Raw genomic sequence first — 88,197 nt, 5'->3', positions numbered from 1 at the left:
TTCAATTTTAAATTCTTCAGGGTAGCGTTTACCGCTCATAAGCACCTCTCTTTTCAGTTAGTTTATCTAACTGAGAGGCGTCTAGGAAATTAGTGGCGATTCACATGGCATTCGTATCTCATGAAGATTTTGGTATGGCTTTCGGAGGCATTGTGGCAATTTTTATTTCTGTACTGGGTTTTGTTTTCTCAGGTTTCTGTGCTGCTGTGGTAAGTTGGGAATACAAGTTGTCTATAAAGTAATCGTCGCACTGATAGTGCAATGTTTGCGGCTAAATACGTGCAAGGTTTGTTTCATGAGTCTGGAAAGTCATTTCTGCTTACTGGCGGAATATAATCAGTGGATGAATTTAAAGGTCTATGAATCTGCCGGGCGTCTGAGCCGGGAAGATTTAACGGCAGATCGCGGTGCTTTTTTTAGTTCTGTGCTGGGCACGCTGAATCATATTGTTGTAGCGGACATTATCTGGCTGAAGCGATTTGCCACACACCCATCCTGTGGGTCTTTGCTGCGCGAGATTGTTGACCTTTCAAATCCGGCAAGCCTTGATCACATTCTCTATGACGACTTTGAGGCATTGTCTGAACGCAGGTATTGGTTGGACGAACAGATAATCAAATGGACTGGCGCGTTGGCCGCTGATGATCTGAATTTTGTGCTCAGCTATCGGAACACAAAAGGCATTGCCGCTAACAAGCGGTTTGCGAGTCTGCTTCTTCATTTCTTTAATCATCAAACCCATCACCGTGGTCAGGTATCTACTTTATTATCGCAGGCGGGCGAGGATGTTGGTGTTACCGATTTACTTGCGCTGATCAAAGAAGAAATTTAAGTGGAATATCTCAGGCATCCGCAAAAAGGTATCTGATAAACCCCATGGTTTACTCAGCTAATCCGAATGAATTGCCAGATGCGTTCAGAACCGGAAACTGGTAACTTGAAGCAGAGCGCGATTAATCAGAATTCACAGATGAAGGAACCAGGCAAATGCCATTCACGGAAGAAGAAAAAAGTGGTTTACTTTCAGTCAAAGGCGTAGGTCCAACAGTGCTGAAGCGATTTGAAGAAGTCGGGCTGGATTCCTTTGAAAAACTTGCCAGCCACAATGCTTCAGAAGTCGTCGCACTGGTATCTTCCATGCTGCAATCGAGATGCTGGACAAATACTAAAGCGGTGGAGGCGGTGGATGCCGCTATCCAACAGGCAAGAAAAGAAATCAGCAGTTGAACCGTGTGAAAGCATGCCAGTTTCAGACATTACTTTAACCTCCCGGCCGCCTGAAGCAAAAGCATTTGCTGACTTGCGGGAGACTGCAGGGTGGAACAACCCTGCAATGGCAGTCATTCAGAAGAGTATTGATAATTCGTTGTTCTGGGTTTGTTTGTATTCAGAGGAAACGCTAATTGGCTGCGGGCGTCTGATTGGTGACGGGGCGATGTACTTTTACCTTCAGGATGTCATTGTGCACCCTGATTTTCAGGAACTCGGGCTCGGAGCCCGGATAATGGAATCAATAAACGCATTCATTGCAGAACATTGCCCGGCAGGCTCAACAGCGGGCCTGTTAGCAGCAAAGGGAAAAGAAGGGTTTTACGCCAAATACGGCTTCACTGAGCGAAACGGTGAGCCGCTGGGACATGGAATGTGCCGTTTTATTACTGACTAACATGGTGATGTGGCAAGGACTGATATTACTTTCAAAAGGATTTTGAACTGATTATGGGAAAAGTAAATTCAAACACTGTCGTAGCATCTTTCTGGTTCGGTTTGTCTTTCATACTTGCCTGCTGCGCCGTCATTTCTATATTTTGGGGCACAAGTCTGGTAGCTGCACCGCTGTTATTCTGCTTGTCTCTGCTATTGTTTTTTACAGGACGGCAACGAGTCTCTGCGTGGCGTCAGACAGATAAAGCGTTTAATTCAGCGCTACTTACAATATCGCTCGCTCTTGCCATGCTGTCTTCACTGAGTGTAATGCTCAGTGACGTCAATTGAGTCTGTTTCACAAGAATAAAATCTACCCATTCAGAATCCTGAAGGAAAAGGAGAGAACAATGCTGTCAGCCGGATTTTTATTAACGTGTCTGGTCGTGGTACTGATGCCGGGCACGGGTGTGTTGTACACCGTAGCAACGGGTCTTTGCCATGGAAAAAGGGCGAGCTTCTTTGCTGCGCTGGGTTGTACGCTGGGGATTATTCCTGCGCTGCTGGCCAGTAGTTTCGGTCTGGCCGCTATTTTTCATACCAGTGCGGTAGCTTTTTCGGTAGTGAAATATGCCGGTTGTGCTTATCTGTTGTATCTGGCCTGGCAAATGTGGCGTTCGTCCGGGCCATTGGCAGTGTCCGGTGAAGCGCAGGGTGAGACAGGGTATGTAAGCTTCATGATAAAAGGATTTTTGCTGAATATCCTGAATCCGAAATTGTCTATTTTCTTTCTGGCATTTCTGCCTCAATTTATCACCGGCAGCGACAGTACCATTGCCGCCAGCATGTTACTTCATGGCTCCGTGTTTATGCTTATGACCTTTGCTGTTTTTCTGGTTTACGGTGGGTTATCCGGTTTATTCAGTGCCCGGGTTTTAAAGTCTGAGAAAGTGAGTGTTTTCATACAGAAATTCTTTGCCACCAGTTTTGCTGCACTCGGGCTGAAACTCGCATTTAGTGAGCAACGCTAAAGAAAGTGGCGTCGTACCGTTACTGGGGTGAAGAAAATTCGTTCAACTTCGTATTTAATGCGCTTGTCGTACATTACCTTGCGCGAATATAGATTTAATGCAACAAATAACATGATATGACCCTGGAAACTGCAACCGGATCAGGGGTAAGGTAAGCTTGTCCGCAGGGACGGATGCGTAAACTATCACACACCACATTTACCGTATCTTAATGGAGAAAAGAATGAAGCAACTGCTCAAGACCGGCCTGATGGCAGCAGTCGTGGTTACAAGCCTGACAACCGGCAGCGTTCTGGCTCAGGAAGCTGCAATGAACGAAAAACACGCGAAAGCGGCAACTAAGTACAGACATGCGCTTTACACACTGGTAGCCAGCAACATGGGGCCTTTGGGCGGCATGGCGAAAGGCGCTATCCCGTTTGATCAGGAAGTCATTGAGACCAACGCTATGCGTCTGGAACAACTGGCTGACATGATGGCAGATTACGTAAAGGTTGATACCCGCAAGTTTGATGTAGACACAGAAGCAAAAGATGAGATCTGGGAAAACTGGTCTGATTTTGAAGGCAAGATCAGCGCGCTGAAGTCTGCTGCTGCTAATTTACAGACTGTTGCTGCTGCAGGTGACGAAAGCAAATTTGCTCAGGCAATCGGTAAAGTAGGCGGTACCTGCAAGTCTTGCCACGACGATTATAAAGCTGACTAATCAATAAAAAAACGGTACGGATTATCCGTAATGTTCATTTAATGGCCGCTTATAGCGGCCATTCGCGTTTTTAGACGTCGTATTCCGGCATGATATCGCAATTTACAAACCTCTGTTTGTAGAAAAATGGTTCTTTTCCTATGCTTAAGTGGGGTGATCGCCGCAGGAAAAATTTTTAGTGATTCATGAGAGGAATGCCGGTATATGGGTGAGTCGTGGTTAACGGATGAAATAAGTCATGAAGGACGTTCCCGGATTTCGGATGTCCTGAATTCGCTTATTCAGAATACCGCCGCAGAGAACGCCTGTGTTATTGTTGCCACAGTGGCAGAGCAGGAGCATGCAGCATCCTTACAGGGGAAAATTCTTTTCTGGCAAATGAATGACACCGCGTCATTACCAGCCGCTTGTGTACTTGAACAAACCTGCGCCTCTCCCTGTCTGCCCGTAAGCTTTAAAGATAAAACGACAAAAGCATTTTTTTCACTGGCGGTTCAGGTTGTTAAACACGACGACATTGCACTTTTTGTCGCCGGTTATTTTCCGCACCAGAAAGCATCAGACTACGATATGGCCTTTCTGGAGCTTAGTGGTGAGCGTGTGGGGTTGATTGCCGAATCGGCATCGTTACACCGTGAGGGCAGCCTGAAGTTACTTCACGACAGACTGTCGCTGTTTGATGAAGTCTCCGAGATGTCGTCTACCGGCGGTTGGGATTACGATGTACAAACCCAGCAAATACACTGGACTAATGAAACCTACCGGCTGTTCGATTTCGCCAGAGATACCCGCGTTACCCTGTACCGTATTCTTTCCTGTTTTCCCTCTGAAGCCAGACGCAAGCTGATTAAAGCCATACAAATGCTACTGGCCTCCGGAGTGAGTTATCAGTTTGAACTGCCTGTGATCACCCGCAAAAAACACAAATGCTGGGTGAAATTATCTGGGAAGGCCAGAAAGCAGAACGGTGAAATTGTGAAGATTTTCGGCTCTGTTCAGGACATTACTGAGCACAAGCGCCTGTCGGAAACAGAACAGAATTACATCGAATACTTAAACACGATTCTGGACAGCATGAATGATGCGGTACTGACCGTTGATGAGCTGGGCACCATCATTACTGCCAACCAGACCGTTGAAATTCTCTTTGGTTACGAGCCTAAGCAGGTTATCGGTGAAGACATTTCCTATTTACTGCCGGGGCCGCCTGATGATGAGCAGATCGAGTTTGTCCGTCAGCACTTGCGGCCGGGACTTGGCGCTATTTTCGGAAAAGAACTGTCAGCGAAGCACCGTCAGGGCAAAACCTTTCCTATTGAAGTGTCGGTGTCTGAAGTTGAGCAGGTGAGTCAGTCGCAGTTTGTCTGTGTTATCCGCGATATTACCGAGCGTAAACAGGCGGTAGACAGTATCTATCAAATCGCCTTTTTTGATGAAGTTACCCATCTGCCTAATATCAAATCCTTCGAAAAGGATTTGCGTCGTCTGATCATCGCCGCGAAAACCACTAAACGGCAAATGTACTGTTGTATGCTGGATATCGATAATTTTGCCCAGTTTAATTTGTCGTTCGGCAAAGAGACCGGTGATTACATTTTGCGTATTTTTGCCGGACGCATCAAAAAAGCTATTTCCTCCCGTTTTCAGGTATACAGCGGTCTGGGAGATAAATTTTATATTCTGTTTAAAGAACCCTTTGATGAGTCAAAAGATGCTGCCACCATGGATTTGATTGATTCTATAGAATGGGGCGTGCACAGTGAGTTAGGCAAAGAGTTTACCCTTCATGGTCATTCACAACTGGTATCAACCTCGCTGGCATCGACCTATGTTCACGCGCAGGATGCCAGCTATGAGAAAATTACCGGTATTCTGGATTTCGGTACGAGGCAGGCCAAGAAGCAGGGACCGGGCGGCCGTGTCACCCTGGAGCGTAACGAGTTTAATGCCTACGACAGACACAATTACATCAGTCAGAGTTTTGCTCATGCTCTGGAATACAACGAATTCTATTTAGTGCTGCAACCCCAGTACGACAAGCACGGTCGTATTTTGTCTTCTGAAGCACTGCTGCGCTGGAATGAGAAACGGCTGGGCTTCATCAGTCCCGGTGAGTTCATTCCCATTGCAGAGGAAAGTGATGCCGTGGTGGATATTGGGTACTGGGTAATCAACGAGGCCTGTCGCCTGCTGTCAGAAATGAAATCTCAGGGACTGGAAACGACCCTTTCTGTGAATATCAGTGGCAGACATATTGCTCGTGCTGATTTTTCTGACCGGCTGCTGGAAACGATCTCAGAATGGCAGATTAACCCTGAGCAGCTGGTGCTGGAAATCACGGAAACCACACTGGTTACCACCATTGATCTGGTGCGAAAACGTATCGAAAGGCTGTCACAACTCGGCTTTGCTTTCTCCATTGACGACTTTGGTACCGGCTATTCCAGCCTGAGTTACCTTAAAGAACTGCCCATTACTGAATTGAAAATCGACCGTTACTTTGTGGATGAAATTAATTTTGAAAGTGATGACGTGCCCATCGTCAATACCATCATTGAAATGGCCAGTGCCATGGGTGTGAGAACGGTAGCTGAAGGCATTGAGAACGAAATTCAGATCCAGTACCTCACCCGCCGGGGCTGCGATATCTTCCAGGGTTTTTATCTGTCCAAACCGGTGGAAGAAGAAACCTGGCGTAACCTGCTCCTTACCTGCGTCTTACCTGCGCAAAAGGAAAAATTGCCCGCCTTGTGAACTGATTTCTCTGTCAGCACAAGGCAAAAATTTGCGACCCAAGTCTTATGCGGCTTTTTGTTGTTTTTATATTAATGTAAATCAAGTTAAAAGTTTTCATTAATGGTTACATTAATTGTACCGGAACAACATTCGCGAGGCCGTTATGTCGTACACCACAGAATATCAGAGGGCAATTGAATCACCGGAAGCATTCTGGAAAGAAAAAGCGCAGGCGCTGCCCTGGTCCCGTTTTCCTGAAACCATTTTGTCGAAAGACGAAAACGACATTTATCGCTGGTTTGCTGACGGGGAAATGAATACCTGCTACATGGCACTGGATTATCATGTTGAAAACGGCAGGGGCGATCAGCTTGCGCTTATTTATAATTCACCGGTTACGGGAAATAAAGCGACGTATACCTACCGCAGGTTGCATGAGGAAGTCGCAAAATTCGCCTCCGTGCTTGCCGGCAAAGGCGTAGAGAAGGGCGACAGGGTTGTTATCTATATGCCGATGATCCCGCAGGCTGTCATTGCCATGCTGGCATCGGCACGACTCGGCGCTGTTCATTCGGTAGTTTTCGGCGGCTTCGCCCCCCACGAGCTGGCTGTGCGCATTGAAGATGCATCACCGAAGGTGCTGGTGACAGCCTCCTGCGGCATTGAGGTGACGAAAGTGCTCCCCTACAAGCCGCTGGTCGACGAGGCAATCAGTCTGTCGGCGCACAAACCGGATTCAGTCATTGTGTTTCAGCGTCCTGAGCAACTGGCAGAACTCAGCGCAGACGACACAGACTGGGATACCGCAATGGCAACAGCCACACCGGCGCCCTGTACTGTGGTGCAGGCAACGGATCCTCTCTATATTCTCTACACCTCAGGCACCACGGGAAAACCAAAAGGGGTTGTGCGGGATAACGGTGGTCATGCTGTCGCGCTGAAGTATTCCATGCAGGCTATTTACAATATGGCACCGGGTGAGGTGTTCTGGGCGGCATCGGATGTTGGGTGGGTAGTCGGACATTCCTATATTGTTTACGGACCGCTTTTGCATGGGTGTACTACGGTTGTGTATGAAGGCAAACCGGTAAAAACGCCGGATGCAGGCGCGTTCTGGCGCATGACGGAAGAATATAAAATTAAGGCGCTGTTTGCTGCGCCGACGGCGTTCCGCGCAATTCGCAAAGAAGATCCTGATGCAAAGTTAGTCGAAAAATATGACATCAGTTCACTGAAGACGATCTTCATGGCGGGGGAACGGCTCGACCCGCCCACCTATCTATGGACCATTGATAAAACCGGCAAACCGGTGATCGATCACTGGTGGCAAACTGAAACCGGATGGGCCATTTGTGCTAATCCCGCAGGACTTGAAGACTTACCGGTTAAACCGGGTTCCTCAACCGTTCCGGTGCCGGGCTTTAATGTGCAAGTGCTGGATCACACCGGTAAACCTTTACCGGCGGGAGAGCAGGGCGCAATTGCGATAAAGCTGCCAATGCCGCCGGGTTGTCTGCCGACTATCTGGGGTGATTGTGAACGGTTCAAACATGCCTATCTGGAAGCTTATCCGGATTATTACACCTCAGGTGACGGCGGTTTTAAAGATGACGACGGTTATGTCTTTATTATGGGGCGCACTGATGATGTGATTAATGTGGCCGGTCACCGTTTATCTACCGGTGAAATGGAAGAAATCGTGGCTGCGCATCAGGCAGTGGCAGAATGCAGTGTGATAGGCGTTCATGACAGTTTAAAAGGGCAGGTGCCGGTTGGGTTAGTGCTGTTGAAAGATGGTGTGGATATTGACGAAGACACACTGCAACAGGAGCTGGTGGCGATGATCCGAAAGGAAATCGGTCCGCTGGCCTGTTTTCATCGTGCGGTGGTAGTGCCCCGGTTACCTAAAACCCGGTCGGGAAAAATTTTACGTAAGCTGTTACGTCAGATTGTTGCAAACCATGAAGTGGCAGTGCCGTCTACCATTGATGACCCGGCCAGTGTGCCGGAAATACAGGAAATAATGCAAAAGCAGGGACTGGTAAAATCGTAGCGCAGCTTTAGCGCTTAATGCATGAGAGATAAAACGACAAAGCCGCCTGTGAAGGCGGCTTTGTAACATCTGGCTGTGTAGCTGAGCCAAGTAAAAGATCAGTAGTAATATTCTTCTTCTGCTGCTTCAGGCGGCGCGATTTCTACTACATAGTACACAATGCCGGCACTGATAAGCGCAACTACAACAGCAGCCAGCAGGCGTGATGACGGGATCCCGGCTTCATTAGTGCTTTTCTTTCCGTGCACCATGGCCGGTGCCAGTTTTTGCTTTTTATACACGGCATAGAAACCAATCGCTGCAATATGAAGGGCAATGACCACCAGTAGAATATTGAATACGTTATTGTGCAAATAACTCATGGTTTTAAGCGTTGAGTCTTCTACTGCGGCGCGCCAGGGACCATCAAGGAAAATGTCGTCAGTCATGAATAATCCGCTTACTGCCTGCACGGCAACCAGTGACAGCATGATGATAACAACCCAGCCACCCAGCGGGTTGTGACCTGCATGAGCTTCTGAGTCCCGCTTAAATAGGGTGCCGGCATAACGTAATACAGCCCGGGGACCATAAATAAACTGGCTGAACTTCGCGTAATCCGAACCGGCAATCCCCCAGATGAGCCGGAAAATAATCAGCCCGAGCGTAAAGTAGCCGAGATAGAAGTGCCATTGCATGGCGTTGTCCATCAGTTCAGCGGTGACATATTGCCCGGCCAGGGAGAAAACGAGCAACCAGTGAAACAGTCGGGTAGGAATATCCCAGATCAGCTTTTTTTCCATGTTGAGTCCTTTTCTGCATAAGCACGATTATCGTAGCGGATAAAGTACGGTTTTATGTTGATGCAACACAGTGTAAATGCAGATTTTCTGCGGGTAAATTGAAATGGCATGACTGCAGATGGTTATACCATATTCTACGCTAATTACCTGTGATCATTTGAAAATTGTCTGCGCTCAGGCAAAATGCCGGAAAACAGACTGAGAATATCCTGATATGAAAGTAGCTATTTTAGGCGCCAACGGGCGTATGGGACGTGTGCTGATTGAAGCATTACGTGAAAATGACGATGCAGATTTATCTGTTGCCACGGTCCGTGATGACTCACCATGGGTAGGCATCGATGTTGGCGAACTCGCCGGGATCGGTACGCAGGGCATTGCCTGCAGTGCGATTTCATCACTGAACCCTGACGATGTTGATGTGGTGATTGATTTTACCTTACCGGCCGCATTCGACAGCAATCTGGCCTGGTGCACAGAGCACAAAAAGCCGGTTGTCATTGGTACCACAGGTTTGTCGCAGGACCAGTTAAAGGCGCTGGACGAAGCAGCAAAAACAATCCCGCTGGTTTTCGCGGCGAATTACAGCGTGGGCGTAAACGTCATGCTGTCGCTGGTGAAGCAGGCGGCTAAAGCTCTGGGCAATACAGCAGATATTGAGATCCTTGAAGCACATCACCGCTTTAAGCAGGATGCACCATCAGGCACGGCTATGGCTATCGGTGAAGCGATTGCAGATACTTTAGGTCGAAACTTGCAAGAATGTGCTGTTTACGGTCGTGAAGGGAAAGAACCGCCCCGTGAACATCAAACTATCGGTTTTGCCACCGTTAGAGCCGGTGATATTGTGGGAGAACACACCGCATTGTTTGCTGATCTGGGCGAGCGTCTGGAAATTACGCATAAAGCGTCGAGTCGTTTAACCTTCGCCAAAGGCGCAGTACATGCGGCTTTGTGGCTGTCGGGTAAGCAAAATGGACGTTATGGCATGAATGATGTCATTGGACTGGCGTAATTATTCATCAGATAAATAGGCTTTTCTGAGGTTAGACGCTGAAAAATCAGTTAATGAGGTGTTTTTCATGTTTTTCTAAATTTGAATTAGACCTTTGCTGATTACTCCTATATAATACTTGGAATTTGCCAAAATTTAGCGTTCCGGCTTGTCCGGGTCGCGTTTTATTAGCTGCAAAGTATCGTAAACGGGAAGTAAAATTATTGTTACCTCCCGTTTTTTGTGGGGTTTATTCATGCCACTGAATAAACCGTCGGTTATCCTTAATCTGGAGGTTGACTTGGCTAATTCTGCCCTTTTGGTGTTAGAGGATGGTTCAGTTTTTAAAGGTACGGCAATTGGTGCCACTGGTTCTGCCGTTGGGGAAGTTGTTTTTAATACTTCCATGACAGGCTATCAGGAAATCATCACCGACCCGTCATACGCTGAACAAATCATTACACTTACTTACCCCCATATCGGTAATACCGGTACCAATTCTGAAGACGTCGAAGCAGACAAAATCTGGTCTAAAGGTCTAATCATTCGTGACCTTCCCCTCGTAGCCAGTAATTTTCGAAACCAACAAACATTATCTGAATACCTCGAAGCCAAAGGCGTAGTAGGTATTGCGGATATCGATACCCGTCGTTTAACCCGTATCCTTCGTGACAAAGGTGCGCAGAACGGTTGTATCATCTGCGGTGACGATTTAGATGAAGCCAAAGCATTAGACGCTGCTAAGGGGTTCCCGGGCTTAAAAGGCATGGACTTGGCCAAAGTAGTTAGCACTAAGGAAGTGAAAACCTGGACCGAAGGCACGTGGGTGCTGGGTGAAGGCTATGTAACGCCAGCGGAAGCGAAATACCATGTTGTTGCATACGACTACGGCGTGAAGAACAACATCTTACGTATGTTGGCAGACCGTGGCTGTAAAGTGACGTTGGTGCCGGCGCAAACGCCTGCTGCTGACGTACTGGCTCTGAATCCGGATGGTGTGTTTTTATCAAATGGCCCCGGCGACCCTGAGCCGTGTGACTACGCCATTGAAGCGATTAAAACCATTCTTGAAAAAGACATTCCGGTATTCGGTATTTGTCTGGGTCACCAGTTACTGGCACTGGCCAGCGGTGCTAAGACGGTCAAAATGAAGTTTGGTCACCACGGTGCTAACCACCCGGTGAAAGACCTTAAGAAAGGTACAGTGATGATCACCAGCCAGAACCACGGTTTTGCTGTTGATGAATCTACGTTGCCGGATAACTTAGAAGTTACTCATATTTCATTGTTCGATAAGTCGTTGCAGGGTATTCACCGTACCGACAAACCTGCGTTCAGCTTCCAGGGCCACCCTGAAGCGAGCCCGGGTCCGCACGAAGCGGCTGATCTGTTTGATCATTTCATCGACCTTATTGAACAATCAAAACAGTAGGAACTAGCCGACAATGCCAAAACGTACTGACATAAAAAGTATTCTGATTCTGGGTGCCGGCCCTATCGTTATCGGCCAGGCCTGTGAATTTGACTATTCCGGCGCACAAGCCTGTAAGGCACTGCGCGAAGAGGGTTACCGCGTCATTCTGGTAAACTCTAACCCTGCGACTATCATGACCGACCCTGAAATGGCTGATGCAACCTACATCGAGCCGATTCACTGGGAAGTGGTACGCAAAATCATCGAAAAAGAACGTCCTGATGTGGTACTGCCTACCATGGGCGGCCAGACTGCACTGAACTGTGCGCTGGATCTTGAGCGTGAAGGCGTACTGAAAGAGTTCAACGTTGAACTAATTGGTGCAACGGCTGACGCTATCGATAAAGCGGAAGACCGTGAGCGCTTTGATAAAGCGATGAAGTCTATCGGTCTGGAATGTCCCCGTGCGGAAATTGCTCACTCTATGGAGCAGGCCCACGATGTACTCAGCCGCATCGGTTTCCCTTGTATCATCCGTCCGTCGTTCACCATGGGTGGAACCGGTGGCGGTATCGCATACAACATTGACGAGTTCAATGAAATCTGTACCCGCGGTCTTGACCTTTCTCCTACCAATGAGCTGCTTATTGATGAGTCGCTGATTGGCTGGAAAGAGTACGAGATGGAAGTGGTTCGCGATAAAAACGATAACTGCATTATCGTTTGTACTATTGAAAACTTCGATGCCATGGGTGTTCACACCGGTGACTCTATCACTGTTGCGCCGGCGCAAACACTGACCGACAAAGAATTCCAGATCATGCGTAACGCGGCCATGGCCGTATTGCGCGAAATCGGTGTTGAAACCGGCGGTTCAAACGTACAGTTCGGTGTGGATCCGAAGACTGGCCGTATGGTTATCATCGAGATGAACCCGCGCGTATCACGTTCTTCAGCACTGGCATCAAAAGCAACCGGCTTCCCGATTGCAAAAGTGGCTGCCAAGCTGGCTGTGGGTTACACCCTGGACGAACTGGCTAACGATATTACCGGTGGCCTGACGCCGGCATCTTTCGAGCCGTCTATCGACTACGTTGTGACTAAGATTCCACGCTTTAACTTCGAAAAATTTGCCGGTGCGAACGACCGTCTTACCACACAGATGAAGTCTGTAGGCGAAGTGATGGCGATTGGCCGTAATCAGCAGGAATCACTGCAGAAAGCATTACGTGGTCTGGAAGTGGGCGCGACGGGTCTGAACCCGATTCTGGACCCGCAGGACGACGAAGCCATGAGCAAGCTCAAGTATGAGCTGCAAAACCCGGGCGCTGAGCGTATCTGGTACATCGGTGATGCTTTCCGTATGGGTATGAGCGTTGAGGAAGTGTTCTCTTACACCAATGTAGACCGCTGGTATCTGGTACAGCTAGAAGAACTGATTAAACTGGAAAACCAGGTGGCAGAGCAGGGCGTAAGCGCACTGACTGAAGATTTCACCCGTGCGCTGAAGCGTAAAGGTTTCTCTGATGCCCGTCTGGCTGAGCTGACTAACGTAGCAGAAAGCGACATCCGCGACATCCGCCGTGGCTTCGGTATCTCTCCGGTGTATAAGCGTGTTGATACCTGTGCTGCTGAATTCTCAACCAGCACTGCGTATATGTACTCCACATACGACGAAGAATGTGAAGCTGCACCGACGGATAAAGATAAAATCATGGTACTGGGCGGTGGTCCTAACCGTATCGGTCAGGGAATCGAATTCGATTACTGCTGCGTGCACGCTGCGCTGTCTATGCGTGAAGACGGCTACGAAACCATCATGGTTAACTGTAACCCTGAAACGGTTTCTACCGACTACGACACATCAGACCGTCTGTACTTCGAACCGGTAACGTTAGAAGACGTGCTGGAAATCGTTGCAAAAGAACAGCCTAAAGGCGTGATTGTTCAGTACGGTGGTCAGACACCACTGAAACTGGCCCGTGCCCTTGAAGCGAACGGTGTACCAATTATCGGTACGTCTCCGGAAGCTATTGACCGTGCAGAAGACCGTGAGCGCTTCCAGCACATGGTGAACAAGCTGGGTCTTAAGCAGCCGGCTAACGCAACGGTTACCAACATTGAACAGGCTCTGGCCCGTGCAGAAGAAATCGGCTTCCCGCTGGTTGTTCGTCCTTCATACGTTCTGGGTGGGCGTGCGATGGAAATCGTGTACGACCTGAAAGATCTGAAACGTTACCTGAACGAAGCGGTTAAAGTGTCTAACGACGCCCCTGTACTGCTGGACCGTTTTCTTGACGACGCGATTGAAGTCGACATCGACGCTATCTGTGACGGCACTGAAGTGGTTATCGGCGGCATCATGGAGCATATTGAACAAGCCGGTGTTCACTCTGGTGACTCTGCCTGTTCACTACCTTCACACTCTCTGCCAAAAGATATTCAGGACACCATGCGTAAGCAGGTTCGTGATATGGCGTTAGAGCTGGGTGTTGTGGGTCTGATGAATACACAGTTTGCTATCAAAGACGGCGAAGTTTACCTGATTGAAGTGAACCCCCGAGCTGCCCGTACCGTACCTTTCGTATCTAAAGCGACAGGTGTACCGCTGGCGAAGGTTGCTGCCCGCTGTATGGCGGGTCAGTCACTGCAGTCTCAGGGTGTGACGGAAGAAATCATTCCGCCGTTCTACTCTGTAAAAGAAGTGGTACTGCCATTTGCTAAGTTCCAGGGTGTTGACCCGCTGTTAGGCCCTGAAATGCGCTCTACCGGTGAGGTTATGGGTGTGGGTGATACCTTCGAAGAAGCGTATGCTAAAGCCAACCTGGGTGCCAGTGCGCCGCTGCCAAGAGAAGGCAAAGCGTTACTGTCTGTACGTAACAATGACAAAGCCCGTGTTGTCGACCTTGCCAAAGCAATGATCGAAGCCGGCTTTAAGATTGAAGCGACCAGCGGTACTGCGAAGAGCCTGATTGATGCGGGTGTTGAATGTACTGTAGTAAATAAGGTGTCTGAAGGACGTCCTAACATCGTTGATTCAATTAAAAACGGTGAATACAGCTATATCATCAACACCACGGAAGGCCGCCAGGCAATCACGGATTCTGTATACATTCGACGTGAAGCGTTAGTGAATAAAATCACTTACACCACAACAATGAATGCAGCATTCGCTACGATTCGTGCAAAATCTGCTGATGACCGTAACAAGGTTTCATCAGTGCAGGAACTGCATGCCCGTATTAATGCCTGATGACAGTTGTGTGAAATTGCGCTATTCTGCGCAATCAATATTTTAGAAAAGTGCGCCGGTTGGCGCACTTTTTTTAACTCAGCGATCAAAAGGTCAGCAGACCAGTCAAAATAAGTGAGAAACACCATGAGTCAGTATCCGATGACCGCTCGTGGCGCAGAGTTATTGCGCAAAGAATTAAATGAATTAAAAACAGTGACCCGCCCGCGAATTATCGCTTCTATTGCCGAAGCACGTGAGCACGGCGACCTGAAAGAGAATGCCGAGTATCATGCTGCGCGCGAAGAGCAGAGTTTCTGTGAAGGTCGTATTCAGGACATCGAAGGAAAGTTATCTAACGCGCAAATCATCGATGTTACCAAAATGGATAATACCGGTAAGGTCATTTTTGGTACTACAGTTACCATTATGAATCTGGAAACTGATGCTGAAACCACTTACCGCATCGTGGGTGATGATGAAGCTGATATCAAAAATAATCTGATTTCAGTGAATTCTCCTATCGCCCGTGGTCTTATCGGTAAAGAACTGGATGATGTGGTAAATATCCAGACACCGGCAGGCACTGTCGAGTTTGAAATCACCGAAGTGGAATATATCTGATATTGATGGCGGAAAGTCTCTGGCTTTCCGCTTCCTTTAACCAACGCCCTCAGCGGATAAAGCCGCAACGGCAAATGATGTGTAGTACGGTACCGTTCGTGAAACATTCATTATTACTTTTAGTCCTGATATTACTCAGTGGCTGCTCACGGATGGTAGCAGAGCGCATCGAATCACCCGCGCAATTAATTCACTACGAACAGGCCACACTGGACCAGATGTATGCCCAATGGGGCGTGGTTGAGAAGCAGTGGTGTAGTGAGCGCTCATCCTATTGTATTCCTTATAAAGATGGCGGTGCTGTTACCCGTCAGCTTCCCAGTATGTCTTTTACCGTATCGCGGGATTTTGGTAACCAGTTCAGCTTTTTGAAGGAAGTGACGATTACTCCCCGTGATGTCGGGCAGTTTTCCGGCACCGTTGTTTTACTTCACGGTTACGGTGCGAAAAAAGAAAGCTGGATGAGTACCGGTTTCTATTTTCAGGCATTGGGATTCCGCGTCATTGAACCTGATTTAATGGGGCAGGGCGAGTCCTCTGCACCACTGGGGTTTGGTGTGCGTGATGCAGACTTACTTGCCGAGTTTATCGACCACACCGTGGATATCACTGAAGAGCCTGTTTATCTCGTTGGTCACTCCATGGGCGCTTTAGCTGCGGTGAAAACAGCCAGAAAGCTGGAGTCCGTGGCCGGACTGGTATTACTGGCCCCTATGGACCGGTTTGACCGCGCTACCATTGGTGTCGCCCATACATTTAAACCCCGTTTAAGCAAGCTGGTACCAGATTCATCTATTCGTGCCGGCGCAGAACTGGCGCTGAAACGGGCAGGGCTCTCTGTTGAGCAGACAGATATGTTTGCAGATTTACCTGCGCTGAATGTGCCTATTCTCACCTACGGTTCAGATCAGGATCTCGTTAGTAACATTCGCCGTGTCAACGGCTGGTCAAAGCTGGCAAATGTTACCCGAATCGTAAATGATGACGAAACGCATATGTCAGTCATCGGGATCAGCGATACCGAACATCAGGTGTTGATGAACTGGCTGGAGCATGCGGGTAATCACCGGCCTGCACTGTCTGCTGCACGCACCGCTCAGTAAAACTGTCGTTTATTCTCTTTCTGTGCAGGCTTTCCCTGCCTGCACTCGTCGTCTTTTCTTCATTTAAAAAGCCTTTTTACGCTTTATTTACGATATAATGCATCGATGTGGCGCAAATGGAGATGCAGAACAAATAATTACGGAAAAATAAAAGGTTTATGCCGGTGTGGAAATCACACCTTACTATGAGTTTTCTGATAAACGACGTTGTCTTAGGACTGCAGGGTTTATGAGAGAGTTTCATCCTTTTGCGCACTGGTAAGGAAGTATTGCTTTAGATGTCTGCCAGACGGAGAACCAGTCGTGCGCGACACCATCCGTATAATTATAAGTTTGTCTTTCCTGATTTCAGGAAGCGTTAATGCGTTGTCTTACACCAGTCTTGACAGTTGTCTTGCCAGTGCTGTGGACTGTAAAAATGAAACCCGTCAGTTACTGAAAAATACTGCTGCCGGAAGCCGGGATTGGTACATGTTGATGTACTACAACCTGTCTGCACGGTGGGATTTGGATAACCTGTCTCTGACCCGTCAGGAACTCAGCGGTTATGCTGACATGACGGATGCCCCTGATGTCTTCAAAATTGTGGTTTACACCATTTATGCCAAGAAGCTGTTAAGTAGCGGTGAGACAGAGCAGGGAACAGAATACGCTCATCTTGCCCGCGATTTAATTATGCGTTCGGCAGAGTATGCCCCTGATCCACGGCGTCTTGCAGAACTCATTATTCTTCACAACTACCTCAAAGATTATGACGCTGCCAGCGAGCTGGCTGACTGGGCGGTAAGGCGTACTGAAAATATTCGTAATCCTGATGCTAAAGCGCCTTTGCATATGGCAATCGCACACGTAGCATTATTTATAAAGGATTACGACAAAGCACTGCAATTCTACGGCTATGTGGCCGAAGCGCATGAGCATAAGAATGAGCCGCTACAGCTTTCTAATGCTTACAGTAGTCTGGGTGTTGTCTATCTGCACAAAGAAGAATATAAGCAGGCCCGGTATTATTTGAAGCAGGCGGGTCATGCCCTTGACCAGGCGCTGGGTACGTATGAAACGGGCGATAAAACTTATATCCGGCTGAGACTGGCGGAACTGGACTTTATCGAAGATAAGAAAGAGGCTGCTATCGCCGCGCTTGCTAAGATAGATCCCGGTAAAGTGCATAAACATCATATGCCACTTTACCGGAAATTACAGACACAAGCCGGTCAGTCTCCGCCGCCGATGGAAATGCGCTGAGGCTTTTTCGCTTCAGGGATAAGACGTTGTAAATCAATATGCAGCAGGCCGAGTTCCATATCGGCCGCAATCACTTTTACGTTGTCACCTAACTGGAACTTACGTTCAAAACCCCGCTCAGAAATGCCCTTGTGCAGGAATTTGCGCTCTGCCTGTTTAGGGTCTGCCAGCTTTTTACCGGCAATCCGTAAGGTATTGTCCTGCACTTCCACAATCACGTCCTGCTGACTGAAACCCGCTACAGCCATGGTGATGCGGTACTTAAACTCGTCAATCAGTTCAATGTTGTACGGCGGATAGCTGCTTTGCTTTTCTGCGCGGTTGGCAGCTTCAATTAAGGTAGCCAAATGGTCTGAGCCGATAAAAGAGCGGTAAAGGGGAGTTAAGTCGATAGTAGGCATACCTGTCCTGTTAAGCAAAAGGCGTAAGTTCCCGTAACGGGCAACATAAATGGCCGGCCTTTTAATTAAGCACCAGCCTGTAATGGTTTAATTATGTCAGAAAGCGGCACCGGCGGCGAGTGGGAAAGTTGCCGCCGGCAGGAAGGGTTACATCGCGAGGGATTTGACGATTTGTCCGTTTTTGACCACCAGGCCTACATCTTCCATCAGCGCCATGTCATCAAGGGGGTTACCTTTTACCGCAATGACGTCGGCTTTCCGGCCCGCCTCAATACTGCCAAGTGATTCCTGTTGTTTCAGTAGTGTAGCCGAATTAATGGTGGCAGCCTGAATGGCCTGCATGGGTGTCATACCCCAGGTCACCATGCGGGCGAACTGTTTGCCATTGTCCCCGTGAGGGTAAACACCGGCATCCGAACCGAATACCATGTTGACGCCGGCCTTCACCGCCTTTCGGAAATTCTCCCGTTGTTTGGTGCCTACAATGCGTTCTTTTGCGAGGCTTTCCGGCAGAATACCGGCCTTTTCACCCTCGCCGAGAATGTATTCTGTGACGTACACGTCCATGGAAAAATACGTGCCGTGTTTTTTCGCCAGTTCAATGGCTTCATCATCCAGCAAACTGACATGTTCTACAGAGTCCACACCGGAACGGATTGCCGCTTTTATGCCGCTGGTGCCGTGAGCGTGCGTGGCCACGGTGAGGCCGCGTAAATGGGCTTCTTCAATCAGTGCCTGCATTTCTTCTTCGGTGTACTGCCGGGCACCGACTTTTGTACCTTTAGATAAAACACCACCGGTGGCGCAGAACTTAATAACGGTAGCGCCGTATTTGATGTTTTCACGTACTTTCTTGCGTACTTCCCACGGACCATCAGCAACGCCTTCGCTTTTATCGTGATAGCCATAGGGGAGAAGATTATTGTCGCAATGACCTCCGGTCACACCCAGTGAAGGGCCGGCCACAAACATGCGGGGTCCCTGAACATCACCGTCATTGATGGCATCACGCAGCGCCACATCAGTAAAACCGGGTGCGCCAACGTTCCGGACCGTGGTGAAACCCGCCATCAGAGTATCTTTTGCATGTTTAACACCAGTAATAGCCGCACGGGGAACGGAAACAGACAGCGATGAATAGCCGTGTTTTGTGGGGTCGCTGGTCAGATGAACGTGCATGTCCATCAAACCCGGCATTAATGTGTAATCACCCAGTGCCATGACTTCAGCGTTGTCCGGTATGGCAATTTTTTTGCTGTGGCCGGCCTGAACAATCACATCATCTTCGATAATCACCACGGCGGATTCGATAACCTTGCCGGCTTTCACATCCACCATGCGATCTGCGGTAATAACAAGGGGATTAGCCAGCGTAAACAAACTGGTAAGCGCCAGCGAACCGGCCATCAGGTATGTGTGTATTCTTTTGATTTTCATTGGTATTTCCGGAACTGTCCTGTCAACAGCCATACTTTACCCAATCAGCGGGAAATTTGGCTGACAATTATCGCAAAAAAGAGGAAGAAGAACGTGTACTTGTGCCTCAGAAAGGCACAAGCACGCAGTCAGCAGGGTTAATGAGTGCGTCTGAGATACAGCGCAACACAAAGCAGTAAACCGCTGACAAACCATACCGGTATATCTCCGGCGCGGTTGTATGGTGTAAGTCCATGTTTGGCTGCCACGTCAGACACCAGGCTGCCAGCTTTAAACTGCGGCAGGACAGAGGTTACATCGCCCTTTTCATTAATAAACGCGGTAATACCATTGTTGGTTGCCCTCAGTACCGGCCGGCCGGTTTCAATTGCCCTCATACGGGCAATATCCAGATGTTGTGCCGGACCGTGAGAGTGACCAAACCAGGCGTCATTACTTACCGTGATAATCATGTCTGTATCGCTGTGAACATTGGCCGAAACCTGACGGGGAAAGGCTATTTCAAAGCAAATTGCCGGTGCCAGGCGGATCCCGTTGGCTATCAGGTTTGTTTGTTCAAAGTCTCCGCGGGAAAATGAAGACATAGGTAAATCAAACAACGGGGCCAGTGGTCTTAATATGTCTTCAAAAGGCACAAATTCACCGATGGGCAGCAGGTGATGCTTGGCATACCGGTTGGCATGGAAATAATGGTAACGGGCCTGCGTATCGTCCTGTGTTTTGCGGCCGAGCACCAGCAGATTATTCCACGCTTCTTCAGACTCCCAGTTGTAATTAACAATACCGGTTATGAGTGCTGTGTTTGTGCTCACTGCCTGGCGGTCCATGGCTTGCAGAAAGTCTGTCGCCATCAGTTCCAGTTTGGGTACAGCAGCTTCAGGCCATATCACCAGATCGTTGTCCCACAACGGCGTGGTTAAACCACGGTATTTTTCCATGGTGGGAATATCCTGCTCCGGTACCCAGCGCAGTGACTGGGCAATATTTCCCTGTACCATGGCAACTGAGTGTACGCCGGCAGTTTCCACCCAGTTAACTTTCTTCAGCAGCCAGCCTGATACCAGGCTAACTGTAAAAATAACCGCTATCGCCGGCCATTGGGTTCTGACTTTGAATACTGCCAGTGCTGCTGCGAGGGCAATAATAATCGCTGTAATGCCGGTTTCACCGGCTACCGGCGCCCAGCCTGCCAGCGGACTGTTGATTTGGCTGTAGCCCACCGATAACCAGGGGAACCCACTCAGCATCCAGCTTCTCAGCCATTCAGCAACGACCCAGAGAAATGGCAGGGCAAGCGGCCATAACCTGGCAGGAAACCAGCGTCTTGCAGCCCAGAGCGCAATGGCAGGATACAATGCAAGATACCCGCACAGGATGAGCATGAGTCCTACTGACAACACCACAGGCAAGCCGCCAAAATCAGCAATACTGACATGCACCCAGCTGATGCCGGCACCAAACCAGCCCAGACCGAATAACCAGCCGGTTAAGAAGGGATGTTGCGTTTTTACCAGTTGGCGGATCGCCAGGGCCAGCGCCACGAACGTGACAGGCCAGAGCGAAAACGGGGCATAGGCAAAGGTTAAACTGGCACCGCTAAGCAATGCCAACAGATAGGGAATAAACGCTTTCAGGGGAGATTACTCCATGGAGGGTACGGTAACCTTGAGCTGCACCAGACGGCGCTTGTCGGAGTTGGTAATTTTGAAGTGAATATCGCTGACGGTAATTTCGTCACCGGTTTCCGGCATGTGCCCGAATGCTTTCAGTACAATACCGCCGATCGTATCCGCTTCTTCTTCATCGAATGTCGTTTTGAAAAACTCATTGAAGTCATCCACCGGCGTTAATGCTTTAACGGTGTAGGTAGATTTATTCAGCGGTTTAATGTCGTCTGTACCGTTTTCGTCGATGTCATATTCATCTTCAATTTCACCGACAATCAGTTCCAGAATGTCTTCAATGGTAACCAGGCCGGATACACCACCATATTCGTCCACAACAATGGCCATGTGGTAGCGTTGCTGGCGGAATTCTTTGAGCAGTACGTCCACCCGTTTACTTTCCGGCACAATGACCGCCGGACGAAGTACATCTTTTAACTCAAAGGCCTTATCCGGACTGAATGCATAGCTGAGCAGATCTTTTGCCAGTAAAATACCTTCGATATGGTCTTTGTCTTCGCTGATAACAGGAAAGCGGGAGTGGGCTGTGTCCAGAATTTTAGGCAGGAACTCTTCTACCTTCTGGTCGATATCAATAGTAGTCATTTGCGTTCTGGGGATCATGATATCCCGTACGCGCATTTCGTTGACACCGATAACGCCTTCAATCATTTCTCTGGTCTGGGGGTCAATCAGTTCCCGTTGTTCGGCTTCTGTAATAACGTCTACCAGATCTTCCTTACTTCTCGGCTCGCCGGAAAATGTCAGTCTTAATTTATCTAACCAACTTTTGTTCGTCGAGCCGTTGGTAGAGTGAGGGCTGTCTTCGCTCATAATCGTCTTTTGTAGTGTGTGAAATATGAAAGTTAAAGATCCCGGTAAGGATCGTCAATGGATAATTGCGCTAAAATCTCAATTTCCAGAGATTCCATTTCTTCGGCTTCCTCATCATCGATGTGGTCGTAGCCTATCAGATGCAGGATACCGTGCACCACCATGTGGGCATAATGGTTGGCTACCGGCTTATGCTGCTCTTGAGCTTCACGGCTGATAACCGGCGCACAAATGACCAGGTCACCGAGCAGATTCAGCGGTACACCCGGCGGGCACTCAAAGGGAAATGACAGTACATTGGTCGGCTTATCTTTACCGCGGTAATCTCTGTTGAGGGTTTGTGATTCTTCTTCATCTACAAAGCGGATGGTCAGTTCTTTATCGCTGATATCCAGTTGAGAGAAGATGGTGTTGGCCCAGAGAGAAAGTTGAACTTCTGTTGGAATGTGCGCCGAAACGGAGTCTTCCGGCGCATAAGCTTGCTGAAAATCGATGACTGCCGTCACGGCTTGTCCTTACTGTCGTCACCGGCATTTTGCTGCTTTTCCTGTTCGGCGGCAGCACGTTTTGCCTGACGGATTTTTTCCTGCTCACCATCAAACTTCTCATAAGCCTGTACGATTCTGGCCACCACAGGGTGACGCACAACGTCTTCAGCTTTAAAGAAGTTAAATGAAATGTCAGATACACCTTCCAGTACTTCAATACTGTTTCTCAGCCCTGAACGCACGCCACGGGGCAGGTCGACCTGGGTGATGTCACCGGTGATCACCGCTTTGGAATTAAAACCAATACGGGTTAAGAACATTTTCATTTGTTCAGTGGTGGTATTCTGGCTTTCATCCAGAATGATAAACGCATCGTTCAGTGTACGGCCACGCATATAAGCCAGCGGCGCAACTTCGATTACGTTGCGTTCCATCAGTTTTTCTACCTTTTCGAAGCCAAGCATTTCAAACAGGGCATCGTAAAGGGGACGCAGATACGGGTCGACTTTCTGAGACAAATCACCCGGCAGGAAACCCAGTTTTTCACCGGCTTCAACAGCAGGGCGGGTAAGCAGAATACGGCGTACTTCCTGACGTTCAAGGGCATCAACTGCACAGGCCACAGCCAGATAGGTTTTACCCGTACCGGCAGGGCCGATACCGAACGTAATATCATGATTAACCACGTTAGCAACATATTGTGCCTGGTTCGGATTACGGGGCTTAATGACCCCCCGTTTGGTTTTGATATTAACTTCTTTGCCGTAAACCGTTGATTCACTTCGCTCCGGGAAACGGGCTTCCTGAATGGCTAGATGTACCTGCTCCGGTTCCAGTTGCGGGATAAGGCCTTTAACAGGCTGAGTTTCGATATACAGTAACTTGAGCAGCTCTGCTACACCGTTGGCCTGAAGGGCCTCGCCTGACACTTTAAAGGCGTTATTACGGTAACTGATTTCTACACCAAGCCTGCGTTCGATTTGTTTGATGTTGTCATCAAACGGGCCGCACAGGCTGGACAGACGTTTATTGTCAGCAGGTTCTAATATGACTTCGTTGCTTACCAGAGTACTCAAGTTATGCTATTCCTCGCTTATTCATCAATTTAAACGGCAGGGACAAACTGACCCACGCCCAGTGCATCAGGCGCTTCCCCGTGACGCTTTGCTGTAATAGATTGGGGCGAAACTGCTACACGCAAGCCCATATCCTTTTCGCGGCGAACCACATCTCCACGCAGTGAATTGGTAAAGACGTCTGTGATTTTCACATCCACAAATTCACCAATCATGTCCGGTGAACCTTCAAAGTTCACTACACGGTTATTTTCAGTACGGCCGGACAGCTCCATCGGGTTCTTTTTCGACGGGCCTTCTACCAGAATCCGCTGCTCAGTGCCGACCATATGACGGGCAATGCGTAATGCCTGCTGGGTGATGCGTTGCTGCAACAGGTGCAGGCGCTGCTTCTTCACGTCTTCGCTGACATCATCCACGGCATCAGCAGCAGGCGTACCCGGACGTGCGCTGTAGATGAAACTGAAGCTCAGGTCATAGTCGATGGCCTGAATCAGATCCATGGTCGCCTCAAAATCTGCATCGGTTTCACCCGGATAGCCGATGATGAAGTCTGAAGACATGCAAATGTCAGGACGTACTTTCTTCAGCTTGCGGATTTTCGATTTGTATTCCAGTGCCGTGTGACCACGTTTCATCATGTTGAGAATACGGTCGGAACCGCTCTGAACAGGCAGGTGAAGGTGGTTTACCAGCTCGGGAATTGTCTCGTACGCGGCGATAATGTCATCGGTGAACTCCACCGGATGCGACGTGGTGTAACGGATACGGTCAATACCGTCGATGGCTGCGACCATTTCCAGAAGCTCGGCAAAGCGGCAAATGGTGCCGTCGTGATGCTCCCCACGGAATGCGTTTACGTTCTGGCCTAACAGGTTCACTTCCCGTACGCCCTGTTCAGCTAACTGCGCGATTTCCAGAATCACGTCATCAACCGGACGGCTGACTTCTTCACCACGGGTGTAGGGTACAACACAGAATGTGCAGTACTTGGAACAGCCTTCCATAATTGAAACGAAAGCCGTGGGACCTTCTGCACGGGGTTCAGGCAGTGAATCAAACTTTTCAATTTCAGGGAAACTGACATCCACCACAGAACCGGCACCGCCCTGAAGTTGCTTAATCATTTCCGGCAAACGGTGCAGAGTTTGCGGGCCGAATACCAGATCTACGAACGGTGCGCGCTGACGGATATGGTCGCCTTCCTGTGAGGCGACACAGCCACCCACGCCGATAATGAGTTCGGGTTTGTCTTTTTTCAGATTTTTCCAGCGGCCTAACTGGTGAAACACCTTTTCCTGTGCTTTTTCACGGATAGAACAAGTGTTCAGCAGGATCACGTCCGCCTCTTCTGCTTCCTGCGCAAGCGAATAACCGTGGGTAGAATCCAGCAGATCTGCCATTTTCTCCGAGTCATACTCGTTCATCTGACAGCCCCAGGTTTTGATATACAGCTTTTTGGTCATATTCACGTCACGATTTCAGGTGTTGCGGCATTAAAAACCACGGGCTAAACCCGTAAAACAGCCGGCTAGTGTTCAAAATAGCCGCGTATTTTACCTGTTGAGAAGCTGTTTGCCCAGCGGTTCCTTAAATCTGTTCCGCAGTTTAATACTGTTTAGTATAGCTTGCTGATCTATAGCAACAGTATGACATTGGCTTCATGGTAGTCGCTGCCGGTTTAGGTCATAATGCGCTATCGCTTCAGGAGATGTTATGTACGATTTTTGTATCAATGGTGGTGGAATGGTTGGCGCAGCGCTGGCATCAGGGCTGGCGCAGCAGGGATATAAAATTGCCATCATTGAAACGGTGCAGCCGCAGCCATTTCAACACGGTCAGCCGCCGGATCTGCGTTTGTCTGCTATCAGCCTGACGTCCGTGGATTTATTACGGGCGCTGGGGGCATGGGAGCACATTGAAGGCATGCGGGTGCGGCCCTACGATACCTTGTCTGTGTGGGAAAATCCGGATATGGCCACCCGCTTCAATGCACAAAGTATCGGCCAGACTCAACTGGGATATTTTGTTGAGAACCGTCTTATCCAGTTAGGCTGTCACCGTGTTCTGGCGGATTTGCCGGTGGACTGGATAACGCAAACGAGTTTGCAGTCTTATGAGGTTGATGAATCCACTGCCATCACACGGGCCACACTGGAAAACGGTGAAAGTTTGCAATGCCGTTACCTTATCGGGGCTGATGGGGCCCGCAGCCGTGTGAGAGCGCTGGCGCAAATTGGTTCCACTGGCTGGCAGTACGGCCAGCAGGCAATGGGCATTATTATCGAAGGTGCAGATGCTTTTGAGGGTGAAACCTGGCAGCAGTTTTATCCTTCCGGACCCAGAGCATTGCTTCCCATGTACGGCCAGTTTGCTTCGTTGATCTGGTACGACAGCGGCGAACGCATAAAGCAATTGCAAGGCATGAACGACAAAGCGTTAACAGAGGAAATTCTTAGTCATTTTCCCCGTCTTTTACCTGAATTCCGCATCGTCAGTAAGGCCGGTTTTGTGCTCACGCGTTCACATGCTTCAGACTATGTGCGGCCGAGTGTCATATTAGCCGGAGATGCAGCGCATACCATTAATCCGCTGGCAGGGCAGGGCGTGAATCTCGGCTTTAAAGATGTATCGGCTTTACTGGCTCTGACCGGCGACTGCAAACCTCAAAGTGATGAGTTTTACCACAGACTGAAAACAGAATTTGAACGCCCGAGAATGAAAGACAACGCCCTGATGATGTCGGCGATGGACGGCTTTTACCTCTTGTTTAGTAATAAAATACCCCCAGTTAAGTGGTTTAGAAACCTGATGCTGAAAGGTGCGGATATGGCCGGGCCGGTGAAAGATCAGGTATTGAAGTATGCAATGGGGATGGACGAATGGAAGTTCTGATCTTACTGGGTGTGTTATTTCTGGCGCTGATTATTATTGTGCCGTTAATTGAACGCTCCAAAATGCGGGTGAGTCCGGAAACAGCAAGCAAAATCAGCCGCTGGATTTGGCCGCTGGTGATGATTTCTCTGGTTATTCAGCTAATAAGAATGATGATGCAGGGCTGATTCAGACTGTGTCATTTCAGGCTGCGTTATTTAATTCGCTCATCGCTCTGCTTATCAGTCGTTTAGTTTGTTCATTGTCTTCACAGACAAAAGCCTGTGTTCTGAGACCAACGAATTGACATTGCAGCCAGGCGGCCAGCTCACTGAGATCTGCTTCTTGTGATATGTTGCCTTGGTGCTGAGCATTTTCCAACACTAACAAAAATGCTGATTTCAGCGTCGCCATCCCTTCAACTACCACTTGTCTGATTGCTTCAGGCAACTGTTCCATATCTGACAGTGTTCTGACCAGCAGACATTGACGTTGGTACTGCAATTCCCCGGGACAAGTCGTCACACTGACAAAATATTTTTCTAATTCTGCAAGCGCATCCGGAAAGGCTGAACAGGCCTCTATATCACGTTTACTATCTTCAACGTACGTTTCTATCACCAGCCTGAACAAGCCGTCCTTGCTTTTGAAACGGTGATAAATACTGCCGGGTCTCATATCTAATGCGGACTGGAGTTCGCGCATACCCACGGCACTGTAGCCTTTTTTCCAAAACAGCACAGTCGCATTCTTTATCAACTCTTCATTGGTTATTTTCATTCGAATTACCTTAGAACACATTTTTTGAACAATCGTTCAAAAATGACTTGAACGGTCGTTCAAAGTCCTTATATCTTATACACAGAGCAATCACATTGCGTTGATTATTTTACTTAACGGAGAATTTTATGACTACTTATACATTGCATACTGAAGATACTGCCCCCGAAAAAGCTAAGCCACTACTGGAAAATTCAAAGAAGTCTTTTGGAATGATCCCTAACCTGCATGCGGTCATGGCATCATCTCCTGAATTACTCGAAGGTTATCAGGTGCTTCACGATTTAGCTCAGAAAACAGATTTTACTGCAGAAGAATTAACCGTCGTCTGGCAAACGGTGAACGTGGAACACGAGTGCCATTACTGCGTACCGGCGCATACAGGTATTGCCAAAAGCATGAAAGTTGATGACAAGCTGATTGATGCATTGCGTAATAACGAAGAGCTTGAAGATGCAAAGTTAAATGCTCTGAGAAATGCAGTCCTCTCTGTCACCCGCGGTCGTGGCCACATTGACGATGAGGCGATGAAAGGCTTTACTGATGCGGGTTACACCACAAGAAATATGCTGGATATCATATTAATTCTGGCCCAGAAGGTAATGAGTAATTACACCAATCATCTGGCAGAAACGCCGGTAGATGCGGCATTTGAAAAGTTTGCGTGGGCACCGGCTAAGTAGGACATAATACGGCTATCTTAAACAGATAGCCGTAGTTCGTTTACCAGATACCGTCTTCGCTTTTACCCTGAATTTTGCAGTCACCGGTTTTGTATTCCATGTCCCCGCCACGGTCGTGTTTGGCAAAATAGTCTTTACTGATGGAGACGATAGTGGGCGTCATCCAGACAATGGCGATGATGTTTATTACTGTCATTAATCCCAGAGCCATGTCAGCCATTGCCCAAACGGTAGGCAAAGCTGCCTGAGAGCCCCACAGGATCATGATAAGGTATCCGGCAGTGTAGGCAATGCGGCCCGCTTTGTTGTCCAGTTTGAACATATGCAGGTTGCTTTCGCCGTAGGCGTAGTTCGCAACCACCGAGGTGAATGAGAACAGGCAGATTGCTGCGGCAACAAAGTCTTCACCACCCATTCCGATGTGTTTCGTCATTGCTGCCTGAGTCATACCAATACCTTCCATCTGACCGGTTGCTTCGCCGCCTGCCAGTAAAATGATAAATGCTGTCGCCGTACACAGGATCATTGTGTCAACGAAGACCCCCAGCATCTGAATGTAGCCCTGAGATACCGGATGATTTGGTGTAGGTGCGGCACTGGCTGCCGCATGAGGTACACTGCCTGAACCGGCTTCATTGGAATAAAGGCCACGCTGGATACCATTTTTCACGGCAGCCCCCAGCATACCGGCACCGGCTTCCTGTAAGCCGAATGCAGACTTGATAATCGACATGAGTACGGCAGGCAATTCAGTGATGTTGAAAGCCATAATAAGCAGCGCGGCTATCACATAGCCAATAGCCATGAAGGGCACAATCCACTCTGCAAAGCGGGCAATACCCCGTAAACCACCCACAACAATGAGTGATGCCAGAGCAATAATTACCAGACCGGAATATAGCGGATTAAAACTGTAGGCGTTGTTCAGTGCATCGGTAATGGTATTTGCCTGCACCGCACTGAATACGAAACCGTAACCGAAAAACAGACAGAGTGAAAAGGCCACTGCCAGCCAGGTTTTATTCAGTCCCTGTTTAATGTAATAAGCCGGACCACCCCGGTATTCACCGTTCTCATCTTTCACCTTATAAAGCTGACCGAGAACGCTTTCGGCAAAACCGGTAGCCATGCCCAAAAAGGCAATAACCCACATCCAGAAGATAGCGCCTGCACCGCCAAGAGAAATTGCTACTGCCACACCGGCCAGGTTACCTGTACCTACACGGGCGGATAAGCTGGTGCACAATGCCTGAAATGAACTGATACCTTCTTTCGTTGTGGAAGTACTGCCTTTCATCAACGAGAACATATGGGTGAAATGACGGAGTTGTACCGCGCCGAGTTTCCAGGTGAACCAGAGACCACACCCGAGCAACATGACGATAAGGACCTGGCCGTCACCCCACAGCACATTATTTACGGCCGATACGATATCGTTTATCACATGAATTCCTTGTTATTTATAATAGATCTTCTTTATTGTCCGGCTATCTTATCAGAACAGGGCAGGGGGAAAAGGCTATACAACCCGTGTTTGCATAAATATCTCTGTTTTTTGAATTTTCAACGCACTGAAAAACAGGCATAAAAAAACCAGTCAAAAGACTGGTTTTTTTATAATATGGCTGGGGTAGCTGGACTCGAACCAACGGATGGCGGGATCAAAACCCGCTGCCTTACCAACTTGGCTATACCCCAATCAACTGGGTGTTAGCTGAATGGATTCAACATAACGAAATAATGGCTGGGGTAGCTGGACTCGAACCAACGGATGGCGGGATCAAAACCCGCTGCCTTACCAACTTGGCTATACCCCAATAATGGTGCGGAAGGAGAGACTTGAACTCTCACGCCGTGAAGCACTGGAACCTAAATCCAGCGTGTCTACCAATTCCACCACTTCCGCGCAGCTAGACATACCTGAGAGATATTGTAAGAAAGTGGTGGCTACGGCGAGATTCGAACTTGCGACCCCATCATTATGAGTGATGTGCTCTAACCAGCTGAGCTACGTAGCCTCTTTCTTTCTCTTCCCTCTCAGGAAGTGGCGCGTATTATGCGGATATGACCCCCGACCGTCAACCCCTTTTTTACTAACTTTTTTTAAGTGCTCACTATGTGTACTGAAATGCTTAATATGGCGTCAAAATGGTGGAAAAGAGATCAATTTGAGGGCATTTGCTATGAATTTCTTCCCTCAGTATTGGCGATTAATTAACCGGCTTAGCGGTCTGAATTTGCCGGTTGTGAAATCTTTTTCCCTGAAATCTGCGAATAAATCCGATAATGTGAGTAAATTGTTAAGTCAGATCTTAAAGGAAGAAGAAAAATATGATGAATAAGGTCGCTTCACCCTTCGTAAAACTCGTTGAGCGCTATCTGCCGGACCCGTATATCTTTGTTTTATTGCTTACTTTGGTGGTTTTTGCCGCAGCAGTGCTTGTAGAAGGACAATCTCCGCAGCAGGTTGTTGAGCAATGGGGGAGCGGATTATGGGGGCTACTCAGTTTTTCCATGCAAATGCTGCTCGTGCTTGTCACCGGATACATGCTGGCCAGTACGCCGCTGGTAAAAGGCGGGCTGGAGAAAATGGCCGGACTGGCAAACTCTGCACCTAAGGCGATTTTACTGGTTTCGCTGGTATCGCTGGCTGCCAGCTGGCTGAACTGGGGCTTTGGCCTGGTGGTGGGGGCGTTATTTGCCAAAGCGCTGGCAAGGAAGGTTGAGGTGGATTATCGTTTGCTGGTGGCCAGTGCCTATTCCGGATTCGTGGTTTGGCATGGCGGTCTTGCCGGCTCTGTTCCACTGACCATTGCCACGCCCGGTCACTTTTCTGTTGATCAGATTGGCGTTATCGACACATCACAAACTATTTTTGCCACCTTTAACCTTGTTCTGGTCGCCATATTGTTCGTTGTAATGCCGGTGGTAAACCGTTTAATGCTGCCATCGAAAGAAGACAGTGTCATTGTACCGGCATCAAAACTTGAAGATGAACCTGTGCCGGAAGCTGAGAATACCCGTCCGGCGGATAAACTGGAAAACAGCGTTATTCTTGCCCAGCTTACCGGGTTTGCCGGTCTGGCGTATCTGCTTATGTACTTTATAAACGGCGGCACGTTAAACCTGAATATCGTTAACGGTCTCTTTTTGTTTCTCGCCATTGTCTTACACGGGACACCACGGAAATTACTGCATAGTTTGCATCAGGCTGTGAAAGGCGGAGCGGGCATTGTTATCCAGTTTCCGTTTTATGCCGGGATTATGGCTGTCATGGTTCAGTCCGGCTTAGCGCAGAGTCTGTCGGAATGGCTTATCAGTCTTGCCAGTGCGCAGTCGCTGCCGGTCTGGAGTTTTATCTCTGCGGGCATTGTGAATATTTTTGTGCCGTCCGGAGGCGGGCAGTGGGCGGTTCAGGCTCCGGTGGTACTGCCAGCGGCGCTGGAACTGGGCGCCGATGTCAGCCGTGTTGCAATGGGTGTTGCCTGGGGGGATGCCTGGACGAATTTAATCCAGCCTTTCTGGGCGCTGCCTGTGCTGGCGATTGCCGGGCTTAAAGCCAAAGATATTATGGGGTTTTGTCTGGTGCAGTTGCTACTGACCGGCGTGGTGATTGGCGCAGTGCTGTATTGGGTTTAGCACTCTGCCTGCCTCACCGTTTAACCAGCTTTAGCCGGTATCACAGCGTAACTTCTTAAAGATAAAAAGCGCTCAAATAAAAACACCGCCATCAGGCGGTGTTTTTGAATGACAGTGCGATTACACGTTAAAACGGAAGTGAATGACGTCACCGTCTTTAACGATATAGTCTTTACCTTCCAGACGCCATTTACCGGCATCCTTTGCGCCTTGCTCGCCGCCAAACTCAACAAAATGGTCGTAGCCAACGATTTCTGCGCGGATAAAGCCTTTTTCAAAGTCTGTGTGGATCTTACCGGCTGCCTGAGGGGCTGTTGAGCCTTCAGGGAATGTCCATGCACGCACTTCTTTTACCCCTGCGGTGAAGTAAGTTTGCAAAGTCAGCAGGTTGTAGCCGGCACGGATAACACGGTTAAGACCAGGTTCTTCCAGACCCATGTCCTGCATGAATTCTTCACGCTCATCATCTTCAAGCTCAGCAATTTCAGCTTCAATTTCAGCGCAAACGGCAACAACTACAGCATTTTCAGCGGCTGCGATTTCTTTTACCTGATCGAGGAACGGGTTATTTTCAAATCCGTCATCGTTCACGTTAGCGATATACATGGTAGGTTTCAGTGTTAACATGTTCATGTAGCTGATGGCTGCCATTTCTTCTTTGGTCAGTTCCAGAGAGCGTAGCAGGTTGCCTTCGTCCAGGTGCGGTTTTATCTTTTCCAGTACTTTTAATTCGTACTTCGCATCGGCATCGCCACCTTTGGCACGCTTAGATACACGGTGAATGGCTTTTTCTGTGGTTTCCAGATCCGCCAGTGCCAGTTCGGTATTGATAACGTCAATATCATCTTTCGGGCTGACTTTACCTGCAACGTGCACAATGTTGTCGTTTTCAAAACAACGCACAACGTGTCCGATAGCATCGGTTTCACGAATATTTGCCAGGAACTTGTTACCCAGACCTTCACCTTTTGAAGCACCTTCAACCAGACCGGCAATGTCCACGAATTCCATGGTAGTAGGAATGACGCGCTGCGGATTGACGATTTCTGCCAGCTTGTCCAGACGTAAGTCCGGTACAGGTACTACACCGGTATTCGGTTCAATAGTACAGAAAGGGAAGTTCGCCGCTTCAATTCCGGCTTTGGTAAGTGCGTTGAACAGGGTAGATTTACCCACATTTGGCAGACCAACGATGCCACATTTAAAACCCATGTGCTGGACCCTTGTTAAGTTATCAGCCCTGAACGTCAGCTTTAAAACTATGCAGTCGGTTCTGGGCTTGCTTTAAATCGTTTTTAATTAAAATCTCTGTACACCGGACCGCTTCATCGATGGCATCTTCAATTGCCCGTTTTTCGTTTTCCGGTGGTTTGCCAAGTACATGGCCGGTTACCTTGCTTTTATGGCCGGGGTGACCGATACCAATTCGCAAGCGTAAGAAATCTTTGTTATTGCCCATTTTAGCGACGATGTCGCGAATGCCATTCTGACTGGAGCTGCCGCCAACTTTATATTTAGCGATTCCCGGAGGTAAATCCAGCTCGTCAAAAGCAATCAACATATTCTCTGCAGGGATACGGTAGAAGTTTGCCATTGCGGCTACCGCCTGACCACTTTTATTCATGTAAGTAGTCGGGTAGATCAGACGAATATCTTGAGTGCCTACGGTTATCCGGCCAGTGAGACCAAAAAACTTACTTTCAGGCTTAAGGGAGGTGTTAAAACGCGCTGCCAGTTCGTTCAGAAACCAGACGCCGGCGTTATGTCGGGTATGTTCATATTCCGGGCCCGGATTACCCAGGCCCGCAATCAGACGGATATCTGACGACAAGCTGATTATTCCTCAGCTGCGTCTTCTTCGCCTTCTTCTGCTTCAGGTGCTTTAGGAGCAGGCTTAACAGTAACAACTGCTAAGTTGTGTGCATCATCACCTTTAGCCAGTTCAACAGACGAAACGCCTGCAGGCAGAGTCAGGTCAGACAGGTGAACGGTAGCATCCATTTCAACTGCAGCCATATCTACTTCGATGAACTCAGGCAGATCTTTAGGCAGACACGTGATTTCGATTTCGTTTACGTGGTGCTCTGCAATACCGCCAGCTTTGATAGCAGCAGATTTTTCTTCATTGATGAAGTGCAGAGGTACGCTGGTGTGCAGCTCTTCGCCAGCGATAACGCGTTGGAAGTCAACGTGAGTGATCTTAGGCTTGTACGGGTGACGTTGCATATCTTTAACTAACGCTTCAACTTTCTGACCGTCAATGTTCAGAGTCAGAACGTGAGAGTAGAATGCTTCGAAATCAGCAGCGTTGTTCAGTTTGTTGTGATCAAGAGTCAGTGCAACAGGGGCTTCTTCGCCACCGTACAGGATTGCAGGAACTTTATCAGCATGACGCAGGCGGCGGCTCGCACCTTTCCCCAGGTCAGTACGTACTACTGCATCCAGGTTAAAAATAGCTTCAGACATTAATATGTCTCCAATATATTTAGTTTATTTTTGTGAGTTTTTGCGACCAAAACTCACGCGATAACGGCAATAAACAAGGCTCATTAACCGTACCCCGAAATAAAAGGGCGGCGAATTCTACCACCGCGAAGCAGGATATACAAACGTCAATTACATTTCACTGTGGTGCGGTGCGACAGCTGTGGCATCGGCACTGACCACTTTTTCTACTTTAAAAACGGTTCCGAACTGAGTCGTTGTCATCATACCGGTCAGCGGCTGACCTTCGACAATCAGTTTCATGCCATTCTGACGGTAAGATTTATCCAGTCCGCGCAGGGTGTAACGCTCTCCGGTGTCAGTAATGAAACCGAAAAAGCCGCCTTCATGCTGTTGATAGACCAGTTTCCCTGACAAGGTGATATTGTTTTCCATTTCAGTGGCCTTATTGTCGATATTATCAGTCACATTTTTCGTAACGTTCTCAACCACATTGAGGGTGACGGTTTCTGTTTTTGATACGTCGTCCGGCGCAGCTTCATCGTTACAGGCACTGCACAGGCTGACTAACGCTGCTAAATAAATAAGTCTGATCATATTATCTCCGCCGTAGTTATGGTCAGCAGACCTTTTTTGTCATTGTGCCGGTTTTGACCTGAACGGACAATGAACAGGTGGGTGTGGTTTATTGTTTGTGCCTTTTTATTTTATTAAAACTCAGAGGATTGAGTCTATGTCTTCAGAATTTCACTTTTACGAGCCTACAGCGGGTCATGGCCTCAAACATGATCCCTTCAACAGTATTATTGCACCCAGACCCATCGGCTGGATTTCCACTGTTGACGAAAAAGGTATCGCTAATCTGGCACCTTACAGCTTTTTTAATGCATTTAATTACACGCCGCCCATTATTGGCTTTTCCAGCATCGGCTTTAAAGACTCAGTAAGAAATATTCAGGCGACAGGAGAGTTTTGCTACAACCTGGTGAGTGTGCCGCTGGCGCAGCAGATGAATCAGACCTGTGCACAGGTCGATGCCAGTGTGGATGAGTTTGAACTGGCAGGGCTGACAAAAGGCGAGTCCCGCACTGTAAGGCCGCCTTATGTTGCGGAAAGTGGCGTGGTGATGGAATGTCGCAAAACACAAATCGTAAAATTGCAGGGCAGTAATGGTGAATTGTGTGATACATGGATGGTATTCGGTGAAGTGACCGGCGTGAAGATAAAAACATCACTGATTGAAGACGGTGTTTTTAAAACGGGCAGGGCAGACCCCCTTCTGCGGGCGGGTGGTGCAGGGGATTATTACACCATTGATAGTGAAAACCTGTTTGAGATGTTGCGTCCCCGCTGATACAAAAAAGCCGGTGCTTTTCAGCACCGGCCTTTAATAATCTGCGCACCGGCAGCTATCAGTATTCGAACATCGCTGAGATAGACTCTTCATTGCTGATGCGGCGAATCGTTTCAGCCAGCATTTCAGACAATGTGAGTTGCTTCACTTTACCGGTTGCCTGCATGTCTTTTGACAGCGGAATACTGTCGGTAACAATGATTTCATCGATAACCGACTCTTTCAGGTTCTTTGGCGCGTTGCCTGAGAAGATAGCGTGAGTCGCGTAAGCATACACTTTGCGCGCGCCATGATTTTTCAGGGCTTCCGCAGCTTTCGCCAGCGTACCGCCGGTGTCAATCATGTCGTCAACAATGATGCAGTCACGGTCTTTCACATCACCGATAATATTCATCACCTGAGAAACGTTCGCTTTCGGACGACGTTTATCGATGATTGCCAGTTCTGCATCATTCAGCAGTTTAGCCGTTGCACGGGCACGTACTACGCCGCCAATGTCCGGAGACACAACAATCGGGTCAACAAAATCACGCTGAACCATGTCTGCAAGCAGGATAGGTGTACCGAAAGCGTTATCTACCGGTACATCGAAGAAACCCTGGATTTGCTCTGCGTGCAGGTCGATGGTCAGTACGCGGTCAACACCCACGTTAGACAGAAAATCTGCGACCACACGGGCTGTGATTGGCACCCTGGCTGAGCGGACGCGACGGTCTTGTCTCGCATAGCCGAAATAGGGAATAACAGCAGTAATACGTCCTGCTGATGCACGACGCAGGGCGTCGATCATCACAATCAATTCCATCAGGTTGTCGTTGGTTGGTGCACAGGTAGACTGGATAATAAAAACGTCCGAGCCACGGACGTTTTCATGAATTTCTACACTGATCTCACCGTCGCTAAAGCGACCAACACTGGCGTTACCAAGTTTGGTATAAAGGCGTTCTGCAACCTTATGGGCAAGTTCGGGGACGGCGTTGCCTGCAAAGAGCTTCATATCTGGCACAAGTGTTTCCTCGGTGCGTTTGATAAAGGAGGTGGCTGGGGTAGCTGGACTCGAACCAACGAATGGCGGGATCAAAACCCGCTGCCTTACCAACTTGGCTATACCCCAAAAATTTAGTTCATGTCCGATGCTTCGTTCACGTATTTTAGCTTTTGTTGTAATGGCGACATATTCACACCTTTAGCAACAAAACCGGACCATTCTGCGGGCAATTTCCCGAGAACCTGTCTGGCTGAATTTTCATCACTAAATACAGAAAATACGCACGCGCCTGTGCCCGTCATCCGCGACGGTGCGAATTGTAGCAACCACTGTAATAATATTGCAACTTCCGGATGCTTTTTACAGACAATACTCTGGCAATCATTATGCGTTGCAGCGAAAGTATAATTGTGCCACTCCATGGCCGGTGTGTTGCGGGGCAGGGCAGGCTCTCTGAAAATATCAGCGGTGCCTACGTGTATACCCGGATTGACAACCAGATACCATTGTTCGTCTAAATCAGCGGGACTGATGTGCTCGCCCACACCGCCGGCGAAACCCGTGCGGCCTTCAACAAAGATAGGTACGTCGGCGCCCAGACGCAAACCTAACCCGGCCAGCTCTGCTGTACTCAGGCCGCACTGCCACAAGTAGTTCAGAGCAACCAGCACTGTGGCGGCGTTAGATGAGCCCCCGCCAATACCGCCACCCATGGGCAGTGACTTTTTCAACCGGATGTTTGCGCCTTTGTCTGTTCCCGTGTGTTCCTTTAACAGCCTGGCTGCTTTTACGATCAGATTATCTTCATCATTCACACCGGGAATCGACGGATTAAGGGTGATATTGCCGTCGTTGGTGACATCAAAAGCCAGTTCATCTCCCCGGTCCAGTAACTGAAACAGGGTCTGAAGCTGATGGTAACCGTTATCGTATTTACCGAGGATATGAAGGAATAAATTCAGTTTGGCCGGGCTGGGCCACCATTCACTGTGTTGCATTACTGTATGGTCCACTCATCAATCCGGATTTTTATCCATATTTTTGTGTTGTCTGTGCGGGTAAGCATTAACTGATGCGGTAACCACAGTCCTGCTTCCTCACCATAGTTGCTGTAACTGACTTGCCAGTTGCCGCAGGCTTCACAGCCCGGAGAAAGGGAAGCCAGTAGTTGTTTATCGTTGAGCTTGTAGTCGTCACCCAGTAAAGGCAGCCCTTTCACCCAGTTCAGCAGCTTGCCGGCGGGAATATCCCAGCCGGTTGTCTGGTAAATCAGACGTGCCGGACTGGTGTCCTGCCAGCGCTTATCGTCAGCTTCCAGTGTAGCCATGCCGTCACTGAAATCGATATTCGCCAGGGTAATACCCAGCATATTGGTTAAACGGAAATTAAAATCGGGCTCATCGGTTTTCCAGTTTACGTGAGCGCTTACAGCTTCTTTTTCATTGCGGATAGCCATCTTACCTTTCATCTGCCAGCGGGTGACGGATTTCAGCTTCTCAAGCTGTGAAGGCAGGTTTACTGCGGTCTCCGGACCATCCGGCAGAGTGGTACAGGCTGATAACAGGGCGATAAACAGACCTGCAAAAAGTATTCGGAAAATCATGAACGATTATGATCCTACGCAATGCAACGGGATGATTGCTTCAAAACTCAGGGATCTAATGGGAACACAGTTTCAGGAGTACTTTCAATCATTTTGGGTTTTTCGTACAATGCCGCTCCGACGATGCCAGCATAAATATTGATGACCCTTACTGCCCTCGGAATAAACCACAAAACTGCACCTGTTGCGTTACGCGAAAAAGTCGCCTTTACACCGGATTCTCTGGTGTCTGCGCTCGCCTCGCTGAAGCAGATAGACGGTATTGAAGAATCTGTCATCGTGTCTACCTGTAACCGCACTGAAGTCTACGTAAAAGGGGCCGGTGAGGCTGCGTTGCTGCTCGACTGGTTATCTGCCTTTCATGATGTGAAACGGGAAGATATTGAACAGAACAGCTATCTTTACCAGCAGGAAGACGCAGTAAAGCATGTTATGCGGGTAGCAAGCGGGCTGGATTCGTTGATCCTCGGTGAGCCGCAAATTCTCGGACAGATCAAACAGGCATTCAGTGACGCAAAGCATTCCGGTACTGTGGGGGCAGAGTTCGAGCGGTTATTCCAGCACACGTTCTCTGTGGCTAAAAAAGTACGCTCTGAAACAGAAATTGGTGCTAACGCAGTATCTGTGGCCTTTGCTGCGGTGCAACTGGCCAAACATATATTCAGCGCATTACCAAAGCGTTCAGTATTACTGGTAGGTGCCGGCGAAACCATTGAACTGGTTGCCCAACATTTAAAAGAGCAGGGTGTTCAGCGTCTTGCCGTTGCCAACCGTACCGTAGCCAGAGCTGAGAATCTGGCGGCGAATCTGGGCGCAGATGTACTCACACTGTCTCAGTTGCCTGAACATCTTCACGATTTTGATATTGTCATCAGTTCTACAGCCAGCCAGTTGCCATTGATTGGTAAAGGGATGGTGGAAAAGGCCTTAAAGCAGCGCCGTAACATGCCCATGTTTCTTGTTGATCTGGCGGTTCCCCGTGACATTGAGTCTCAGGTTAATGAACTCGGCGATGCCTACCTTTATACTGTTGATGATTTGCAGCATATCGTTGAGCAGAATCTAGCTTCCCGTGAAATGGCCGCGCAGGACGCTGAAAAAATCATCGATGATCAGGCTTCCGTATTTTTAAGCTGGAAACAGGCGCAGCATTCCATTGATTTGGTGCGTCAGTACCGTCAGAAAGGCATGGCATCCAGAGATGAGCTGGTCGCACGGGCGATGAACCAGTTGTCGGAAGGCCGCAACGCGGAAGACGTTGTACAGGAACTGGCCTATAAACTCACCAATGCGTTGATGCACGGGCCTACCCGTGTATTGCGGGACGCTGCACACGAAAATAATGCCGCGCTGACTCAATGGCTGGGTCAGGCGATGGATCTTGCCGGTAACGGGCAGGACAAAGAAGGGTAAAACAGAATATGAAAGAATCGGTGACCAGAAAGCTCGAGAACCTGGTGGAAAGGTTTGACGAGGTTCAGGCATTGCTTGGTGATCCCGGTACGATTTCCAATCAGGATAAATTCCGTGCGTTGTCAAAAGAGTTCAGTCAGCTGGAAGATGTTGTAAAAGGCTTTAATGCTTTTCAGCAGGCTGAAGAAAATCTTGCTTCTGCGCTGGAAATGATGGAAGAAGACGATGCCGAAATGCGCGAAATGGCGCAGGAAGAAATGAAGCAGGCAAAAGAAGACATTGCACGCCTTGAAAGCGAACTGCAAATTCTTCTGTTACCTAAAGATCCCAACGACGACCACAACTGCTTTTTGGAAATCCGTGCCGGTGCCGGCGGTGATGAGGCGGCTATTTTTGCTGGTGATCTGTTCCGTATGTACAGCCGCTATGCCGAATCAAAGGGCTGGCGCGTAGAGGTGGTCAGTCAGAATGAAGGTGAGCACGGTGGCTTTAAAGAAGTCATCGCCAACCTTTCCGGTGAAGGCGTTTACGGTATTATGAAATTTGAATCCGGCGGACACCGGGTACAGCGTGTGCCGGAAACTGAGTCCCAGGGACGTATCCACACGTCAGCCTGTACCGTCGCGGTATTGCCTGAGATCCCTGAGTCTGAAGCCATTGAAATTAATCCGGCAGACCTGCGTGTTGATACCTTCCGTGCATCCGGTGCCGGTGGTCAGCACGTTAACAAAACAGACTCTGCTATCCGGATGACTCACATTCCAACCGGTCTTGTGGTTGAGTGTCAGGATGAGCGTTCACAGCACAAAAACCGTGCTAAGGCCATGTCTGTACTGCAGGCCCGTCTTAATCAGCTCGAAGAAGAAAAGCGGGCGAAAGAAGAGGCTACCACCCGCCGCAATCTGGTGGGCAGTGGTGACCGTTCTGAGCGTATCCGTACTTACAACTTTCCCCAGGGCCGTGTGACTGATCACCGCATCAACCTGACCCTGTACCGTCTTGATGAGGTCATTGAAGGGGATCTGGCTGCGCTGGCTGATCCTATCCGTCAGGAACACCAGGCCGATCTGCTGGCTTCACTGGCAGACGAATAATGTCAGTCACCATTGCCTGTGCACTTCAACAGGCAAAAGAAGCGCTGGCAGGGGGAGAGTCTCCTGCCACCGACGCAAAAGTACTGCTGGCCCATGTACTGGGCCAGACACAAACCTGGTTGTACACCTGGAGTGATAAAGTACTTAAGGACGAGGAGCTTAACCGCTTCAGACAGCTTATCAGTGAAAGAAAAACAGGCCGGCCGGTGGCGCATCTGACCGGTAACCGCGACTTCTGGACACTGACACTCAATGTGAATCCTGCCACGCTTATCCCGCGTCCGGAAACCGAGCTGCTGGTGGAGAAAGCGCTGGAACTGCTTCCTTCTGAGCCTTGCAATGTGTGTGACCTGGGCACCGGAACAGGCGCTGTGGCGCTGGCACTGGCCAGCGAAAGACCGGACATTCAGGTCACCGGTACAGATCGCATTGAAGAGGCTGTCGACCTCGCTAAACAAAATGCAGCACTGAATCACATCACTAACGTCTCATTTATCGTCAGCCACTGGTTTGATGCCCTGAAAGATAAGCAGTTTGATATGCTGGTGACCAATCCCCCTTATGTGGAATCAGACAGTCACTATCTGCAACAAGGTGATGTCCGCTTCGAACCCCTGTCAGCGCTCACCGCCGGTGAGGACGGGCTTGATGATATCCGGCTTATCATCAGTCAGGCATCAGTCTGTCTTAAGCCAGGCGGATGGCTGCTTATTGAACATGGCAGTGAGCAGGGCGGTGCAATCCGCGGACTGTTTAATGACAGCGGTTACACCATGGCAAACACCTTTGCCGATCTTGCCGGTCTTGACCGGATAACTATTGCGAAAAGACCTGCTTGCGAATAATTCCTCTTACAGTATGCTTTAACCGGCCTTTTATAAAAATGGAATGCTGTAAATGACTGATGATTTCCTGTTTGCGGACGATGACGACGAGGAATTAACAGAGGAACTTGGCGTCTGGAAGGTGCTCATTGTTGACGATGAGCCGGAAGTACACGCGGTGACAAAACTGGCGTTGAGCGATTTTGTGCTGGATGATAAGCGGCTGGAATTTGTCAGCGCCTACAGCGGCGAAGAAGCCAAAACCTACTTTCGTGAAAATGACGACGTGGCTGTGGTGCTGCTTGATGTGGTGATGGAAACCGATAATGCCGGGCTTGAAGTCGCAGAATACATCAGAGAAACACTGGATAATCATTTTACCCGCATCATTCTGCGGACCGGACAACCCGGACAGGCACCGGAACGGGATGTGATTGTTGATTATGATATTAACGATTACAAGTCAAAAACCGAACTCACCGCGCAGAAGCTGTTTACTGTCATGATTGCGGCATTGCGATCGTATCGCGATATCGTCGTGATTGAGGAAAGCCGCGCCGGTCTTGAAAAAATTATTGATGCTTCCGCCGACCTGTTTACTTCCCGATCCCTTGAAAAATTCATGCGGGGTATCATTCAGCAACTTTCCTCTATTCTCGGATTCTCCAAAGACGCCGCCTATATCACCAATGCCGTGGCGGTGCCGCGACCCGTCACGCAGTCTTTACCGCAGGAACTGTTTGTGTTTGCCGGCAATGGCGAATATGCCGGTCAGGAAGGGAAATCGTTGATTGATGCGTTGCCCGCAGAAGCGTATTTGTTGTGCCAGCGGGCGTTAAAAGAGCAGAGCATTATCTTTGGCGAAGATTATGTGGTGGCTTACTGCTTCAGTAAGCACTACAAGGGGTCATTACTGTATTTATCCGGCATCCCCCGTAAGCTCAGCGAAACAAATATGCATTTATTGCAGTTGTTCTCAGAAAATGTGCAGCTGGCATTTGAAAATGTGCTTATCAGTCAGGAAGTGGAAACCACCCAGCGGGAAATCATTGAGCGGTTGGGTAAAGCCATGGAACGTGACAGTGAAACCAGCAAGCATATCCGCCGGATGGTCGATATGGCTGAGTTACTGGCACGATATGCCGGGCTGGGCGAAGCACAAATCATGACGCTGCGGCTTGCTATTCCGTTGCATGATGTGGGAAATGCACATATTTCGTCACAAATCCTGACAAAAACAGATGTACTGACGGAAGAAGAACGTTTTGCCATCCGCCAGCATGCGGAATTTGGCTATCAGATATTAAAAGACTCAGACAGTCCTACCATTCAGCTGGCTTCCGTACTTGCTAAAGAACATCATGAACGGTGGGACGGACAAGGCTATCCTGAAGGACTGAAAGGTGAAGAAATCCAGTTGGAAAGCCGGATCGCGGCTATCGTCGATGTGTTTGATGCACTGATGAACAAGCGCCCGTACAAAGAAGCCTGGTCGCTGGAAAAAACCGTCAGCACGTTGAAGGCGGAAAGCGGACGGCATTTTGATCCGCAGCTGGTCAGCTATATGCTGTCGAATATTGGCCGTTTCGAAGAAATTCAACGCCGGCTGGCGGACGACATATCACAATAATAAAGAGGTTGTTATGTATTTAATGGCTAAGCATTTGCACCTTACGGCCATCGCTCTCAGTGTATTTCTGTTTATTTTCAGATTTATGCTGTCCCAGTTTAACAGTGAGTTACTGACCAGAAAGTGGCTTAAAATTCTCCCTCATGTCATCGACACCTGCCTTCTGGCCAGTGCGCTATGGCTATGTTTTCTTATTGGCCAGTATCCGTTTGTGCAGGGCTGGCTGACCTTCAAAGTGGTCGGGCTGGTGGCCTATATTCTGATGGGGATGTTTGCGCTTAAATGGGGGCGGAACAAGCCACTGCGCTGGATCGGTTTTATCGGTGCATTAACCTGGTTAGGGTTAATCGCCAGGGTTGCAATATCAAAGCAACCGTTGTTTTTTTAATTTGGAAGTAAATAATGACACAGTCCCGTACTGAAATTCAGGTTGGCGATATTACTGTTGCTAACGACAAGCCGTTTGTATTATTTGGTGGCATGAATGTGCTTGAATCCCGTGATCTGGCAATGCAAATTGCTGAACACTATGTGGAAGTGACGACACGGCTGGGCATCCCATACGTATTTAAAGCCTCTTTTGATAAAGCAAACCGCTCTTCTGTAACGTCTTACCGCGGACCGGGCATGGAAGAAGGCTTAAAGATTTTTGAAGAAATCAAATCTACTTTTAATGTACCTGTGATCACCGATGTCCATGAGCCTCATCAGGCGGCACCTGTGGCGGAAGTCGCGGATGTTATTCAGCTACCGGCCTTTCTCGCCCGCCAGACCGATCTGGTGGTGGCAATGGCAGAGACCGGTGCGGTCATTAATGTGAAAAAACCTCAGTTTCTGGCTCCCCATGAAATGCGTCATATTATCGGTAAACTCGGGGAAGCCGGTAACGATAAGGTGATTCTGTGTGAACGGGGCAGTTGCTTTGGATATAACAATCTGGTTGTCGATATGCTGGGCATGGATGCAATGAAAGCGTATGCACCGGTAATTTTCGATGCTACTCATGCGTTGCAGATGCCGGGAGGCAGAGCTACTTCAGCAGATGGCCGCCGTGCACAGGCTGCGCAACTGGCGCGTAGTGGTATGGCTTTAGGTCTTGCCGGTTTATTTATCGAAGCGCATCCGAATCCGGACGAAGCGAAATGTGACGGACCATGTGCGTTGCCATTGTCAAAGCTGGAACCGTATTTACAGCAAATGAAAGCGTTAGATGAGTTAGTAAAAGGGTTTGCGGCGCTGGATACCAGTGCAAACTAGATGAAACGCTGAAAACGGTGCCCGGCAACACTGTTGCCTGGCACCGAATCAGGTGTGAAAAAAGGGCTTATTCGCTGCGGTTTTCTTCCTTAGCGTCGCGATTGTCTTTTTCGTTCATCGCGATAAGTGTACTGGCTACGTGCTGTTGCACTTCTGCGGCCAGAGCAGCCTTAACTTGTTCCTGAACACTGACCATTTCTACAGACAGTTCAAGGGTATTCATAGCAGGTACCACAGGCATAGAAGCCGGCAGTTCCTGAGAAATAGTTGGGTAAGCAGTGGTTGCCGCTAAGATAACAGCCATCTGGCTGAAGAATTTTTTGAATTTAGTCATATCACACCTAATAAAATTAATTTAAAATTCGTTAACAAATTAAGCTTTCTTGTTAACATTGCACTTGTCTAACTGATTGATTGAAAAGTGCTGTGCTTTGAAAGCGTGCGAATAATAAACAGATTTTACTCGTCTTTAAAACGAGTAAAAGTAGGGTTTAAGGATTAGAAAAACTAATGCTTTATCACGTTGGTCATTTAGCTACCGGAGGGAAGCGTGCATAGACGTTTGCCGCCGCTGAATGCGCTGAAAGCCTTTGAAGCCGCCGCCAGGCACCTGAGTTTTACCAAAGCCGCCGAAGAATTATTCGTTACCCAGGCTGCTGTCAGTCATCAAATTAAAGCGCTCGAAGAATTCTTATCAATGAAGTTGTTTCTTCGCCGAAACCGGACATTGCTCCTTACTGAAGAAGGACAGGCATATTTTCTTGAGCTGAAAGATATCTTTAAACATCTTCAGGAAGCCACAGAACGATTGCTGGCAAAAGGCAGTAAAGGAGCGATTACCGTTGCTATGCCGCCAAGTTTTGCCAGCCAGTGGCTGGTACCCCGTATCAGTCGTTTCAGCATTGAGCATCCGGATATTGATGTTCGTATTAAAGCGGTAGATTTCGATGAAGGGTTTTTAGAAGACGATGTGGATGTGGCCATTTATTACGGTAAGGGCCGCTGGAGCGGTGTGAAAGCCGATAAACTGCATACCGAGTACCTTACTCCGTTGTGCTCTCCAATGTTGTTTAACGGCCCTAAACCGTTGAACAGCCTGAGTGATTTGAAACACCATGTTCTGTTGCACGATTTAAGTCGTGAGGCCTGGAAAAACTGGTTGAAAAGTGTCGGCGTGTCCGGCGTGAATGTAAACCAGGGCCCGGTGTTCAGTCACTCCATGCTGGTGCTCCAGGCGGCTGCGCTGGGGCAGGGCATTGCGCTGGGTAACACTATTCTTGCCCGCCCGGAACTGGATGCCGGCCGTCTAATCATGCCTTTTGAAGAAAAAGTCGCCAGTCGGGATGCGTTTTATCTGGTTTGTGATGAAGCGCAGGCAGATTTAGGTAAAATCGCCGCGTTCAGAAGCTGGATATTGGCGCAGGTTGAAGAGGAACAATATGATGTCTGACATGATCACGGACCGGGCAGAGAATGAGGTCGCCGTTTTGATCCTCGCTCATGGTGCCGGTGCGGGAATGCAGTCTCCCTTTATGGCAGATATGGCTGCCTTACTGGCAGCACAGGGGATTACGGTGGCGCGTTTTGATTTTCCCTACATGCAGACCATAGCGGAAACCGGTAAAAGAAGACCACCGGATAAAATAGAAAAACTGGAAGCTTTTTATAAAGATCTGGTAGAGCAGGTGACTGAGAATAGCTCTTCGCCGGTATTTATCGGCGGCAAGTCTATGGGCGGTCGTGTGTCGACGATGATTCTTGAAGCAACAGAGGCGAAAGGCGCGGTGGTATTTGGTTATCCTTTTCATCCCCCCGGCAAGCCGGAAAAGCTGCGCACGGAACATCTGGTGAAGATGACAAAACCCGTATTCATCAATCAGGGTGAACGGGACACCTTCGGTACGCAAAGCGAAGTTGACGGTTACAACCTGTCGGGTCAGGTCACTTTGCATTATCTGGCTGACGGCGATCACAGTCTCAAGCCCCGTAAATCCAGCGGTTATACATTAAACGAACATATGCAGCAGGCGGCCTCAGCTTCAGCCGCTTTCATCAACAGGCTTATTTCATGTTAAAACCTTTTGTACTTACCGGTGCCATTGCTGCGCTGGCCGCGGTGATATTTGGCGCGTTCGGTGCGCATGCGCTGAAGTCAATACTCAGCGATTCACAACTGACATCATGGCATACCGCTGTGGACTATCAATTTTATCATGCGCTGGCGTTACTGATTTTGCCGGCACTGCGACACGCAGTGAGTAACAGGTTATTAAGTACTGCCGGTATTTGTTTTGTTGCCGGCATTGTTTTGTTCAGTGGCAGCATCTACTTACTCACCTTGCTGGAATGGCGCTTTCTCGGACCGGTAACGCCACTTGGCGGTTTATTCTTTATGATTGGCTGGGTGGCACTGATCACCGGTGTGGTAAAAGGAAAGTGGCATGAATAGTTTGCTGATTTATTGCCGCAGTGGTTATGAAGCTGATACCGCCGGGGAACTGACAGCATTATCCTCTGAAGCCGGTATTTACGGGTATCCGGTATTTGCGCCGGACCAGGGCTTCATTTTGTTTCATTTTTATGAGCAGGGCGATGCTGACCGGCTGGGTCAGCGTCTTGCTGTGGCTGATACCATTTTTCCCCGACAGATTGTGGTGGTCACCGCTCATCTTGAAGATCTCGATAAATCGAACCGGGCAGGTCCGGTACTGGCCGCCATCAGCGACGCAGACACGGATGAGTGGAAAAACACCTTATTGTTTGTCGAGCATGCCGATACTGAAGCAGGGAAAGCGCTGGCTAAATTCTGCCGGAAGTTCACTGTGCCACTGCGGCAAGGCTTAAGAAAGCAGGGAGCGCTAACATATAAAGAACGAGAAGACGGCAGGGCATTGCATGTTTTCTTCACTGATTATGACAATTGTTTCGTGGGCCATTCTTATCCGGCCATGCGAAGTCCCTTTGCTAACGGCATTTGTCGTCTGAAATTTCCGCCGAAAGCACCCAGCCGCTCGACTCTCAAGCTTGAGGAAGCCATTCTGACCATGCTGGACGATGAAGAACGCCGCGAAATTTTCCGTGAAGGCGCCCGTGCGGTAGATTTGGGGGCGTGTCCGGGTGGCTGGACGTATCAGCTGGTGATCCGCGAGATGGGCGTTGAGGCCATTGACAACGGTGCTATCGACGAAGAACTCATGGCAACAGGATTAGTGGACCATTATGCGGCAGACGGCTTTACTTATAAGCCCAAATTTGGCCGTGTAGATTTGCTGGTGTGTGATATGATAGAGCGCCCCGACAGGGTAGCGGTTCTCATGAGTGAGTGGCTTGAAAAAGGTTGGGCAGATCATGCGATTTTCAACCTTAAGCTGCCAATGAAGAGACGATACGACACGGTGACGGCCGCTATCGGGGAAATACAATCGCGACTTGGCAAAAAAGCTGGCGGCTTTCGGATGAAAGTCAGACACCTTTATCATAATCGCGACGAGGTTACTGTTACTGTCATAAAAGCTTAAATAAAGCCTTGTGATGGTAATTTATTGATTTTAAATGTAAAATTAAAGGCTTGGCGCGGAACTGCTGAATAAGTTTTAGACTTTTTTCGCAAAGGACTATAAATCTGGTATTGAAATCCTTTATAATCCCGCCGTTTTTTTACTCTGAACCAACGAAAGTGAACTAATGTCAGACTTATCTCTTTACAGAAACATTGGTATCTTCGCCCACGTAGACGCGGGTAAGACTACCACTACAGAACGTATTTTGAAGCTTACCGGTAAAATCCATAAAACTGGTGAGGTACACGATGGTGAGTCAACTACTGACTTCATGGAACAGGAAGCTGAGCGCGGTATTACTATCCAGTCTGCTGCGACTACTTGTTTCTGGAAAGACCACCGTATGAACATCATCGATACTCCGGGACACGTTGACTTCACAGTTGAAGTTTACCGTTCTCTGAAAGTATTGGATGGTGGTATCGGTGTTTTCTGTGGTTCAGGCGGTGTTGAGCCTCAGTCTGAAACTAACTGGCGTTATGCTAACGAATCAGAAGTTGCCCGTGTAATCTTCGTAAACAAACTGGACCGTATGGGTGCAGATTTCTACCGTGTTGTTGGCCAGGTTAAGAAAGTACTTGCTGCTAACCCGCTGGTAATGACGCTGCCAATCGGTATCGAAGACGAATTCAAAGGTGTTGTTAACCTGCTGGACATGAAAGCGTACATCTGGGATGACTCTGGCCTGCCAGAAAACTACGAAGTCGTTGATATCCCTGCTGACATGGTTGACAAAGCGAACGAGTACCGTGAGCAACTGGTTGAGACTGCTGTTGAGCAGGACGATGACCTGATGATGGCTTACATGGACGGCGAAGAACCTTCTCTGGAAGACATCAAGCGTTGTATCCGTAAAGGTACACGCGATATGTCATTCTTCCCGACTTACTGTGGTTCTGCATTTAAGAACAAAGGTATCCAACTGGTACTGGACGCAGTAATTGACTTCCTGCCTTCTCCTACAGAAGTTGATCCTCAGGAGCTGACTGACGAAGAAACTGGTGAACCTACTGGTGAAGTTGCCACTGTATCTGTTGACGAGCCGTTCCGTGCTCTGGCGTTCAAAATCATGGACGACCGTTTCGGTGCGCTGACCTTCATCCGTATCTACTCTGGTAAGCTGAACAAGGGTGATACTATCCTGAACTCTGCTACTGGTAAGACTGAGCGTATCGGTCGTATGGTAGAGATGCACGCCGATGAGCGTACAGAACTGACTTCTGCGCAGGCAGGTGACATTCTGGCTGTTGTAGGTATGAAGAACGTTCAGACTGGTCACACCCTGTGTGATCCAAAGAACCCTTGTACCCTTGAGCCAATGATCTTCCCTGAGCCTGTAATCTCTATCGCTGTTAAGCCTAAGGATAAAGGCGCTAACGAGAAGATGTCTATCGCTATCGGTAAACTGGTTGCAGAAGATCCTTCATTCCAGGTTGAAACTGATGAAGATTCTGGCGAAACCATCCTGAAAGGTATGGGTGAGCTTCACTTAGACATCAAAGTAGACATCCTGAAGCGTACTTACGGCGTTGAGCTGGAAGTTGGTCAGCCGCAGGTTGCTTACCGTGAAACTATCACTACTCCGGTAGAAGACAGCTACACGCACAAGAAACAGTCTGGTGGTTCTGGTCAGTTCGGTAAGATCGATTACCGTATCAAGCCAGGCGAGCAAAACTCTGGCTTTACGTTCAAATCTACCGTTGTTGGTGGTAACGTACCTAAAGAATTCTTCCCGGCTATCGAGAAGGGCTTTAAAGGTATGATGGACGAAGGTCCTCTGGCTGGTTATCCGGTACTGGATGTTGAAGTTGAACTGTACGACGGTGGTTTCCACGCAGTTGACTCATCAGCTATCGCGTTCGAAATTGCAGCGAAAGGTGCATTCCGTCAGTCTATGCCTAAAGCCGGTCCTCAACTGCTTGAGCCAGTGATGAAAGTTGACGTATTCAGCCCTGAAGACAATGTAGGTGACGTAATCGGTGACCTTAACCGTCGTCGTGGTATGATCAAAGACCAGGAAGCTGGTGCGACTGGTGTACGCATTAAGGCAGATGTACCTCTGTCTGAAATGTTCGGTTACATCGGTCACCTGCGTACTATTACATCTGGTCGTGGCCAGTTCTCTATGGAGTTCAGCCACTACTCAGCATGTCCTCAGAACGTAGCTGAAAAAGTAATGGAAGAAGCGAAAGCGCGTAAAAACGCTAAGTAATTCTTCTTGAAAGCTTTAAAAAACCCGCCATCCGGCGGGTTTTTTTATGGCTGGTAAAACTGTACTAAACCTGTACTTGCGACGACTCCGGCAGCTGATACATTTAAGTGGCTTAAAGGAGAGAGTTATGCAATGGATTGTTCACACACTAGCGACAGTGATCCCCCTCGGCTTTATCGTCTACTGGTTATGGTTCAGAAACGCCTGGTACAAGTCTATGCTTCGCAAAGGGAAGCAGGGCGGTAAAGATACCATCGCCATTTATCCTACCGTCGCCTCACTGCTCAGGCTGGAAGCGGCAGTCGTTGTACCTGTCAGCCGGGTAACCAAAGTCATCATCACAGCACGTTGCATTATATTTTATGCCGGCCCCTGTAAAATTGCTGAGTTATGGTTGCTTGCAGGGCAGTCATCAGAACTGGCTGAAGGGATCCATGAGTATTGCAGCCACGCTACTGTCACCTATGTACCTTATTACCCGCGGCAAACTCTGGCGGAAAGCTGTCGTTTTCAGCGGTATTATGGCATGGATGTGGTCAGCTTTAATGACGGGCAGTATTTCGCACCCGCCGGCAGAGTTGTTTCGCGGCTTCACGAATCGCCGTTGCCGGAGGAGCCTGATGAGGATGATATTGATATTGTTCAAACAATCTGGTCAGACTGGCGAGATCGTTTGCTATAGCCTCCGGCACTTTATGCTTACAGTATTCATAGAATTGTCCCGGACTGCGGTTCTCCCTTCGCAGATTAAATTTTTGTTCCAGTTTCTCAACCGCGCCAAGATAGTACTTCTTTTCTCTGGCAATGTGACTTCGTTGCCATCCCGGTACAAAATAAATAACCAGCAGCGCACCTGTGAACAAGAGCAGGCCGGCGGCAAATAAGCTGAGCTTTAACGGCGTTATACCATTTAAAATACGGTCTAGAATGTCCGTTTGTTTATCGTTGTTATAGCCTAAAAACCAGCGGCTCCAGAGAAAATCCATTTGTGCACTCATGTTGCGCAATGCATCGAAGAACGCTAGCTGGCTGATACCGTTTAGCGGGTGATCGCCCTGAATTTCTGTCGAGAATCTTGCTGCCTGCTCAAAACCGTCGAAAATTCGTGAAGGCGCAACCATGGTTGTCGGATCGTAGCTTTGCCAGCTCACCCCGTCGGTTTTTGCTTCTACCCAGGCGTGAGCGTCGTACTGATACACATTGACGGTTTCATCATTGATAGGTGTGCCACCCTGATAACCTGTCACAATGCGGGCGGGTATACCGGCAAGCCGCAGTGCAAACGTCATCGCACTCGCATAATGAGCACAAAACCCCTGTTGATGGTCAAACAGGAAACTGTCTACCGGATCATTAAGCATGGGCGGTGGTGTTAGCGTGTAACTGAAAGGCTTGTCATTAAAATAACGCATCAGTGCTGAAACAAATGCACGGTTATCAGGATGCATCTCTCTGAGCCCGTGTACCCATTCCCTGGTTTTCTCATTACCTCTTTCCGGCACTTGCAGGTTCAGCGTATTGTCCAGCGCCGCATTCCCCTGACTTCGCGGGGAGTCAGGGTAGGAGGCAACATAATAAGCATAGCGGCTGAACAGTGGCTGTCTTGATGTTAGCTGGTATTGCCAGCCCTGCCACAATTCCCGTTGACTGGCTGCACTGTCCGGTACAGCTGTGTCTAATGCAAATAACCAGGATTTTTTGGTGGGTTCGGCAATGACTTCATAGCGGACAGGCTCACCGCTGAGGGCCGGCCGGAACGGCTTATTCATATACCGCAATTGGGTTTCTGCGTATTGCCTTGTTTCACTGACTGACCACGATTTTCCGTCAAAATGTTCCAGCGTCAGTGCACGCCAGTAAAGCTGTTCTCTGACCGGAACAGGCGTTGAGAATGTGGCACTGAATGCCAGCTTTTCAGACTGTGCGAGATTGGCAATGTCACCCGGCGTAATGGTTTCTGCCAGCCCGGTTTCTGTGGATTTGCCTTCCGGCATTTTCCATAAAGGGGGAAGCCGGGGCATAAACACAAACAAAATAACAGCAAGAGGCAACGCCTGAAAGAACAGAATAAAGGTTTTCTTTTGTCTGAATTGTCTGGTTGACGACGGTGTGTGAGCAGACAACAGAATATACAGTAAGAACAGAAACAGGATGCCGTAAAATAAGGTACGGGCCAGCGACTGATAGAAAATGAAACCGCAGGCCAGCAGGAATATGGCGCAGATAAAAAGTTGATAGAAATCCCGTCGCTTACTTAACAACATTAATTTTAGCGCACAGGCCAGCAGCAGCAGGTTAACCATAATATGCAGGAAATCCATACCGTCACTGGTGGTGATCAGTGCTGTTCCCGCCAGCAGGGCAAGTAAGTTGACCATACGCTTTCCGGGCATATGGTTGTACCAGCCGAGAAACAAAAATCCTCTGACAATGCCGGCACATAAACAAAGCAGTAGTACCCACAAATGAATATCGCTGAACAGGGAGGCTGCCAGCACCACAAAGAAAACGGAAGTCAGCATACTTTCACGGTTCCCCGCAATCGGCAGGCTTACAGGCATCATGACGGTGTGTCCTGACGGAAAAGGGCCAGAGCTTTTAAACAGGCCTGTTTGTGCTGTTGTCCGCAGCCCGGCTGAATAACCAGATTATCCAGTTTCAGGCCAAATTGTGTGCCGGTTGCTGACAGCTGAGTGACCTGCCAGCTCAGCACCGACAGCGCCGTCTCTGTATCCGTGCGTAACTGATGGATATCCAGATAGCCGCTGACCGGCTGTTGATCGGTGAAAATCTTATTTACACGGTCACCGCCTTTGGCGACCCGTTTCCATGCAACGCGGTTTAACGGCTCTCCGCTCTGCCAGGGCTGCAGTGCAAAGAAGTCATCGGTGCCATTTTGCACCTGCTTGCCGGTACCGCTGCGGGCATACCATTGAGACAGATCGGCGTGCTCGGGCTTTTTCTGCGGATAGACTAACAGCGTCTGATTAAAATCAGGATGGGTCCAGCATTTCACCAGTCCGAGGGGAAAAGAGGAGGTGACGGTCACTCTGGGCAATCTCATGATGCCCCGTTTATCTGCCTGTATTGCCAGAAGATGAGATTTTTTTTCCTGTTCGAGATCCAACGTGCTGCGGTCAATATCACCGTACCATCTTATTTCCATCAGTCCCCGCAGAGATTTCCCTTCAGCGGCGTTAAAGTCTACTGTCATAAATCCATTTTCGCCGGCGAACACCGGCTTTAGCTCCCTTGCTGACAATCGTATCCCTGAGATATTTTTGTAGGCAGTGAACAAAGTGATAAGGAAAAGGCTTAACAGAAACTGACAAAGAAAAAGCAGAAGATTATTCTGATAGTTAACCGCAAGCAGAAACAGACAGGCGGTCATCATCAAGTAAAACCAGCCGAAGGTACCCGGGAAGATGAAGATATTACCATGATGTAACTGATGAACAGTGTCCGGCGGCATTCTCTTAGCCAGCCATTTTAACGACCATGCTCCGAAAGTTTTCCTCATCATCCGCTTTTCAGGCTGCCAGCGGGTCCACACTGTTCAGCAACCGCTTACTCAGTGTATTTTCTTCGATGGATTCGTGATGAGTACCCCGTAATCTGTGTTCCGCCACAGCGGCAAAAATAGCCTGAACATCTTCAGGGACGATGTAGTCGCGGTCGTGAATGAATGCCCAGGCTTTTGCTGCGTTTAACAGGGCACGGCTTGCCCTGGGGGAGAGGGGTTGCGGATAACCACTTTGTTCCCGGCTCTGATTTACCAGGTTAAGCACGTATTCCAGTACGGCTTCACTGCAATGCACATCGTTGACCTGCTGCTGATAGCGGAGCAGTGAGCGGGGATCAATTTTTTCCGCCAGCGGACCTTGTTCTCTGCCACCTTGCTGCTGCAACATGGCTTTTTCCGCTTCTCTTGAAGGGTATCCCAGAGATATACGCATGAGGAAACGGTCCAGCTGTGACTCCGGCAAGGGATACGTTCCGCTCTGATAGCCCGGGTTTTGAGTGGCAATAACAAAAAAGGGGGAGGGCAGCGGATAAGTGGTGCCGTCGACGCTGACCTGGTTTTCTTCCATGGCTTCAAGCAGCGCACTTTGTGTTTTCGGTGACGCGCGGTTAATTTCATCTGCCAGGATCAGTTCGTTGAATACCGGACCGGGGTGAAACCTGAATTCGTGCTGCTGCTGATCGAACACGTTCACCCCCAGCATATCTGCGGGCAGTAAGTCTGACGTGAACTGAATACGGGAATAAGACAAGCCGAATACATTTGCCAGCGCATGAGACAAAGTGGTTTTGCCCATGCCCGGTAAGTCTTCAATCAATAAGTGACCTTTTGCCAGCAGGCAGGTTACAGCCAGCTTCAGCTGTTGAGGCTTGCCAATAATATGCCCTGACAGTGCGTCTGTGATCGTCTGAAATTCTGTTCGCATGGGGTTTTCCCGCAACCGGTTTGTCCTTATTTATACATGCTAGCAATTCTGAAGGGAATTGCTGTTATCCTGTTGATACCTGAGTATAGACACGGTGTCTGCGCCGGGGGATATAAATTACCTGAGTGAACCTGATTTAGTGCTGTTATCAATATCCTTGTTGTCTATAATGGACCGGTTTATTAAGGAAGTACCATATGAAAATCATTGAAATTGATGATGAGCTGTATACGTTTATAGCAAGTCAGACAAAACACATCGGCGAAAATGCGTCGGACATTCTGCGTCGTTTACTGCTGGGTGATGCTGAAAGTAACGAAGTAAAAGCAGCACCTGTAAAGGCGGCTCCCGCGGTGAAAAAAGCGGCTCCTGTTAAAGCCCGTCAAACGAAAACACCGTCACAGTCAACAACAGTTTCTGCTCCCCTTGCTGTAGAGCACGGCAGCGGAGATATTGAAGCCAGACTCACCAGTGCTGCACTGGCGCAGTACACCAAACGGGTTGATCTGTTTCTGTTTATTCTGTCTGAACTTCATGATTTGCACAGCGATGCCTTTGCAAATGTTGAACAAATTAAGGGTAAAAATCGTATTTACTTCGCAACCAGCAAAGATGCGTTGCTGAGTACGGGAAGCAGTACTAACCCTAAATCTATTCCTGACTCACCCTATTGGGTAGTAACAAATAACAACACTGCTAAGAAAGTAGCGATGTTGGAACAGGTAATGAAAACACTGGGATACAGCGACGAAGCCACGCAAACGGTTATCGCTAAATTTGCTTAATACCCCTGGTTAGCAAGACGCTCACTTTAATAAAGGACGAAAAATGGCATTACATCCGCAGGCAGGAGAACCCGCAGCTCCGGAGCAACTGATTAATGTTGCAGAACTTATCACCCAATATTTTACCTATGTCCCTGATGCTGACTCGCCGGCAGAAGCTGTCAGTTTTGGTACATCAGGTCACAGGGGCACAGCAGCAAATACAACGTTCACAGACACGCACATTGCCGCAATTTGCCAGGCGTTAGCAGAGTACCGTCAGTCAGAAGGCATCGACGGACCGCTGTATATTGGTAAAGATACCCATGCATTGTCAGAACCGGCAATGATCACTGCGATTGAAGTGTTAAGTGCCAACGGTGTTGATGTAGTGATCCAACAGGCGGACAACGCCAGCCGGGGCTACACGCCCACGCCGGTTATTTCCCGCACCATTATTCGTTATAACCGTGGACGTTCTGCGAACTTAGCTGATGGTATTGTCATTACGCCTTCTCACAATCCGCCTTCTGACGGTGGCTTCAAATACAACCCGCCCCATGGCGGACCCGCTGATGGCGATGTGACCTCTGTCATTCAAAAACGTGCGAATGCACTTATCGCTGCGGGCAATAAAGACGTGAAGCGAATGAACGTGCAACAGGCACGGGCGGAAGGGAAGTTTGTGGAAGCGGATTTCATGGAAGCTTACATAGACGATCTCGCTGAAGTTGTGGATATGGAAGCGATTGCAAAAGCCGGGCTCAAACTCGGTACCGATCCCTTAGGCGGAGCGGGAGTCGGTTACTGGGAGCGTATCAGCGAAAAATATGGCCTTGATATCACAGTTGTGAACGACAAGGTTGATCCTCAGTTTGGCTTCATGCGTCGTGACAAAGATGGCAAGCTGAGAATGGACTGTTCTTCTGCCTATGCAATGGCCGGTCTTATCGATCTGAAAGACAAATTTGACCTCGCCTGGGGTAACGATCCTGACTTCGACAGACACGGTATTGTTTGTCCTGCTGCAGGCCTTATGAACCCTAATCACTATCTGGCCGTAGCTATCAATTATCTGTACAGCCACCGCCCTGACTGGCCGGAAAGCCTGAAAGTAGGTAAAACTCTGGTATCCAGCTCAATGATTGACAGAGTCACCGCGAACCTGGGTCGTGAACTGGCAGAAATGCCGGTGGGCTTTAAGTGGTTTGTTGGTGGATTATCCGACGGTGAAATCGCCTTCGCAGGCGAGGAAAGTGCCGGCGGTATTTTCCTGCAGCGCAACGGTCAAACCTGGGCCACGGATAAAGACGGTTTTATTATGTGTCTGCTGGCAGCAGAAATACTTGCTGTCACCGGTAAAGATCCCGGTGAGCATTATGAAGCTCTGACTGAGAAATTCGGTTCGCCTGTGTATCAGCGGGTCGACGTTACTGCAAGCCTGGAAGAGAAAGCGAAACTGTCCGCCATGGATGCGTCTGTGGTGACCAGCGACTCCCTCGCCGGTGAGTCAATTACTTCAGTGCAAACTCATGCTCCCGGCAATAATGCTGCCATCGGGGGAGTGAAGGTATCCACTGAAAACGGATGGTTTGCCGCACGACCTTCCGGTACTGAACAAATTTATAAAATTTACGCAGAGAGTTTTAATGGTGAAAGTCACTTACAATCTCTCATCAAAGAAGCGGAAGAACTGGTAGCAAAAATTATTAAATAAACGCGAATGTTTAAATTTGATGTTTAAAGTGTGAATTTATTGTTAAAGAATGGGGTGTATTTTTAAATGCAGCCCATTTTTTTTGAAAATTAACAAACATTTTACAAAAAATCGTTTTTAACGCTGCTATATTGCTGCCATATCGATATTTTATTGTGTAATTTAATTACAGTGTAAGGCTAATTTGTAGCCAGTTTACATCGCCATAGTAAAGTGAGAACTGATATGAACGCGAAAACCACTAAAGCGAAAACGGTTGCCCCTGTGGCCGTCAGCGCCGGTAGTAAAAACGAATTTAAATCAGCTGTTATCCGTCACCTGCATTGCACGCTGGGAACAGATGAAAACAAAGCGAACAATCACGCCTGGTGGAAGGCGACTTGTGCTGCTATGCAGGAACAGGTGCTTGAGGGTTTACGTAAAACCCAGAAAACCCATTACTTAAACGATACACGTGCTGTTCATTATTTCTCTGCAGAATTCCTGATGGGCCGTTTACTCTCCAACAATCTGCAGAATTTTGGTTTGTATGATGTTGCCAATGAAGCGCTGAAAGAGTTAGGCGTAGAACTTGCCGATGTGATGGAAGAAGAGCCTGACATGGCACTGGGTAATGGTGGCCTGGGCCGTCTCGCTGCTTGCTTTATCGACTCTCTTGCGACCATGGAATTACCGGCAATCGGTTACGGTATTCATTACGAGCACGGCCTGTTCCGTCAGGAGATTCAAAACGGCGCACAGATTGAGCGTCCGGACAGTTGGCGTGACTTCGGCAACCCATGGGAAATATGTCGTCCTGAATCGATTCAGCAAGTGTCTTTATATGGCTATGTTGAAACTAAGTACGGTGACAATGGCCGCATTCAAAAAGAATGGCACCCGGGTTCAATTGTAAAAGGTGTACCGTGGGATATCCCGGTTGTGGGCTACGGCGGTAATACCGTTAACGTACTGCGTCTGTGGAAGAGTGAATCATCTCATTACTTCAACTGGGACGTATTTAATGCCGGTGGTTATGTGGATGCCCAACGTGAGAACGTACAGGCAGAAACCATTTCGAAAGTGCTTTACCCCAACGATGAAACAGAAGCGGGTAAAGAACTGCGTCTTATCCAGCAGTATTTCTTCTGCTCATGCTCGCTAAAAGACATCATCCGCCGTTACAAGCGTGCCCACGGTGATGACTGGAGCCGTTTTGTTGATCAGGTCGTTATTCAGCTTAACGATACCCATCCGGCTATCGCGATCCCTGAATTAATGCGTATCTTAGTTGACCGTGCAGAGCTTGACTGGGATACCGCCTGGGGCATTTGTACTAAAGTGTTTGCTTATACAAACCACACTCTGTTGCCGGAAGCGCTGGAAAAATGGCCTGCACGCATGATCGAGAAGATCCTGCCCCGTCACCTTGAAATCATTTACGAAATCAACCATCGCTTTATGGCTGAGGTTGACAAGAAGTGGCCGGGTGACAATGCGAAAAAAGCGAAATTGTCCATTATCGAAGAAGGTAATGAGAAGATGGTTCGCATGGGTAATTTGTCTGTTATTGCCTCGTTCGCCGTTAACGGTGTAGCTGAAATTCACTCTAAGCTGGTGAAAAAGAACCTGTTCCCTGAGTTTGATGCGCTGTGGCCGGGTAAACTGACTAACGTGACCAACGGTATTACACCACGTCGCTGGTTGAAAGCCTGCAACCCTGCGTTATCTAACCTTATCGATAAAAAAATCGGTGAAGACTGGCCGCTGGATCTGAAAAAGCTGGATGGTTTGTCTAAGTATGCTGACAACAAAACATTCCAGAAACAGTTCATGAAAGTGAAGCTGGAAAATAAGAAGCTGCTGGCACAGGAAATCAAGCAATCGCTGGACATCGATGTGGATGTGAATGCTATCTTCGACGTGCAAATTAAACGTCTGCACGAGTACAAGCGTCAGCATCTGAATCTGCTTCATATCATGGCGCTGTACCGTCGTTTGCTGGAAAATCCGGATTACGACATGCACCCGCGTGTATTTATTTTCGGTGCGAAAGCAGCGCCCGGTTACAAACTGGCGAAAGACATCATCTACGCTATCAACAAAGTGGCTGATAAGATCAACAACGACCCGCGGGTAAACGGCAAGCTCAAAGTGGTATTCCTGCCGAATTACCGCGTATCTTTAGCTGAGAAAATGATTCCGGCTTCTGACTTATCAGAGCAAATCAGTACTGCAGGTAAAGAAGCATCCGGTACCGGTAATATGAAGCTGGCTCTGAACGGTGCTCTGACTATTGGTACGCTGGACGGCGCCAATATCGAGATCGCCGAAGAAGTGGGTGACGATAATATATTCATTTTTGGTCTCACCGTTGATGAAGTGCATGAGCTGAAAGAAAAAGGCTATAAGCCGCTGGATTATTATTACCGTGATCCTGAAATCAAAGCGGTACTGGACTGGCTGGAGACTGATTACTTTACTCCGGGCAAGCCGGGTGCCTTAGTGTCCATCAAACAAAGCTTGCTGGATCACGGCGACCCGTACATGGTACTGGCTGATTTCCGTGCTTACTCCGACGCGCAGATCCTGGTGGATGAGGCGTACCGTGACAAAGAGCGCTGGGCGAAAATGGCCATTATCAATACAGCGAAGATGGGGAAATTCACTTCAGACCGTTCAATTAATGATTATGTTGAGCGTATCTGGAAGCTTTCATCCTGTTCTGTAAAGTAAATTTATAGTACGAACAACGAAAGCCCGGGATCTGAAAAGATGCCGGGCTTTTTTGTTTTAACGGTCTGGCCTGCTCAGCAGGCGGCTGCGGCCTTACGCTTTCTGGTGAAAAATGATGCGGGCAGGTTACTTACCAGTGTGCCGGCTAATATCATCACCAGGGCAACAGACAGGCCAGTTGTCCATTGTTCATTGAACATGGGCACAGCCAGCGTACTGGCAAATACCGGTACCAGTGCCATTAAGCCACCCATTTTGGTTGCGCCGAGAATATGCACGGCGCGGGCATACAAAACCATTTGAACGGTTGTAGCCATGACACCCTGATAAAAAGCCTGCAGGCCCAGCATTTCAAAACTTTGCTGCGCAATATTATGTGGCAGAAACAGAATGTATACCGGCACGAACAGTATTGTCGTGGTCGCAATGATACCCAGCGTGGCGTGCCACGGCGCAAACTGCCACCGTCTCAGCAATACCGTAAAAATTCCCCAGAACAAGCAGGCAATGACAAAACTCATATCGCCGGACAAGTAGTGACTGTCTGCGAGCAACGTTTCAGTCAGCAAAGCAATAATTCCGGTACTGCTTAGTGCAATACCGATTTGTGATGATAGACGATGTCTCTCATTTGCGATGAAATAGGCAAGTACTGCAATCATGACAGGCATTAACCCGGGTAGCAGTAATGCGGCGTGGGTGGCCGGTGCCAGGGAGAAACCGGTGAACACCGATACGCCGTATGCGACGCCGCCAATCGCGCCGAGCACAAACATACGCCACTGGAATATTACCTTGCGGTGCTTGTAAATGAACGGAGAGAACAGCAGGCAAGCTGTACCGAAGCGCACCATCAGCATATCCGGCACTGCCATAGATGATACGGCTCCTGCTTTACTGATGAGTATGAATCCTGTCCATATCAGGACGGCAGCAAGGGCATAACCTAACCCTTTCAGTGTGTTCTGGCTGGCGCTGTTTTGCGCTGTCATGGTAGTTCTCCGTGGAGCAATTTTCCGGTATCAGGCAATCATTGCCTCAACCCTTGTGCAAAAGTATAAGGGATTACTTGTTTCATTAATAATGAATAAATGAGAAGATTTCTTTCATATTAATTGAATGACAAGGTTTGCTGATGGACATTTCAGATCTGGTGGTGTTTAAGGCTGTTGTGGAGCACAAGGGCGTCAGCCGGGCGGCAGAATCTCTTCACCGGGTACCGTCCAACGTCACGGCAAGGTTAAAGAAACTGGAAGGGGAGCTGAATGTAGATTTGTTTCTGCGGGAAGGGAACCGTTTAACAGTAACTTCTGCTGGTCTCAGATTGTTGGATTACACCGGCAAGATATTACAACTTCAGAAACAGGCCATCGCTGAATTAACCCTTGCAGAGCCGGGCGGTTTATTGCGGCTCGGTTCAATGGAAAGCAGTGCCGCTTCCCGTTTACCCGGTATTCTTGCACGTTTTCATCGTCAGTATGATGCGGTACAACTTGAGTTGACAGCCAATGCATCGATGCCGCTGGTGGAGAAAGTACTCAGCGGTGAACTTGACCTGGTGATGGCATCGGATCCGCCTGACGATCCAAGGCTGGAACGGGTGAAGTGCTTTGAAGAAGAGTTGGTGCTCATCTTGCCCCGTGAGTGGGAAAGCAACTCTGCATTGCCGGAGATCTTGACCATGGTTGGCTACAGCCGTGGCTGCTCGTATCGCCACCGGTTGGAAAAATGGCTCGCCAGACATAATCACATTTGCGAAAGAGTCACAGAAATCCCCAGTCACTTCACCATGATTGGCTGTGTTATCGCCGGAATGGGACTTGCCATGGTGCCCCGTTCGGTACTGGCACTGCATCAAACTGAAGGGCTAACATTGAAAACGGTAGATGAAGATATTGCCTTTGCACCAACCTATCTGGTGTACAGAAAAGACAATCCATCCAGCGCCATTTCTGCGTTTATAGATTGTGCACTAGCCGCGCCCGGTGCGGTAAACTAACCATTCCATTATTTCCCCTTCATTTTTATCGAATGCAAACACCAGTCTGGCAGGCTGGTTAATAAAGGACTTTCGTCAATTGCAAAATAAACCGGTTAACACAGAGCTTTATGCTCATACACTTCTTGTTGTCGTCACGCTATTAGCAGCCTCCGGCTGGTTATTTTCAAAATTTGTTATTTCTGCCATGACACCCATGTTTTTCCTGGCTATACGATTTGTCATTTCGGGTCTGATGGTCGGAGGATTGAAGCCCCGTCAAGTGTTGAGTACCTCCGTGCGGAAGCGCAGGCGGGCACTGATGACAGGATGTTTGCTGGGCGTGCAAACCGCAGTTTGGGGAGCGGGTCTGTTATTGTCTGAAGGATTGGGGGGCAGGCGCATTTTTGCTTAGCCTGAGTTTTCTTCTCATACCGGTGACGGGATTATTTTTTGGTTACCGTGCCAGAAGGCACATATGGATTTCTGTAGCAATTGCGGTGCCGGGGCTGAGCTTTCTTGCGTTGAGAAACGGCTTTGTACTCGTGCCTTCTGATATTTTGTTTCTGGTTTCAGCTGTACTTTATGCACTGTATTTTAACGTTAATGGCAAATATTGCTCAGATATACCACCCGTCACACAAACGTGCTTTCAACTTATTTTAGCCGGCACAACTTGCTTTATCGCCTATCTGGTCACCGAGCAGAGTGCGACACAATCCGTCACAGAAGTGTGGCAATGGCTGGTGTTAAGCATTGTGCTTGCTACCTGCCTGCGTTTTTTCTTTTTATTGAAAGCACAGAGCATGTCTCCGGAAGGGCAGGGAGCGATAGTGATGACCCTCGAACCGGTTTGGGTAGCTATTCTCAGTGCCTGGTGGCTCAATGAGTCGTTAAATACAATGGCTTTAACAGGTATGGCAATTATATTTCTTGCGCTCGTCGTCAATGCGATTGGCAGCCTGCTAGCGGGCAGGAAGCAAAAACTTGCTGCTTTGGGACAACCCCCGATTGTTTGAATAAGTAAACTCAGCCAAAGAGTAAAATAAGTCAAATACAGTGGAAGAAGTGTTTTATACTAAAATTTAAGCATTTACGTCTATCTAACTTGGTAAACACACCATTTGTCTGATTAAATGTTCATGTACTTTCTTATATATGCGTCAATACAAAAGAATGGTTGCGGGACTGGCTCCCGCATGTTTTTATAGATAAATAATAATAAAAGAAAATTTCAGTGACCGGATTGCCTCCTTATATGAGCCGTCTACATCAAAGTTTGGCGACAATTCCAAACCGCTATGCCTTTATCGATACCATAGAGCAATGTGCGGAAAAACATAAGCATGTCTCCCTGATGCTTATCGATGTGGTGCGTTTTTCCGACGTGACCACCAGTCTTGGTATCAATGTCGCAGACCAGTTTTTGCTGGAAATCGCGAACCGGATCATTTTGCTCTTTGATGAACCCTTGGGTTTCGGCCGCATCAGCGGTGATGTTTTCGGTATCGTTTTTCCTGACAAAATCAAACAGAAAGAACTACGTGCTACGTTTGAGCATATCGTCGAACACTTCAAAACCCCTATGCATCACGGCAATCATGCTTTTATTGCTGATTTTAATGTCGGGGCGGTCAGTGGTAAGCAGGAGAAGTTCGATATTACTGCGTTTGTTTCCCGTGCAGAGGCTGCCCTCAAGCAGGCGAAAGAAAATAAGTATGAAAACTTCCATGTTATGTCCATGGATGAAAAGGCGGAGACAGGACGCAGTCTTGCACTGAAAGCCGATCTCAAGCGGGCACTGCAACAAAATGAGCTGGAGTTGTATTTCCAGCCTCAGGTCGATCTGAATACGCTGCAAATTACCGGTGCAGAATGTCTGTTACGCTGGAATCATCCGCTGGATGGTGTGTTGTTTCCGGGCCCGCTGATTGAAGCCGCAGAATCCTACAACATGATGAATGAACTGGCTTACTGGACCTTCGAGCAGGCATTTCAGAACATGGTGAAACTGGATGCGCAGGGCCTGAATGTTTCATTGTCGGTGAACATTTCGCCGACACAGCTGTACGACAGTAAACTCATTCCCGCGCTGGTCCGTCTCAGAGATAAATACACACTGGATCTCAGCCGTTTTGAACTGGAATTGACAGAAGACGTTGCCCTGTCGAACTCATTGATGGTGAAAAAGCAACTGCATGAGCTGGGTGCGCTGGGTATTGGCATTGCGGTGGATGATTTCGGAAAAGGCTATTCCAACCTGGCGTTTATCCGGGAACTGAACATTGATGCTCTCAAAATTGATAAGTCTTTTGTGATGGAACTGGGGGATAACCCGGTGAACCGTGCCATTATTGAAGCGGCTAAAATTATCGGCAAAGCAAAAAATTGCCAGGTGATTGCAGAAGGGGTGGAAACAACGGAACAGCTGCATACCTTAAGAGAAATAGGCATTCTGACAGGCCAGGGATATCTGTTTTCCCGAGCTGTACCGCTTAATGAATTTATCAGTCTTGCCCACCAGGATATTATGATTGGTGACTCTCCTTTACGCAGGATGCTGGTATAAACCGGTCATGTTTGGCTTTTTAGCTGCACAATAGATAGAATCCTGCGGTATTAATTGCATAAACGACAGGATATCCATGCGTACCCGCTTGCTCGCCCACGGCGATTTTCTCAATCTCTCCCGTTTTTCTTCTGATATTGTTAAACCTCAGACTTTGAAACTTGAAAACGGTGTGCGTGTTCACATCGTTGCGCCCGGCATTGTCGCTTTTTACCCTCAAACACTTAATGCTGACAGTAAATACATTGTGCTTTCCTCCGGTGTTCACGGCAATGAAACCGCCCCCATTGAAATCTGTGATGACATGGTAAAACGCCTGTTCACCGGTTCTCTTGTTCCTGCCCATGCGGTGCTGTTCCAATTCGGGAACCTGGACGCTATGGCCATTGCGAAACGCTTCACCGAAGAAAATATGAACCGGCTGTTTTGTGGCGCGCATTCAGCCGGAGAAGGGCTTGTGAATGATGAGCGTATCAGAGCGAAGCAACTTGAAGATACCATGGCGGCATTCTACGCTGATGCCGGAGATAACGCTGAGAAACTGCACTATGATTTGCACACCGCTATCCGTGAATCTAAAAACGAAAAATTCGCAGTGTATCCTTTCCTCCATGGCAAACCCTATAGCCGTGAACAACTGTCGTTTATGAAGGCCTGTGGTGTAAAAACGATTTTACTTTCAGAGTCTCCGACCACTACCTACAGCTATCACTCGTCACTGAATAACGGCGCCCATTCGTTTACCGTTGAGCTTGGAAAAGTGCAGCCCTTTGGTCAGAACGACATGGCGCGGTTTGAAGAGGCGAGAAATGCGCTTATCTCGCTGGTGTGTGAGCAGCAAATATCATTGAATGACGATTTATCTGATATGGTGATTTACCTGGTTAATCAGGTGATCAACAAGCAGGCAGACGATTTTGTACTGCATTTTGCAGACGATACACCCAATTTCATGGATTTTGCAGAAGGCGATAAGCTGGCATCTGAAACCGGCGCAGAATATTTTGCTGAACAGGACGGCGAAGCGGTGGTGTTCCCCAACGCCAATGTGGCTATCGGGCAGCGTGCTATTCTCACGGTCGTTCCGGCTTCACTGGAGTACATTAATGTTTAAACTCGACGAGCGCTTACAAAACGATACGGTGCTGGTAACCGATTTACCACTTTGCCGCGTGCTGCTTATGAATGACAGTCAGTTTCCCTGGCTTATCCTCGTTCCCCGTGTCGAAGGTCTGGCAGAGTTACACGAGCTTGATGACTGGCAAATGCAGCAGTATGTGCAGGAGTCCCGCTTATGTTGTAAGGTATTATCCTCATTGTATGCGCCTTATAAACTGAACATTGCTGCACTGGGTAATGTGGTCAGGCAACTGCATATTCATCACATTTGCCGTTATGAAGAGGATATCGCCTGGCCTGCGCCTGTGTGGGGAAGGCAGCCTGCTATACCTTATGGTGACAGTGAACTGGCAGCACGCATTGAAGCATTGAAAAACGCTTTTTCAACGGAGGAAAAAAGATGATTTTAACAACAACACCCGGTATTGAAGGTAAAACCATTTCGCAATATCACGGTATCGTCATCGGCGAGGCGGTCATGGGCGCGAACATTTTTAAAGATTTGTTTGCTTCAATCCGCGATATCGTCGGCGGGCGGTCAGGTTCCTATGAAGACGAGCTCACCAAAGCACGTAAAATGGCCTTCGCAGAGCTGGAGCAGGAAGCCCGTGCCATGGGCGCAAATGCGGTTGTGGGTATCGATATCGACTATGAAGTTATCGGTGAAAAAGGCAGTATGCTGATGGTCAGTATCAGTGGCACTGCCGTACGGGTTAACGGGTAATAATGAAAAGAAGACGATTATTTGTCTTCTTCGTCATCCCATTTTCGCGGCGTGAAGTCTTTCGGTACTCTGAACTTTGACGACGACTTAAGCAGTAAAATGTTGCCGATGATAAAGCCGGCGGCCAGTAAAATGATGAGAATTAACCATCCGGTACTCATCTTATCCCCTTATTCAGTACATAACGCTCAAACAGTGAATCAATGCGTTTGAGCACTGCTTCTTTGCCTTCCATGTCTGCCTGTTTCAGGGCGTCTGCCAGCGCATCTGCGCGGCGTTGTTGTTCAAATGTGCTGGCTGTTGACGTGTGAGTCAGATGCCATAATTCCACAGCCACGCCGCCTCTGTCTTCCAGAAAAGGGCGTGAAAAACCGAAGCGGTGCAAATTTTCATCCATCCAGCAGGCCAGTCCGAAGCAGGGACCGGATTCACGGTATTCACTGTCCACCAGTTCGAAGGGTTGTCCCCATTCATTCACTGCGTGTTTATCAAATACGTCAATATCTGATCCCCAGTGATGACGGCTGCCGCCGGGCAATGCTGACCAGGTCAGGATAGCATCAATTTTTTCATCATCGGACAGGGCGCTGTGATTGAGGGCCTTTCCCTGCGCATCATACAAGGTGGCTTCACCACGCCATTTTCTGTTCCAGATCGCCAGCTGACGGGTAAAGTCACGGTGACTGCTGACCAGCTGACAATCGAGCCCTTCCTCCTGTGCGGCCCGCTGCAAAGCAAGCCATGGTTCCTTTACCTCACGGTGTATGGAGAACTTATCATCAAGAGGAACCAGAAAAGGATTATCAATACCCAGCCATGCCGTCATACTCATGCCAGCAACCTGACCATGATGTCGTAATAAATATCAGTCAGCGTTTCCAGATCGGCCATCGATACGCATTCGTCGATTTTATGGATGGTGGCATTCACCGGACCCAGTTCAACGACCTGTGCGCCGGTTGGCGCTATAAAGCGGCCGTCAGAGGTACCGCCGGCAGTGGATAATTCCGTTTCTCTGCCGGTTACGTGACTGATGGCAGCCTGTGTAGCCTCAACCAGATCCCCGGAGTCTGTCAGGAACGGCTGACCGTTAAAGGTCCAGTCGATATGGTAATCCAGTTCGTGACCATCCAGGATGGTGGTGACCCGCTCAATTAATTCCCGGTCGGTGACTTCTGTTGAGAAGCGGAAGTTAAAGCACACTTCACAGGTGCCGGGAATGACATTGCCTGCACCGGTTCCTGCGTGAATATTGGAGATTTGAAAACTGGTGGGCGGGAAGAATTCATTGCCGTTGTCCCAGTGTGCCTGACTCAGGCTGGCCAGCGCAGGGGCGGCATCGTGCACCGGGTTTTTAGCCAGATGCGGATACGCCACGTGACCCTGAATACCTTTCACTGTCATATCACCGGTAAGAGAACCACGGCGGCCGTTTTTCACCACATCTCCCACCTGTGAAGTGGAGGAGGGTTCGCCCACGATGCACCAGGTAATTTTCTCGTTCCGGGCTTCCAGCGTGTCGATAACTCGGGTGGTGCCGTTAATAAATGGTCCTTCTTCGTCACTGGTAATGAGGTAGGCGATGCTGCCTTTGTGATTTGGATAGTCAGCAACGAATCTGCGGGTAGCGACCATCATCGCTGCCAGACTGCCTTTCATATCAGCTGCACCGCGGCCATGTAGATAGCCGTCTTTTTCAGTGGCGATAAACGGCGGGGTTTGCCAGGCTGATTCCGGCCCGCTTGGGACAACGTCGGTATGACCGGCAAAGCACAAAAGAGGAGCTTCAGTTCCCCGTCGGGACCATAAATTCGTCGTATCGTCGAAAACCATGGTTTCATGGTTGAAACCTGACTCGTCCAGCCAGGCTTTCATGTAATCCTGACAACCGGCATCTTCAGGTGTGACTGAGCGGCGGTTGATCAGATTTTTGGCAACATCGATAACAGTACTCATCAGGCAAAAATCTCCTCATACTGAGCAGGTTTAAAAGCAAGATGGTAGCTGTTGTTGTGAATGAGCACCGGGCGTTTGATCATCGACGGATTTGCCAGTAACAGGCTCAGAGCCTTATCACGGGTTAAATCTGTTTTGTCTTCTTCCGGCAACTGACGAAAAGTAGTGCCCCGTTTATTCAGCAGGTTTTCCCAGCCCAGATGACTTTCTGTTTCTTTAAGCCAGGCTTCGTCCAGACCGTCTTTACGGTAATCGTGAAAAGTAAAAGGGATATTTTGCTGTTCAAGCCACTTTCTGGCTTTTTTGATGGTATCGCAGTTACCGATACCGTAAAGAGTAGTGCTCATAGTGTTCATCGTGATAATACGTTGCCGGTCAGTCTAATTAACTGTGCTGGCCGGCGCAACCGGCGCAGGAGCAAACGGTCATGACAAAGCGTATATTTGCCTCATTTTTGCCGGCTCGTCGTTGCGTTTTGCAAAGGTTTCTGGCAATTTCCCATGCTCTTTTTTTGCGGACATTATTTTATGAACACCGGCTTATTGTCTGTTTTTATTCCCACCTTTTTCTTTGTCTCTGTGACGCCGGGTATGTGTATGACGCTGGCGATGACACTGGGCATGAGTATCGGCGTTAAGCGGGCACTGTGGATGATGCTGGGAGAACTGGCCGGCGTCGGTCTGGTGGCAACACTTTCTGCCGCCGGTGTGGCAGCACTGTTATTAAATTATCCGGATGTGTTCACCGTACTGAAATATGCCGGCGGGGTTTATCTGGCCTATACCGGCATACAAATGTGGATGTCACGGGGCAAAATGGCCATCAGCACTGACAGTGCGGCCCAGGCCACGGAAAAAGCGTTAATTATGCAGGGGTTTATCACGGCCATTGCTAACCCCAAAGGGTGGGCATTTTTTGTTGCGCTGTTACCACCGTTTCTTGATACCGGCTCACCGCTGGCAGCTCAGCTGGTCAGCCTGATTGCGATTATTCTCCTGCTCGAATTCACCTGCCTGCTAATTTATGCATCCGGTGGCCGCTCGTTGAGGTCGCTGTTGATGAAGAGCGGAAATGTCAGGTTGATGAACCGGATTGCCGGCACGCTGATGATCGGTGTGGGGATCTGGCTGGCAGCCGGCTAAACCGTTCTTTATTTACATCCGGCGGCACAACGCTGAAGCACCGGATGACCGGTGCTACAGCAGACGCCGGGCGTTTGACTTCACTTTTTTGTGAAAAGGCTGAACCAGCTTCTCTGTCATTTTCGTACCCGCCGCAGGCCCTTAGCGAAGCATTGCCTGTGCTGCGGTTTGCGGGATGAGTGCAGGGGTCATGGCATTACTGACAACTGCGGAAAAAATCTTTGTCTGAAAACGCATGGATTCTGCCGTTACAGCCTGACAGGCACTGACTACGGCCTGTACCTTTTCTGTCCACATCTCACTCATTTCACGCACTTCGGATTTTTTTGCCGGGTACGACGTGGTGGCCATTTGCATTAACCGGGTGGCGATAACCTGAGGTGCCAGTGTCCACAGCTCAAATAATTGCATAGGTAATGGTTGTTTCACGGTATTCTCCTGAGTGCTGCTTCTGATACGGCACAATTGAGGGTTGGTTCAAACTGAAAAGGGTTTAATATAGCCGGTGTAATCCGCCATACTGAATTAACAGTACTAAGATGCAGAAAACTATGAACTTAACCGGGGGAGCAGGTATGCGGGTGATAGTCAGTATTATAGCCGTTTTATTATTAAGTGGCTGTGACAGAAATGAAGTTGGCGATGTGTCGCTGGGTGTTTTCACCACCAAAGATATAAAGCTGGACGCCTTTACTGATCCTGTGGTCACCGGTGTGACTTGCCATGTCTCCAGTATTGAAGCCAATCTGGATTTCTCCGACCCGTCAGACAGTTCCATTGCCTGCCGTCAGACCGGCCCGATTACCCGTGAGATGATAGATAAAATCGACAAGGGAAAAGACGGCGATGTGCTGTTTACCAAGTCTAAAAGCATACTGTTTAAGTCAATGAAAATCCGGCGCATTCTAGACGCGGAAAACCAGACATTGATGTATCTGGCATATTCTACGAAAGAGACTTCCGGCAGTTTCAAACATAGTTTATCCACTGTGCCGCTGTGGGGTACGCAGGCGCATGTAGCTGCAGCAAACAGCAATGAAGGCGGGCGCTGATTTTCCGGTGCTTCACCTTTCCGGACACCTTTTCAGATGCTGGGTTAGTGCAAAGTCATGTTGAAAATTCGCCACCTCAGTAAGCGGTTCAGTGACGGCAACAAGCCTGTTATTGACGATCTCAATTTATCAATGGACACCGGGCAGTCTGTCAGTATCCGCGGCGCATCCGGTTCCGGCAAGTCTACATTACTCTCGCTGATTGCCGGTTTTGATGAACCGGACAGCGGCTCCATTGCTGTTCACAACGTTACTCTGCCTTTTAAGGGCGAGAAGCAGGCTGACCGGTTTCGCAGAGAACACTTGGGAGTGGTTTTTCAAAGTTTCAATCTGCTGGGTTGTTTATCTGTTGAAGATAACATTGCCTTTACCGCCAGGTTAAAAGGCAATGTGGAGCCTGATTATCAGCAGTACATAATGCAACGGCTTGGGATCAGCGCGCTGGCCGGTCAGTCTGCCGCCTTACTTTCAGGCGGTGAGCAGCAACGGGTTGCCATTGCCCGTGCTCTGGTTCATAAACCTTCCCTCATTCTGGCAGATGAACCTACCGGCAATCTGGATGAAGACAACAGTGAGAAAGTATCTTCTGCTTTATATGCATTGTGCCGTGAGCTGAATACTACGCTGGTTGTGGTAACACACAGTAATGAAGTGGCCGCTCTCGCGCAGAGGCAATGCTGGTTACGTCACGGAAAGCTGGAAGACTGAGGGATGCACGGTTTGTTTCCGGTGCTTCACGTTTTTCTGAGAATGGCACTGACCCGGCCATGGCAGCCGTTGCTTATTCTCATGGCATTACTTGTCGCCACCGGCGGGCTCTCTGCCGTCTGGTTAATTAATGAAGGCGCAAGGCAGGGGGAGCTGGCTTCCGGTAGTCGCGGCTTTTTTGCTGCCGGTACGGTGTCGCCGCGCTCTGACGTTGAGCCGTTAACCAAACAAGACTATGTCCGGTTAAGAAAGCAGGGGTTTACCGGTCTGATTGGTATCAGTGAGCGGGATATTACACTTTCCTGCGGTGATACCGGGAATGACAGAAAGCAAGGTAAAAACGCAAAAACTGTCACTCTGACCGGTATTGATGAAACGGCCCTGATGTCGCTACCTGACACGACTGTTCAGTCCCGCACATTCAACAGTGCTTCCGGTGGTTCTGCATTATTTGAACCCGGCAACCGGGGAAATTCATCAGGCATTGTCAGCTATGCTGCACCGGGGTTTATTACAGGCTTTACCTGTGACAATCAGGAACTGTACGGCGATGGGACGCCTGTCCGGCAGCCTGTCTCTGTGCAGGGGCTGCAGGAGGATATACTGGTAACTGGTCTGCAAAACTTTTACCGGAAAGAGATTACGCCTGACAACACTCCTCTGTCTGCACTGATTGTTGCAGGCGACCCCGATAATCAACAAATCGCAAAGCTAAAGTCTGCACTACCTGCTCATCTTACTTTTATACCGCCGCCGGTTCAGGCAGAAACTGGCACGTTGTCAGCCAGCTTCAGGTTGAACTTGCAGGCCATGGGTATGCTCATGGCGGTAGTGGCCTTGTTCATCATTTTAAATGCACTCATGCTGATGTACCGCGCCAGGCTGGCAACCATAATACGGCTGAGGCAACTGGGTACAGCAAAGCAGACAATACTCACGGCACTGTTTGCAGAACTTATTCTGTATTGTTTTATCGCCGCGCCGGCGGGCGTGTTTTGCGGGCTCGGGCTTACCAGAGGTTTGACTCCGGTGTTGCAGTCTGTGTTTGCCGGCCTGTTCGACGGGGTATTTATTTCACCTTCACCTTTTATTGTGCAGATGGTGTTGCTGGCCTGGCTTATCAGCGTGATTGCGCTGGCGATTTTTTTTGCTATTCCGGTTAAACAGCTATCCGGTGCACTGTCTCTGCGTCGTTTCAGTGAGGGTCAGTCAACACTGTCTGTTGCCGGGCGCCTGTTTACTACAGTAATAGTCACTGGCATTGCGGCAGGTTTTGTTTTTAATGCAGACAGTACGCTGACCGCGCTGGTGAGCACTGGCGCAGTGTTATTAAGTGGCTGTATGCTGATAATCCTGTGGTTGCCGGCACTCACCGCAATGGTTTGCAGGCTGGTGCCGTCTTCAATGCCGGTAATGTCTTATGTGGCAGCGGGCACGCACCGCCTTTCTGCAAAGAGTAAACTGGCAGTTTGTGCATTTTTTATCGCTCTCACCGCGAATACCGGCATGAATGTGATGACAGACAGTTTCAGGCAGGCCACTGAAGACTGGCTGATGCAGCGGTTGTCCGCACCGGCATACTTTTATTCAGACGCTCCGTCACCTCCGGAATTGATTGACGATGAGGTTCAAACCCGTTCAGTCTATGAAGGGCGGGGCATTATTGGTCTTAATGTACCTTCAACTGAAAGACGCCTGGCGGTTTCAGTGAAGAGTTTTCCGGTTGACGACATTGCCCGTAAAAGCCTTGCATTATATTCATCCGCTGAGCAGGCGTGGTCACAGTTTGTATCCCGGGAAGGGATTTTTGTTAATCAGCAACTGGCATTCCGGCTAAATATCAAGCCCGGCGACAGTGTGGTATTAAGCGACATTCAAACTGATGATGGCACCCTGGTCAGCCTCTATGACAAAACATCCGGTGACGCCTTTTTGATTGCCGGAATTTATCCGGATTATGGCAATCCTCAAGCGCAGCTTTTATTGCCTTTGCCGGCATTTTCACCGCCGTCTGGGTATGCCGGACTTTCGGCGATTTATTATGAACCTCATGCCATTTCCGGGCAGAAACCGGATTTGAGCGTACTGGCCAGTGCCGGAACACTGTATTTTACCGGTGAACTGATCACCCGTTCTATGGCCACTTTCGACCGTACTTTTGTCGTTACCGATGCGCTGAACGTGGCAACCCTGCTGGTGGCCGGTCTCGCTTTTGCCATTTCTGTCAGTGTGCTCACTCTTGATCTCCGTCCTGAACTGAATGTGCTGAGGGCCATGGGGGTTGGTCAGTGGCGATTACGACTGGTACTGATATTCCAATATATGTTGCTGTGCTTGCTGGCCGGGTTAATGGCATTGCCGGCTGGTATTGTACTGGCTCATGTATTTATTTTTCAGGTAAACCGTTACGCGTTCTACTGGGTTTATCCGCTGAATGTGTCGGTGGACGTTTTGCTGTCCGGTCTTATGCTTAGCATGGCTGTAGTGTTTATTATTCTGTTATTGCCTCTGGGAAAAATGAACGCAAAAGTGGATCTCAGGCAGGAGGAAGGGCTGTGAGAAAGCAGGCTGCACTTGTGCTGATAATCAGTTTTGCGTTGTTTCTGGTCACCCTGCCAGCGTTTCAGATGATAACCCGTTCCGGTGATTCAGGTGCTGAGGAGGACGGTAACACAGCGAACGCCGGTGGCATTTTCAGCGGTCTGAATATGCCTGAAAGCCGGAAACTTCCTCAAAGTGCAACAGTCAGCGCTGACAGGCCTGTCGTTCTGCCTGATGAGCATGGCAGTCACCCGGCATTTCGCCTCGAATGGTGGTATCTCACATTCATACTGGAGGACGCAAAACCTGAGGCCGGCTCCGGACCGGACGAATACGGGCTGCAATTCACACTCTTCAGATTCATTAATGACGGATTTGAGCCAAATAACTGGGCGGATAACCAATGGTGGATGGGGCATGCCTCCCTGCACAGTGCTGCCAGTCATGAGTTTGAAGAGCGTTTCGCTGCCGGTGGCACCGGTATGGCCGGTGTCACAACAGCACCGTTCAGTGCCTATATTGACAACTGGCGCTGGCAGGCACAAGGGATTGCACTTACCCCGTCTGAGCTCAAATTCACCATAAACCGGCATACGGATATATCCCTCAGTCTGACCGCAAATGGTCCCCCCGTGCTTCACGGACTGCAGGGCTACAGCACCAAATCAGCCAGTGAGCAATACCGGTCTTATTACTACAGTCAGCCATTTATTCAGGCAAACGGGGTGATAAACAGTCGCGGTGAAAAGACGGAAGTGACAGGGGCTGGCTGGTTCGATCATGAATGGAGCAGCCAGCTGGCCAGTGACGATGCCTTAGGCTGGGACTGGTTTTCACTGCATCTGGACAATGGTGATAAAGTGATGGCGTTCAGAATGCATGTTAACAATCTGGCCCCTTATGTTACCGGCACCTATATTTTTGCTGACGGACGCTCTGAAACTTTGTCGCAGGATGATTTATCCCTGGTTCCGGACGGATCCGAAATGTTCCATGGCCGTACGGCTCAGGTTCGATGGAACATGAAGATCCCGTCAAAAAATCTTGATGTGACAATCAGTCCGTTCAAGCCCGGTCAGTGGAACGAAGGACGCTTTTCCTACTATGAAGGCAGGGTGAATGTAGAAGGTACACATTCAGGGCAGGGATTTATGGAATTAACGGGGCAAAACCCGTAAATTAGATTATTCGTTAATCATAACTGAAATACGATGTCTGTAAAACGAACTGAGTCTCAAGGTGTCCTGCGTAAACTCTACTGGCACATTTTCGATTACATCGCCGCCGTCAGGCTGAAAAAAAACGACCTCGATCCCAGAGTTATCCACGCGCATCTTATTACCGTGTTGTGCACCGGTGTTCTCATGTGGGCTTATGTCGCAGTGTCATTCATTTTTATGAGCAGCACGGCTCCCAAGGTTATCAGCCTTGTTGCATCCATCGTGCATTTGGTCAGTCCGTTATTTTACCGGTTCTCTAACCGCGTCTTTTTAATTTCTAACATCATGTTGCTGGCAGGCATGAGCCACCAACTGGTTTCAGCGTTTTATTCCGGGGGATTCAACAGCCATATTTTGATCTGGTTCGGAATTTTGCCAAGCCTGGCGGGGATCATCTCCGGCATGCGGGGCTTGGTGCTTTGGGCAACACTCACCACCAGCGTATGTCTGGTGCTGCTTCTTATGGACATAAATGGCTTTAATTTCCCGGGCAGTGGTGACGGTATCATGTCGCCGGTTTTCCAGTCGCTGATGGTGTTCGGCTGGATATTTATCAACACCACCATGATGTATGCTCATCTGATCATGCAGCAACGATACGAGCGGAAACTGTCTGCCCAGAACGCTAACATCAGTATGTTACTAAAGGTACTGACCCACGACATGAGCACGCCGGTAGCCAGTATCAATGCAGCCAGCTGGGCGCTGAAAACCCGGCAGGGAGAACCGGAACATTATATTGATAATATTGATGTTGCCTGCCAGTCACTGACCGATATGACAAAGCGTGTTCAGCAAATGTATTTGCTGGCCAATGAATCCCTTGAAATTAAAAAGCAACCCTGCAGCCTGGCTGATTGTGTCGGCCTGTTATCATCGTTATTTGAGATGAAACTGCAGCATAAATCCCTCACGTTTACCTATGACGAAGAGAAGTTGTCGAAAATCCGGATTAACGTGGATCCCGGTTTGTTTACCCATCAGGTTATGGCGAATTTGCTGTCCAACGCAGTGAAGTTTTCCTATCACAACGGCACCATCAGGCTGGATGCAGAAGAGAAGGGCGATACCGTTGCCATTACTCTGGAAGACGAAGGAACCGGCATTGAGGGAGAAAAACTTGCCCGCTTGTTCACCGTGGAAAAGAACGTGTCTTCTATGGGAACAGAGTCTGAACTGGGCATTGGCTACGGACTGAATATTGTGAAAACCTTTGTCACCAGTTTCGGTGGAAAGATCACCGCCGAATCGCCGCCATCGGGACGGACAGTACAAACACCTTTTAAAGGTACCCGCTTCACAATAACTCTGCCGGCGGGCTGAAAAGACCACACCGGCAGTGATTGATTAATCTTTGTTACCACGCCAGCGCGGTTGCTTCACGGCGCATATCTGCACCGGTACGCAACACGCCATTGGGTAAACGGCGGATAATTTGCAGACTACCAAAATTGGCCACCCAGCTTTCACTCAGTGTGATGTAGTGACCCTGTTCAGTCAGGGAGCGGATCACACTGTCAGGCAGGCGTTCATCTAAAGTCACGGCAGTACCGGAGCCAATGCGGTAGCGGGGGGATTCGATGGACAGTTGCGGTGACATATCAAAAACATAGCTGTTGATAAGCGCCTGAGTAATAAACTGTGGTTGTCCTGAACCACCGGGCGTGCCTATGGTCATTTCAAACTTGCCATTGTCATCAGTTACCATGGCAGCCATCAACGTATGGAAAGGTCGCTTACCCGGCGCAATCTGGTTCGGATGTCCGTCTTCCAATGAAAAACCGGCCCCCCGGTTGTGCAGTACAATACCTGTTCCCGGCACCATAAGGTTTGAACCAAAACTGGAGTACAGGCTTTGAACCCAACTCACAGCATTGCCTTTCTCATCCACGACCATCAAAAATACAGTATCGCCGTCTTCGTTCAGTAAGGCTCCTTTATCATCGGGAACAGATAAACCTGAGATATAATCTGCGCTCGCTTTGTCACTGATAAGCGCAGCCCGATTTTTCAGGTAAGCAGGATCGAGTAACCCGTCAACAGGTACGTCAGCATACGCCGGATCTGCCACCCAGCGGTCCCGGTCGGCAAAAGCAATTTTGGTGGTTTCAATTAAATTATGTAACAGCGGGGCTGAATTCTGGCCCATCTCTTTAAGTGGCATGTTGCCGGCCATTGTCAGCATTTGCAAAAGCACAATGCCCTGGGAGTTGGGCTTTACCGTGTGCACGTTTTTACCCTGAAAAGGCATACCCACCGCGGTTGTCCATTCAGGTTTGAAACTGGCAAAGTCTGGAGCGCGCAGCGGACTGCCTTCGGCTTCCAGAAACGCTGCCATTTTTTGTCCGAGCTTACCTTCGTACATCACTGAGGCGCCGTCTTTCGCTATCGCAGAAAGGCTGCCGGCTAAATCAGGGTTTTTCAGTATTGAACCAGCTTCTAATGGAGCACCGGCGGGATAAAATACCGCTTTGCCCGCTTCATTCAGTCGCGGGCCGGCTTTGGCGAGATCTGCAGCTAACGTTGTGCTGACCATAAAGCCGTCCCGTGCCACTTCGATAGCCGGTTGCAGTGCGTCACTCAGACTGATTGTACCGTAACGTTTAAGCGAGGCTTCCCATGAAGCCACTGTACCCGGCACGGTCACTGTGAGCGGACCGGTAAACGGCAGTCTATCGAGACCCTGCGATGTGAAAAATCCCGGTTCTGCAAGTCCTGCGGCTTTGCCTGATGAGTTCAGTGCCGTTATTTCACCGGTTTCAGCGTCATAAAACAAAGCGAAAGTGTCGCCGCCCACGCTGTTCATGTGAGGTCTGACAACCGACAGCATCGCAGCCATTGATACGGCGGCGTCTACGGCATTACCACCGGCTTTCAGTACGTCGTAGCCTACCTGAGAAGCCAGCGGGTGCTCAGATACCACTGCACCGTTCAGGCCGCCTTTTTCCGGCCGGATTTCCTGTAACACCACGTTCTCTGATGTCTGAATTTCTGTGGTTGCAGCATATACAGCTGTGGTGAATAAACTGGCCTGAACCATTGCAGATAAAATGACATGCCTGAGATTCAGTCCGCTTCTGATGATTTTCATATTTTTGTTCCTGGTAAAACTGTTTTAGGAGAATTCACACTGTTTAGCGGGATTTACCAGCCTACTGCATATGCGGCACGTCGTGGATCTGCGCCGGCCGTCACAGTGCCAAAGGTCTGGTGACGCAGAATTGCCTGAATGCTGCCAAGTGAATAAGAAGGCGCCAGAGTGACATCATGACCCCGCTCTTTGAGGCCTTCAAACTGAGCAACAGGGATGCGGTCTTCAATACGCATGGTAATTTTTGCACCTGCTTTATAGAAATTAGGTTCAGCAAACATGCTGAATCGCAGTGCTTCAATGGCTTCCTGAACACCCATACCAAAATCCAGCACATTTACCAGCACCTGAAACTGTGTCTGACCAATGGTTTCACCGCCCGGTGTGCCAAGTGCCATCAGAAATTTTCCATCTTTCATGACAATAACCGGGGAGTTATTCAGAATAGGGATCTGACCACCACGGGCGTAGTTAATATCGTCAGGGTAGGGTGACGTGGAGCCGATCCGCGTGCCGTTGTTAAATGTTAAACCTGTAGAGCCTACAACAACGCCCGTTCCGAACGCACCGCCGTGGGTAGGCGTCATTGCAACGACGTTGCCTGCTTTATCCATGACTGAGAAACTTGTGGTACTTCCGGCGAAGGATTTCTCGCGGCTGGCATCTACCAGTAACGGCCCTTCAAGAGAAGCCAGATAAGCTGATGACTGCGCATTCCCCGGCGGTGCACCGTGATCAGGAAATGTCATTGCTTCAGCAGGCTTCAGTAAAGAGACGCGTGAGGCGATATATTCATCAGAGAGTAAACCTTCCAGCGGAATCGTAAATTTGTTCGGGTCGGCCACGAAATGATAAACATCACTTTTCGCCAGCTTAATGGCTTCAGCAAGAATGTGGGTGACGCGGGGGTCATCCGGGGCATATTGACTGAGGTCAAAAGCTTCAACCAGTTTCAGTTGCATGGCGACTTCAAGACCTCCCCGTGAGGTCGGAGTGGAGGTGTAAATATCATAGCCACGGTAATTCACATGCACGGGGTTTACCCATTGTGGTTGATAGGCAGCGAAATCCTCTTCAGTGAACTCACCGCCATTTTGCTGATAAAAACGGGCCATTTCCTTAGCGATATCGCCCTTATAAAAACGGTCAAATGCGGCCTGAAGTGCTTCAGTTCTGGATTTTCCCTGTGCAAGTGCCGAGGCTTCTGCTGCTGTGACTTTTTTGAAAGTGGCGGCGAGATCTTTCATGTAGAACAGTTCGCCCGCTGCCGGCACTTTCCCGCCCGGCAACAACATATCCGCACTGGTAGGAATGGTGCGGTACAAATCTTCATCGTAACTGATTGCTTTGGAAACCGATGCTTCCAGCGGATGCCCCTTTTCGGCATATTCAATAGCCGGCGCCAGCACTTCAGCAAGGCTCCTGGTGCCGTATTTCTGCAGCATGCTGATCCATCCGCCAAAAAGGCCGGGAACAGCCCCTGCGTGGATCCCTTTATTTAACTGTTCCGGTTCAAGTGAAGCTGCGTCCAGTGCAAGGGGGGCTGCGCCAGTGGCACTAAGCGACCACACTTTATCTGTTGCTGCATCATAGTAGGTAGCAAATCCATTGCCGCCGGCGCCTGACATTTGCGGGCGTACCACATTTAAAGTAGCGAGTACCGCAACAGAAGCATCAACCGCATTGCCGCCATCCATGAGAATTTTCAGTCCTGACATGGATGCCAGAGGGTGTCCCGCTGTCACCAGGCCGTTTGGTCCCGGCACTTCCGGACGGTGGATAGTGCGGGAACTGCTCATCTGCAGCGGATAAGCCGCTTCCTGAGCGTTTGCGGGAGTTACGACTGTGCCGGTTAAGCCGATTGCCAGTGAGAGAGTCAAAGTACGGATGAGTTGGCGCTTTGGAAAGCGGAATGAAAACAATTTTTGCCTGGCTGTCATGGTTGAAGGTTCCGGTTACCTGGAGAAAATGGCTATAACGTCTGTGCCGGTAATTCCGGAACCACTCAGTGTGAATAAATGTGTGTGTTTGCAGACGGGCGTTATCTGTTCATTCGTTATCAGCACTCAGAAATCACCCGCTATGGATGCAGAAAGACCTTGACCCCGCAGTGGCCTGCATGCAAAAGTTATCAGGTAATCAGAAACTTGCCTGCTTCTGAATAATAATCATTGTCCGTTTTATCCTCTGCCAGTCTCCGTGTACCGGCATACTTTCTTTTCAGGACATATCCGCAACTGTGTTGACGGATTTTCACTTTTTTTCATAAAAAAGTTCCGCTGACCGGGACATCACCGTCTTAGTCATTGTCCGTTATAAACTGAGAAGAAGGCGCTTATGGGAAGAGCCATAGAAAAACACGAACTGGAAGAAGCTGCGCTACCTTGTCAGAAAGCCATCACAGGTCAGAAAGAAATCATTGCTGACTTGTTCAGGCAGCATAATGATACGTTGATCAAGTTTCTCAGAGCCAGGCTTCGCTCCGATGCCGATGCCCACGAAGTGGCTCAGGAAGCTTATGTAAAACTGCTGGATCTCGATAAACCGGATGCAATCAGCTACCTCAAAGCCTATCTATTTAAAATTGCATCTAATCTGGCTATCGACCGTCTGCGATCCAAGCAGCACAACACTGTATTCAAACCACTGACGTTTGTTGAAAGTAATCATCCGTCCGAAGAGCAATATGCGTTAAAAAAAGAACAGCTCAAGCTGATGACCGGATTTATCAATGAATTGCCTCCCAGGTGCCGGAAAGCGTTTTTGCTCAGCCGGTTACACGGGCTGTCATCCGCTGAAATTGCCAGTCTGATGAATATTTCAGACAGGATGGTAAGAAAATACCTTGTCCGCGCCACGGAATATTGCCGTGACAGACTGGACAGCCATCAAGGAGATATTTGAAGTGAATTTTGAAAACAGGACACGTTTTGAGATCGCTACCGAATGGTTTTATGAATTGCAGGACCCGAATATTGCCGTGGAAAAGATTCATGAATGGCAAAAGTGGCTGGCTGAATCGCCCGATAATATTCGCGAATACGAACGGGTTGAAGAGGTGCTGAACCTGTCAGGTGATATGGAAGGCCTGGTGTGGCCGGACGACAGAGATTTGCTGGCTGATGATTACGACGGAGAAGAAAAGATAGAAAGCTGGAAAAAACCGGCAAAAAAACGCGCCTTCAGTCCGTTCAGCGTTTTCAGTCTTGAAAAATTATATGACTGGCGGCCGTTTCAGGTATCCACCTTGTCTTTGGTGTATGCCGCACTGTTCTGTATCGCTATCGTCAACCTTTCTGATTTCAGCGGTAACTATCCCGTTGACGTTGCTGTTTATGAATCTGCAACCGGGCAAAACCGTGAAGTGCTGCTGGAAGACGGTTCGATCATTACTCTTGGTGGCCAAAGCCTGGTTTCGGTGGCATACAGCAAGAGCCGCCGTCAGATCGTGCTGGAAAGAGGGGAGGCTTATTTCGATGTGGCAAAAGATGCTGACAGACCATTTTCCGTGGTCACCGGTAACCGTGTTGTTACTGCTGTGGGAACGCAGTTCAATATTTCCAAACAGGCTGAGCGGGTTGTTGTCATTGTGGCTGAGGGCAAAATCAGTATTGCACCGGAGCAGAATGAAATCAAAACCGGTAATACCATTGATGCCTATCTTACGGCAGGGCAGCGGGTCTATTACGACAAAGAATACCTTTCTGATATTGCGGAGTTTCCTGTGAATGCATCCCTGGCATGGAAAGACGGCAAGCTTCAATACATGGAAGAAAAGCTCATGTATGTGGTTGAAGATATTAACCGTTACTCGAAAATTAAAATCCGTTTCGCCGGTGAGGAAGCCAAGGAGTTTCTTTACTCAGGTACTGTTTTTACCGGCAATCTGGAGCAGTGGGTCGAAGTGCTGCCCCATGCTTTTCCGCTCAGTGTGTCTTATGTCGGTGACTCGGAAATCGTGTTATCTGTACATGCCGGGGCGATATAACGTGACTTTCCCCGCTGTTAACTGGATGCATGACGCGTTTTGCCCTGTTCATCTAAGGGGTACCTGATGAGGAAAAGAAAATTCCGGCTGACAGGTTTACTGCCAGTGTTGTCAGCCGGTCTGATCTGTCACAGCGTCGATGCCGCAGACAGGCGGATTGCCTTTGATATTCCGTCGCAACCTATGAACGCTGCATTGATCGAATTTTCTGAGCAGTCCGGATTACAGGTCGCGGTGAATGCCAGTCTCATCAAAAATATCAAAAGCCGGTCAGTGTCAGGGATGTATGAAAGTGCAGGCGCTATTGAACATTTACTGGGTGAAAATGCACTCACATTCGAAAAAATTGGAGAAGAAACCATTGTCATCAAAAAGGCTTCTTCTGAGGGAAAGTCATCTCTGACGTCCGCTATTAACCGTTCTCAGCGACGGGCGTCAGCAAAAAATGAGCATGATTCAAAAACGACGGGTATTGCCGGCGAAGACGAAAACGGTGAGGTACAGTTTGAAAGGATTTCTGTTGTCGGTACCGCCATTGCCAGCCATCGTTTGAAGTCCGCTTTGCCTGTTGCTGTTTACGGTACAGATGCGTTTGATGCCACCGGAGTGACTGACGGCAACGAACTGGTCAGAGCGATCCCGCAGATGGGCGATATAACCTGGAATGAGTCATGGATCCCGGGAAGCAGTAACGCAGCGAGGGGAGATACCGCTTCGCTGAATCTGAAAAATCTTGGCGCGTCCAACACGTTATTGCTGATTAACGGCAGGCGTTCCGTCATTCATCCCACTACCTCAACCGTGGACGACAGTATTTCCACTACTACATTTAATACCAATGCCATTCCACTTTACGGTTCGGACAGAGTAGAGATCCTTCTTGACGGTGCTTCGGCGATTTACGGTTCAGATGCCATTGCCGGCGTGGTAAATATTGTTACCCGAAAAAATATTGAAGGTGCGGGATTAAAGATCCGTTATGGCAAAGCAGAGGGCACAGGCCGGACAGACTCAGAGCTTACCGGTTTTGCCGGAACGGATTTTGACAATGGAAGGGGAAATGTGTCTTTGATGTTCAATGTAGTCAAAAGAACTCCCCAATATGCCGCCGATCAGTGGTACACCGCAACATCAGACCACCGCAACTTTTTTGCTAACACCGATTTGGAAAATGCCGCTTCTCTGGATGGTCGCAGTGTTTATACCCCTTGGGGAAATTTTGTCGCGCCAACGCAAGTTAGCGCTAACGGTCAGCCATTCACCAGTGCCGCCGGCTACTTTCATACAGAGGCCGAAAACAGTAATAACTGTATCGCAGAAGGTTACAGCGGCACATGCTATGCGTCCGGTAGTGCAGCAGGTGACTATTTGTATGACTTTGCCGCTGCAGGTACTTACATTACCCCCGGTGTAGAACGGGTTAATCTTTTTTCCACATTCAACTGGCAATGGCTGCCTGACACGGAAATCTTCGGCGAAATTGCCTTATACAAAGCGGCATCGGATTACGTGACCAGTCACGGTTTTTTTTCAGTGAATACGCCGGTTTATGTGCCCGCTGATGCCTATTACAACCCCCTCGGCGCATTGACTCTCGCTGACGGCACCATTAACCCAAACCGGATAAGCGGGCTGGATAATGTGCCTGATGATGGTGTACTTGTTGAAATCAGGCAATACCGGTTTACCGGTGGTGGTTTGCGCACTGTTGACGTACATAATACACAATCGCGGTTTCTCGCCGGATTAAAAGGACTGACATCCGCCGGTCTGTCATGGGAGTCTGCGCTCCTCTATTCAAAAGGCCATGCTGCCGATACGTCAGACGGCTACAGTGTGTCGGCATTTTCGGAAGCCATTTCCGGGCGCAGCAGCGATGCATATAATCCTTTTTCCGGCGGTTTGAATGCTCAGGCGAACAGCTCTGATTTTGCTGTAAAAGCACACCGCAACAGCGTGTCTGAAATTGCGTCATGGGACGTGAAAATAACATCACCTGATTTGATAAAACTCCCTGCGGGGGAGCTGGGTTTCGCTACCGGTGCTGAGTTTCGTTATGAATCCCTGAAAGACGACAGAGATCCGCTGGTGGACGGAACGCAAACTTATACCGACTGGTATACCGGGTATGAGTACTTCAGTGATCTGGCAGGAACCAGTCCTACACCGGATTCGGCAGGCAGCCGGCAGGTGATGTCAGTCTATGGTGAACTGGCTATGCCGCTTGTTTCCCCTGAATTTGATTTGCCCTTCGTAAACGCTCTGGATCTGCAAATTGCCGGCAGATATGAACGTTACAGTGATGTAGGGAGTATCGCTACGCCGAAAGTGGCGGCAGTGTGGCAGGTAAATGATTCTTTACTTATCCGTGGTTCGTGGTCTCAGGGGTTCAAAGCGCCTAATCTGGAGGTGCTCAATGCCAGTGAAATGGCCAGGTACAACAATCATACCGACTATATTTTCTGTGAGGCGGCTGAGCGTCAACAATATATTGAGAGCTACGCCGGTTGTTCAGCCACTTATGCAGTGACCTGGCATATTGCGGGAAATGAAAACCTGAAGCCGGAGCGTTCGGTAAACCGCACATCGGGCCTGGTTTACAGGATACCGGGTATGAACAGTCACAAGGGGAACATGTCGTTTTCAGCAGATATCTGGCAAATCGACATTACCGACAGGGTTGGCGTGGCGCCCGTGGAAGACGTCATTTCACGTGATTTGTATCTGCGCACTACCATGCAGTCGCAGGATAGCCGCATTGTGCGAAACGATGCGAATAGCGAACAACAAAGCCTTTTTATTAATACCGGTTTGCAGGCGGCAGGACAGATCCTCTTTATCCAGACCGATTATCAAAACCAAAACTCACTGTCAGTAAAAGGCGCCGATTTCGCGATGGACGGCGCATACAAATCATTGGAGTGGGGCGACTTTTCTTTTCATCTGGCCGCATCGAAGCTGATCAGTTATCAGCAGGCACTGACGGCAGAAATGGAAGAAGTGAAGGCCGCACAGGATAACGGACTTATCGACGGGTTTGTTGTAATTGGCAATGGCAATGAAACAGGAGTGAACGGTAAAAAACCTGAATGGAAAGGCCTTGCCAGATTTACATGGCAATTCCGGAAACTGATATGCAGATTATCAGCGCAATATATCCACCATCTTAATGACGGGAGATACGCCGACGGCTCTGATTTTAAAGTGCCTTCGATGACGACATGGAACGCGTCCGTCAAATATACCTTTGATGACAGTCCTGCAGGTGCTGTTGATGCAGAATTAGGGGTACGGAATATGTTCCGTCAATCCCCGCCTCTTAATGCGTCCGGTGATTATCTTGCAAACCTCTACTTACCTTTTTCACGTTACTTTTACGCCAGCGCAGAGGTACGTTTTTGATGCGCTACTTTTTTCTTTTACTATTTTTCACAGGATGAACACATGAATATCGCGAAAGGCGCGTTGCTTTGCTGCCTGTTAGTGTCAGCGGGACTGACTCTGCCGGCTGCTGCAACAAGCGGACAATCTGAGAGTATCACCGTGACGGAAGGCACCGCCATGGCTGCCAGTGTGTCTCCTGACGGGCAAACTATCGTGATGGATTTACAGGGCAGTTTATGGACTTTACCGGTTAGCGGCGGTGATGCTACGCGTATTACCGGTGAATATCAGGATGCGAGGCAACCGGTGTGGATGCCTGACAATCAGACCATTGTATTTTTCTCTTTTAAAGATGGCGGTTATGATCTCTGGTCGGTAGACAGAAGCGGCGAAAATATGACCGCCCTGACTTGGGGGCCTTATGATGACAGGGAGCCCGCTGTGTCGTCTGACGGGAAGTTTGTGGCTTTTGCTTCAGACCGCAAAAACAGCTTTAACAGTTACGACATATACAAGCTGGAGCTTGCTTCCGGTGTCATCACCCAACTGACTGACGATAAGTACGAGAACCGGATGCCAGTGTGGAAATCGACCAGCGATGCGCTGACTTACACAACAATGCGGGAAGGACGCCATTTACTGGTCACCATAGATGCCAAAGGCAATGAAACCATCGAACAGGAAGCGGAACATGCGCTCACTCCTATGCTCTGGGATAGGGGCGAGCTGGTTTATGCCGCTGCAAGTGGCGACAATCAAACCGTGATGAAAAGAGGAAGCAGGGTAATTGCATCCGGTGAAGAAGTATTTGAGTTCAAAGCCAGTCTTTCGGCTTCCGGTGAGGTAACTTACGTTGCCGGCGGTAAGATAAAAACACTGGCCGCTGACGGTGCTGCTTCTGACATTCCGTTTACTGCAAAACTGACCATTTTCACACCGGAATATGCCAAAGCAGAAAGAGATTTTACATCAGACAAGCCGCGCCCTGTTTTAGGGATCATGCGGCCGTCTTTATCTCCGGACGGTAAATACGTCGCTTTCATCGCTGTGGGAGACCTGTATCTCATGAAGATTGGTGAAAAGCCCGTAAACCTTACCCAAGACCACTATATGGAAGCGGATCCTGCCTGGTCTCCTGACGGCAAGTCACTGGTTTATTCTTCGGATCGCGGTGGCGATAAAATGCAGTTGTGGGTACATGACATTGCTACTAATAAATCTGAGCAGCTTACTGAACTGGATACTCAACCCCTCGGGCCGGCATGGTCACCGGACGGGAGTAAAATTGCCTATCTGAGCGTAGATAAAATGTGGGGCGAAGCCAGTCTTGGCATGTACGATCTCGACGCAAAATCCGCTTTTCAGATGAGCCAGACGCTTAAACAACCGGGAAAACCGTCATGGTCTGCTGACAGCAGCCGGATCATGGTCGCTCTGCCTGACCAGTTTTCTGCAAGCTTCCGTGAAGGGACTAACCAGGCCTATATATTTCCGGTAAACGGTGAAAAGCCATACTGGAGTACGCCGGTGGAGAATTTGTCAGTGGATACCAGAGGGGGAGGCGGGCCAGTATGGTCGCCGGACGGAACAAAAATGGCGGGTATCTACGGTGGTGAACTGAATGTGTGGCCTGTTGACGATAAAGGCGAACCTCTGGGCCCGCCAAGAAGTTATACATCGGAAATTGCGCACAATCCCACCTGGTCGGGTGACTCAGCAACTATCCTCTACCAGTCAGATGATAAGTTAAATATGGTGAATCTTTTCACCGGTAACATTGAGACGATACCCTTCGACATGACATACGTGCTGGCAAAGCCGGCAAACAAGAAAGTTATACAAGTCTCTTATGTGTTTGACGGCGAAACGGATACTTTGCAAAAAGACAGGGACATCTTTATCAGCGGCAATACGATCACAGATATTGTCCCCCGCAACAGTAAATCCACATCCGGCTATGAAATTATTGACGGAACAGGCAAATATGCCATGCCCGGTTTGATTGAAAGCCATGTGCATCCGCAGAAAGACTTCGGACAGGGGGCGCACAGAGGTTGGCTGGCTTATGGGATTACAACGCTCAGGGACCCGGGCAACCAGCCTTATCATGGTGTGGAAGATCGTGAGGCCAGTGAAGCCGGTGTGAGAGTAGGCCCGAGAATTTATACCACCGGCCACTTGATGGAATGGCAACGGGTTTACTACAAAATGGGTGTTGCGATTGCCGGGCCGGCGCATCTGGAAAAAGAACTGCAGCGGGCTAAAGCATTAAAGTACGATCTGCTTAAAAGTTACGTCAGACTACCCGATGCCCAGCAAAAACGGGTAACGGATTTTGCCCATGATGAGATGGGCGTGGGAGTGACCACCCATGAGATCTATCCTGCTGCGAAAAGTGGCGTTGACCGCCTTGAACATCTCGGTGCGACAAGCCGCCGCGGGTACAGTCCCAAGCAAATAGGCGGCAGGGCTTATGACGATGCATTGCAACTGATGAACAAGGTAGTCACACCCACCATGTTCGGTTCATTAAATATGCTGATTGCACAGCATCCTGAACTGAAAAAGGATAAAAGGCTGTCGCTTTATCCTTTGTGGACGCAAAAAGGTGTAGAAAACCCGATGACGTTTCCTGCCAGCTACCTTGCCAGCCTGAAAGAGCAGGCGAAAACTCTAAAAACACTCTATGACCGGGGCGCAACCATCACAGCGGGTACAGATCTGGTACTGGCGATGAATCTGCACGGCGAGCTGGGTTTTTATGTGAATGAAGCGGGTTTCACTCCTTATGAAGCACTGAAATCTGCAACCTCGGTACCGGCTGATGTACTGGGTCTCAATGCCGGCAGGATAAAGGCGGGCAGTTTGGCTGATATCATTCTGCTCGACGCTGATCCGCTGGCAGATGTTTACAATGCATCAAAGGTGAACACGGTTATCACCAATGGCCGCGTATATACGCAAGAACAGTTGCTGGATATGACTTATCACGGAGAATAGCCGTGTTTAACCGGTGATGCCGTCCGGCATCACCAGTTTTCTTTCCTGATTTGATATGTTTTAAGGTTCCGCAGAAGTGAGGTTTTCCGTTATAGCAGGAGACATCACTTTTACGGACTACAAAGATGCAAACCTTCATTGCTTCACACCGCCCGGCCTCTCCAAAATTTAACCCTTTCAAAACGCTTATATACTCAATTTGCCTGTGTTTAGCCGTCCTTGCTCCTGTCACGGCTCGTGCTGAAAAACTGACCCTCATCA

At 48.9% G+C, this 88,197-nt stretch carries 79 protein-coding genes and 5 tRNA genes; 50 read left to right on the top strand and 34 right to left on the bottom strand.

Annotated features, from left to right (window positions below; genetic code table 11):
• Window positions 1-104 precede the first annotated feature (104 nt).
• The 8 genes from ACXAGC_RS11650 (at window position 105) to ACXAGC_RS11615 (ending at window position 8,170) form a co-directional block, all read left to right on the top strand.
• Entirely contained in the window at window positions 105-242 is a 138-nt protein-coding gene (locus ACXAGC_RS11650) for a hypothetical protein (protein ID WP_474844521.1), read from the top strand.
• 53 nt (window positions 243-295) lie between these two features.
• Window positions 296-832: a DinB family protein gene (locus ACXAGC_RS11645; protein WP_474844520.1), complete on the top strand. Its 537-nt coding sequence runs from the start codon at window positions 296-298 to the stop codon at window positions 830-832.
• Between the two features lie 155 nt (window positions 833-987).
• Window positions 988-1,227 carry a helix-hairpin-helix domain-containing protein gene (locus tag ACXAGC_RS11640; RefSeq protein ID WP_474844519.1) on the top strand — a complete coding sequence of 80 codons (240 nt, stop codon included), beginning with the start codon at window positions 988-990 and terminating at the stop codon, window positions 1,225-1,227.
• 13 nt (window positions 1,228-1,240) lie between these two features.
• Window positions 1,241-1,666 (top strand): GNAT family N-acetyltransferase, encoded by a 426-nt coding sequence (locus ACXAGC_RS11635; RefSeq protein WP_474844518.1) that lies wholly within the window; start codon window positions 1,241-1,243, stop codon window positions 1,664-1,666.
• 388 nt (window positions 1,667-2,054) lie between these two features.
• Entirely contained in the window at window positions 2,055-2,675 is a 621-nt protein-coding gene (locus tag ACXAGC_RS11630; protein WP_474844517.1) for a LysE family translocator, read from the top strand.
• 223 nt (window positions 2,676-2,898) lie between these two features.
• Entirely contained in the window at window positions 2,899-3,381 is a 483-nt protein-coding gene (locus ACXAGC_RS11625; protein ID WP_119501781.1) for a c-type cytochrome, read from the top strand.
• Between the two features lie 204 nt (window positions 3,382-3,585).
• Window positions 3,586-6,135, top strand: coding sequence for a sensor domain-containing protein (locus ACXAGC_RS11620; protein WP_474844516.1), 2,550 nt, complete (start codon window positions 3,586-3,588; stop codon window positions 6,133-6,135).
• Window positions 6,136-6,280: 145 nt separating this feature from the next.
• Complete coding sequence (locus ACXAGC_RS11615) at window positions 6,281-8,170, top strand: propionyl-CoA synthetase (protein WP_474844515.1); 1,890 nt, start codon at window positions 6,281-6,283, stop codon at window positions 8,168-8,170.
• Between the two features lie 98 nt (window positions 8,171-8,268).
• Here the strand turns inward: ACXAGC_RS11615 and ACXAGC_RS11610 are convergent, their stop codons facing one another.
• Window positions 8,269-8,952: a cytochrome b/b6 domain-containing protein gene (locus ACXAGC_RS11610; RefSeq protein WP_119501778.1), complete on the bottom strand. Its 684-nt coding sequence runs from the start codon at window positions 8,950-8,952 to the stop codon at window positions 8,269-8,271.
• Window positions 8,953-9,166: 214 nt separating this feature from the next.
• Here ACXAGC_RS11610 and dapB point away from each other — a divergent pair, with 214 nt between their 5' ends.
• From dapB to ACXAGC_RS11580, 6 genes are all read left to right on the top strand, one after another.
• Window positions 9,167-9,967: a 4-hydroxy-tetrahydrodipicolinate reductase gene (gene dapB / locus ACXAGC_RS11605; RefSeq protein WP_474844514.1), complete on the top strand. Its 801-nt coding sequence runs from the start codon at window positions 9,167-9,169 to the stop codon at window positions 9,965-9,967.
• Window positions 9,968-10,247: 280 nt separating this feature from the next.
• Entirely contained in the window at window positions 10,248-11,378 is a 1,131-nt protein-coding gene (gene carA / locus ACXAGC_RS11600) for a glutamine-hydrolyzing carbamoyl-phosphate synthase small subunit (protein ID WP_474844542.1), read from the top strand.
• Window positions 11,379-11,391: 13 nt separating this feature from the next.
• Complete coding sequence (carB, locus tag ACXAGC_RS11595; protein WP_474844513.1) at window positions 11,392-14,613, top strand: carbamoyl-phosphate synthase large subunit; 3,222 nt, start codon at window positions 11,392-11,394, stop codon at window positions 14,611-14,613.
• A gap of 126 nt (window positions 14,614-14,739) precedes the next feature.
• Window positions 14,740-15,216: a transcription elongation factor GreA gene (greA, locus tag ACXAGC_RS11590; RefSeq protein ID WP_119501775.1), complete on the top strand. Its 477-nt coding sequence runs from the start codon at window positions 14,740-14,742 to the stop codon at window positions 15,214-15,216.
• A 98-nt stretch (window positions 15,217-15,314) separates the two neighbouring features.
• Complete coding sequence (locus tag ACXAGC_RS11585) at window positions 15,315-16,319, top strand: alpha/beta hydrolase (RefSeq protein ID WP_474844512.1); 1,005 nt, start codon at window positions 15,315-15,317, stop codon at window positions 16,317-16,319.
• A gap of 303 nt (window positions 16,320-16,622) precedes the next feature.
• Window positions 16,623-17,564: a tetratricopeptide repeat protein gene (locus ACXAGC_RS11580; RefSeq protein WP_474844511.1), complete on the top strand. Its 942-nt coding sequence runs from the start codon at window positions 16,623-16,625 to the stop codon at window positions 17,562-17,564.
• Here ACXAGC_RS11580 and ACXAGC_RS11575 read toward each other — a convergent pair.
• From ACXAGC_RS11575 to miaB, 7 genes are all read right to left on the bottom strand, one after another.
• Window positions 17,534-17,965 (bottom strand): Hsp20 family protein, encoded by a 432-nt coding sequence (locus ACXAGC_RS11575; protein WP_349587512.1) that lies wholly within the window; start codon window positions 17,963-17,965, stop codon window positions 17,534-17,536. The genes ACXAGC_RS11580 and ACXAGC_RS11575 overlap by 31 nt on opposite strands.
• Window positions 17,966-18,112: 147 nt before the next feature.
• Window positions 18,113-19,372, bottom strand: a complete 1,260-nt coding sequence (locus tag ACXAGC_RS11570; protein ID WP_474844540.1) for a Xaa-Pro dipeptidase — start codon at window positions 19,370-19,372, stop codon at window positions 18,113-18,115.
• A 167-nt stretch (window positions 19,373-19,539) separates the two neighbouring features.
• Window positions 19,540-21,006: an apolipoprotein N-acyltransferase gene (gene lnt, locus ACXAGC_RS11565; protein WP_474844539.1), complete on the bottom strand. Its 1,467-nt coding sequence runs from the start codon at window positions 21,004-21,006 to the stop codon at window positions 19,540-19,542.
• Between the two features lie 36 nt (window positions 21,007-21,042).
• Window positions 21,043-21,900: an HlyC/CorC family transporter gene (locus ACXAGC_RS11560; protein ID WP_119501769.1), complete on the bottom strand. Its 858-nt coding sequence runs from the start codon at window positions 21,898-21,900 to the stop codon at window positions 21,043-21,045.
• A gap of 32 nt (window positions 21,901-21,932) precedes the next feature.
• Entirely contained in the window at window positions 21,933-22,346 is a 414-nt protein-coding gene (gene ybeY / locus ACXAGC_RS11555; protein WP_474844538.1) for an rRNA maturation RNase YbeY, read from the bottom strand.
• A gap of 56 nt (window positions 22,347-22,402) precedes the next feature.
• A complete protein-coding gene (locus ACXAGC_RS11550; protein WP_119501767.1) occupies window positions 22,403-23,464 on the bottom strand; it encodes a PhoH family protein in 1,062 nt (353 codons plus the stop codon).
• Between the two features lie 29 nt (window positions 23,465-23,493).
• The gene (gene miaB / locus ACXAGC_RS11545) at window positions 23,494-24,930 is read right to left on the bottom strand and encodes a tRNA (N6-isopentenyl adenosine(37)-C2)-methylthiotransferase MiaB (protein ID WP_303575582.1); all 1,437 of its coding nucleotides are present in this window, start codon (window positions 24,928-24,930) and stop codon (window positions 23,494-23,496) included.
• Between the two features lie 250 nt (window positions 24,931-25,180).
• Here miaB and ACXAGC_RS11540 point away from each other — a divergent pair, with 250 nt between their 5' ends.
• Window positions 25,181-26,359, top strand: a complete 1,179-nt coding sequence (locus tag ACXAGC_RS11540) for an FAD-dependent monooxygenase (protein WP_474844510.1) — start codon at window positions 25,181-25,183, stop codon at window positions 26,357-26,359.
• Window positions 26,347-26,526 carry a hypothetical protein gene (locus ACXAGC_RS11535; protein WP_474844509.1) on the top strand — a complete coding sequence of 60 codons (180 nt, stop codon included), beginning with the start codon at window positions 26,347-26,349 and terminating at the stop codon, window positions 26,524-26,526. Before ACXAGC_RS11540 ends, ACXAGC_RS11535 begins: the two co-directional genes overlap by 13 nt.
• Before the next feature lie 16 nt (window positions 26,527-26,542).
• Here ACXAGC_RS11535 and ACXAGC_RS11530 read toward each other — a convergent pair whose 3' ends face one another.
• Window positions 26,543-27,118, bottom strand: coding sequence for a TetR/AcrR family transcriptional regulator (locus ACXAGC_RS11530; protein WP_474844507.1), 576 nt, complete (start codon window positions 27,116-27,118; stop codon window positions 26,543-26,545).
• Between the two features lie 128 nt (window positions 27,119-27,246).
• Between ACXAGC_RS11530 and ACXAGC_RS11525 the strand changes: the two genes are divergently transcribed.
• Entirely contained in the window at window positions 27,247-27,801 is a 555-nt protein-coding gene (locus ACXAGC_RS11525; RefSeq protein WP_474844506.1) for a carboxymuconolactone decarboxylase family protein, read from the top strand.
• Between the two features lie 40 nt (window positions 27,802-27,841).
• Here ACXAGC_RS11525 and ACXAGC_RS11520 read toward each other — a convergent pair whose 3' ends face one another.
• The 5 genes from ACXAGC_RS11520 to ACXAGC_RS11500 all read right to left on the bottom strand — a co-directional run bounded on the left by ACXAGC_RS11520 (window position 27,842) and on the right by ACXAGC_RS11500 (window position 29,819).
• Entirely contained in the window at window positions 27,842-29,245 is a 1,404-nt protein-coding gene (locus ACXAGC_RS11520; protein WP_474844505.1) for an alanine/glycine:cation symporter family protein, read from the bottom strand.
• A gap of 178 nt (window positions 29,246-29,423) precedes the next feature.
• A tRNA-Gln gene (locus ACXAGC_RS11515) sits at window positions 29,424-29,499 on the bottom strand.
• 43 nt (window positions 29,500-29,542) lie between these two features.
• Window positions 29,543-29,618: transfer RNA gene (locus tag ACXAGC_RS11510), tRNA-Gln, on the bottom strand.
• Between the two features lie 4 nt (window positions 29,619-29,622).
• Window positions 29,623-29,707: transfer RNA gene (locus tag ACXAGC_RS11505), tRNA-Leu, on the bottom strand.
• 35 nt (window positions 29,708-29,742) lie between these two features.
• Window positions 29,743-29,819 (bottom strand) — tRNA-Met (locus tag ACXAGC_RS11500).
• A 313-nt stretch (window positions 29,820-30,132) separates the two neighbouring features.
• On the opposite strand from ACXAGC_RS11500, the gene ACXAGC_RS11495 reads away from it, so the two are divergent.
• Window positions 30,133-31,440 (top strand): short-chain fatty acid transporter, encoded by a 1,308-nt coding sequence (locus ACXAGC_RS11495; RefSeq protein ID WP_474844504.1) that lies wholly within the window; start codon window positions 30,133-30,135, stop codon window positions 31,438-31,440.
• Window positions 31,441-31,560: 120 nt separating this feature from the next.
• Here ACXAGC_RS11495 and ychF read toward each other — a convergent pair whose 3' ends face one another.
• The 4 genes from ychF to ACXAGC_RS11475 form a co-directional block, all read right to left on the bottom strand.
• Window positions 31,561-32,652 carry a redox-regulated ATPase YchF gene (ychF, locus tag ACXAGC_RS11490; protein ID WP_474844503.1) on the bottom strand — a complete coding sequence of 364 codons (1,092 nt, stop codon included), beginning with the start codon at window positions 32,650-32,652 and terminating at the stop codon, window positions 31,561-31,563.
• Between the two features lie 22 nt (window positions 32,653-32,674).
• A complete protein-coding gene (pth, locus tag ACXAGC_RS11485; RefSeq protein ID WP_119501758.1) occupies window positions 32,675-33,271 on the bottom strand; it encodes an aminoacyl-tRNA hydrolase in 597 nt (198 codons plus the stop codon).
• Window positions 33,272-33,276: 5 nt separating this feature from the next.
• Entirely contained in the window at window positions 33,277-33,906 is a 630-nt protein-coding gene (locus ACXAGC_RS11480; RefSeq protein WP_119501757.1) for a 50S ribosomal protein L25/general stress protein Ctc, read from the bottom strand.
• Between the two features lie 150 nt (window positions 33,907-34,056).
• Window positions 34,057-34,482, bottom strand: coding sequence for a hypothetical protein (locus ACXAGC_RS11475; protein WP_474844501.1), 426 nt, complete (start codon window positions 34,480-34,482; stop codon window positions 34,057-34,059).
• A 136-nt stretch (window positions 34,483-34,618) separates the two neighbouring features.
• On the opposite strand from ACXAGC_RS11475, the gene ACXAGC_RS11470 reads away from it, so the two are divergent.
• Window positions 34,619-35,239: a flavin reductase family protein gene (locus ACXAGC_RS11470; RefSeq protein ID WP_474844500.1), complete on the top strand. Its 621-nt coding sequence runs from the start codon at window positions 34,619-34,621 to the stop codon at window positions 35,237-35,239.
• A 58-nt stretch (window positions 35,240-35,297) separates the two neighbouring features.
• On the opposite strand, the gene ACXAGC_RS11465 is transcribed toward ACXAGC_RS11470, so the two are convergent.
• The 4 genes from ACXAGC_RS11465 to lolB form a co-directional block, all read right to left on the bottom strand.
• A complete protein-coding gene (locus ACXAGC_RS11465; RefSeq protein ID WP_119501754.1) occupies window positions 35,298-36,245 on the bottom strand; it encodes a ribose-phosphate pyrophosphokinase in 948 nt (315 codons plus the stop codon).
• Between the two features lie 32 nt (window positions 36,246-36,277).
• Window positions 36,278-36,353 (bottom strand) — tRNA-Gln (locus ACXAGC_RS11460).
• Between the two features lie 5 nt (window positions 36,354-36,358).
• Entirely contained in the window at window positions 36,359-37,240 is an 882-nt protein-coding gene (gene ispE, locus ACXAGC_RS11455) for a 4-(cytidine 5'-diphospho)-2-C-methyl-D-erythritol kinase (RefSeq protein ID WP_474844499.1), read from the bottom strand.
• Window positions 37,225-37,830 carry a lipoprotein insertase outer membrane protein LolB gene (gene lolB / locus ACXAGC_RS11450; protein WP_474844498.1) on the bottom strand — a complete coding sequence of 202 codons (606 nt, stop codon included), beginning with the start codon at window positions 37,828-37,830 and terminating at the stop codon, window positions 37,225-37,227. Before lolB ends, ispE begins: the two co-directional genes overlap by 16 nt.
• A gap of 141 nt (window positions 37,831-37,971) precedes the next feature.
• Between lolB and hemA the strand changes: the two genes are divergently transcribed.
• Genes hemA through kdsA form a run of 6 tightly spaced genes read left to right on the top strand, consistent with a single transcriptional unit; the run spans window position 37,972 to window position 44,048 of the window.
• Complete coding sequence (hemA, locus tag ACXAGC_RS11445; protein WP_303574159.1) at window positions 37,972-39,243, top strand: glutamyl-tRNA reductase; 1,272 nt, start codon at window positions 37,972-37,974, stop codon at window positions 39,241-39,243.
• Between the two features lie 8 nt (window positions 39,244-39,251).
• Entirely contained in the window at window positions 39,252-40,337 is a 1,086-nt protein-coding gene (gene prfA, locus ACXAGC_RS11440) for a peptide chain release factor 1 (RefSeq protein ID WP_119501750.1), read from the top strand.
• A complete protein-coding gene (prmC, locus tag ACXAGC_RS11435) occupies window positions 40,337-41,182 on the top strand; it encodes a peptide chain release factor N(5)-glutamine methyltransferase (protein WP_474844497.1) in 846 nt (281 codons plus the stop codon). Before prfA ends, prmC begins: the two co-directional genes overlap by 1 nt.
• Window positions 41,183-41,234: 52 nt before the next feature.
• Entirely contained in the window at window positions 41,235-42,791 is a 1,557-nt protein-coding gene (locus ACXAGC_RS11430; RefSeq protein ID WP_474844496.1) for a DUF3369 domain-containing protein, read from the top strand.
• A 13-nt stretch (window positions 42,792-42,804) separates the two neighbouring features.
• The gene (locus ACXAGC_RS11425) at window positions 42,805-43,179 is read left to right on the top strand and encodes a SirB2 family protein (RefSeq protein ID WP_303574140.1); all 375 of its coding nucleotides are present in this window, start codon (window positions 42,805-42,807) and stop codon (window positions 43,177-43,179) included.
• Window positions 43,180-43,193: 14 nt separating this feature from the next.
• Complete coding sequence (gene kdsA / locus ACXAGC_RS11420) at window positions 43,194-44,048, top strand: 3-deoxy-8-phosphooctulonate synthase (protein WP_474844495.1); 855 nt, start codon at window positions 43,194-43,196, stop codon at window positions 44,046-44,048.
• Window positions 44,049-44,115: 67 nt separating this feature from the next.
• On the opposite strand, the gene ACXAGC_RS11415 is transcribed toward kdsA, so the two are convergent.
• Window positions 44,116-44,382 carry a hypothetical protein gene (locus tag ACXAGC_RS11415; RefSeq protein WP_474844493.1) on the bottom strand — a complete coding sequence of 89 codons (267 nt, stop codon included), beginning with the start codon at window positions 44,380-44,382 and terminating at the stop codon, window positions 44,116-44,118.
• A 216-nt stretch (window positions 44,383-44,598) separates the two neighbouring features.
• On the opposite strand from ACXAGC_RS11415, the gene ACXAGC_RS11410 reads away from it, so the two are divergent.
• From ACXAGC_RS11410 to fusA, 5 genes are all read left to right on the top strand, one after another.
• Window positions 44,599-45,498 (top strand): transcriptional regulator GcvA, encoded by a 900-nt coding sequence (locus ACXAGC_RS11410; protein ID WP_119501744.1) that lies wholly within the window; start codon window positions 44,599-44,601, stop codon window positions 45,496-45,498.
• Complete coding sequence (locus ACXAGC_RS11405; protein ID WP_349587459.1) at window positions 45,491-46,123, top strand: alpha/beta family hydrolase; 633 nt, start codon at window positions 45,491-45,493, stop codon at window positions 46,121-46,123. The genes ACXAGC_RS11410 and ACXAGC_RS11405 overlap by 8 nt, the downstream gene beginning before the upstream one ends.
• Window positions 46,117-46,497 carry a DUF423 domain-containing protein gene (locus ACXAGC_RS11400; protein ID WP_474844492.1) on the top strand — a complete coding sequence of 127 codons (381 nt, stop codon included), beginning with the start codon at window positions 46,117-46,119 and terminating at the stop codon, window positions 46,495-46,497. Before ACXAGC_RS11405 ends, ACXAGC_RS11400 begins: the two co-directional genes overlap by 7 nt.
• A complete protein-coding gene (rlmM, locus tag ACXAGC_RS11395) occupies window positions 46,490-47,566 on the top strand; it encodes a 23S rRNA (cytidine(2498)-2'-O)-methyltransferase RlmM (protein WP_474844491.1) in 1,077 nt (358 codons plus the stop codon). The genes ACXAGC_RS11400 and rlmM overlap by 8 nt, the downstream gene beginning before the upstream one ends.
• Window positions 47,567-47,732: 166 nt before the next feature.
• Window positions 47,733-49,820 (top strand): elongation factor G, encoded by a 2,088-nt coding sequence (gene fusA, locus ACXAGC_RS11390; protein ID WP_474844490.1) that lies wholly within the window; start codon window positions 47,733-47,735, stop codon window positions 49,818-49,820.
• A 542-nt stretch (window positions 49,821-50,362) separates the two neighbouring features.
• Here the strand turns inward: fusA and ACXAGC_RS11385 are convergent.
• From ACXAGC_RS11385 to ACXAGC_RS11375, 3 genes are read right to left on the bottom strand one after another with little or no spacing between them, the layout of a single operon-like run.
• On the bottom strand, window positions 50,363-52,384 hold the full coding sequence (locus tag ACXAGC_RS11385) for a transglutaminase TgpA family protein (RefSeq protein WP_474844489.1): 2,022 nt from the start codon (window positions 52,382-52,384) through the stop codon (window positions 50,363-50,365).
• Window positions 52,381-53,343 carry a DUF58 domain-containing protein gene (locus ACXAGC_RS11380; RefSeq protein WP_474844488.1) on the bottom strand — a complete coding sequence of 321 codons (963 nt, stop codon included), beginning with the start codon at window positions 53,341-53,343 and terminating at the stop codon, window positions 52,381-52,383. Before ACXAGC_RS11380 ends, ACXAGC_RS11385 begins: the two co-directional genes overlap by 4 nt.
• A gap of 7 nt (window positions 53,344-53,350) precedes the next feature.
• Window positions 53,351-54,268 carry an AAA family ATPase gene (locus ACXAGC_RS11375; protein WP_303574130.1) on the bottom strand — a complete coding sequence of 306 codons (918 nt, stop codon included), beginning with the start codon at window positions 54,266-54,268 and terminating at the stop codon, window positions 53,351-53,353.
• A 197-nt stretch (window positions 54,269-54,465) separates the two neighbouring features.
• On the opposite strand from ACXAGC_RS11375, the gene seqA reads away from it, so the two are divergent.
• The 3 genes from seqA to ACXAGC_RS11360 all read left to right on the top strand — a co-directional run bounded on the left by seqA (window position 54,466) and on the right by ACXAGC_RS11360 (window position 59,464).
• Window positions 54,466-55,053, top strand: a complete 588-nt coding sequence (gene seqA / locus ACXAGC_RS11370) for a replication initiation negative regulator SeqA (protein WP_119501736.1) — start codon at window positions 54,466-54,468, stop codon at window positions 55,051-55,053.
• Between the two features lie 43 nt (window positions 55,054-55,096).
• Window positions 55,097-56,749: a phosphoglucomutase (alpha-D-glucose-1,6-bisphosphate-dependent) gene (gene pgm, locus ACXAGC_RS11365; protein ID WP_474844487.1), complete on the top strand. Its 1,653-nt coding sequence runs from the start codon at window positions 55,097-55,099 to the stop codon at window positions 56,747-56,749.
• A 225-nt stretch (window positions 56,750-56,974) separates the two neighbouring features.
• On the top strand, window positions 56,975-59,464 hold the full coding sequence (locus ACXAGC_RS11360) for a glycogen/starch/alpha-glucan phosphorylase (protein ID WP_303574127.1): 2,490 nt from the start codon (window positions 56,975-56,977) through the stop codon (window positions 59,462-59,464).
• A gap of 74 nt (window positions 59,465-59,538) precedes the next feature.
• On the opposite strand, the gene ACXAGC_RS11355 is transcribed toward ACXAGC_RS11360, so the two are convergent.
• Window positions 59,539-60,456, bottom strand: coding sequence for a DMT family transporter (locus ACXAGC_RS11355; RefSeq protein ID WP_474844486.1), 918 nt, complete (start codon window positions 60,454-60,456; stop codon window positions 59,539-59,541).
• A gap of 143 nt (window positions 60,457-60,599) precedes the next feature.
• Here ACXAGC_RS11355 and ACXAGC_RS11350 point away from each other — a divergent pair, with 143 nt between their 5' ends.
• The 7 genes from ACXAGC_RS11350 to ACXAGC_RS11320 all read left to right on the top strand — a co-directional run bounded on the left by ACXAGC_RS11350 (window position 60,600) and on the right by ACXAGC_RS11320 (window position 65,854).
• A complete protein-coding gene (locus tag ACXAGC_RS11350) occupies window positions 60,600-61,463 on the top strand; it encodes a LysR substrate-binding domain-containing protein (protein ID WP_474844485.1) in 864 nt (287 codons plus the stop codon).
• Between the two features lie 79 nt (window positions 61,464-61,542).
• On the top strand, window positions 61,543-61,857 hold the full coding sequence (locus ACXAGC_RS11345; RefSeq protein WP_474844484.1) for a hypothetical protein: 315 nt from the start codon (window positions 61,543-61,545) through the stop codon (window positions 61,855-61,857).
• Complete coding sequence (locus ACXAGC_RS11340) at window positions 61,850-62,461, top strand: DMT family transporter (RefSeq protein ID WP_474844483.1); 612 nt, start codon at window positions 61,850-61,852, stop codon at window positions 62,459-62,461. Before ACXAGC_RS11345 ends, ACXAGC_RS11340 begins: the two co-directional genes overlap by 8 nt.
• Window positions 62,462-62,700: 239 nt before the next feature.
• A complete protein-coding gene (locus tag ACXAGC_RS11335) occupies window positions 62,701-64,011 on the top strand; it encodes a putative bifunctional diguanylate cyclase/phosphodiesterase (RefSeq protein WP_474844482.1) in 1,311 nt (436 codons plus the stop codon).
• A gap of 76 nt (window positions 64,012-64,087) precedes the next feature.
• A complete protein-coding gene (gene astE, locus ACXAGC_RS11330; RefSeq protein WP_474844481.1) occupies window positions 64,088-65,125 on the top strand; it encodes a succinylglutamate desuccinylase in 1,038 nt (345 codons plus the stop codon).
• Complete coding sequence (locus ACXAGC_RS11325; protein WP_474844479.1) at window positions 65,118-65,534, top strand: HIT domain-containing protein; 417 nt, start codon at window positions 65,118-65,120, stop codon at window positions 65,532-65,534. Before astE ends, ACXAGC_RS11325 begins: the two co-directional genes overlap by 8 nt.
• On the top strand, window positions 65,531-65,854 hold the full coding sequence (locus tag ACXAGC_RS11320) for a heavy metal-binding domain-containing protein (protein WP_119501728.1): 324 nt from the start codon (window positions 65,531-65,533) through the stop codon (window positions 65,852-65,854). Before ACXAGC_RS11325 ends, ACXAGC_RS11320 begins: the two co-directional genes overlap by 4 nt.
• A 17-nt stretch (window positions 65,855-65,871) precedes the next feature.
• Here the strand turns inward: ACXAGC_RS11320 and ACXAGC_RS11315 are convergent, their stop codons facing one another.
• The 4 genes from ACXAGC_RS11315 to ACXAGC_RS11300 are packed head-to-tail and all read right to left on the bottom strand — an operon-like array spanning window position 65,872 to window position 68,157.
• On the bottom strand, window positions 65,872-66,015 hold the full coding sequence (locus ACXAGC_RS11315; protein ID WP_119501727.1) for a DUF2897 family protein: 144 nt from the start codon (window positions 66,013-66,015) through the stop codon (window positions 65,872-65,874).
• Window positions 66,012-66,686, bottom strand: a complete 675-nt coding sequence (locus ACXAGC_RS11310; RefSeq protein WP_474844477.1) for a M15 family metallopeptidase — start codon at window positions 66,684-66,686, stop codon at window positions 66,012-66,014. Before ACXAGC_RS11310 ends, ACXAGC_RS11315 begins: the two co-directional genes overlap by 4 nt.
• Entirely contained in the window at window positions 66,683-67,810 is a 1,128-nt protein-coding gene (gene dapE, locus ACXAGC_RS11305) for a succinyl-diaminopimelate desuccinylase (RefSeq protein WP_119501725.1), read from the bottom strand. The genes ACXAGC_RS11310 and dapE overlap by 4 nt, the downstream gene beginning before the upstream one ends.
• Window positions 67,810-68,157: an ArsC family reductase gene (locus ACXAGC_RS11300; RefSeq protein WP_474844475.1), complete on the bottom strand. Its 348-nt coding sequence runs from the start codon at window positions 68,155-68,157 to the stop codon at window positions 67,810-67,812. Before ACXAGC_RS11300 ends, dapE begins: the two co-directional genes overlap by 1 nt.
• Before the next feature lie 180 nt (window positions 68,158-68,337).
• Between ACXAGC_RS11300 and ACXAGC_RS11295 the strand changes: the two genes are divergently transcribed.
• Window positions 68,338-68,952 carry a LysE family translocator gene (locus ACXAGC_RS11295; protein WP_119501723.1) on the top strand — a complete coding sequence of 205 codons (615 nt, stop codon included), beginning with the start codon at window positions 68,338-68,340 and terminating at the stop codon, window positions 68,950-68,952.
• Window positions 68,953-69,093: 141 nt separating this feature from the next.
• Here ACXAGC_RS11295 and ACXAGC_RS11290 read toward each other — a convergent pair whose 3' ends face one another.
• Complete coding sequence (locus ACXAGC_RS11290) at window positions 69,094-69,381, bottom strand: hypothetical protein (RefSeq protein WP_474844474.1); 288 nt, start codon at window positions 69,379-69,381, stop codon at window positions 69,094-69,096.
• A 146-nt stretch (window positions 69,382-69,527) separates the two neighbouring features.
• On the opposite strand from ACXAGC_RS11290, the gene ACXAGC_RS11285 reads away from it, so the two are divergent.
• From ACXAGC_RS11285 to ACXAGC_RS11265, 5 genes are read left to right on the top strand one after another with little or no spacing between them, the layout of a single operon-like run.
• A complete protein-coding gene (locus tag ACXAGC_RS11285) occupies window positions 69,528-70,004 on the top strand; it encodes a CreA family protein (RefSeq protein ID WP_303574158.1) in 477 nt (158 codons plus the stop codon).
• Between the two features lie 57 nt (window positions 70,005-70,061).
• Complete coding sequence (locus tag ACXAGC_RS11280; RefSeq protein WP_474844472.1) at window positions 70,062-70,712, top strand: ABC transporter ATP-binding protein; 651 nt, start codon at window positions 70,062-70,064, stop codon at window positions 70,710-70,712.
• Window positions 70,713-70,715: 3 nt separating this feature from the next.
• A complete protein-coding gene (locus ACXAGC_RS11275) occupies window positions 70,716-73,271 on the top strand; it encodes an FtsX-like permease family protein (RefSeq protein ID WP_474844471.1) in 2,556 nt (851 codons plus the stop codon).
• Complete coding sequence (locus ACXAGC_RS11270; protein WP_474844470.1) at window positions 73,268-74,431, top strand: lipocalin-like domain-containing protein; 1,164 nt, start codon at window positions 73,268-73,270, stop codon at window positions 74,429-74,431. Before ACXAGC_RS11275 ends, ACXAGC_RS11270 begins: the two co-directional genes overlap by 4 nt.
• A gap of 33 nt (window positions 74,432-74,464) precedes the next feature.
• Window positions 74,465-75,796 carry a sensor histidine kinase gene (locus ACXAGC_RS11265; RefSeq protein ID WP_474844469.1) on the top strand — a complete coding sequence of 444 codons (1,332 nt, stop codon included), beginning with the start codon at window positions 74,465-74,467 and terminating at the stop codon, window positions 75,794-75,796.
• 34 nt (window positions 75,797-75,830) lie between these two features.
• Here ACXAGC_RS11265 and ggt read toward each other — a convergent pair whose 3' ends face one another.
• Together ggt and ACXAGC_RS11255 are read right to left on the bottom strand one after the other, a co-directional pair.
• Window positions 75,831-77,564, bottom strand: coding sequence for a gamma-glutamyltransferase (ggt, locus tag ACXAGC_RS11260; protein WP_474844468.1), 1,734 nt, complete (start codon window positions 77,562-77,564; stop codon window positions 75,831-75,833).
• 53 nt (window positions 77,565-77,617) lie between these two features.
• Entirely contained in the window at window positions 77,618-79,504 is a 1,887-nt protein-coding gene (locus tag ACXAGC_RS11255) for a gamma-glutamyltransferase family protein (RefSeq protein WP_474844466.1), read from the bottom strand.
• 397 nt (window positions 79,505-79,901) lie between these two features.
• Here ACXAGC_RS11255 and ACXAGC_RS11250 point away from each other — a divergent pair, with 397 nt between their 5' ends.
• The 4 genes from ACXAGC_RS11250 (at window position 79,902) to ACXAGC_RS11235 (ending at window position 87,936) form a co-directional block, all read left to right on the top strand.
• On the top strand, window positions 79,902-80,468 hold the full coding sequence (locus ACXAGC_RS11250) for an RNA polymerase sigma factor (protein WP_474844465.1): 567 nt from the start codon (window positions 79,902-79,904) through the stop codon (window positions 80,466-80,468).
• Window positions 80,434-81,552: a FecR family protein gene (locus tag ACXAGC_RS11245; protein WP_474844464.1), complete on the top strand. Its 1,119-nt coding sequence runs from the start codon at window positions 80,434-80,436 to the stop codon at window positions 81,550-81,552. Before ACXAGC_RS11250 ends, ACXAGC_RS11245 begins: the two co-directional genes overlap by 35 nt.
• A 66-nt stretch (window positions 81,553-81,618) precedes the next feature.
• Window positions 81,619-84,954 (top strand): TonB-dependent receptor domain-containing protein, encoded by a 3,336-nt coding sequence (locus ACXAGC_RS11240; protein WP_474844463.1) that lies wholly within the window; start codon window positions 81,619-81,621, stop codon window positions 84,952-84,954.
• Window positions 84,955-84,996: 42 nt separating this feature from the next.
• Entirely contained in the window at window positions 84,997-87,936 is a 2,940-nt protein-coding gene (locus ACXAGC_RS11235) for an amidohydrolase family protein (RefSeq protein WP_474844462.1), read from the top strand.
• Window positions 87,937-88,197: the final 261 nt, after the last annotated feature.

This window comes from Alteromonas sp. AWJ4_197 (genome assembly GCF_056160285.1).
The sequence above is the reverse complement of the archived record's forward strand: the minus strand, read 5'-3'. Positions and strand labels throughout refer to the sequence as shown.

Coding starts and splice junctions, on each gene's coding strand:
- ACXAGC_RS11525 (WP_474844506.1), top strand. CDS start 27,247: ATGACTACTTATACATTGCATACTGAAGATACTGCCCCCGAAAAAGCT.
- ACXAGC_RS11540 (WP_474844510.1), top strand. CDS start 25,181: ATGTACGATTTTTGTATCAATGGTGGTGGAATGGTTGGCGCAGCGCTG.
- ACXAGC_RS11475 (WP_474844501.1), bottom strand. CDS start 34,482: ATGATCAGACTTATTTATTTAGCAGCGTTAGTCAGCCTGTGCAGTGCC.
- ACXAGC_RS11275 (WP_474844471.1), top strand. CDS start 70,716: ATGCACGGTTTGTTTCCGGTGCTTCACGTTTTTCTGAGAATGGCACTG.
- ACXAGC_RS11240 (WP_474844463.1), top strand. CDS start 81,619: ATGAGGAAAAGAAAATTCCGGCTGACAGGTTTACTGCCAGTGTTGTCA.
- hemA (WP_303574159.1), top strand. CDS start 37,972: ATGACCCTTACTGCCCTCGGAATAAACCACAAAACTGCACCTGTTGCG.
- astE (WP_474844481.1), top strand. CDS start 64,088: ATGCGTACCCGCTTGCTCGCCCACGGCGATTTTCTCAATCTCTCCCGT.
- ACXAGC_RS11415 (WP_474844493.1), bottom strand. CDS start 44,382: ATGACTAAATTCAAAAAATTCTTCAGCCAGATGGCTGTTATCTTAGCG.
- ACXAGC_RS11640 (WP_474844519.1), top strand. CDS start 988: ATGCCATTCACGGAAGAAGAAAAAAGTGGTTTACTTTCAGTCAAAGGC.
- ACXAGC_RS11300 (WP_474844475.1), bottom strand. CDS start 68,157: ATGAGCACTACTCTTTACGGTATCGGTAACTGCGATACCATCAAAAAA.
- lolB (WP_474844498.1), bottom strand. CDS start 37,830: ATGATTTTCCGAATACTTTTTGCAGGTCTGTTTATCGCCCTGTTATCA.
- ACXAGC_RS11470 (WP_474844500.1), top strand. CDS start 34,619: ATGTCTTCAGAATTTCACTTTTACGAGCCTACAGCGGGTCATGGCCTC.
- ACXAGC_RS11375 (WP_303574130.1), bottom strand. CDS start 54,268: ATGCGAACAGAATTTCAGACGATCACAGACGCACTGTCAGGGCATATT.
- ACXAGC_RS11380 (WP_474844488.1), bottom strand. CDS start 53,343: ATGATGAGGAAAACTTTCGGAGCATGGTCGTTAAAATGGCTGGCTAAG.
- ACXAGC_RS11325 (WP_474844479.1), top strand. CDS start 65,118: ATGTTTAAACTCGACGAGCGCTTACAAAACGATACGGTGCTGGTAACC.
- ACXAGC_RS11480 (WP_119501757.1), bottom strand. CDS start 33,906: ATGTCTGAAGCTATTTTTAACCTGGATGCAGTAGTACGTACTGACCTG.
- ACXAGC_RS11615 (WP_474844515.1), top strand. CDS start 6,281: ATGTCGTACACCACAGAATATCAGAGGGCAATTGAATCACCGGAAGCA.
- ACXAGC_RS11255 (WP_474844466.1), bottom strand. CDS start 79,504: ATGACAGCCAGGCAAAAATTGTTTTCATTCCGCTTTCCAAAGCGCCAA.
- ACXAGC_RS11570 (WP_474844540.1), bottom strand. CDS start 19,372: ATGGCCGGTTCGCTGGCGCTTACCAGTTTGTTTACGCTGGCTAATCCC.
- ACXAGC_RS11630 (WP_474844517.1), top strand. CDS start 2,055: ATGCTGTCAGCCGGATTTTTATTAACGTGTCTGGTCGTGGTACTGATG.
- ACXAGC_RS11285 (WP_303574158.1), top strand. CDS start 69,528: ATGCGGGTGATAGTCAGTATTATAGCCGTTTTATTATTAAGTGGCTGT.
- ACXAGC_RS11235 (WP_474844462.1), top strand. CDS start 84,997: ATGAATATCGCGAAAGGCGCGTTGCTTTGCTGCCTGTTAGTGTCAGCG.
- ACXAGC_RS11635 (WP_474844518.1), top strand. CDS start 1,241: ATGCCAGTTTCAGACATTACTTTAACCTCCCGGCCGCCTGAAGCAAAA.
- ggt (WP_474844468.1), bottom strand. CDS start 77,564: ATGAAAATCATCAGAAGCGGACTGAATCTCAGGCATGTCATTTTATCT.
- miaB (WP_303575582.1), bottom strand. CDS start 24,930: ATGACCAAAAAGCTGTATATCAAAACCTGGGGCTGTCAGATGAACGAG.
- dapB (WP_474844514.1), top strand. CDS start 9,167: ATGAAAGTAGCTATTTTAGGCGCCAACGGGCGTATGGGACGTGTGCTG.
- ACXAGC_RS11625 (WP_119501781.1), top strand. CDS start 2,899: ATGAAGCAACTGCTCAAGACCGGCCTGATGGCAGCAGTCGTGGTTACA.
- ACXAGC_RS11650 (WP_474844521.1), top strand. CDS start 105: ATGGCATTCGTATCTCATGAAGATTTTGGTATGGCTTTCGGAGGCATT.
- ACXAGC_RS11385 (WP_474844489.1), bottom strand. CDS start 52,384: ATGATGCCTGTAAGCCTGCCGATTGCGGGGAACCGTGAAAGTATGCTG.
- ACXAGC_RS11575 (WP_349587512.1), bottom strand. CDS start 17,965: ATGCCTACTATCGACTTAACTCCCCTTTACCGCTCTTTTATCGGCTCA.
- rlmM (WP_474844491.1), top strand. CDS start 46,490: ATGAATAGTTTGCTGATTTATTGCCGCAGTGGTTATGAAGCTGATACC.
- ACXAGC_RS11425 (WP_303574140.1), top strand. CDS start 42,805: ATGTATTTAATGGCTAAGCATTTGCACCTTACGGCCATCGCTCTCAGT.
- pgm (WP_474844487.1), top strand. CDS start 55,097: ATGGCATTACATCCGCAGGCAGGAGAACCCGCAGCTCCGGAGCAACTG.
- ACXAGC_RS11350 (WP_474844485.1), top strand. CDS start 60,600: ATGGACATTTCAGATCTGGTGGTGTTTAAGGCTGTTGTGGAGCACAAG.
- fusA (WP_474844490.1), top strand. CDS start 47,733: ATGTCAGACTTATCTCTTTACAGAAACATTGGTATCTTCGCCCACGTA.
- ACXAGC_RS11265 (WP_474844469.1), top strand. CDS start 74,465: ATGTCTGTAAAACGAACTGAGTCTCAAGGTGTCCTGCGTAAACTCTAC.
- greA (WP_119501775.1), top strand. CDS start 14,740: ATGAGTCAGTATCCGATGACCGCTCGTGGCGCAGAGTTATTGCGCAAA.
- ACXAGC_RS11320 (WP_119501728.1), top strand. CDS start 65,531: ATGATTTTAACAACAACACCCGGTATTGAAGGTAAAACCATTTCGCAA.
- ACXAGC_RS11355 (WP_474844486.1), bottom strand. CDS start 60,456: ATGACAGCGCAAAACAGCGCCAGCCAGAACACACTGAAAGGGTTAGGT.
- ACXAGC_RS11530 (WP_474844507.1), bottom strand. CDS start 27,118: ATGAAAATAACCAATGAAGAGTTGATAAAGAATGCGACTGTGCTGTTT.
- ACXAGC_RS11620 (WP_474844516.1), top strand. CDS start 3,586: ATGGGTGAGTCGTGGTTAACGGATGAAATAAGTCATGAAGGACGTTCC.
- ACXAGC_RS11360 (WP_303574127.1), top strand. CDS start 56,975: ATGAACGCGAAAACCACTAAAGCGAAAACGGTTGCCCCTGTGGCCGTC.
- ACXAGC_RS11335 (WP_474844482.1), top strand. CDS start 62,701: ATGAGCCGTCTACATCAAAGTTTGGCGACAATTCCAAACCGCTATGCC.
- ACXAGC_RS11495 (WP_474844504.1), top strand. CDS start 30,133: ATGATGAATAAGGTCGCTTCACCCTTCGTAAAACTCGTTGAGCGCTAT.
- ACXAGC_RS11645 (WP_474844520.1), top strand. CDS start 296: ATGAGTCTGGAAAGTCATTTCTGCTTACTGGCGGAATATAATCAGTGG.
- ACXAGC_RS11295 (WP_119501723.1), top strand. CDS start 68,338: ATGAACACCGGCTTATTGTCTGTTTTTATTCCCACCTTTTTCTTTGTC.
- seqA (WP_119501736.1), top strand. CDS start 54,466: ATGAAAATCATTGAAATTGATGATGAGCTGTATACGTTTATAGCAAGT.
- ACXAGC_RS11400 (WP_474844492.1), top strand. CDS start 46,117: ATGTTAAAACCTTTTGTACTTACCGGTGCCATTGCTGCGCTGGCCGCG.
- ACXAGC_RS11405 (WP_349587459.1), top strand. CDS start 45,491: ATGTCTGACATGATCACGGACCGGGCAGAGAATGAGGTCGCCGTTTTG.
- prfA (WP_119501750.1), top strand. CDS start 39,252: ATGAAAGAATCGGTGACCAGAAAGCTCGAGAACCTGGTGGAAAGGTTT.
- carB (WP_474844513.1), top strand. CDS start 11,392: ATGCCAAAACGTACTGACATAAAAAGTATTCTGATTCTGGGTGCCGGC.
- ACXAGC_RS11250 (WP_474844465.1), top strand. CDS start 79,902: ATGGGAAGAGCCATAGAAAAACACGAACTGGAAGAAGCTGCGCTACCT.
- kdsA (WP_474844495.1), top strand. CDS start 43,194: ATGACACAGTCCCGTACTGAAATTCAGGTTGGCGATATTACTGTTGCT.
- prmC (WP_474844497.1), top strand. CDS start 40,337: ATGTCAGTCACCATTGCCTGTGCACTTCAACAGGCAAAAGAAGCGCTG.
- ACXAGC_RS11535 (WP_474844509.1), top strand. CDS start 26,347: ATGGAAGTTCTGATCTTACTGGGTGTGTTATTTCTGGCGCTGATTATT.
- ACXAGC_RS11280 (WP_474844472.1), top strand. CDS start 70,062: ATGTTGAAAATTCGCCACCTCAGTAAGCGGTTCAGTGACGGCAACAAG.
- ychF (WP_474844503.1), bottom strand. CDS start 32,652: ATGGGTTTTAAATGTGGCATCGTTGGTCTGCCAAATGTGGGTAAATCT.
- ACXAGC_RS11310 (WP_474844477.1), bottom strand. CDS start 66,686: ATGAGTATGACGGCATGGCTGGGTATTGATAATCCTTTTCTGGTTCCT.
- dapE (WP_119501725.1), bottom strand. CDS start 67,810: ATGAGTACTGTTATCGATGTTGCCAAAAATCTGATCAACCGCCGCTCA.
- ACXAGC_RS11610 (WP_119501778.1), bottom strand. CDS start 8,952: ATGGAAAAAAAGCTGATCTGGGATATTCCTACCCGACTGTTTCACTGG.
- ACXAGC_RS11430 (WP_474844496.1), top strand. CDS start 41,235: ATGACTGATGATTTCCTGTTTGCGGACGATGACGACGAGGAATTAACA.
- ACXAGC_RS11315 (WP_119501727.1), bottom strand. CDS start 66,015: ATGAGTACCGGATGGTTAATTCTCATCATTTTACTGGCCGCCGGCTTT.
- ACXAGC_RS11560 (WP_119501769.1), bottom strand. CDS start 21,900: ATGAGCGAAGACAGCCCTCACTCTACCAACGGCTCGACGAACAAAAGT.